We start from the raw sequence: 109,984 nt of genomic DNA, 5'->3' as shown, positions 1-109,984 counted from the left end.
GATCCAGACCTTCCCCTCATCGCCTTGCTCGCCCGCGTGGGCGAGCGCCTGGCCGACCCCAGCCGCCAGCGCGAAAGCGAGCGCGCGCTGCGCGAGCTGTATGACGCCACCTCCACCAAGCTGTACGGCCTGGCGGTCAAGGTGACGGGCAACCGGCAGTGGGCAGAGGACGTGCTGCAGGAGGCCTTCCTGCACATCTGGCGGTCCGCCGGCGACTACCGCGCCACGCTCAGCCCGCCGATGGCCTGGATGGGAATGATCGTGCGCAGCCGGGCATTGGACTTCCTGCGCCGGCGCACCAGCGAGCGCGCCGACAGCGCTCAGGAGCTGGACGACGTGATCAGCGAGACGGTGGCCGGCGATTCGCCCAATCCCATGGACACCACGCAGGCCAGCCAGCAGGCCTGGGCGCTGCACGAATGCATGCGCAAGCTGGAGGACCGCCAGCGCGAGGTCCTGAGCCTGGCGTACCTGCGCGACCTGAGCCACAGCGAGCTCGCGGAGCAGCTCAAGTTGCCACTGGGCACGGTGAAGACGTGGATCCGGCGCGGGCTGGACCAGTTGCGTGGCTGCATGGCGCGGTTCGCGTGAGGAGCATGCAATGAACATCCTCGAGCGCCCCGAACTCGTCGATCACCTGGCGGCCTCCTACGCCCTGGGCACCTTGCGCGGCGGGGCCCGCCGCCGTTTCGAAACCCTGGCGCGCAGCAGTCCCACCCTGCGCGTCGCCGCGCACGTGTGGCAGGAGCGCCTGATGTCGATCACCGAGTTGCAGCAGTCCGAAACGCCCAGCGCCAATGTCTGGAAGCGCATCGAGAACCTGCTGGCCACGGAGCCACGCGCCATGGTCGCGGCCGTTGCCGGCGGTGGCTCGGATTTGCTGCGGCGGGCCCGCGACTGGTGGCGCGCCGGCGCGCTGGCGGCCGTCACGGCGGCGGTCTTCGCGGTGGCGTTCACCCTCAACCTCCGCGGCGAGTTGCAGGGCACGCAAACGCAACTGGCGCAGCTGCAGACGCAGGGCCGCGACCTGATGCGCCAGAACACGCAGCTGGTCGCGCAGCTGCAGGCGATGCCGGACGTGCGCTATGTCTCCGTGCTGCACGACGACAAGGCCACGCCGATGATGCTGGCGCTGTTCGATCCCAAGCACAACACGCTGACGCTCAAGCGCATGGGCAACTTCCAGGAAGGCCCGGAGAAGTCGCTCCAGCTGTGGGCGGTGCCGCCTTCCGGCGCACCGCGTTCGCTGGGCGTGCTGGCGGACCAGCCGGTGCTGCGCCTGACGGCCGCCGAGCAGGTGGTGGGCCAGTCGCCGCTGTTCGCGATCACGCTCGAAAGCAAGGGCGGCGTGCCGGAAGGCACCGCGGCACAGGGGCCGTTGATCTGGAAGGGCGCGGTGCTGCAGACGCCGCTGTAAAGGGCAGGTCGAACGAAAAAGGGAGGCTGCAGCCTCCCTGTTTCAACGCACCAGCTTAGCGCCAGCGGCCGTGATAGCCGACGCCGACGCCGACCGACACCCGGGGGCCATAACCCCACGGACGGTAGTAGCCGCCCCAGGGACGGTAGTAGCCCGCCCACGGACGGTAGTACGGGCGGTACACCGGCAGCACGGCCGCGCCGTAGAACGCGGGATAGGCATACCCGTAGCCGTAGCCATAAGCGGGATATGCGGGATACGCGGGGTAGCCGTAACCATAAGCGGGATACACCGGATAGCCGTAGCCGTACGGATAACCATAGCCGAACAGCGCGGCGTTGCCGCTTTCGGTGGCCGAGGTGTTGGTGCCCTGGCGCTCCTGCTCGGGCGGCACGGCCTCGCCGTAGTTGCGCGCGACGTCACGCGGGGGCATCGGCTGCATGTGCTGCATCGGGGGATGCATCTGCTGCTGCTGCATGGGCTCCTGCTGCTGCATCTGCTGTTGCTGCTGCATGGGCTGATGCTGCTGCATCTGCATCGGCTGTTGCCGCTGGGTGTACTGCATGGGAGGCGCCTGCACGGGACCCGTGCCGGTCGCGTTGCCGCGGTACATGCGCATCATCGGGCGCACTTCCCCCGCCTGCGTCACGCGCACGTAGATCGTGGGACCGGGGTCCACGGGCAACTGCGCCTGGTAACGGCGGCCGTTGTAGTCGTACGTGACGTTGTACCCAACGGTACGGTTCTCTTGCGACACAACGGGCGTGGTGGAGACGACCGTGCCGGTTTCCTGCGCGGCGACGCCGAAGGCGGCAAGGGCCAGGGCGCCGAAAATGACTGAAGACTTCATGGCAAGAACTCGTAGAACTGGTAGCGAAAGTTTAGTTACGCGCCAGGACCTCCGTTCAGCTTTACCTGCCGACGCAGGAAAGTTCACGGCTCAGGGGCCGGTGCGCAACGCCCAGCCGGCGGGGTCGAACCCGACCGTGGTGGAGCCATCGGGCCAATCCACCACGGGCCGCTTGATCACGCTCGGCTGCTCCACCAATAACGCGCGTGCCCCAGCCGCGGTTGTCACGCGCGCCTGGTCCGCCGGCGCCAGCTTGCGCCAGGTGGTGCCCTGGCGGTTGATCAGGCGGTCCCCGTCCGTCGAATCCATCCAGTCGGCGAGCCGGTCGACGGGCACGCCATCTTTACGAAAGTCATGAAAACGGTACGCAACGCCGCGCCCGTCCAGCCAGGCGCGGGCTTTCTTGACCGTGTCGCAGTTGGGGATGCCATAAAGGGTGATCGTCGCCATGCGGAAATGATAGACGCCGCTGCCGCGACAATCCGGGCATGAAAGACCTCAGCGAATGGCTGGCGCACTGCGAGCGCCTGCATCCCAAGACCATCGACCTGGGCCTGGAGCGCGTGCAGGCGGTGGCGCAACGCATGGGCTTGCGCTTCGACTGCCCGGTGGTCACGGTGGCCGGCACCAACGGCAAGGGCTCCACCTGCGCCATGCTCGAGGCCATTGCCTTGCAGGCCGGATACCGCCCCGGCGTGTACACCTCGCCGCACCTCGTGCACTTCGAGGAGCGCTGCCGCATCGGCGGCGAGATCGTCCGGGCCGACGCGCTGGTGCCGCATTTCGAGCGCGTCGAAGCGGCGCGCGAAGGCGCGACCCTCACGTACTTCGAATTCACCACGCTGGCCATCCTCGGCCTGATGGCGGCAAGCGATCTGGAGGTGGCGATCCTCGAAGTGGGCCTGGGCGGGCGGCTCGATGCGGTGAACGCTGTCGACACGGACTGCGCCATCGTCACCAGCATCGACCTGGACCACATGGAATACCTCGGGCCGGACCGCGAGAGCATCGGGCGCGAGAAGGCCGGCATCCTGCGCGAGGGCAAGCCGGCGATCGTCAGCGACCCCGTGCCGCCGCACAGCCTGGTGCAGTACGCCACCGCCATCGGCGCCGACTTGTGGCTGCTGGGACGCGACTTCAACTTTTCCGGCGACAAGCAACAGTGGGCGTGGGCCGGGCGCGGCCGCCGCTATTCAGGTCTGGCCTATCCCGCGTTGCGCGGAGCCAACCAGTTACTCAATGCCTCGGGCGTGCTGGCCGCGTTCGAAGCGTTGCGCCAGCGCCTGCCGGTGACGGCGCAGGCCATCCGCAACGGCCTGGCGATGGTGGAGTTGCCCGGCCGTTTCCAGATCATCCCGGGCGAGCCGACGCTGGTGCTGGACGTGGCCCACAACCCGCACTCGGTCTCCGCGCTGGCCGCCAACCTGGACGCCATGGGCTTCTTTCCCACCACGCACGCGGTGTTCGGCGCCATGGGCGACAAGGACCTGGCGCCGATGCTGGCCAGGATGGGGCCGCTGGTGGACCGCTGGTACTTCACCGACCTGCCGACGCCGCGTGCCGCAACCGCCGCCGCGCTGCTGGCCCGGTGGCAGGCGCAGCCCGGGCGGCGCGACGTGCCGGCCAGCACCCATGCCAGCCCCGCCGACGCCCTGCGCGCCGCGGCGGCCACAGCAGAGCCCGCTGATAGAATTCTGGTCTTCGGATCCTTCTACACCGTGGGCGGGGTGCTGCAGCACGGCGTGCCCCGGCTGGCAGCCCGGCACCTCGGCTGACCCCACACCCATGGCCTTGTTCAAGTTGCGCAAAAAGGTCGACGAGCCGATGGCGGCAACCCCTGCCGCCGAAAGCATCGAAGCCATCCGGCGCCGGGCCCGCCACCGCCTGATCGGCGCGGTGGTGCTGGTGCTGGTGGGCGTCGTCGGCTTCCCCCTGCTGTTCGACACCCAGCCACGCCCGGTGTCCGTGGACATCCCGATCGAGATCCCCGACCGCAACAAGGCCAGGCCGCTGCCGCCTGTGGCGCAGGCGCCGCTGGCGCAGGGCAAGGTGACGGCACCGGAAACGCAGGCCCCTGCGCCTGCAACGCCCGACAAGACGCCCGAAGCCAAAGCCGATGCGCGTGCCGAACCCAAGCCGGACGAGGGGGCCAAGGCCCGCGCCCTGCTGGAAGCCAAGTCCGTCGACACGGCGGCGGCCGGCACCCGCTACGTGGTGCAGGTCGGCGCCTTCGCCGAGCGCGACAAGGCGCGGCTGGCCCAGCAGAAGCTGGAGCGCGCCGGCTTCAAGAATTACACCAACGTCGCCGAAACCAAGGACGGCACGCGCATCCGGGTGCGGGCAGGCCCGTTCGCCTCGCGCGCCGAGGCGGACAAGGCTGCGGAAAAGATCAAGGGGCTGGATTTGCCCGCGGCCGTCCTCAGCTTGTAGTGGCCACCCTCGACTGGGTGGTCCTCTCGCTGCTGGCGCTGTCGGCGCTGCTGGGCTTCTGGCGCGGGTTGGTGTACGAGGTGCTGTCGGTGCTGAACTGGATAGCGGCCTTCCTGCTGGCGCGCTGGCTGGCCCCGGTGGCGGTGCAATACATGCCCTTCCATCCGGCCAGCGAGAGAGTCCAGTACGCTGTGGGTTTCGTGGTCGTGTTCCTCGGGGCGCTGCTGCTCGGCGGCTTGCTGGCCTGGGCCGTCAAGAAGCTGGTGATCGCCGCCGGCCTGGCGCCGGTGGACCGGGTGCTGGGGGGCGTGTTCGGCCTGGTGCGTGGCGCGGTGGTGGTGCTGGCCTTCGCGGTGGTGGTCCACCTCGTGGGCATGAAGGACGCGCCGTGGTGGAATGCGTCGGTGACGGCTGGTGTTGCGACAGCGGCCTTGCGTGGATTGAAGCCGGCGGTGCCCGATCGATTCGGGCCTTACCTGCCGGTGTAAAGGAACGAACGTATGTGCGGAATTGTGGGCGTTGTCAGTCCCGGCCCGGTCAACCAGCTGATCTACGACGCGCTGTTGCTGCTGCAGCATCGCGGCCAGGACGCGGCGGGCATCGTCACGCTGCTCGGTCGCAAGGTCTACATGCACAAGGCCAAGGGCATGGTGCGGGACGTCTTCCGCACCCGCAACATGCGCGCCCTTCCGGGCAACGCCGGGCTCGGCCAGGTGCGCTATCCCACCGCCGGCAATGCGGACAGCGAGGAGGAGGCCCAGCCCTTCTACGTGAACGCGCCCTTCGGCATCACGCTGGCGCACAACGGCAACCTCACCAACGCGCAGGCGCTGAAGGCGGAGCTGTTCACGTCGGACCACCGCCACATCAACACCGAGAGCGACACTGAGGTGCTGGTCAACGTGTTCGCCCACGAACTGGAGCGCACCACGCGCGGCCTGCCGCTGACGCCGCAGGACGTGTTCTCGGCGGTCGGCAACGTGCACAAGCGCATCCGCGGGTCCTATGCGGTGGTGGCGCTGATCGCGGGCCACGGGCTGGTCGCGTTCCGTGACCCCTACGGCATCCGCCCGCTCGGCATGGGCCGTGGCGCCGACGGCACCGTGATGATCGCCAGCGAGTCGGTCACGCTGGACGGCACCGGCCACAAGTTCGAGCGCAACATCGCGCCGGGCGAGGCGGTGTACGTGGACATGAAGGGCAACGTGCACACGCGCCAGTGCGCCGAGAACCCGCAGCTGTCGCCCTGCATCTTCGAATACGTCTACCTGGCGCGGCCCGACTCCGAAATGGATGGCATCTCGGTGTACCAGGCGCGCCTGAACCTGGGCGAGTCGCTGGCCAAGCGCGTGGTCTCCACCGTGCCGCCCAACGAGATCGACGTGGTGATCCCGATCCCGGAGTCCAGCCGCCCCAGCGCCATGCAGCTGGCGCAGCTGCTCGGCATCCCGTACCGCGAAGGCTTCGTCAAGAACCGCTACGTCGGCCGCACTTTCATCATGCCGGGGCAGGCCGTGCGGAAGAAATCCGTGCGGCAGAAGCTCAACACCATCGTCAGCGAGTTCAAGGGGCGCAACGTGCTGCTGGTGGACGACTCCATCGTGCGCGGCACCACCAGCCGCGAGATCGTGCAGATGGCGCGCGAGGCCGGCGCCCGCAAGGTGTACATGGCCAGCGCCGCGCCGCCGGTGCGCTTCCCCAACGTGTACGGCATCGACATGCCCACCGCCGAGGAGCTGGTGGCGCACGGCCGCACCGTGGACGAAGTGCGCCAGATCATCGGCGCCGATGCCCTGATCTACCAGGACGTGGAAGGCATGAAGGCGGCCATCGGCAAGCTCAATCCGCAGATCAAGGGCTTCGATGCATCGTGCTTCGACGGCGTCTACGTCACCGGCGACATCAACGCCGAGGACATCGCACGCATCAACGAGGCACGCATCGGCCAGGAGGACCCGCTGCAGGAGAACACCTCGCGCCTGGCCATCCCCAATCCGCAAGAAGCCTGACCGTGACCGAGAAGAAGAAACTGCCCGAAGGCCTGCATCGCGACACGCTCGCGGTGCGCACCGCCCTGCCGCCCAGCCAGTGGGGCGAAAACTCCGAGGCGCTGTACCTGACCAGCGGGTTCGTGCAGCCCGATGCCGAAACCTCCGCGCGCCGCTTCGCCAACCCGCAGGAGGGCTATACCTACGGCCGCACCTCCAACCCCACCGTCACCAGCTTCGAGCAGCGGCTCGCGGCGATGGAGGGCACCGAAGCCGCGATCGGCACCGCCACCGGCATGGCGGCCATCCTGCTGCTCGGCATGGGGCTGCTGAAGGCGGGCGACCACGTGGTCTGCTCGCGCTCGGTGTTCGGCTCCACCCTGAACCTCTTCGCCAAGGAATTCGGCAAGTTCGCGGTCGAATCCACCTTCGTGTCGCAGACCGACATGAAGGAGTGGAAAGCGGCGATGCGTCCCAACACGAAGCTGCTGTTCGCCGAGACGCCGACCAATCCGCTGACCGACGTCTGCGACATCCGTGCGCTGGCAGAGCTGGCGCATTCGGGCGGCGCGATGCTGGCCGTGGACAACTGCTTCTGCTCGCCGGCGCTGCAGCGCCCCACCGAGCTGGGCGCGGATTTCATCATCCACTCCGGCACAAAGTACCTCGACGGCCAGGGCCGCGTGATGGCCGGCGCCATCTGCGGTCCCGCGAAATACATCAACGACGTGTTCGCGCCGATCGTGCGCACGGCGGGCATGACGCTGTCGCCCTTCAATGCGTGGGTCGTGCTCAAGGGGCTGGAGACGCTGGGCATCCGCATGCAGGCGCAGTGCGCCAACGCGCTGGCTGTCGCGAAGTTCCTGGAGCAGCATCCCGCGGTGACGCGCGTTTACTACCCCGGTCTCGCTTCGCATCCGCAACATGCGCTGGCGATGAAGCAGCAGTCCGGCCTGGGCGGCGCGGTCGTTTCCTTCGACGTGCGCGGCAAGGACCCGGTGGAGCTGCGCAAGAACGCGTTCACGGTCATCGACAGCGCGGAGGTGATGAGCATCGCTACCAACCTGGGCGATACGAAGACCATCATCAGCCATTCAGCCACCACGTCGCATGGCCGCCTTTCCGAAGAGCAACGCCAGGCTGCGGGCATCGGCCAGGGTCTCATTCGCGTCGCCGTGGGGTTGGAGCACGTGGAAGACATCAAGACCGACTTGTTGCGCGGCCTCGGCAAGCTGTAATTCGTGCCGCACCCCGGACCGTGATGGGCCGACCCGTCCCGGCGAATGTCCCCCGGAGCGGGTCACGCCTCCGGCTGGACCCGCATCTCCTCCTTTACTTCGCCGGGACGGGCCGGCCCATCACGGTCCTGCGCCGTGAGCGAAGCGACGGAGTGCCTTGCTTCCTTCGATGCGCGTCATGGTGCTGGGCCAGGGTGGGGGAGTCCGCCTCGGCGAAGTAAAGGAGGAGATGCGAGGCCAGCCGGAGGCGTGCCTCGCTCCGGGGGACATTCGCCGAGGCGGACTCCCCTATCCTGGTCCCTGCCGGACGCTTTCGAGCGGCACCTATAGGACAATGCACCCGTGACAGTCAGAACCAGATTCGCACCGTCCCCTACGGGCTTCATCCACCTCGGCAACATCCGCTCCGCGCTCTATCCGTGGGCGTTCGCGCGTTCGCAAGGTGGCACCTTCATCCTGCGCATCGAAGACACGGACCTGGAGCGCTCGACGCAAGCCTCCGTGGACGTCATCCTCGAAGGCATGCGCTGGCTCGGGCTGGACCCGGACGAGGGGCCGTTCTACCAGATGCAGCACATGGACCGCTATCGCCAGGTGATCGCGGAGATGCGCGAGAAAGGCCTGGTCTATCCCTGCTACATGAGCGTGGCGGAACTGGACGCGCTGCGCGAACGGCAGATGGCGAACAAGGAGAAGCCACGGTACGACGGCACCTGGCGCCCGGAGCCGGGCAAGGCGCTGCCGCCGGTGCCGGAAGGCGTGCAGCCGGTGCTGCGGTTTCGCAACCCCGTCGGTGGCGTGGTGGCCTGGGACGACAAGGTCAAGGGCCGCATCGAGATCAGCAACGACGAACTCGACGACCTGGTGATCGCGCGGCCGGACGGCACGCCCACGTACAACTTCTGCGTGGTGGTGGACGACATCGACATGAAGATCACGCACGTGATCCGCGGCGACGACCACGTGAACAACACGCCGCGGCAGATCAACATCTTCCGCGCGCTGGGCTACGAGCCGCCCGTCTTCGCGCACCTGCCCACCGTGCTGAACGAGCAGGGCGAGAAGATGAGCAAGCGCAACGGAGCCAAGCCGGTCACGCAGTATCGCGACGAGGGCTACCTGCCCGATGGCGTGGTGAACTACCTGGCGCGCCTGGGCTGGTCGCACGGTGACGACGAGATCTTCAGCCGCGAGCAGTTCCTGAACTGGTTCAACCTGGACCACCTGGGCAAGAGCGCCGCGCAGTTCGACGACGCCAAGCTGCGCTGGGTGAACGCGCAGCACATGAAGGCCACGCCCGACGAAACGCTGGCGTTGCTGGTGGACGAGCGACTGAAGGCGCGCGGCATCGCCACGGACGCCCGGCTGCCAGCCATCTGCGGCCTGTTCAAGGACCGGTGCGACACCACGGTGGTGCTGGCCGACTGGGCGCAGCGCTTCTACGCGGACGTCACCCCCAACCCCGACGAGGCCGCCAAGCACATCACCGACGGCGTCCGGCCGGCCATCAGCATGCTGGCCCGCATGCTGGAGGGCTGCCCGTGGACCAGGGAGGACATCACCGAGGCCGTGAAGGAAACCCTGCGCGCCACCGGCCTGAAGATGCCGCAGCTGGCCATGCCGGTGCGCGTGCTGGTGATGGGCACGGCGCAGACGCCGTCGCTGGATGCTGTCCTGAGCCTGTCACTCCGGGACAAAGTTTTGGAGCGGCTGCGGGCGGCCTGAAAACCGCCATATAATGCGAGGCTCGACACCTGCCGGGGGTATAGCTCAGCTGGGAGAGCGCTTGCATGGCATGCAAGAGGTCAGCGGTTCGATCCCGCTTACCTCCACCAAAGCAGATGTTGAAACTGGAAAGTTCCAAAGGTCACGACCCTATCGTCTAGAGGCCTAGGACATCACCCTTTCACGGTGAGTACCGGGGTTCGAATCCCCGTAGGGTCGCCAAGACAACGCAAGTTGGCAAGGCAACAAGTGGCAGCACTTGGCTCGCAAGGGCAGACGCTGTACCAGGAGTGGTAGTTCAGTTGGTTAGAATACCGGCCTGTCACGCCGGGGGTCGCGGGTTCGAGTCCCGTCCACTCCGCCAATATCGAAGCGGCTTGCCGCCGAAACGCCCACCACCGAGTGGGCGTTTCTCATTCCAGGTTGGTCATGCTCGATGACCGACCCGGGGCCTGCCTCGGCCTTGCGGGCGCATGGTTCGGGCTCTACACTGGCCGCGCCAGAAGACTGGTGCTTCCCGGAAGGGGCTCGTGTGTCGATGACTCTAGGTGCAGCGTCCCCCAGAGCAAGGGCCTGTCGCTGGACGGCCTGGGTGATCGTGGCCCTCTCCAGCGTGGCGTCCAGTGCGCTCGCCAAATCGCAACCCTCGTCCGCCCCCGCGCGAGCCCCGACGGTGCGGGTGGACAGCGTCAAGGAGGACCTCGACGGGCTGATCAAGCACCGCACGATCCGGGTGGCAGTGCCATTCAGCCGGACGCTCTACTTCAACGACAAGGGCCGGGAGCGCGGCATCAGTGCCGACTTCGTGCGGGACTTCGAGCGCTGGCTGAACGAAAAGCACAAGAAGGATCTGCGGAATCGGCCGGTGACCTTGATGATCCGGCCGACCACCCGCGACAAACTGCTGACCGAGGTCATGGAGGGTCGCGCCGACATCGCGGTGGGCAACCTCACCGTGACCGACGAACGGCTGAAGCTGGTGGACTTCGCGGTGGCGAAAGACCAGAAGCCGATTGCCGAACTCGTGGTCAGCGGCCCCAGGTCGGGGCCGCTTGCCGATGCCGACGCGTTGTCGGGCCAGACCGTTCACGTGCGCAAGGCATCGAGCTATTACGAGAGCCTGAAGGCCCTCAACGAGCGCTTCAACAAGAACGGCAGGCCGGCGGCCAACCTGGTGCTGGTGCCCGACGCGCTCGAGGACGAAGACATGATGGAGATGCTCAACGCCGGGCTCCTCGAGATGATCGTGGTCGACGACTGGAAGGCGCGCATGTGGGCGCAGGTGCTGCCGAAGATCCACGTCAACGAGGGCGCTGTCGTGCGCAGCGGAGGCAAGGTCGGTTGGGCGATCCGCAAGGGCAGTCCCAGGATGAAGGCGGAGCTTGCCGAGTTCTACGTCAGCTACGTCAAGCGGCAGGGCATCTACAACCAGCGCATGAAGTCGTACAGCGCGAGGATCAAGCAACTCAATAACCCTGCCGGCGAGTCCGCGGTGAAGCGCTTCGAGCAAACGCTGGCGCTGTTCCAGAAGTACGGGACGCAATACCAGTTCGAGCCGCTGATGCTCGCCGCACTGGGCTACCAGGAGTCGCAGCTCGACCAGAACGCCAAGAGCCGTGTCGGCGCCATCGGCATCATGCAGGTGATGCCCGCCACCGGCGCGGAGCTGAACGTGGGCAGTCTTTACGTCGCCGAGTCGAACGTGCACGCCGGAACGAAGTACATGGACCAGCTGATGCGAAGGCACCTGGCCGACGCGAAGCTGGACGACACCAACAGGACGCTGTTCGCCTTTGCCGCCTACAACTGTGGCCCGGGCAATGTCAGGCGGATGCGCCGGGAAGCCGAAGCCCGCGGGATCGACCCGAACCGCTGGTTCAACAACGTGGAGTTGGTGACGGCCGAGAAGATCGGCTCCGAAACGACCACCTACGTGCGCAACATCTTCAAGTATTACGTCGCCTACAAGCTGATGACCGATGTCGGCGAAGCCCAGCGCAAGGCGCGTGAAAGCGTGCAACCCCGCAAGTGACCGCGCTCCCCGGGCCCAAGGTCCCCCGAGCCAGCGGGAATGCAGCGCGTCGGGGATGATGCTCGCATGATCCAGGTTCGACGTTTGCGGGAGCCCCACATGGCCGACGTCCTGCGCATCCAGGACAGCTGCTACGTCGACATCGAGCCCGAAGCGCGGGAATCGCTCCAGGCGAAGATCCTCGCTTCGCCGAGCACCTGCCTGGTGGCTGAAATCGCCGGCGACGTGGTGGGGTATCTCATTGCAGCGCCCATCCTGTATCCGGATCTTCCTGAGCTCAACGCCCCGACGTTTCAGCTGGCGGCGAATGCGGACACGCTGTACCTCCACGACCTGGCGATAGCGAATGCGGCACGAGGAACGCGTGCCGGGCGGGCCCTCGTACGCGCTGCGATGGAGGTTGCGAAGGAAGGTGACCTGACAGGCGCGTGCCTCGTGGCCATCCAGGGTTCGGTGCGGTATTGGGAACAGCTCGGATTCGAAATCGTCGAGGCGCCGCCCGATGGCGTGGCTGCCAAGCTGGCCAGCTACGGGGCAGCCGCGCGGCTGATGCGCGCGGCCTTGTGAAGCCTGTGCCGGCGTTGTCCTGTCGGCAAGCGCCTGCGCGTTCTATGCCGGTGTGCTGCCTGCAGGAACGACCTCCACCTTGAGCGGCCGGGCGGTGGCGAGATGCACGTCGCGCTGCGTGAACGGGATGCTGATGCCGGCCTCGCGCAGCCGCTCCTCGATCAGGAACCGGAGGTCGCTCATCACCTGCGTCGCGCTGACCCCCGGTGCGAGGTTGAGCCAGAAGTACAGGCCGAACATCAAGGCGTTGTCGCCGAAATCCTCGAACACCACTTGCGCCGCCGGGTGGTCGAGCACCGCCGGGTGCCGTTCGGCGCATTCCGCAAGGATCCGCGCCACTTCGCGCACTGGCGTGCCGTAGGCGACCCCGACCTTGACCACGCGCTGCAGGTCGGCGTTGGTCAGCGTCCAGTTCGTGACCTTCTGTTCAAGCAGCACCGAGTTCGGAATCATGCTTTCCACGCCGTCGAAGCCGCGGACGGTTGACGACCGGACGTTGACGGAGGTGACCCTGCCGGTGATGCCCTCCACTTCGATGATGTCCCCGACGCGCACGTTGCGCTCGACCAGCACGATCATTCCGCTGATCAGGTTCTTGATCAGGGTCTGCGTACCGAAGCCGATCCCGATCGCGAGCGCGCCGCCCGCGAATGCGAAAACGGTGAGGGGTATCCGTGCGATGTTGAGCGTCAGGGCCAGCAGCGCCACCAATCCGAGGGCGTTCGCCCAGCGGCGGAATGTCTTTCCCTCCTCCTCCCCCACCTCGAAGCGGCTCACCAGCACGCGTTCGGCGCGACCCGAGACGAATGCGAGCAGCCGGTAGCCAAGCAGGATCAGGAGCGCCGCGCCGATGCTCTTGCCGACGGTGATGCCGCGCGAGGTCGTGACCGTCTTGCCGTCCACCTCAGTCTTGTCTTCGATCGTCAGCAGCTCGTAATTCCAGACCCGTACCGCGACATCCTTCACGCGTACCAGCAGGTCGGCGCCGATTTCGGGTATCGAACGCGTGCTGAGGACATCGGTGAAATCCCGTTGCCAGTGGTCGAGCCGGGCGAGCCGGCGCGCAATCTCATCGCGCTCGCGCTCGAGTGCGACTTCGTGGTCGCGCAGCGCCGCCCGCGCGTTTTGCTCGTGCCTTTCGACCTCGGACCCGGACACCGCCTGGACACGCTGGTCCTGCTCCTGCAGCGCGGAACGCACCTCGTTCGCCTGCGCCGTGGAGCGGCTCGACCACAACGTCAGGTTCTTGACCGTCTCCAGGAGCTGCCGGCGCGCCTCCTGCCGCGCGTCGGGATCGGTGCCGGCGAGGGCGGTATGGCGCCAGGTCCAGCTCTCGACCAGCATGTTGTGGTAGTGGCTCAGCAGCAAAGTGAGGATCTGGACCTGCGCCCCGATGCTCTGCACCCGGACCTCGGCGGCCCGCAGTCTCGCCTCCGCAAGCAGCAGGGCCTGGTCGCGTGCGGGCGAGTTGTCCGCGACCGTCCCCGCCGTGCGCAGCGCCTCCAGCGCCTTCGCAGCCGTGTCGCGTTCCTTGTGGGCTCGCGCGCTGACTTCCAGCAGCGACTGGAGTTCGCGATCGCGCTGGAGGCGAAACGTCTCCAGGCGCCGGTGGGCCTCCTCGACGTCGGCCGTGCTGATGGCGACGGGGCCGGAGAGCGCGGCCAGCTTGCGCTCCGTCAGCCGAAGCTGCGCCTGCGCGACGGAAAGCTTTTCGTCGAACGCCCGGGCGGCGAGGTCGCTCGCCACCAGGGCCTCCCCGGCTGCCTGCGCCTGGCCGCGCGCGGCCTCGAGGCGCCAGGTCGCCGCCGCACGCGCGTCGGTTCCCGCCGCGGTGCTCTCGACGGCCGCCGACGCACGCCGCACCGCTTCCGCGGCTTGCTTCGCCTTGCGCCGGAGCCGGTCCATCTCGATGCCTGCGAGATCGCGGGAGGACTTCAGCAACTCCGCGGCTGCGCGATGGGTATCGGCTTCCTCCCGGAGGTTGTCGAGCAGCAGGATGGCGTACGGCTGCTTCTGCGTGAAACCGGGCCATTCCCGCTCCGCCTTTTCCGCTGCCTCGCGCGCCTTGCGCTGCTCCACCACCCGTGCCAACGAGTTCAATTGGGCTTCATACACCACGACCAGGAGGGCCCGGTCCTTGCGCGCGTTCTCCACCTCCGCAGGACCGATGCCCGGCGGCGCAGGCTCGGCGCCGGAGGGAACCCGCTCCAGCTGGTCCCGCAACCGGGCGATTTCCTGTTCGATACGGACCCGAGCCGCACCGGGATCCGATGGCGCCTGGGTGGGCGCGGCAGCGTCTTTGCCTGGAGCGCCCTTGAGGATGGAGGAACCGGGCTGCGCCCACGAGAAGGGGGGGAAGAATGCGGCGGAGAGCGCCAGTACCAGCACGATGGCGGCGTGACGCCGCGAGCGGTTCTTTCGATGACTGCACGTGCGCATATGACCCCGAATCCCGGCTGGATCGCCCACGTGTGGCAGGCTGCCTGCGGACTGTAGGAACGTGCGCGCGTCCCGTCTATAGACCCAAAGGGCAATATGCCGGTCGCGGGTCGCTATTTGATCAATTCGACGGTCGCGATGCCACCACCCAGGCTGAGGCCGATGCCTTCGACGGCGCCCTTCAAGTCGATCGTGACGCCTTTCTCGTTCTTGTAAGTTGCCGCAACCGACGCCGTGCCGGCCATCGTGGAGGTGGAGACCGAGCCGTAGACCCCCGCGAAGTCCTCGATCTTCTTCAGGCCATAGACCATGCCGGTGGCGCTCATCTTCTTGACCGCCTTGGCGCCCACGCCGGCACTGGAGCTCTTGAACGTGAACGGGTGGTCCTTGCCCTCGAAGGTCAGCACGCCCTTGCCGGCCGTGCCCCCGAAAATCAGGCGCATCTGCTCGGAGGCGACCTTGAGAGTGGCGTTCGGCTTGCCCTTGCCTGCGGTGGGCGCGGCGTCCTTCTTCTCCTGGGCAAATGCCGGCAACAGGAGCACGGCCGAGAGCACGGCAGCCAGGAGCCCGCGCATCAGTGCATGTCCACGCATCATGTTCTCCAAGGTGGTTGTCGGGCGGTCGTTCCACGCGATGCGGAGGGGGACCGGTTTTCGTCCGACGTTATAGTAAGCCTCGGCAGGCCCGATCCCATAGCCGCTTCGGTCGGGTCGAACGTGGTACTGCCGAACCCAAGGGACGACCATGCACTTGCGAGACAAGTTCGGCAGGCCCTTGCGCCTGGCCGTCATCGGAGGCGGACCCGACTCGTGGATCGGCCGCATGCACCGCGGCGCAGCCGAGATGGATGGGTGGTTCCGCGTAACGGCCGGCGTGGTGTCGAGCGATCCGCAACGCTCGCGCGCGAGCGGCCTCGCAATCGGCCTGGATCCGGCGCGCAGCTACGGCAGCGTGCCGGACATGCTGGCCGGGGAAAGCGCCCGCGACGATGGCGTCGACGCGGTGACCATCATGACGCCCAACGACACGCACTACGGGTTTGCGGCCGCGGCGCTGGAAGCCGGGCTGGACGTGGTCTGCGACAAGCCGGTGGCGCATGACCATGCGCAAGCGAGCGACCTGGTGCGGCGGACGCGAGCCCGGGGCAGGCTGTTCGCGGTGGCGCACGGTTACTCGGCTTATCCCATGACCCGCTACGCCCGGCACCTGGTGCGCGACGGCGCCATCGGGACGGTGCGGCTGGTGCAGGTGGAGTACATCCAGTCGGGTCTCGCCACGCGGGTGGAGGACGGTCCGCAGTCGAGCCGCCTGCGCTGGATCTTCGATCCTGCGCGCAGCGGGCAGGCGCTGGTGATGAGCGCGATCGGCTGCCATGCGCAGCATCTCGCGAGCTTCGTGGCCTGCGCGAACGTGGCCCGGGTGATGGCCGACGTCGGCACGCTGCGGCCGGGCCGCAAGGTGATCGACCATGTCTCCGCGCTGCTCGAATTCGAAGGTGGCGCGCGCGGCAGCTTCACCGTGACCCAGGCTGCGGCCGGTGCCGAGAATGACATCCGCCTGCGCGTCTACGGCGAGACCGGGATGATCGACTGGTCGCACCGCGAAGCCGGCTACCTGAAGCTGGCCATGCAGGGGGAGCCCGTCCGCACCATCGGCCGCGGCGACCCCGGCCTCCCCGCGGAAATCCTCGCGCTGGGCCGCACGCCGCGCGGGCATCCGGAAGGCCTGCGCGAAGCCTTCGCCAACATTTACGCCGAGATGGCCCAGGAGCGGATGGCCCGCGAACTCGGCGAACCGGTGCCCGCGTTTCCTTATCCGCGCGTCGAGGACGGCGCGCACACGATGGCGTTCATCGAAGCCTGCATCGCGTCGCAGGAGAAGGGCGGATGGGCGCAGGTGGAACGATGAGCCACATCCCGTGTTGCGGCCGGGATGGGGCCGTGCGGCACACTCTCACCTTCCATCAGCCATCGGAGACATCGATTTGAACGCCCCCCTCAACGTCGCAGTCATAGGCCTCGGCTGGTGGGGCCGCACCCTCGTCGGCGAGCTCAAGAAGACGGCCAGGCTTCGCGTCGTGCGGGTTGCCGACGTCAGCCCCGCGGGTGAAGCTTTCGCCAGGGAACAGGGCCTGGCGTTCGCACCGGGACTCGAGCAGGTGCTGGCCGACCCGGCAGTGCAGGCCGTCGTGCTCTGCACCCCCCACACCCAGCACACCGACCAGATCGTTGCCGCAGCAGGCGCCGGCAAGCACGTGTTTTGCGAGAAGCCGCTGTCGATGACGCGCCGCGACGTGCTGCGTGCCGTGGCGGCGGTGGAGCAGGCCGGCGTCGCGCTGGCCGTGGGCCACGAGAAGCGTTTCGAGCCGCCGGTGCTGGAAGTGATGCGCCTGCTGAAAAGCGGCGCGCTCGGCACGCCGCTGCAGGTGGAAGCCAACTTCAGCCAGGACAAGTTCCTGGCGCTCGCCCCGGACAACTGGCGCCTGTCGGGTGCGGAGGCTCCTGCCGGTCCCATGACGGCCACCGGCATCCACCTGCTGGACCTGTCCGTCGGGGTGTTCGGCGAGGCCGACACCGTGCATGCCAGCGTCAAGCAATTGGGCAGCCCGCTCACCAACGGCGACACGCTGGCCGCGCTGGTCACCTTCAAGCGCGGCGGCCATGCGCTGATCAGCGCCATCCTCGCCACCCCGTTTGCCGGCCGCTTTGCCGTGTACGGCTCGCAAGGCTGGGCGGAGGTGCGCGACAAGACGCACCCGGAAGCGCCGGAAGGCTGGACGCTGACCACCTGCCTGCGCGGCCAGCGCGCGGTCTCGGTGGAGATGCCGCCGGCGCCCGCGGTGCTGCACAACCTGGAAGCGTTCGCCGATGCGGCGCTGGGCCGCGCGCCCTATCCGGTGCCGCGCGAGCAGATGATCGCCAACGTGAGCGCCCTGGAGGCGATCTTCAAGTCGGCGAAATCGGGGACGATCGAAAAGGTGGAGGGCTGAGCCCACGCAAAGGGGTTACGGCCCCGGACGCTCGCCCGATGCGAAGCTGAAGGCGCCGGCGCGCGCCAGCCGCGCGAACTCCGCTTCCACCAGTTCCTGCACCAGCGACAGGGCCGCGCTCGGGCGCCGGTCCAGCCGCGTCGCCAGCATCAACTGCCGCTGCATCTGCACCCCCGAGATCTCCGACATCATGACGGACCGGGCCTGGGTAGCGTCCTTGAAGACGGACACCGGCATGATCGTCGCCCACCGACCCCGCAGCACCAGTTCGCGGATGGAATCGACGGAGTCGATTTCCGAATGCACGTTCAGCTCCTTGCCGACCGACAGCAACTGCCGTTCGACGATGCCGCGGTGCAGGCTTGTCATCAGCAAGGGGATGCGGGCCAGCTGGTTCAGCATCACGACCGGCGGCACGCGCATGCTCACGTGCGAGATCAGGGCGAAAGGCTCCGCCACGAGGGGCTGCAACGAGAGCGTTCGGCCTGGCTCGGGATTGGTCACCACCGCCATGTCCACCTGCCCGCGTTCGACCAGGTCCAGCAAGGTGGGCGTGAAGGCTTCGCGCGTGCGCAGCGTCACCCCTTCCAGGAGCGCCGCGCAGTTCTCGAACAGGCCCGGCAGCAGCAGGCGCGCCAGCGTCGGCGACGCGCCCAGCACCACGGTGGCCTTGTCCACGCGCTGGTTGCGGGCCAGCTTCTGCTGCAGCCGCGCGGCCTCGCCCAGCATGCGCTGCGCCGACTCGTAGACCGACAGGCCCGCCTGCGTCAGGCGCACGCCGCGCGGCAGCCGCTGCAGCAGCTGCGCCCCGAGCTCGGACTCGAGCTCGCGCATCTGCCGCGTCAGCGCGGGTTGCGCAATCGATATGGCAGAGGCCGCGGCCGTCAGGCTGCCGGCATCCGCCACCGCGACGAAATATCGGAGGGTGCGCAGGTGCATCTCGAACTCCGGGAGAACCCTTAAGCGATGCCGACATGATATGGCAGTGCGCGAAACCGGCATTGGACGGGATCGCGCCGGGGTCCTACCCTTCCGCTGCTCGGCGGCTCGCTCCGCGCGGGACCACAACAAGGAGACCAGTTTGACCTGCACGCGCCGTACGGCGATCGCGGCCCTCGCCGCCGGTGCCTGCCTTCCCGCCTTGGGGCAGGGCGGCTGGCCCAACAAGCCGGTGCGCATGATCATTCCGCTGGCCGTGGGCAGCGCCGTCGACAACGCCGCGCGGGTGGTCACCCAGAAAATGGGCGAGAACCTGGGCCAGAGCTTCGTGCTGGAAAACATTGCCGGCTCTGCGGGCCTGATCGGCGCGGAGCGGGTGGCGCGTGCCGCACCCGACGGCTACACGCTTGGCGGCTTCAACGACAGCGTGCTCACCATGGTGCCCAACATGCAGGCGCGCATGCCGTGGAATGCGCTGACCGACTTCGATCCGGTGTCGCTGGTCGGCACCATCGAGTGGGGGCTGGTCGTCAGGTCCGACTCGCCCTTGCGCACACTCGGCGACTTCCTCGCGGCCGCCAAGGCCTCGCCCGGCAAGCTGACTTACGGCTCGGGCGGCAATGGCAGCCCGCAGCACATCGGCATGGCCCTGGTGGCAGGCCGCGCCGGACTCGACATGCTGCACGTGCCGTACAAGGGCGCCACGCCGGCAGCAGTGGCCGTCGCCGCCGGCGAGGTGGATGCCTCGTTGCAGGGACTCGGCACCGTGGTCTCCCTGGTGCAGGCGGGCAAGCTGCGGCTGCTGGCCGTCTCCGCGCCGGCGCGGCTGGCCCAGTTCCCCGGCGTCCCCACGTTCGGCGAGTCCGGCATGCCGGGCTTCACCTTCAACTCCTGGTTCGCCATCGTTGCGCCCGCCGGCACGCCGCGCGAGATCATCACGCGCCTGAACGTCGAAATCGCCAAGGTGCTGGCCGATCCGGCCACGCGCGACAAGCTGGTGGCGCTGGGCGTCACGCCGCGCGGGCTGCCCGCCGCCGAATTCGGCCAGGCGCTGCGCACGCAATACGAGCTGTACCGCAACCTGATCCAGGAACGCGGCATCAAGGCCGACTGAGCTCCACCCCATGAACGCACCCCTCGTTGCGCACGACGCGCTGCGCCGCTTCATCGAAGAGGCTTTCGTCAGCGCCGGCCTGCCCGCTGCCGACGCCGCGCAGGTGGCGGCCCTGATGGCGGAGGCCGATCTGCAGGGCAGCGATGGCCATGGCGTGATCCGCCTGCCGCAGTACATGAAGCGGCTGCGCGCCGGCGGCATCAACAAGCATCCCGACATCCGCGTCGTCCAGGAACGCGCGGCGATGGCCGTCGTGGACGGCGACAACGGCATGGGCCACCTGGTGGTCACGCGGGCCGTGGACATCGCCATCGAGAAGGCGCGCAGCGCCGGGGTGGCCTGGGTCAGCACGCGCTACAGCAACCACGCGGGTCCGGCGTCCTTGTACGCGCGCCGTCCGCTGCAGCACGACATGCTCGGCTTGTATTTCGCGGTGGGCAATGCCAACCACCTGCCGCCGTGGGGCGGCATGGAGATGCTGCTGTCCACCAATCCCATCTCCGCCGGGGTGCCGGCCGGCGAGGAGCCTCCCGTGGTGTTGGACATGGCGACCACGGTGGCCGCGTACGGCAAGGTCAAGGCGCTGGCCAAGCGCGGAGAGCAGATGCCGCCGGGCTGGATGATCGACCGCAACGGGCAGCCGCTGCTCGACCCCCAGCGGGCGGCCGAAGGCTTCCTCGTGCCCATCGGCGGCCACAAGGGCTACGGGCTGGCCCTCATCGTCGGCCTGCTGGCAGGCACGCTGGGTGGCGCGGCGATGGGTCGCGAGGTCATCGACTTCAACGCCGATCACGTGTCCGTCACCAACACGGGGCAGGCCATCCTGGTGATCGACCTGGCCGCCTTCGGGGACCCTGCGCAGTTCAAGGCGGCCGTCGACACGCTGGTGCGCGACATCCGCACCAGCGAGCGGTTGCCCGGCGTGGAACGCATCTGGTTGCCGGGCGAGCAAAGCCATGAGAAGCGCCAGCGCCATGCGCGCGAGGGCATCGCCCTCATGCCGGTGCTGCTGGATGAACTGAACACCCTGGCGGTGGACCTCGGCATCGCGCCGCTTCGAATCGGGACAGGCGCATGATCGCGGGCATCCACACCGGACCTGGAGCAAACTGACATGGGACTGCGCTTCCTGGAGCACCTGCTGATCCTCACCGACGACCCCGAGGGTACGCGCGACTGGTTCGTCAAGAACCTCGGGTTCCGCGAGGGCTTCCACCCCGACTTCGGCTTCCCGGTGTACTGGCTGTACATCGGCGAGCAGGATGTCCTCCACATCGGCAAGGCGCGGCACTCGCAGCACCAGGACACCTACCTGAAGACGCCCACGGACAAGGAGGGCGTGGACTATTCCGCCGCCGGGGCCATGGGGTCCGGCCGCATCGACCACCTGTGCCTCAACTGCGATGGGATCGAGGAGTTCATCGATCGCCTCACGCGCAACGGCGTGGAGTTCAGCGAACGCAAGGCGCACAACTCCAACCTGTACCAGCTGTTCATGCGCGAGCCCATCAACGGCATCAAGGTGGAGCTGAACTTCGCATGGGAAGAGGCCGAGCGCATCGGCCGCGTGCCGGCGTGGACGGACGCCGGCGCCAACCAGAAAACCGCAACGTCATGAACCAGGCCACGAACAAGCAATGAAAATCAAGGCAGTCCGCATCCACGCCACCGGCGGCCCCGAAGTCCTGAAGATCGAGGAGCTCGATCTGCCAGAGCCCGGACTCGGCGAGGTCCGCATCCGCCACACCGCCATCGGCCTGAACTTCCAGGATATCTACACCCGCGGCGGCCGCTACCCGACGCCCCTGCCCACCGGGCTGGGGACCGAGGCGGCCGGCATCGTCGAGGCGCTCGGAGAGGGCGTCGCCGGGTTTCGCGTCGGTGACCGGGTGTGTTACGCCAGCGGCCCCGTGCTCGGGGCCTGCGCCACGCACCGCAACTACCCCGCGGCACGGCTGCTGGCCGCGCCCGCGCACCTGGACGACGAGACGCTCGCCGCCTCGCTGCTCAAGGGGATGACGGTCGAATACCTGCTGCAGCGGTGCTGCCCGGTGCAGCGCGGCCAGTTCGTGCTGATGCACGCTGCTGCCGGTGGCGTCGGCCTGCTCGCCGGCCAATGGGGCCGCCACCTCGGCGCGAAGATGATCGGGGTGGCCGCCGGGCCGGAGAAGGTCAAGCTCGCCCTGGCCAACGGCTACGAATACTGCATCGACCGCAAGAGCGAGGACATCGCGGAGCGCGTCAAGCACATCACCAAGGGGGCCGGTGTGCCGGTCGTCTTCGACTCCGTCGGCAAGGACAGCTTCGAGGCCTCCCTGCACAGCCTGGCGCCGCGCGGCTATTTCGTCAGCTTCGGCACCACCACCGGCGCGCCGCCGCCCGTGGAAGCGGCCACGCTGCAGAAGATGGGATCCCTGTACTTCACGCGGCCGACGCTGGTGACCTACACCGCCTCCTCGGAAGACCTGCGCAATTCGGCCGCCGCCGTGTTCCAGATGTTCAAGGAAGGCGCGCTGAAGGTCAGCGTCAACCAGCGCTACGCCATGGCCGACATTGCCAGGGCGCACGCCGACCTCGAAAGCGGCCGCACCACCGGCTCCAGCGTCATCCTTCCCTGATCCCCGACAGAACCATTCCAGGAGACACACCATGTTCCAGCCTCTCAAGGTCGCGTTCGTCATCGGCGCGCTCGCCGCCGCAGGAATCGGCACCGCGCATGCCGAGGACATCCGGCTGCGGATAGCCTCGGGCCACCCGGCGGCCAACACCTACGTGAACCTGATGCAGACCTTCTTCGTGCCGGAGGTGACCAAGCGCGTCGCCGCCCGCACGTCGCACAAGGTCGAATTCGTCGAGGCGTATGGCGGTGCGATGGTCAAGACCGCCGACACGCTGGAGGGCGTGCAGTCCGGCATCGTCGACATCGGCGGCTACTGCTTCTGCTTCGAGCCGTCGAACCTGCCGCTGCACGCATTCCAGGTGATGCTGCCCTTCGGCACGATGAGCCCGGAGAAAAGCGTCAAGCTGGCGCGCAGCGTGTACGACAAGGTGCCGTACATGTCCAAGGTCTTCGAGGACAAGTTCAACCAGACGCTGCTCGCGCTGGCGGCGGACAACGGCTACAACCTGGGCACCACCTTCGAGTGGAACACCGTCGGCGAGCTCAAGGGCAAGAAGCTGGCCGGCGCGGGGCTGAACCTGAAGTGGCTCGAATACGCGGGCGCGGTACCGGTGCAGTCCTCGCTGCCCGATGCGTACACGTCGATGCAGACCGGCGTGTACTCGGGCTGGATCATGTTCCCCTCGGGATGGGTCAACTTCAAGCTGCATGAAGTGGCGCGGCACTACACCGAGGTGGGTTTCGGCGCGATCACGTGGCACGGCCTGACGATCAACAAGGCGCGTTTCGCCCGCCTGCCGCGCGATGTGCAGGCGATCCTGGTCGAAGTGGGCCGCGAATACGAAGCCAAGACCGGCACCGTCAACGAAGAGAACTACGGCAAGCAGCTCGCGCAGCTCAAGACCCTGGGCGTCACGGTCAAGAGCGTGCCGGACTCGGTGCGGCTGGAATGGGCCAACTCGCTGGCGGCGTGGCCGCAGGTGCAGGCGACGGACCTGGACAAGCAGGGACTGCCCGCCACGCAGGTGCTGAAGCTCACGCTGGAAGAGGCAGAGAAACTGGGCCACAAGTGGCCCGTGCGCTACGGCGTCAAGTAAGCGCCGCACGATGCAGCACCTGCGTGCCCTGAACGATCGCGTCACGCGCGCCTTGCTGGTGCTGGCGGCGGTGCTCGCATTCCTGCTTTGCTTCCTGGTGGTGGCCGACGTGCTCGGCCGGGTGATCTTCAACAGCCCGGTCAAGGGCACGGTGGAAATCGTGTCCCTGTCGATCGTCGTCATCTGCTACCTGCAGGCGGGCTTCGCCATCCGCAGCGGCGGCATGCTCAACGTCGACATGTTCGTCGGCAAGGCCAGCCCGCGGGTGCAGAGCGTGTTCGCGGCGGTCGCCGCGCTGGCCGGGCTGGTGTTCTTCGCGATCATCTGCTGGGGCAGCGTCGACGGGGCCGCGCACGCGTGGAGCTCCAACGAATTCGAGGGCGAGGGCGCGTTGCGCGTGCCCGTCTGGCCGGCGCGGTTCATCGTGGTCCTCGGCACCGCGCTGGCCGCCTTCAGCTACCTGCTGCTGCTGGTGCAGCACTGCGCCAGCGCGGCACGGGGCGTCGGCCCCGGCGTGGCCGGCGCCTCCCACTAAAAGGACGGCATGTACAACGTTGCCGACATGCTGATCCTGGTCGGCGTCCTGCTCACGCTGGTGTTCAGCGGCGTCCACATCGCGGTGTCGCTGGGCCTGGCGAGCCTGCTGGGGCTGTACATGGTCACCGGCGACCTGCAGGCGATGACGTCCTTCGCGTCGAACACGGCCTACGAGGCGTTGCGGGACTACGTCTTCGCGGTCATCCCGCTGTTCCTGCTGATGGGCGAATTCCTCTCCAAATGCGGCGCGGCGAGCGACCTGTTCGCGCTGGTGAACCGGACCACGCGGCGCATTCCCGGCCGCCTGGGCGTGGCGACGGTGCTGGCCAACGCGGTGTTCGCCTTCATCACCGGCGTGTCCATCGCCGCGGCCGCCGCCTTCTCCAAGATCGCCTATCCGGAGATGCGGCGCCACGGCTACGAGCGCAAGTTCGCGCTCGGCTGCATCGCGGGCAGCGCCTGCCTGGGCATGCTGATCCCGCCGTCGGTGCTGATGATCGTGTGGGGCGTGCTCACCGAGCTGGCGATCGGCAAGCTGTTCATCGCCGGCATCATCCCGGGCTTCCTGGTGGTCGGCCTGTACACGATGTACATCCTGTGGGTGGCGAAGACGCAGCCGCACCGCGTGGGCGAGGGGCCCAACCTGCCGGAACCGCAGCGCCTGGCGCGCGCCGGGATCGACGCGATGCCGGTGCAGGACCTGCGCACCATCCTGTGGAGCACGGTGGGCATCCTGGCCCTGGTGGTGATCGTGCTGGGCGGCATCTGGTTCGGCTTCTTCACGCCGACCGAGGGCGCCGGCGTCGGTGCCACGCTGGCCCTGCTGCTGGCCATGGCGCGCGGCATGAAGCCCAGGGAGATGATGGAGGCGATCGTCTCCGTCGGCCGCACCTCTGCGCCCTTGCTGCTGCTGCTGGTGGCGGCGCAGCTGTACTCGCGGGTGCTGTCCATGACCGGTGTCACGGGCATGGCCAAGGAGTTCTTCGTCAATTCCGGCCTGTCACCTTATGCCGTGCTGGTGCTGATGGTGCTGATCTGGTTCGCGCTCGGCGCCATCATCGACTCGATCTCGATCATCCTGCTGACGGTGCCGGTGTTCGCGCCGGTGGCGATGGCGCTGGGCTTCGACCCCATCGCTTTCGCCATCATCGGGATCCTGGCGATCGAAACCGGATTGCTGACGCCGCCCTTCGGCATCCTGGTCTTCACGGTGAAGGCGGCGGTGCCCGACGAGCCCGACCTGAAGAACGGCGAGATCTTCCGCGGCTCGGTGCCGTACTGGATGGCCTTGCTGGTCGCCATCCTGGGCATCGTGATCTTCCCCCAACTGGCCACGTGGCTGCCCAACCTGGGCAACGTGGTGCCTGTCAAATGAGGTGACCATGGCTGCCTACTGGATTTCGCGCTGCGTCGTGAACGACCCCGTGCAATACAAGAAGTACACGGACCTCGTGCCGGCGATCATCGACGCGCACGGCGGGCGCATCCTGGCCCGCGGCGGGCCTTACCGGATCATGGAAGGCCCGCAGACCTTCCATCGCTTCGTCGTCATCGAATTTCCGTCGCTCGCAGCCGGGGTGGCCTGCTTCGAGTCACCGGAATACGTGCATGCGGCGGGCTTCCGGCGCGGCGAAGCGGGCATCGTGGAGAACGTCATCGTCGAGGGCGTCTCCACGCCCTGAGCCTTATTTGGCCGCCGTGATGGCCACGGCCAAGGAGCGGGTGTGGACCACCTCGACCTGGTCCCCGACCTTGATCAGCTTGAGCTGATTGGGATCCTTCACCGGCAGAACCACCGTCTCATAGGGACCCTTCAGGGTGATGGTCTTCTTCTTGGTGTTGACCTGGGTGACGTCCGCCATGATCACATCCTTCTCCGAAGCGACCCCGGCAGGACGCTGCCCGGCGGCGGCGGTGCTCTTGGCGTCACGACCGCTCTGCTCCAGGCTGCGGGTCCCGGTGGAATTCTTCTTCAGCGTCAGGGAAAGGGTCTCTTCGAAGCGCACGTTCAGGTTGTCGCCCACCTTGACCTTGTCCAGGTTGCGGACCTCGGAGCTGACCTGCAGCGGAACGACCTTGCCTTGGGGGCCCTTGATGCTGATGTGCCCCTTGGAGGCATCGACCTCGGTCACGGTGCCGGTGGCCGCTTCCGTCCGGGTGACGGTGAATTGTCCGGGTGACGTCTTGACGACCGGGTCCGTGCTTTGTGCCAGTGCCGCTGCCGACATCAGCGACATCAGTGCGGCGGCGACGACCAGGGGTTTGAGTTTCATATCTGACCTTTGACGAGGGTGATGGATGACGGATGCGTGGGAGGGAGCTGTCAGAACGAGAACGCCACGCCGAGCTGCGGCCCGCTGAAGCTGACGTCCTGCAATGTCTTGCCGGACTTCATCTCGTACGCAAGGTGGCGATAGAGCAGGGAGAGCTCACCCCATGAAAAGCTGTAGGCGACACCGGCGGCAGCCTGCCATGTGAGCTTGGAAGACCCCGTCCCCACGTCGAGGTACAGCGGAACGGACCAGCGGCCGTCGCCGAGCACATAGCGGCCTTTGACGCCCACGATGCCATCCCACAAGGTTTCGCTGTGGCCCAGGCTTCCCGCGCGCGAGGCGGGTGGCAGGCCCCCGAGGCTGCCGGTAATGGCGTAGTTCAGGGAGGTCTCCAGGTGGGCCATCCGTGCACCCGCCAGAACGTCCAGCTGGAGGGCAGGGGCCGACACCACCCGGTACTGGCCCGCGACCGTCCAGATCGTTCCTTTCAGGTCCCAGTCCAGGTTGGCCGTGGTGCCGGCGGGAAGGGCCCCCCCGATCGTGAAGTCACGCGAGCCCTGTTTTTCGTCGCCGAGGTTCAGGTACATGAAGTCGGTGAAGACACCCCACCGGCCATTGTGGGCGTCCAGGCTGCCCATGAACGCGGCCTTGAAGTCGTCGCTGGTATTAACCTCGATGGAACTGCCGCCGGTCGGATACCTGCTCGTCCCCTCGAAGGTCGGCAGAAAGCCGTAGACCGAGGCACGGTAACGCCAGGGGCCGGCGGCAAGGTCGGATTGCGCCGCGGACAGGGCCGGCTGCAGGCCGGCCAGTGCAACGGCCGCAACGGCGAGGGCTCGGAAGGCAGGCGTGGATTTCATGGGGATCATTTGACGGTGTAGCCCTTGCCTTCGAGACACGCGGCACGGGCCTTGGCAAAGCCGGCCTGTTGCTGCTGCGTGCCGGCGCTTTGCTGTGCCTGCGCGGACTGCGCAGCGGCCGCGTTCTGCCGGCGGCTCTGGGAGCGTGCGGCAACCGCACCGGCGGCCGCTCCGGCGCCTGCTTCGCCGCCCACGACCTCACCGACCACCGCCCCCCTGAGCGCGCCACGCGCACCGGCGCCGGGCGTCGAACCGGTCGCCGTGGTCGCCGGCTGCGCGGGAGCCGGCGGGGGAGGCTTGGCGGGATCGAAGCCGGTCTGCTGGATGGCCCATTTGTGGCAGGCCGCCTCATCGCTCTTCTGCTTTTCCGGGGTCTGGCCCTTGGCCGGATAGACGAACTGCTGGGCCGCCACTGGCCCGGCCAGCATGGCTGACACGGCAATGACACAAATGGCTGGTACGTTCATTGGGCTTTCCCTTGCGACTGCATGGGAGCGACTGTGGAGGGCGGCAAGGGGCGCGTCTACTGCCCCAAGGGGCAGCACGCTCCGCAGGTCGGACGCCCTGTCGCATCCGGGTTGAGCGGCTAAACTGGGTGGCAGGGCACGGACAACACGGCCTTCGGCAGGGATTTCAATGAACGAGCCAGACGCCATCGTGCACGTGATCGACGATGACGAGTCATTTCTGAGGGCGATCGCGCGGCTGCTTTCGTCCAGTGGGTTCACCGTCCGGACCTATGCCAGCGCGCGGGACTTCCTGCGGGCCTGGAACCCCGCGGAACCCGGCTGCGTCGTGTCCGACCTGAACATGCCGGGAAGCGACGGCCTCGAACTCCAGGATGCGATCTCGCAGACCTTGCATCCCCTGCCGCTGGTCTTCCTCACAGGCAACGGCAACATTTCGTCGACGGTGCGTGCCATGCGCACCGGCGCCGAGGATTTCCTCGAGAAGACCGCACCGATGGCCGAGCTCCTAGCTGCCGTGCGACGTGCGCTCGCGCGCAACGCACGCGAACGCAGCGCGCGGGCGAGGCTGGACATGCTGCAGTCGGCCTTTGCCAGCCTGACCCCGAGGGAAACCCAGGTCCTCGGACACGTCGTTCGCGGCCGCCTGAACAAGCAGATCGCCGCGGACCTGGCGATCCACGAGCGGACCGTCAAGCTGCACCGGATGGCGCTGATGACGAAGCTGCAAGTGCACTCCGTCGCCGAACTCACGCGCGTGACGCAAGAGGCCGGCCTGCTGGCCCCGCTGGCCCAGCCGGCCGCGTCGGCGCAGGCAAGTCCCTACGGCGCGTAGCCGTCCGTCAGCGTGCGCAGGAAGGCAGCGATGTCTTCGATCTCGCCGTGGGTCAGCGCGGGCGCCTGGCCAGCGGTGCGGCCGAACGGCGGCTGGCTGGTGACATTGCCGCGCAGGGCCCTGGGGAGGTCGTTGAAGACCACGGGGTTGCCGCTGGCGTCCAGCGGATAGAACAACTCCGGATGCGTGTCGCGCCGGGCATAGAACCGGATCACCTGTTCCAGCGTTTCGAAGACGCCATTGTGGAAGAAGTGCTTGCGCAGGGCCACGTTGCGCAGCGTGGGCACCTTGAACGAGCCGCACAGATCGGTGCGCGCCGCCAGGTCGGTCCGCGTGTCGCCGCACAGCCCGCGGTCGAAGAAGGCCGGGTCGGCGTTGGCCGCGATGTCGGCGTTCCGCGGCACGCCGAGGTTGTCGTATCCGAAATCGGTGAACAGCGCGCCGGGCGCGTTCGCCGGCTTCGTGCTGATATGACAGAGCGCGCAGTTGCCCTTGTCGGGGCGGTTGAACAGCGCCAGGCCGTTGGCCTCCTGTGCGGTGAAGGTGGCCCGCCCCGCGTTGACCTCGTCGAACTTGCTGGAAAAGGGCGCGAACTCGGGGTCTTCCAGCTGGTAGCGCTGCAGGGCCAATGTCATGCGCCTGAAGGCCAGCTCCGGGTCGTTGAAGATGTCCGCGCCGAAGACTTCGCGAAACCTGGGCGCGTAGGGCGCCGCCGCCAGCTTGGCAACCACGTCGGCAACGTCGCGGTTGGCCATTTCGTTCGGGTTCAGCAGGGGACCGCGCGCCTGCTCCTTCAGGGTGGCGGCCCGCCCGTCCCAGAAGAAGCCACCGAACGGACGGCTGCCGCCCGCTTCGTCGAACGCAGCGTTGAAGCGCAGGTAGCGCAGCGTGGGTGGGGTGCGCATGCCCGGCCGGTCGAGCCTGCGGCCGCCCATGGCCGCCGGCGTCGCGAACGGGGAAGCGTGACCGAGTTCCGGGGCATGGCAGGTCGCGCAGGACATCCGCCCGGACCCGGACAGGGACGTGTCGTGGAAGATCGACTTGCCAAGCTGGGCGGCCCTGCTCAGCGTGGACCGCGGCAGGCGCGCGGCATCGGGAGCGCGCGCACCCGCAACGTCGCTGGCGGCGTCCATGCCAGTGTCGATGCCACTGTCGGTGCTGCTGCCACTGTCGCCGCCGCCGCAAGCTGCCAGCGCCAGCACCAGGGGAAGCGCGGCCAGCCAACCCCAGGAGGATCGCGGGCTTGCCGAGGCACTGCGGCTTGCAACAGGGGACGGGACGACGGGACGGAACAACATGGTGGATGAGGTTGGGACGGCAGAGCGCATCTTGGCTCTGCTGCGCTGGCTGTCGGTGTCGGCGGCTGCCTCCGACCGATGTCCGTCGGCGGGCACTTCGAAGGTCCGCTTGCGAACCGTGTGCGTCAGCGCACTGCGCCATCGACGAAGGGTCGCGAGTATGGGTTCTGCAGCCCGTCCTTGTGGCCCGGGCGATGGAGGCCCCCATGACGAATGCGTCCTTTGCCAAGTATTGCGTGTTCGCGGCAGCGGCAGCGGTGTGCGCTGTCCTCATCGTGCTGCGTCCACCCGAGCGGGAAATCCTGAAGATGCTTCCCGTGACGCAGCGGACGGCGTACCTGGACTGTGCGGTGGTGCAGCGGGACCGGACAGGGGATCCGGATCTCGAGGTTCCCTGCACCATGTTCGCTTGATGGAGGGAGCGCCGGGGTCCGCTGCTGGCGGAACCCGGCCTGCCAGACGAAACGCTTCACACATGAAAAAAGCCGGCCGCCCAAGGGGCGGCCGGCGTCCATCCCGCGCGGCGAGTCAGTCGGTGCCCGCCAGGATGGTGTCGCGGCCGGAGCCGGGGATGCTGGTGCGGGCGAGGTAGGCCGAGCCGCTGTCTTCGGCCGTGAAGGCGGAGACCGACTCGCGCGACCCCATGTAGTCGGCCGTCACTTCGGCGCGCGTCAGGGTGCCGTGGAACTGCGCCAGCGGGTTGTAGTCATCGGCCCAGGGGCTGTTGCCGGCCATGCGGAACAGGCGCAGGTCTTCCTGCACTTCTGCGCGCGAGGCGGTGGAGGTGAAGGGATGCGGGTCGTTCGTGATGTCGTCGGCGAAGGCATTGCCGGCGGCGACGAGGACGATGGCCAGGGAGAGTGCGATGGTGCGGTTCATGAGAAGCTCCGTTGAAGTTGATTCGCCGGTGCGCAGGGATCACGCGCCGACGGAATGAATGCTCGGACTTCCCGCCTGCCTCAGCAGTGCGCTTGCGCACCGGTTTTTGCGATTCAGTGCGCCGACGGCCTGGCAGCGATGCGCTTGAGGCGGTCGAGGTCGCGCACGACGAGCGCACCGTCCTCCTTCTCGACGACGCCCGCCCTGGCCAGCGCCGACAACTCCCGCGTGATCTGTTCGCGGTAGCTGCTCACCATGTGCGCCAGGTCGGCATGCCGGGGCGCGGGGTCGATGCGCGCCACGTTGCCGATGCCCTCGCCGGACTGCGCCAGCTTGAGCAGTTCCAGGCACACGCGCTGCTGCACGCTCAGCGTGCTGAGATCGACGACCCGGTCGATCATGCCCCGGGCCATGTCCGTGAGCTTCAGCAGCACGCGCTCGGTGACGGTCCATTCCTGCTGCAGCAGGGTGCGGAAGTGGGCCGCCGGCAGCGATGCCAGCAGGCCCGACTTCAAGGCCACCACATCCGCCGAGCGCGGCAGGCCGTCCAGCGCGGAGAGCTCGCCGAAGCAGGTGCCGGCGGCCAGGTCACGGAAACTGGTTTCGCGCCCGCCGGATGAATAACTCGTGACGCGCACGGCGCCGGCGGCAATGAGGTGCAGGTCGCGGTCGCCCTGCTCGCGCGCAATCAGGGCCTGGCTGGCGTCGAAATGGCGCCAGGCGCACTGGCGGCTGATCTCGTCGAGGCGTTGCGCGGACAAGCCCTGCAGCAGGTCGATGCCGCGCAAGGCCAGGCTGGATGGCTGCATGGGTCTGGACATGGTTGCCCTCCCGCGCTGGGGCGCTGGGTAGGGCGATGGTAGTCCCGGCGCCGCCCGCCGCCAATGGGGTCAGGCCCGCGCGGGCGCCCCCTCGATGCGGAAGCCCCGCGGCGGCAGGTACAGCGACAGCAGCGCTGCGGCCAGCAGCAATGTGCCGGAGGCACCGAAGGCCACCCAGTGCGTGCCGAACCGCTCGTAGCCCCAGCCCCCCAGCCACGAGCTGATCATGCCGCCGGCCTGGTGGCCGAGGTAGGCCAGGCCATACAGCACGCCGACCAGCCGCACGCCATAGACGTCGGCCAGGATCGCCGAGGACATCGCGATGCTGCCGGCCCAGACCAGGCCGCCGATGCTGGCGGCGAGGTACAGCTCCCATTGGACGCCCACCATCACCAGCGCGAAGAAGCCCAGACCGCGCACCGAATAGATCACCGCCAGGATGTTGCGTCGTGGCAGCCGGTCGGAGAAGCGGCCCAGCACGAGCGTGCCGAAGATCGCGACGAAGCCGATCAGGCCGATGCCCATCGCGCTGGAGTGCGAATCGAACCCGTGGTCCATCAGCATCGGCATGCCGTGCGTGCCGAGCAGGTTCATGCTGAAGCCGCAGGCGAACAGGCCGAGGAAGATCATCCAGAACGGCGCGGTGCGCAGGGCGTCGCGCAGGGCCAGGCGCGGCGGCGCCGGGCCGCTGGCCGCGTTGCGGATCGCGATCTCGTGCGGCAACAGGTCGGTGTGCTCCGGTGGCTGGTCGCGCAGGACGAACAGCACCGCCGGGATCGCCAGCGCGGTCAGCGCGACCGCGAAACCGGACAGCGTCGCCCGCCAGCCGACAGCCTCGATGGCGTGCGTCAACACCGGCGTCATGATGGCCATGCCGGCCATCGAACCGGTCGACAGGAAGAACAGCGCCATGCCGCGCTGGCGCGTGAACCAGTGGCTGATGATGGGCGTGAAGGCCACCGGGCTGGTGAACGCCAGGCCGACGGACAGCAGCACGCCGAAGAACAGCATGAAGGACCAGGGCTCGCGCGCGGTGACGCTGCCGGCCACGGCGACGAGCACGATCACCGTGCCCAGCACCACCACCAGGCGGGTGCCGAAGCGTGCAATCAACTGGCCGGCCAGCGGCATGGCCAGGCCGTAGCACATCATGCCGACGGCGACGATGGTGGACAGCAGGCTGCGGCTGAAGCCCAGGTCAGCGGCGATCGGCAGGAAGAAGGGGCCGATGCCCAGACGCAATCCGACCGACAGCAAGGTCAGGACGGACGACGCCGCGACGATGTTCCAGCCGAAATACCAACCTGGCGTCCTGATTGCAGCCAAACCTTGCCTCCCGGCACGATCTTAGCGGCTGCATGGAACGCGCCTGCGGCCTAGCACTCCGGCATCTGGCTCAGGCTTTCGATGGCGATCTTGGCCTGGTGGACGGCACCGACCACCTTGCGCTTGCTGGGCGTGCGGTGCATGCCGCCGGCGGAAAGAGGGTCCCGGCCGCGCAACAGTTCCTTGTCGCCGAGGTAGACGGTGAACCAGCCGCGCTCGTCGGCGCGAATCCGGTAAGTCAGGCGCAGTCCGGTGCTGCGGGTGTACTCATGGTTCGTCATGCGCGCATCATGCGTCAGCCGGCGTGCCTGTCGCGTCAGCCAAGCCGCCGTGGCGGGGCAGTCACGCAGCCCGTCGGCGTACAATCCGCGGCCCCGAAGAGCACTCGCCATCATGACGTTCATTCTCTCGCACCAGGTGCTCGACGACATCCTGCAGAAGCACCGCATCAAGTCCAATGACCTGGCGGCGATCGACCGCCTGTTCGGCGGCGCCGACGGTTACTACTGGTACCACACGCTGCGCCACATGTGCCCCAGGAAGGAAGTGATGGTGTGGGGCAGCCAGGAGGACATGCGCGCCGCGGTGCAGGGCCACGAGAACGAGACCGCCGCGGAAGACGAGGTCAAGCCGCAGCAACTGAAGGACGAACACCTGGCGGCCATCGCATCGCACCTGAAGCTGGCGAGCTAGCGGTTCAGGGCCGTCGGCGCAGCGACCAGGGGTTGAAGCCGGTCACCAGCGCGCAGGCCGCCAGCACCATCGCGACGCCGGGCAACATCCCGGGCGTGACGGGTTCGCCGAGGAACAGCGCCCCATAGCTGACACCGAACATCGGGATCATGAACGCCGAGGAGGTGGCGGCGCTCGCCGGGATCTCGCGCATCAGCCGCATGCTCAGCCAGTACATGAAGCCGGAGGTGACGGTGCCGAGCACGGCCAGGGCGACCATCGCCTCCGGCCGCCATTGCACCGCGGGCGCCGCGACGGCGGCGGGCAGCAGCAGCACCAGCGCGCCGGCGACGTGCACGGCCGCCGATGCCGGAAGGGCGTCGTGCGTCATCGTCGCCCGTTTCATCAGGATGGCGCCGAAGCCGTAGCTGGCCGAGGCGGTCGTGCAGGCCAGCACCGCCAGGATCACGTGCCAGTCCGGCGCCACCGGACCGAGCCGCACCAGCAGCGCCACGCCCGCCAGGCCGGCCGCGCAACCCAGCAGCTTGCGGCCGGTCAGCCGCTCGCGCTCGAACAGCGCGCCGGCGATCACCCCGAACAAGGGCGCGGTGGCGTTGAGCACCGCGGAATAGCCGGCCGGCAGCACCAGCCCGGCCCAGTTGAACAGCACGAAGGGCGCGCCCACGGTCAGGATGCTCAGCAGCGTGACCGCCGGCCAGTGCCGGCGCGCGGGCCACAGGTGGCGCGTGACCCGCATCAGGATGCCGAGCACCACCGCGGCGAGCGCGCAGCGCAGGCAGGCCATCGGCCAGGGACCGAAGGCCGGCGCAGCGATGCGGATCAGCGGGAACGAGGCGCCCCAAACGGCGGAAAGGAAAAGGAGCTGGAGGAAGTGGCGGCCTTGCATGCGAAGCCGCGATTGTCCACGGCGAAGTGCACGTGGCGAACGTCAGATGTGAAACGCTCGCCGATTGGCAGGGGTCACCAGGTCCTGGTAGTCCGGATGCTTGCGCAGGAACCCTGCGATGAACTGGCACACGGGGATCGCGCCCAATCCACGCGCCCTCACATCGTCCAGCGCGAAGGCGGCGAGCCGCGAGCCGAAGCCGCGCCCCTCGAAGCCGGGCAGCGTCTCGGTGTGGGTGAACAACAGCGCATTGGCCAGCACGTTGTACTCGGCGTAGGCCGCCAGCTTGCCGCCTGCATGAAGTTCGAAGCGGTGCCGGTCCGGGTGGTCCGCCAGCGCGATGTCGTCGGGGTCCGCGGTAGCCATGCGCCATCCTACGATGCACTACCATTTGGCGCATGGACCTCTCACGATTCCCCCGTCGCCGTTACACCCCGTTCGCGACCCCCATCGAATTCCTCCCCAACTTCAGCCGCGCCCTGGCGGCCACCTGCCCCGGCGGCGCAGGCCCGCGCATCTGGATCAAGCGCGACGACATGCTGGGCCTCTTCCCCGGCGGGAACAAGACCCGCAAGCTGGAGTTCCTGGTGGCCGACGCGCTGGCGCAGGGCGCCGACACGCTGGTGACCTGCGGTGCGCCGCAATCCAACCACTGCCGCATCACGCTGGCAGCGGCGGTGAAGGAGGGGCTGAAGTGCCGCTTCGTCATCGAGGAGCGCGTGCCGGACAGCTACAGGAAGGAAGCGAGCGGCAACAACTTCATGTTCCGCCTGCTCGGCGTGGAAGCCATCACCGTGGTCCCCGGCGGCAGCAACATGGCCGCCGAGATGCAGAAGATGGCCGATGCGCTGGTGCGCGAAGGCCGCAAGGCGTACATCATCCCCGGCGGCGGCTCCAACGCCATCGGCGGGCTCGGCTACGTCGCCTGTGCGCAGGAACTGCAGGAGCAGCTGTTCGAACGGGGCCTGCGCATCGACCGCGTGGTGCTGGGCTCCGGCAGCTCCGGCACCCACGGCGGCATGGTCGCGGGCTTCCTGGGCAACAACATCCGCATCCCCATCACCGGCATCGGCGTCAGCCGCGACCCCGCCGACCAGGCCCCGCTGGTGCTGAAGGAAGCGCAGGCCGTGCTCGACCTGCTGGGCGTGGCGATCAAGGTCCAGCCGGAGGACGTCCAGTGCGTCGGCGGCTTCTGGCAGCCCAAGTACTCCATTCCCAACCAGCGCATGGTCGAAGCCGTGCAGCTGCTGGCGCGCACCGAAGCCATCCCGCTCGATCCGGTGTACACGGGCAAGATCATGGCCGGGCTGATCGGCATGGCGCGCGAGGGCGCCTTCCAGCCGGACGAGAACGTGCTGTTCCTCCACACGGGCGGCCTGCCGTCGCTGCATGCCTACGAGGCGGAAGTGCTGGGCGACAAGCCGGACCTGCCCCGGTAAGCTCATCCTGGCGCCTTGATCGAGAAAACGAATCAACGGGCGTCCAGATAACGAGCTTCCCGGCCCCCGGACCGGGCGCTAAATTTGCGTGCATCCTTCCCGACACCAGGTGATCTTCCGATGTACGTCCTGAACCCCCTGCCGCCCGCCATCGATCCCAAGCTGCTGGAACTGCTCGTGCAGGCCGAGCCGGCCGTGATCGGCCACTTCCGCTACACCGGCTTCATGACGCCGGACATCCGCGCGCATTTCCAGGACCGCCGCGTGGCCGGCACCGCCATCACCATCCGCATGCCTTCCATGGACGGCGCGATGGTGCATTACGCGGTGGGCAAGGCGCGCCCCGGTGACTTCATCGTCATCGACCGCTGCGGCGACATGACGATCGCCTCGCTCGGCGGCGCGGTCGCCTATGCCGCGCGCGCCGCGGGCGTGGCCGGCATCGTGGTCGACGGACTGGTCACCGACCTGGGCGAGCTGCGCCAGTACGGCGTGCCGGTGTGGTCCAAGGGCACCTCGTGCGTCACCGTCAAGACGCTGGGGCTGTCCGGTGAATTCGGCATCCCGGTCACCTGCGGCGGCGTGGCCGTCACTCCCGGCGACGCAATCCTTGCCGACGAGAACGGCGTGCTGGTGATGCCGCCGTCCGACATCGAATACTCCGCCCGCCGGGCCCTGCAGATGATGAAGGACGAGAAGCGCACGCTCGCCCGCATCGATGCCGGCGAGAAGTACCCCGACATCATGGGCACCACCCAGGTGATCCTGGACGCCATCGAAAAGCACAAACAGAATCGCTGAAAGCGGTCGCCCGATTCCCTGTCCCTTCCTCTACCCCCAGGAGCTTTCAGATGATCAATGTCTTGCGCCGCAGCCTTCTCGCGCTCGCAGTCCTCGCCGCCGCAGGCGGTGCGTCCGCCCAAGCGTGGCCCAGCGGGCCGCTGAAGATCATCGTTCCGTTCCCGGCGGGTGGCAGCGTCGACATGGTGGCGCGCGCGGTGGGCAAGCACCTCACCGACACCTTCGGGCAGCCGGTGGTGATCGACAACCGTGCGGGCGCATCGGGCAACATCGGCGCCGAGCTCGCATCCAAGGCGCCGCCCGACGGCAACACGCTGTTCGTCAGCAGCTCCGGCGTGCTGGCGGCCAACCAGTTCCTGTACAAGCGCACGGGCTTCGAGACGCTGAAGGACTTCACGCCGGTGATCCGGCTCGTGAACCAGCCCAACATCCTGATGGTGCACCCCTCGGTGGCGGCGCAGAACGTCAAGGACCTCATTGCGCTGGCAAAGAAGGACCCGGGCAAGCTGAGCATGGGGAGTGCCGGCGTCGGCACCGGCCAGGATATCGCGGCGCGGCAGTTCACCACCATGGCGGGCGTGAACGTGCTGCACGTGCCGTACAAGGGCGGCGCGCCGGCGCTGAACGACCTGCTGGGCGGCCAGATCCAGGCCATGTTCGAGACTTCGCCGACGGCGTTGCCGTACGCGAAGGAAAAGGACGGCAAGCTGCGCGCCATCGCCATCACCAGCCCCAAGCGCTCGCCGCTGCTGCCCAACCTGCCCACCGTCGCCGAGTCGGGCCTGCCCGGCTTCGAATCCGAGACGTGGATCGGCCTGGTGGTTCCGGCCGGCACGCCGAAGCCCATCGTCGATCGCCTGAACGCCGAACTGAACAAGGGCCTGAAAGGCGCCATGGGCAAGCAGTTCGCGGAACTGACGCTGGACCCTATCGGCGGCTCGCCGGAGGACATGACCAACATCATCCGCAAGGACTCGGCCGAGTACGGCCGGATCCTCAAGGCCGCGGGCGTCGAGCCGCAGTAAACCCTTTCTCGCTCCGGTCCAGGGTGGGGGAATCCGCCTCTGCGAATGTCCTCCGGAGCGCGCCACGCCTCCGGCTTGGCCCGCATCTCCCCCTTTACTTCGCAGAGGCGGACTCCCCCACCCTGGCCCTGCACCGTGACATGCATCGGAGAAAGCACTGCACTCCGGCTGCATCTCGTCACGGTCCGGTGAGCGCCACCACCGCACTCTCGCCCTCGCGGCCCGGTCCCGAGTCCGCGCTGCGCGTGAAGAACCGCTCCTTTTCCAGCACGCCCCGCGCGATCTCGACCACCACTGCGATGCCGGGCCCCCGCGTTTCGGTGAGATAGGACGCGTAGTAGGCCGCCGGCGGGATGTGCGGACGCGCGGACAGGATACGCAATGCCCCGGTCGCGACCTGGTCGCGCACGATCGGCAGCGGCAGCACCGCGATGGCGTGGCCGGCGCCGACCAGCCGCAGCATCAGCTGCAGCGAGTTGCACGAATTGAAGCCGTCGAACTCCAGCCCACCGCTTTGCAGCCATTTGCGCACCAGGCTGTTCAGCGTGGAGGGCGGCGAGTTGGTGACGATGGGCAGCGCGGTGGCGACGGCGGGCACGAACTCACCGGGCGGGATGGCCAGGTCGCGCGCCGCCACCCACTGGAATTCCACCCATCCGAGCAGTTCGTCCCTGACGTGCGATGCGGCGCCGGAATTGGTGTGCAGCGCGATGTCGATCTCGCGCTTGCGCAGCTTCTCGGTCAGCACGCTGCCGACATCGATGCTCAGTTCGACGATCAGCCGCGGGTGCCGCACTTTCAGCTGGCTCAGCACTTCAGGCAGCGCGACCATCGCCGTGGATTCATCCGAACCCAGGCGCAACACGCCTTCCAGCGGCGGCACCGCACCCCCGAGGCGCTCGAAGTCCTGGGCCGCATGCAGCAGGCGCTCCGCGTGCGGCAGCGCATTGCGGCCCGCCGGCGTGAGCTGCACGCGCTGGTTCTTGCGCGTGAACAGCTCCATGTGCAGCGCGCCTTCCAGCTCCTTGATGCGCGACGACACGGCCGGCTGGCTGAAGTTCAGGTGGTTCGCCGCGGCGTGGATGCTGCCCAGCTTGGCAGTCCAGTAGAAGGCCTCGATCTGCCGCAAGGTGGTACGCATGATCGGCAAATGTTATCAAGTGCGCTCCAAATAAATGATTTTCCCTTCCGCCGCCGCAACGGGTAAATTGGCCGCCATGGCCCATCGACACAAGCTCGCCGGCATCTATTCGCCGGTCCTGACGCCCTTCCAGGCGGATCTTTCCCCCGACACGCAGGCCTTCGTGCGGCACTGTCGCTGGCTGGACGCGAGCGATGTGGGGCTGGCGGTGTTCGGCACCAATTCGGAAGCCAACTCGCTGTCGGCGGGCGAGCGCCGCGGCCTGCTCGAAGCGCTGTTCACCGCCGGCGTGCCGCCGTCGCGCATGATGCCGGGCACCGGTTGCTGCTCGCTGACCGAGACGGTGGAACTCACGCGCCATGCCACCAGCGCCGGCGTCGGCGGCGTGCTGATGCTGCCGCCCTTCTATTACAAGGGCGTGTCCGACGACGGGCTGTTCCGCCACTTCGCCGAGGTGATCGAGCGCGTGGGCGACGCCCGCCTGCGCATCTACCTGTATCACATCCCGCCGGTGGCGCAGGTGCCGATCAGCCTGGCGCTCATCGAGCGGCTGCTCAAGGCGTATCCAGGGGCCATCGCCGGCATCAAGGACAGCTCCGGCGACTGGAGCAACACCGAAGCCATGCTCAAGCAGTTCCAGCCGGAAGGCTTCGACGTCTTCGCCGGCAGCGAGCTGTTCCTGCTGCGCACGCTGCGCGGCGGCGGCGCCGGCTGCATCACCGCCACCGGCAACGTGAACCCGGCGCCGATGGTCAAGCTGTACCAGACCTGGCAGGGCGCCGATGCGGACGCGCAGCAGGCCGCGCTGGACGCGACGCGCGCGGCCTTCCAGAAATTCCCGATGATTCCCGCGATGAAGGCGGCCGTGGCGCGCTACGGCAAGACGCCCGCGTGGCGCACCGTGCGGCCGCCGCTGACCGAACTGACGCAGGAGCAGGAGCGCGCGCTGTTCGCGGCGCTCGACAACCTCGGTTTCCGCATGCCCGGCCTGTGAACCCGGCCGCTTCCCCCTCCTGACCTGGAAACCGCGATGCCGCAAAAAGACCTGACCCAGCTGCCGGTGCACCAGCTTTCACACCAGCTGGTGGCGCGCAAGCTCTCCCCGGTGGAACTGACCGAGGCGTTCCTGACGCGCATCGCGGCGCGGGAGCCCAAGCTGCACGCGTTCGTCGAGGTGTATGCCGAGGAAGCGCGCATGGCCGCGCGCGCCGCCGAAGCGGCCATCCGCTCGGGCCATTCGGTCGGGCCGCTGCACGGCATCCCGATCGCATTGAAGGACCTGGTCGAGCTGGAAGGCAGGGTCGTCACCGGCGGCTGCGAAGCCTGGACCCAGCGCCGCGCGACGCGCACCGCCACGCTGGCGCAGAAGATCATTGCGCAGGGGATGATCCTGCTGGGCAAGACGCACACGGTGGAATTCGCGATGGGGGGCTGGGGCACCAACTCGCGCCGCGGCACGCCGTGGAATCCGTGGGACCCCAAGCGGCAACGCACGCCGGGCGGCTCCAGCAGCGGCTCGGGCGTGGCCGTCGCGGCTGCGCTGGCGCCATGGGCGGTAGGCACCGATACCGGAGGGTCCGTGCGCCTGCCCGCTTCCTGGTGCGGCATCACCGCCTTGAAGACCACCATCGGCCGCATCAGCACCCACGGCGTGCTGCCCCTGAGCCCCACGCTCGATACCCCGGGCCCGATGGCGCGCAACGTCGAAGACACCGCGCTGCTGTATGCGGTGATGCAGGGGGCCGACCCGCTGGATCCGCTGACGCGCGGGCTGCCGTACGCCGACCCGTTGCCGACGCTCAAGCGCGGCGTGCGCGGCCTGCGCCTGGCGCGCATGCCGCAAGGCGAGCGCCAGCACGCATCCGCCGACGTGCTGGCCGCCTACGACCGGTCGCTGGCCGAGCTGGAGCGGCTGGGCGCCGAGATCGTCGACGCGAACCTGCCCTTCCTGTTCGCCGACGTGGCCGCCTTCAACCTGCGCATCATGGCCGCCGAAAGCTATGCGATGTTGCGCGAGCTGATCGACGACGAGAACGCGCCGCTGGACCCGCACGTGCGACCGCGCATCGCCGCCGGCCGCAACGTCACCGCGCAGGCCTACATCGAAGCCCTGCACATGCGCGGCGTGATGAAGCAGCAGTTCGCGCAGGCGCTGGAAGGCGTGGACGCGCTGCTGACCCCGACCACCATGACCACCGCGCTGCCGCTCGACGAGGTGGACCAGACCAAGGCGCCGGCGCACTACACGCGCTTCGCGAATTACCTGGACCTGTGCGCGCTGGCCCTGCCGAACGGCATCGCGCCCGACGGGCTGCCGACCTCGCTGCAGATCGTCTGCCGCGCGAACGACGAAGCCACGGCGTTGCGCATCGGCTGGGCCTATGAGCAGGCGGCGGGCCAAGACATGCAGCCGCCGCAGTAAGCGGCAACGGACCCTCAGTCCGCGTCGGACATCCTCTGCATCAGCGCCGCCACGGCGCAATCGGGACTGCTCAGGACGGGGCAGGCCAGGTGCGCCTGCGTCTCGGTGCGCGCCGCGGCCATGGAGAACTGGGCCAGCATCACCACATCGCAGTCGCGCAATGCGTGCGCCGCGCCGGAGATCTTGCGGTGGTGGTCCGCGGCATGTCCGGCGGCCAGGTCGTCCATCGCTTCGGGCACGAACACCGGGTGGATGGCGATCGGCACGCCGCGAGCGTGCGCGAGCTGTTCGAGTTCCGCCGACATCGACGGCAGCGATGCCTGGAAGGTGGCCACCACCCCGATTTGCAGCACGCGGCCGGGCTGGTGCAGCGCCAGCGCCTGCTCGAACATGGCCTCGTTCGGTTTCAGGGTGGGCAAGCCGGTGGCTCGCGCCGCAGCCTCGATGGCAGGGCCGAAGGCCGAGCAGGTGAACAGGATGCCATCGCAGCCGGTGGCTTGTGCATAGCGGGCCAGGTCCTCGAAGCGCCGGATCATGCCGTCCGTGAGCCGGCCTGCATGAGCCAGGTCCGCGGACAGGCTGTCGTCCAGCAGGTTCATGCGGCGCGCCTGCGGCCACAGCCGCTGGAAGGCGGACTGGATGGGCTCCACCGCGAGTGGCGTTGCGTGGATCAGGGCGATGCGGGAGGTGGCCATTCCCCATCGTAGCCGCCCCGTGCATGCGGGCGCCCAGTGCGGGAAAATCGCACGTGCGCCGATGCTGCCTGCCCAAGGCTGGCGTCTCGTCCTACACCGTGGCTGTGCACTCCTTCCATAGCATCGCTGCATGAGCACACGACACGGTCCTCAGGCACGCGCCCACCCCATCGACGACAGCCGCGGTTCCACCGCGGTCAAGAAGCCCACCACGACCATGCGATACAGCCGCGCCGAATACGCCAAGGTGCTGGCCCTGCAGGACGAGGTTGCCCGTGCGGACGGTGACTACCAGCGCCTGCGCGGGGCCTACCTGGAGATTGCGGAATCTGATCCGAGCAACGAGGTCGGCCTGGCCATGATCGGCGCCGACATGGACCGGGCCCATAGCCGGCTGCAGGCCCTGATCGGCCTGCCGCGCCTGCCTTACACGCACGAACCGAGCGCCGTGATGCGCCGCGAGATGCAGCGGCAGTCCGACGAGAAGCACTGAACACCCACCGTCCCACCCATCCCGTCGAACCGGACCCTCCGGTGACGGACGACGCTGCGCCGAATCCGACGCAATTGCCGGTCGAGCCGGAGTTCGGCCAGGCCTTGCCGCCGGCCGAGCCCGAAGACCCGACGGTGAAGCCGCCCGTGATCTGAGGGAAGCCAGGAGCCGTCATGCACACACCGCAGGGCATCACGCCGCCCACCCCCGGTCTCGAGCGCGAGGAGCCGGAGCTCCGCCGCGAGGAAGACATCCCCGAAGACGACGAAGGGCCCGCAGGCTCCGAGCGCAGCAGTTCGCGCGAAGAGCGCGCGCCGCGCAGTCCTGCGCGGGAATGAACGCGAACGCCCCCGCACCCGGACCGGCCCCCGCGCCGGCGGATGCACCCAAGCCGGCCAACCCCGAACCGCGGACACCGACGGACCCGGAAAAGGGACGCGTGCAGGACCCCGAGCAGGGCAAGCCTGAACACCCCAAGCAGTAGCAGGCCGCGTCAGTCCGCGTCCAGCAGGCCCTGCGCGTCGTCGTCGGTGCTGGCCACCGGAGTGGCCTTGGCAAGCGCCATCCAGACGCCGAAGGGAAGGCCGGCGCGCGCCGGCCGCAGCGCCGGGCGCAGGACAGCGAGCCGGTCGCCTTGCAGCTGCATCACCCCGCATTCGGCCGGCACTTCGTCGGCCTGCGCGATGGCACGCCCGCGGCCGTCGACGCCCAGCACGTACCAGCACTCGCCGAGGTCGCGGTAGGCGCCACGCTTGGCATCCTGGCGCAGATCGGCCAGCAGGTCCGAACGCCGCACCTTGATCTCGTGCACGACCGGCTCGACATAGCTTTCCACCGAGGTGTGGCGGATGGAGAAGACGTCGGGCCTGGCGACACACCAGCGCAAGGGCTTGGCCGCCTCGCCGGTGGCGACCTGCGCGCGCAGGCTCAAGCCCGTCCACGCCAGCCGCCCGGCCCGCGCCATCTCCTGCGCCACGCGCTGCACCAGCGCCTCGTGCGCCGACAGTGCGGCGCGGTTGCGGGTCAGCACCGTTGCCAGCCACTGCACGCCGATGTCGGTCACCCGCAAGGTCTCGTGACCGTCGGCGGAGCGCCGCCGCTCCAGCAGGCCGGCCGCCAGCAGGTCGATCTCCAGCGCGTCCTGGCAGGGCCAGCCGGCCGAGCGGTAGGCGTCGCGCAGCCGCCGCGCGTGGGCGCGGGTGAGGGCCGGCGGGTCACCGGCGGGGACGGGGAAGGCGGTGGGCATGAGGAGGGGGATGCGGATTCTAATCGTCGCCGGTCAACGGTAGGCACTCTCCCACGCACGTCCGCGCGCTCGGCTTATCGTGCCGCCTGAGTGGGTGCACACAATGTGCGGCATGGTTGAGAAATCGATTCCGTTGGCGCGCACGTTCGCGCCGTTCGCCGCGCTCGCAGCGCCTCCTGCCACCGTCCTGTACGGCATCACTGCCGTGCGCCTGGAAGGCGACCACGTGGCCGAGGTCATGATGGGGATGATCGATCCCAGCCTGGAGCACTGGGACCTGCGCCCGGCGCCCACGCGGCTGGTGGAAGTGGTGGACCGCCTGGTGGAGGGCGACACCGTCGTGATCCTGTTCCCCACCGAACGCGGCACGCTGCGCATGGGCTCGGAAGTGCAGGTCGACGTGCTTCCCGGCGGCGCCGAGACCCTTGTGGCCGAGGACGATCGTCCTGGGCGGCGACTGCTGGATTTGCCGCGGTTCTAAGACCGGGCGCACTACCGAACACCCAACAGCCGGACGCAGAAGACGCAGAAGTTGCGCAGAAGGCGCAAAAGGACTTCCAATTCATTTTGGATTCCGCCTTCGGGCTTCTTCTGCGTCTTCTGCGTAACTTCCGCGCCTTCTGCGTCCGGAAGTTTGCTTTAGCCTACGCCCGCCGCAGCGTAGGCAATTTCAGCAACCCGGTCGACAGCGCAGTGCCGCAAACGATCACCACCCCGCACACCACCATCCACGCCGTGACGGCCTCGGAGAGGAACAGCGCGCCGTAGAGGATCGCGAAGACCGGCACCACGAAAGTGACCGCCAGCGCGCGCGCCGGCCCCGCCTGTTCGATCAGGCGGAAATACAGGATGTACGCCACGCCCGTGCACACGATCCCGACGGCGGCCAGCGCGAGCCATGCCTGCAGGCCCGGCGCCTGCTGCGGCCATGAGAAGGCTGCCGGGATCGCCAGGCCGGCGGCGGCGCCGAGCTGGCTGCCGGTGGCTGTCACCAGCGGCGGCAGGCCGGTGAGGTAGCGCTTCGTGGCGCTCGCCGCGAACGCATAGCAAACGCACGCCAGCAAGCACGCGAGCACCGCCCAGCCCGGCGCGAAACCACTCGCATCCGGGCGGAAGCTTGCCTTGTCCCACGCCAGCATCGCGACGCCTGCCAGCCCGATCACCAGGCCCAGCACGCGCGAACCGGTCAGCCCGTCCTTCAGCCACCACCATGCGACCAGCGCGCCGAACAACGGCACCGTTGCATTCAGGATGGCTGACAGGCCGGTGGTGATGGACAGCAGCGCGAACGAGAACAGCATGAACGGGATGCCCGAGTTCAACAGCCCGATGAGCCCGATCTTCCATCCGTGCCGCCGCAGCACCGGCCCGAGACCGCGCAACAGCATCAGCGGCAGCAGGAACGCGGCGGCGATGGTGACGCGCAGGAAGGCGGTGGCGACGAAGCCGAAGTCCACCACGGCCAGCCGCATGAACAGGAAGGAAGCGCCCCAGATGGCGGCAAGCGCCGCGAAATCGACGACCGAACGAAGTGGCATGAAGGCGTCAGTGGTGCAGCACGCCCTCGAGCCGCAGCAATGCTGTCTTGCGTTCCAGTCCGCCGGCATACCCGGTCAGCGAGCCGCCGGTGCCCAGCACGCGGTGGCAGGGCACGACGATGCTGATCGGGTTGCGCCCGACGGCCGCGCCCACGGCGCGTGCGGCCTGCGGCCGTCCGAGGCGCCGCCCCAGCTCCGAATAGCTGGTGGTGCCGCCGGGCGGAATCGCCAGCAACGCCTGCCACACGCTGCGCTGGAACGCGGTGCCGGCCTGCAGGTCCAGCGGCAGGTCGAACGCGGTGCGCTCGCCCGCGAAGTACGCGGCCAGCTGCGTCACCGCGGCACGCAACACCGGGTGCGACGCATCCTCGCGCCATTCCACGTCCACCGGTCCGTGGCGCTGCCCGATGAACCACACGCCCGCCAGCCCCGTGTCGGTGGCGGCCAGCAGCATGTGGCCCAGGGGGCCGTCGTACGTCGTGCAGACGCAGCTGTCGTCGTTCAGGTTCATGTCGTTGCTCCTTGCGACAGGGCGCTCCACGCGCGCACGACCGCATAACTGCGCCAGGGCTTCCACGCCTGCGACGCCGTTTCGGCCTCGCGTGCCGGCTGCTTCGACTGTTGCACGCCCAGCGCCTTGTGCAAGGCCACGTCGCCGGCCGGAAAGGCGTCGGGCCAGCGCAGCGCGCGCATCGCGATGTACTGCGCCGTCCAGTCGCCGATGCCCGGCAATTCCTTCAACGCCGCGATGGTCGCGGCCACGTCGGCGCCCGGATGCAGCGACACCCGGCCTTCGCTCACGGCGCGGGCAATGGCCACGATGGCGGCCTGCCGTTGCCGCACGATGCCGAGCTGGCCGAGTGCATCGCCTTCGGCCGCGGCAAGGACTTCCGGCGCGGGGAACAACAGGTGCAGCGCCGGGTCCGGCGTCTCGATCGGCGTGCCGAAGCGCTGCACGAGGCGCTGGGCCAGCGTGCGCGCGGCGGCCACGGTGATCTGCTGGCCGAGCACGGCGCGCACGGCGAGTTCGTAGCCGCTCAACGCACCGGGCACCCGCAGGCCGTCGCCCAGCGGGAAGCTCCCGTGCAGGCGGGCATTGATCGCATGCGGATCGGCGTCCAGGTCCAGCGCCGCGCGCAGCCTGCGGATCACCAGCGGCAACACGCCGTGCAGGCTTTCGCTCACGCGCAGCACCACCTGGCAGTGCGGCTCGTCGAAGTCGGCCGCGATCCAGCCCTGGTGGCGCGAGCCGCCAGCGTCGATGGCCAGCGTGCGCGACAAGCGCCGCTGTCCCACCGACTCGATGCCCACGATGGCGCGGGTGCGAAAGAAGCCGAGCATCGCGTCGATGTCGTAGGGCGGACGGTAGCCGAGCCGCACCTCGCAGGACGCGTCGCGGCCGGCCCCGGCGCGCCGCAGCGCGCTCGGGCTCAGGCGATAGTGCGCGATGAAAGCCGAGTTGAAGCGGCGCACGCTGGCGAAGCCGCTGGCCAGCGCCACCTGCGTGACGGGCAATCGCGTGTCGGCCAGCAGCTGCTTGGCGCTCAGGAGCCGGCGCGTCTGCAGGTATTGCAGCGGCGAGACGCCGAGGTGCGCCTCGAAGATGCGGCGCAGGTGCCGCCCGCTGATGCCCAGCCGCTGCGCCAGCTTCTCGGCCGACGCGGGCGCGCCGCCCCATGCCTCCGGCTCGTCGAGCAGGCGCGCCGCCTGCTGGGCCAGTGTCGCGCTGGCGTCCTGCGTCGACCAGCGCAGCGCCTGCGGCGCCAGCTCCGGACGGCAGCGCAGGCAGGGCCGGAAGCCCGCGCTCTCGGCCTGCGCGGCATGCGCGAAGAAGCGGCAGTTCTCGCGCCGCGGCAGCCGCACCTTGCACACGGGGCGGCAGTAGATGCCGGTGCTGGTGACGCCGGTGAAGAACGATCCGTCGAAGCGTGCATCGCGCGTCTTCAACGCCAGGTAGCAGGCGTCGGGGTGCAGCGGCGGGTCGGCGGGGAACATGGGCGCATGATACGCAGCGGACCGGGCAGGACTCGCCATTTCCGGACATGTTCCTCCCGGCCCCGCGGCCTAGAATCGGTCGAACCACTTCACCCTAGAACAAAGAAGTCCCCATGAAGCTCAGCCCCACCATCTTCAAGGCCTACGACGTCCGCGGCATCGTTCCCAGCACCCTCGACGAAGACGTGGCCGAGGCGCTCGGCCGGGCCTTCGGCACCGCCGCCAAACGGGCGGGCGAAGCCAGCGTCGCCGTCGGCCGCGACGGCCGCTTGAGCGGCCCCAGCCTCAGCGCCGCGCTGGTGCGCGGGCTCACCGCCACCGGCGTCGACGTCGTCGACGTCGGCATGGTCACCACGCCGATGCTGTACTTCGCGGCGAGCACGCTTTCCAACAGCGGCATCCAGGTGACGGGCAGCCACAACCCGAAGGACTACAACGGCTTCAAGATGGTCCTGGGCGGCCGCGCGATCTATGGCGACGAGATCCAGGCGCTGCGCCAGACCATCGAGTCCGAAAGCTGGGTCCTGGCGGCGCAGCCTGGCAAGGTGCGCAACGTCAACATCTTCGCGCCCTACCGCGACCGCATCGTCGGCGACATCAAGCTGGCGCGGCCGCTGCGCATCGTGGTGGATTCGGGCAACGGCGTCGCCGGCGCCTCGGCGCCGGAGATTTTCCGCGCCATCGGCTGCGAAGTGATCGAGATGTTCAGCGAGGTGGACGGCAACTTCCCCAACCACCACCCGGACCCGAGCAAGCCGGAGAACCTGCGCGACCTGATCGCCAAGCTAAAGGAAACCGGCGCCGACCTGGGCCTGGCCTTCGACGGCGACGGCGACCGCCTGGGCATCATCACGCGCGGCGGCAACAACATCTACCCGGACCGGCAGATGATGCTGTTCGCGCGCGACGTGCTCTCGCGCGTGCCCGGCGCGCCGATCCTGTTCGACGTCAAGTGCACCCAGCGCCTCGGCCCGGCCATCACGGCCGCCGGCGGCCAGCCGATGATGTACAAGACCGGGCATTCGCTGATCAAGGCGAAAATGCGGGAAGTCAATGCGCCCCTGGGCGGCGAGATGAGCGGCCACATCTTCTTCAAGGAACGCTGGTACGGCTTCGACGACGGCACCTATGCGGGCTGCCGGCTGCTGGAGATCGTGTCGCGCCATCCCGACCCGAGCGCGGTGCTCGACGCGCTGCCCACCAGCTTCTCCACGCCCGAACTGAACGTGAAGTGCGAGGAGGGCGAACCGCACCGCCTGGTCAACGAGCTGGTGAAGAATGCCAGCTTCCCGGACGCGCAGGTGTCCACCATCGACGGCCTGCGGGCCGACTGGCCGGACGGCTTCGGCCTGGTGCGCGCGTCGAACACGACGCCGGTGCTGGTGCTGCGTTTCGAAGGCCACACGCAGGAAGCGATGCACCGCATCGAAGGCAAGATGCTGGCGCTGCTGCGCACCGTCAAGCCCGACGCGCGGATCGGCGAGGCGGCGCATTGAGGCTGCTGGTCGTCAAGCTGTCCTCCCTTGGCGACGTCGTCCAGACGCTTCCGGTCCTGCACGACATCCACGCGCGTTTTCCCCAAGCGAAGGTCGACTGGGTGGTGGAGGAAGCCTTTGCCGAACTGGTCCGGCAGGCGCCCAGCGTCGAGCGCGTGATCCCGGTGGCCCAGCGGCGCTGGCGGCGCTCGCCGCTGTCGCCGCGCACGCGCGGGGAACGCGGCGCGGCGCACGCCGAGTTGCGGCGCGAGGCCTACGACGCGGTGATCGACTTCCAGGGCCTGGTGAAGTCCGCGGTCGTCGCGCGGCGGGCGCGGCTGGCGCCGGGCGGTTTCACCGCGACGTATGGCAACCGCAGCGAGTTGTGCGGCTACGAGTGGCCGGTGCGCTACCTGCTGCAACGCAAGGTGGCCATGCCGCTGCGCATCCACGCGGTGGCGCGCGCGCGGCTGCTCGCCGCGCAGGCGCTGGGATATGCGGTGCCTGGCGATGCGCCGGTGTATCCCTGGACACTCGACGTGCCGGCGTCACCGCCGCAAGTGCTGCTGGCGCACGGCACCACCCGTGCCGACAACGAGTGGCCCGCGGCCGACTGGGTGGCCCTCGGGCGCGTGCTCACGGCACAGGGATTCGACGTGCTGCTGCCGCAGGCCGGCGATGCGGAAGCGGAGTTCGCCGGACGCGTCGCGGCGCAGGTCGGCGCCGGCGCGCGCGTGCTGCCCCGGATGGGATTGCCCGCCTTGCTGGCCGTCATGCGCGGCTGCTCGGGGCTCGTCGGCGTGGATTCGGGCGTCGCGCACATGGGCGTCGCGCTCGACCTCCCGGTGGTGGAGATCTTCAGCCAGCCGCGGGCGTGGCGCGCCGGGCCGGTGGGTCGTCCGCACCAGCGCTCCGTCGGTGGTGACGGCGCACCGGGCGCGGCGGAAGTGATCGCCGCGTGGGACGCGTGCTGGGAAGCGCGGCCCGTGGCGGACCTCGCATAGTGGGCGTCTATTCCTTGCTCATGACGGCCGCGCAGCCGCTGCTGCGGCGCAAGCTGCGCCGGCGCGGCGTTTCCGAGCCCGGTTACCTGCAGCACGTGGAGGAGCGCTTCGGCCACTACGAAGGCGCGACCGAGCCCGGACGCCTGTGGCTGCATGCCGTGTCGCTCGGCGAAACGCGCGCCGCCGCCATCCTGATGCGGGCATTGCGCGAACTCCGGCCCGACCTGCGCTTCCTGCTCACGCACGGCACCGCCACCGGCCGCGAGCAGGGGCAGGCGCTGCTGCGCGAGGGCGACGCGCAGGCCTGGCTGCCCTGGGACACACCCGATGCCGTCCGCCGCTTCCTTGCCCACTTCCGGCCCAGCGCCGGCGTGCTGATGGAAACCGAGGTGTGGCCGAACCTCGCCGCGCTGTGCGCCGAGCAGGGCGTGCCGCTGGTGCTGGTGAACGCGCGCTTGTCCGAGAAATCCTTGTCGCGGGCGCGCAAGCTGCCCGGGCTCTCGCGTCGCGCCTACGGCTCGCTGCGCGCCGTGTGGGCCCAGACCGAGACCGATGCGCGGCGCCTTGCCGAAGCCGGCGCCACCGTGCACGGCGTGTTCGGCAACCTGAAGTTCGACGCCACGCCCGACCCGTCCCAGTTGCGGCTGGGCCGCGCGTGGCATGCCATGGCGCCGGCGCCGGTCGTGATGTTCGCGAGTTCGCGCGAGGGCGAGGAGGCCGGTTTCCTGGCGGCGCTGCGCGCGCACCCGGGCGTGCAGTGGCTGCTGGTGCCGCGCCATCCGCAGCGCTTCGACGAGGTTGCCGCGCAGGTCGCGCAGGCCGGCTTCACGGTCTCGCGACGCAGCACCTGGACCGAGGGGCCCGCTGCAGCTGAGGTATGGATCGGCGACTCGCTGGGCGAGATGCCGCTGTATTACGCGCTGGCCGACGTAGCTCTGCTGGGCGGAAGCTTCGCGCCGCTCGGGGGCCAGAACCTGATCGAGGCGGCGGCGTGCGGCTGCCCGGTGGTGATGGGGCCGCACACCTTCAATTTCAGTGAGGCGGCAGAGCTTGCGCTCGGTGCCGGCGCGGCGCTGCGCGTCGCCGACATGCAGCAAGGCGTGGCTGCTGCTGTTGCCTGGACAGGTGACGTAGGACGTCTCCGGCAATCTGCACAAGCGGGTGAAGAATTTGCTGCGCGGCACCGCGGCGCTTCTGTAAAGACGGCAAATGCTGTCATGGCAATGTTGACTTGATCTGAACAATGGGTGCATCGGACCAATCACGGTCTTTCAAGCAGCACCCATGACCACTACGACGAATCCGCTGGACGCACTGGTCGCGACCCGCGACGGCTACCTCCAGGCCCGCTGGAACTTCCCTCTTGCAGACAACACGCCCGTCGCATCCCCCGGTGGGATCGGCCAGGCCGTCAGCCTGACCTACAGTTTTGCGGCCACGGCCCCCGGCAGCTATTACGCGGGGCCGACGGCCTCGCGGTTCACGCCCGAAATGATGGTCAGCACGCAGGACGTGCTCGCCCGCATTTCAGAAGTCGCGAACGTCACCTTCACCGAGGTGGGTGGCCCCGCGCAGATCACGTTCCGCCAAGGCACCCACGATGCCTCCGGCGCTGCCTACCTGCCGTATTTCGAATGGCAGAACAACAGGGGCACGATCGACTACCTGTTCGAACCGGAAGTCAGCGGCGACGTGTGGATGGACGACGCGCAGGCCTGGACGGCCGCGGACCTGGAGCCGGGCGGCTTCGCCCACCTCTCGCTGCTGCGCAACGTCGGCACCGCGCTGGGCCTGAAGGACCATTCGCAAGACTGGGGAACGATGCTGGCGCCCGAGCTGAACGACCAGGCGCACACGGTGATGTCCCCCATTGCCGCTCCGAACGATCGGCCGTCGACCTTGATGCTCCTGGACATGCAGGCGCTGCAGTACCTTTACGGCGCCAACTACGAGACCCGCGCGGGCAATGACGTCTATGACTGGGGCACCAGTGCGCCGCTGCTCGAGACGATCTGGGACGGCGGCGGCCGTGACACCATCGATTGCGGCAACCAGGTGCTGCGCTGCGTGATCCGCCTGGAGGCTGGCGCGTTCAGCCTGGTCGGCCGGCAGGGTGAATTCGCCATCGCCAACGGCGTGGTGATCGAGCATGCCATCGGCGGGAGCGGCGCCGACAGCCTCATCGGCAATGGCGCGGCCAATCGGCTGACCGGCAATGCGGGCAGCGACGTGCTCAACGGAGCGGCGGGCAGGGACATCCTGTCGGGCGGCGCGGGACAGGACAAGCTGGCGGGCGGCGCCGGTGCGGACGTGTTCAACTTCGACCGCGCGGCGCATACCGGTGCGTCCGCTGCCACGCGCGACGTCATTTCGGACTTCGTGCGCGGGCAGGACGTGATCGACCTGGCCGGCATCGATGCCGACACGGGGACGGCGGCCAACGATGCCTTCCGCTACATCGGCGCGGCGGACTTCAGCGCGGACGCCACCGGCGAGTTGCGGCTGGAAGGCGGGATCCTGTACGGCAGCACCGATGAGGATGCGGCAGCGGAGTTTTCGATCGAGGTGGTCGGAGTGACAGCGCTCGGCGCCGCCGACCTCGTGATGTAAGGACGCCGGGGTTCGGCTTCGCCGAAACCCGGCCTGCGGGCTGCCGATTTCGTTTGGTAGGTCGGGTTGCGGCGCGCAGCCGCACCCCGACAGCGCCCTCAAGGCGCCAGCAACAAATTCAACCGCGCCAGGTCCTCGGGCGCCAACGTGCCATTGGCCTGCCGCAAGCGCAGGTGTCCCAGCAGCACGTTGTAGCGGGCCTGCGCGAGGTCCCGCTTGGTCTGGAACAGCTGGCTCTGCGCGTTGAGCACGTCGATGTTGATCCGCACGCCGACCTGGTAGCCCAGGCGGTTGGCATCCAGCGCGCTCTGGCTCGAAGCCTCGGCGGCCTGCAGCGCGCGCACCTGGCCCTGGCCCGACACCACGCCGAAATAAGCCGTGCGCACCTGCTGCGCCACCGTGCGGCGGGTGGCTTCGAGGTCGGAGCGCGCCTTTTCCTCCAGCGCGAGCGTCTCGCGGATGCGGTTCTGCGTGGCGAAACCGGCGAACAGGGGCACGTTGAGGGCGACGCCCACTGCGCCGAGGTTCGTCCGGCTGTCGGCCCCGATAGCCGTGTTGCCGCCCGCAAAGCGTGTGATCCCGTAGCTCGCCGTCAGGTCCAGCGTCGGCTTGTGGCCGGCCTTGGCCTTTTCGGTCTCGAGCTCGGCGATCTCCACCGCGCTGCGGGCCTGCAGGATCGCGGGGCTGGTGTTCTCGCTCGCCGCCACCCATGCCTCGGCGTCGAACGGCTGAGGCACCTCGACGTCGGGCACGCTCAGCGGATTGGGTTGCACATTGGTGCGGCCCACCAGCGTGTCCAGCGCCAGCCGCTTCACGCGCAGGTCGTTGTCCCCGGCAATCTCCTGCGCCAGCACCAGGTCGTAGCGCGCCTGCGCTTCGCGCGTGTCGGTGATGGTGGAGGTGCCCACCTCGAAGTTGCGGCGGGCCGACGCCAGTTGTTCGGCGGTGGCGGCCTTCAGGGCGCGCACGAACGCCAGGGTGTCCTGCGCCGCCAGCACGTCGAAGTAGGCCTGGCTGACGCGGAGCATCAGGTCGTGACCGGCCGCCACCAGCAGGAATTCCGCCACGTCCGCCTGCCGCTTGCCTTGCCGGTAGGTGGCCAGGTTGGCTGGCCGGTACAGCGGCTGCGAGGCGCTGAGGGTGGCCTGCTTGGTCAGGAAGCTCTCCACGCGCGAGCCGGGGGTGCCGACCGGATCAATCCTGAGCTCGTAGTCGTTGTGGGTGACGCCCGCCGACAGGCCGGCCTGCGGCAGGATGCCCGCCTTCGACTGTGCGGCCCGCGCGATATTGGCGTCGTATTGCGACTTGGCGCTCTGCCAGTTCGCGTCGTAGGCGCGCGCGGCTTCGTACAGCGCCAGCAGGTCCTCGGCGCGCGAGGGCCCGGCGAAGGCCGCCACGGCCAGGGCCATGGTCAGGGGAAGAAGCCGCAACACTTTCATCGTCCGTCCTTCAAGAGCTCTTGCTGTTCTGATCGTTGTGTCGGCGTTGTACGCCGCTTCAGTAGCGCGGTACGGCCGCATCCCGCTCGCGCGACCAGGCATCGATGCCGCCCGCGATATTCGCCACATCGGTGTAGCCCTGCCGCGCCAGGAAGGCGGCCACGTTCTGGCTGCGCATGCCGTGATGGCACAGGCACGCGATCGGCCGATCTTCGGGCAGCTCGGCGAGCCGGCCGGGAATCTCGTTCATCGGGATCGCCACCAGTTCGAAGCCGTCGGGCCGCACGCTCGCGACCTGCAGCTCCCACGGTTCGCGCACGTCCAGCAACAGCGGCGGGGTGGGTTGCGCCTGCAGCCAGCCGGCGAATTCGGAAGGGCGGACCTGCGGGATCATGCGTCAGAAGCGAAAGCGCGAGGCCTGCGGGAAGTGGGCCAGGCGCGGTGCGCAGGTGTCCCAGGGTTCGACGGTCGTCCACGACGCTTCGCCGGTGCGGGTGATGAAGGTCGCCCGCATCATGGGCTCGTTGCCGACGATCGCGCCGAGCCGGCCGCCCACCTTCAACTGTTGCAGCAGCGCATGCGGTACTTCCTGCACGGAGCCGGAGAGCACGATGACATCGAACGGACCCTCGGCCGCCAGTCCGTGGGACCCGTCGGCCTCGCGCACTTCGGCGTTGCGGATGCCGGCCTTCTGCAGGTTCTCGCGCGCCATCCGCGCCAGCCGCGGCTCGATCTCCAGGCTGACCACGCGCTGGGCGCGGCTGGCCAGCAGGGCGGCCATGTAGCCCGAGCCCGCGCCGACTTCCAGCACCTTCTCGTGCGCCTTGGGGCCCACGTCCTGCAGCAGGCGCGCCTCCTGCTTCGGCTCCAGCATGCACCAGCCGTTGCGCAGGGCCTCCTCGGTCTCGCCCACCAGCGGGATCTGCATGTCCACGAAGGCCAGCGCCCGGTGCGCCACCGGAACGAAATCCTCGCGCCGGACCTGCTCCAGCAGCGCGAGCACGTCGAGGTCCAGCACGTCCCAGGGGCGGATCTGCTGCTCGATCATGTTGAAGCGGGCGCGTTCGGTGTCGACGGGGGCGGTCATGGCGGTCTTTCTCGGGGCTTCAGGACAAACCGTCCATTCTAGAAGCCGGGACGGGCTCGGCTCCGCCGCCCCCGGAAACGCGCCGGCGGCCGCGCGTGAGCCACTGCGTCAGGTCGTCGAGGTAGCAGTACACCACCGGCACGACCACCAGCGTCAGCAGCGAGGAGGTGATCACTCCGCCGATCACCGCCTGGCCCATCGGTGCGCGCTGTTCGGAGCCTTCCGTCAAGGCAAAGGCCAGCGGCACCATGCCGAAGATCATCGCCAGCGTCGTCATCAGGATCGGCCGCAGGCGCACCCGGGCGGCGTGCAGCAAGGCCTGCGAGCGCTCCATGCCCTGCTCGCGCATGCGGATGGCGAAATCCACCAGCAGGATCGCGTTCTTGGTCACCAGGCCCATGAGCATCACGATCCCGATGACGGAGAAGATGGACAGTGTGGAGTTGAAGGCCAGCAACGCGAGCACCACGCCGATCAGGGTGAGCGGCAGCGACGTCATCAGCGCCAGCGGCTGCAGGAAGCTCTTGAACTGGCTGGCCAGGATCATGTAGATGAAGATCACCGCCATGGCCAGCGCCGAGATGGCGTAGCCGAACGACTCCTGCATGTTCTTGGTGGAGCCGCCGAACTGGTAGCGGTAGCCGGGCGGGAACTGCACGGTGTCCAGCTGCGTGCGGATGTCGCGGGAGATGTCGCCCGCCGCGCGGCCGAACGCGTTGGCGTTGATCGCCACCTCGCGCGACAGGTCGCGCCGGTTGATCTGGTTCGGGCCGGTGCCTTCGCGCACGGTGGCCAGCTGGTTCAGCCGCACGATGCGCGGGCTGCCGTCGGCGTTGCTGCCGGTCGAAAAGGGCAGGCGCTCCAGGTCCTGCGACGCCGTGCGGGCGTCGGGCGCCATGCGCACATTCACGTCGTACGTCTGGTCGTCCGGGGCGCGCCAGTTGCCCACCGTCTGCCCGGCCACCAGCGTGCGCAGCGCGCCGGCGATCTGCGCGACCGACAGGCCGAGGTCCGACGCGGCGTCGCGCTTCACGTCGATCTCGACGGTCGGCTTGTCCGGCTTGACGGTGGAGTCCAGGTCCACCAGGCCGGGGATGCCGCCGATCTTCCCGGTGACCAGGCGGGACAGCCGCTCCAGTTCCTTCAGGTCGGGGCCCTGCAGCGAGAACTCGATCTGCTTGTTGCCGCCGACCGCGTCCAGCAATCCCGCATGGGTGACCGTGATGCCCGGCACCTGCTTGAGGCGCTCGCGCAGGATGCCTGTCATCTGGTCGACGCTGCGCTGGCGGTCCTTGCGGTCCACCATGCGCACGTAGAGCGAGGTGTAGATCTTGCCCTGCGCCGCCCCGGTGTTGATGGTCGCCACGGTGTACCGCACTTCGGGAAACTCGCGCACGATCGCCTCGACCTGGCGGGCCTTGGCTTCGGTCAGCTCCAGCGAGGAGCCCACCGGCGTGTGGAAGTTGATGCTGGTCTCGGAGTAGTCGGCCTTCGGCACGAACTCGGTGCCCAGCAGCGGCACCATCAGCACGCTGGTGACGAAGATCGCCACCGAGGCCAGCACCGTCGCCGGCTTGTGGCGCAGCGCCCAGCGCAGGATGACCTGGTAGCCCTCGGCCAGCGACTCGGTGGCGCGGTCGAACCAGCCGGTGACGCGCCCGATGGTGCGGTCGTACAGCGTGTTCCGGTCCTTCGGCTTGCCGTGTCCCTCGGCATCGGGGTCGTGCCACACGGAGGACAACATCGGGTCCAGCGTGAAGCTGACGAACATGGAGATCAGCACCGCCGCCACGATGGTGACGCCGAACTCGTGGAAGAACTTGCCGATGATGCCGCCCATGAAGCCGATCGGCAGGAACACGGCGACGATGGAAAAGGTGGTGGCCAGCACCGCGAGGCCGATCTCCTGCGTGCCGTCCAGCGAGGCCTGGTAGGGCGTCTTGCCCATCCGCACGTGCCGCACGATGTTCTCGCGCACCACGATCGCGTCGTCGATCAGCAGGCCGACGCACAGCGACAGCGCCATCAGCGTGATCATGTTGATCGTGAAGCCGAAGGCGTACATGAACAGGAAGGTGCCGATCAGCGCGATCGGCAGCGTGAGGCCCGTGATGACGGTGGAGCGCCACGAATTGAGGAACAGGAAGACGATCAGCACGGTCAGGAGCGCACCCTCGATGAGCGTGCGCCGCACGTTCTCCACCGACACGCGGATCGGCCGCGAGGCGTCGCCCACCTGCTCCAGCTTCAGCCCGCCGGGCAGCCGCGCCTGCATCTCGCCCAGCGCGTCCCTCAGCCCGTCGATGACGCCGATCGTGTTCTCGTCCTGCGACTTCTGCACCTGCAGCAGCAGCGTGCGCTGGCCGTTGTACAGCGCGAGGCTCTCCACTTCCTGGGCGCCATCGGCGACGCGCGCGACCTGCTCGACGCGCACCGGCGCCGTCCCCTTGCGCGCGACGATGATCCTGCCGAAGTCCTCCGGCCGCTGCATGCGCGCGTCGATCTGCACCACGCGCTCCTGCGCCAGCGAGCGGATCGCGCCCACCGGCAGGTCCTGGTTCTCGCTGCGCACCGCGTTCACCACCTGGTCGGGGGTGATGCCCAGCGCCTCCATGGCCGCCGGGTTCAGGTAGATGTTGATCTCGCGCCGGGTGCCGCCCACCAGGGTGACGGAGCCGACCCCGCGCACGTTCTCCAGCCGCTTCTTGAGCACCTGGTCGGCCCAGTTCGTCAGTTCGACCGCCGTCATCGGGCGTGCGCCCCTGGCGTTGTCCGGCAGCACCGCCAGCGACCAGATCGGCCGGCTCGCCGGGTCGAAGCGCAGCACGCGCGGCTCCTTCACCTCGGTGCGGAAGGTCGGCCGGACCGCGGCGATCTTCTCCCTGACGTCCTCCGCCGCCTTGCGGCCGTCGATGTGCAGCTGGAACTCGATGATGACGACCGACTGGCCTTCATAGCTGCGCGAGGTGAGGGCGTTGATGCCGGCGATGGAATTCACCGCCTCCTCGACCTTCTTGCTGACCTCGCTCTCCACGATCTCCGGCGCCGCGCCGGGATAGTCCGCGGTGACGACGACGACCGGGAAGTCGATGTTGGGAAACTGGTCCACCTTCAGCCGTTGCAACGAGAACAGCCCGAGCACGACGATGGCGAGCATCACCATCGTGGCGAACACGGGGTTCTTCAGGCTGACGCGGGTGAACCACATGTCAGGGGCTCATCGACCTGGAGAACTTGACGCCGGTTCCCTCGCGCAAAGGCCCGACATGTCCCCGCACCACCACCGCCCCCGCACTCAAGCCGCCCACCCCCACCCACGTCTCCTTGTCCGCCTCGCCGCGCGCGCCCGGCTCCACCGGCTTGTGCACCACACGGTTGTTCTCCACCACCTGCACGTACGGCGCCGGCTTGTCGGTGCGCACTGCGCTCAGTGGCACCGCGACCCCGGAGGCGCTGCCGGTCGCGATGGTGCCCTGGGCGAACAGGCCCTGCCGCAGGCCCGCCGTGTCGGCGATGGCCAGGTAGGCCAGCACGCTGCGGCTGCCCGCCTGCGCGCTCGGGTTGATGCGGACCACGCGCGCCGCGACGGGGCGCGGGCTGCCTTCCACCTGCAGCAGCGCGGACTGGCCGACGCGCACCTCCACGGAGTCGGCCCCGCCGAGCGTGGCCTCCATTTCCAGCCGGCCCAGGTCGACGATCTCGATCACGCGGGCGTCGATGGCGACCCGTTCTCCCGGCTGCGCCAGCCGCTGCGCCACGATGCCCGAGATCGGCGCTCGCAGCACTGCGTCTTCCAGCGCCTTGCGCGCCATGTCCACCGCGGCCAGCGCGGCCTTGTGGGTGGCCTGGGCTCCGGCCAGGCTGCTTTGCGACGTGTCCAGCGCCGAGCGCGAGATGAACCCCTGGTCCACGAGCGCCTTGTTGTTGTCGAACTGCCGTTGCGCGATGTCGATCTGGGTCCGCGCGGCGTCCGCCTGCTCCTGCGCCTGCTGCATGCGGGCCCGCACTTCGATCGGGTCGACGCGGGCGACGACCTGGCCGGCCTGCACCGCGTCGCCTTCGCGCAGCACCAGGCCCTGCAGCTCGCCGGGAATGCGCGCCTTGACGAAAGCCGAGTTCACCGCTCTCAGCGAGCCGGAAATGGGCAGGCCGCGCAGCAGCTCACGCTGTTCCGCCTTCACGACGTCGGCCTGCGCCAGCTCCACCGACGGCTCCGCGCGCTGTGCGGCTTGCTGCGCCGCGGCCACCTGCACGGCCCGCCGCGCCCCGATGGCGCGCCAGCCGCCGATCACGACAACGGCGACCAGCGCGGCGGCGAGCAGCCACTTCCAGTATCGCTTCATGCGCGGCCTCCTTCCCCGGGCCGCACGCACAGGCCGGCCAGCAGGGTTTCCGCCTGCGAATGGACATAGCGTTCCGGATCCAGCGGGTAGTCCTGCGGCTGGCAGGCGCCCAGCGAGTGCTTCATCATGATCAGGAACACCATCGGCGCGACGATGCTGAAGACCGCGTAGTCCAGGTCCAGGGGACGGAACTCGCCCCGGTCGATGCCGCGCTGCAGGATGCGGCGGATCAGCACGTGGCTGGGACGGATCACCTCCTGCTGGTAGAAAGCCGCCAGGTCGGGAAAGTTGCGCGCCTCGCTGATCATCAGCTTGGTGATGCCGGACGCGCGCGTCGCGCCGATGCGCTCCCACCAGACCCGCATGCAGTAACGCACCATGTCGGGCGTGGAGCCCTGGAAGGTCTCGAACTCCTCGTTCCATTCCGAGAACCGGCCCGACAGGTTTTCGCGCACCACCGCCTTGAACAGTTCTTCCTTGGAGGGGAAATAGAGGAACAGCGTCCCCTTGGAGACGCCGGCGCGGGCCGCGACTTCTTCCGAGCGGGTGGCGGCGAATCCCTTTTCGACGAACAGGTCCAGGGCCGCGTCGAGCAACTCGCCGGGACGCGCCTCCTTGCGGCGCTCGCGCTTGCTGTGGACATCGTCGCCGCGATCGGCAGAGGTTCGGGGAAGGGCCACGGCAGGGAAAGTGAGTTGAGGTGCGGTCTTGGGGATCGGGGAACGCGGGAGCTTACTGACTGACCGGTTAGTAATATACCGGCGTCAGCTCCCGTGCGTCAAGCCAGCCCGACCGTAGGCGGAAAAGCTCAGGTAAAGCGGTCCACCTGCCGCGCCAGCCATTCGCGCAGCAGTTCGCGGCAGAGCAGCACGCCGGTGGCCGACGGCAGCCATTCCAGCAGGGGCCGCGCGTACGGACCGGGCAGGCGGGTCGGCGCCGGGAGCACGTCGAAGCCGGCGCGCCGGAATTCGGCGGCGGCGCGCGGCATGTGCCAGGCATCGGTGACCAGGGCGATGCGGCGCACGCCTTGCGGCAGCAGCAGGCCGGCCATGTTCCGGGCGTTTTCCCCGGTGTCGCGCGAGCGGTCGTCGACCCACGCCGGCTTGAAGCCGTACTCCTGCTCCAGCACGCGGCGCGCGACCGCGCCTTCGCCTTCGGTGCGCATGCCGGTGGAGGCCCACCCCACGCCGCCCGCGAAAGCCAGGGGCAGCCCGGTCTGACGGACCAGCCGCACGCCGTAGCGCAATCGAGCCAGGGTGTTCGCGTTGGGCTGGACGGCGCCGTATTCGGGTGCGTCGGGGAGGACGCCGCCGCCCAGGACGACCACCGCCTGCGTCTTGCGCACATCCTCCGGCGCCGCCGCAGCCAGGGGCGGCAGCAGGTGCCGCGCCAGGAACATCGCAGTGCCGTTGGTGCTGAGCGCCAGCGCCAGGACGATGCCGGCGGCCGCGAGCAGCAGCCCGGCGCCGCGCCGCCCGGTCGCCAGCAGCAACCCCAGCAGCGCCAGCAGCAGCGGCCCCGCGGGCGGCAGCAGCAGCGCCGCGAGCACGGGCTTCCATTCACCAGGCGTCATGGACGCGCATGGTAAGGCAGGCGGTACAGTGCGGGCTTGAAGGAGATTGGCATGAGCGACTTGCAAACCATCGTCCTCGGCGGCGGCTGCTTCTGGTGCACCGAGGCCGTCTACAAGGAAGTGCGCGGCGTCACCGACGTGGAGTCCGGCTACAGCAATGGCGAAACCGAGAGCCCCACGTACGAGCAGGTCTGCACCGGCCGCACCGGCCACAACGAGGTGGTGAAGCTGACCTTCGACCCGGCCCAGGTGAGCCTGCGCCAGTTGCTGGAGATCTTTTTCGTGGTGCACGATCCGACCCAGCTCAATCGCCAGGGCAACGACGTCGGCACGCAATACCGCAGCGGCATCTACTTCACCACGCCCGAACAGAAGGAGGTGGCCGAGGAGATGCTGCGCTCCATCGCGCAGGACAAGCTGTTCGGCCGCCCCCTCGCCACCGAAGTCCTGCCCCTGGCGAACTATTCGCCGGCGGAGCCGTACCACCAGGACTTCTTCGAGAAGAACCCGACCCAGGGCTACTGCCTGGCGGTGGCGGCGCCCAAGGTGGCCAAGTTCCGCAAGACCTTCAGCGAGCTGACCCGGCGTTGATCCGCACCCTCGGCCTGGGTTTTCGCTACGCGAGCGCGCCCGCACTCGCGTTTCCCGACGTCGACGTTCCCCAGGGCGGCACCTTGCTGCTGCAGGGACGCTCCGGCTCGGGCAAGTCGACCTGGCTGTCGCTGGTCGCCGGACTCCTGTCGCCAGGCACCGGGCAGGTGGTGGTCGCCGGCCACGAGGTGGCGCGCCTGGCGCGCGGTGAACGCGACCTCTGGCGCGGGCGCACCATCGGCTTCCTGCCGCAGCGGCTGCACCTGAGCGATGCGTTGAGCGTGGAACGCAACCTGGCGCTGGTGTACTTCGCCGCCGGCCTGCCGCTGGACCACCAGGCGATCCACGCCGCCCTGCTGGCGCTGGACGTGTCCAGCCTCGCGGCACGGCGTCCGGGGGAACTCTCCGTCGGCCAGGCCCAGCGCGTGGCACTCGCACGTGCCATCCTGCTGCAGCCCCGGGTGCTGCTGGCGGACGAGCCGACGGCCAGCCTGGACGACGAGGCGGCGGCGGCCGCCGTGGATCTGCTGCGCACCTCGGCCCAGCGCTGCGGCGCGACGCTCGTCGTCGCCACCCACGATGCACGGGCCCGCGACGCCCTGCAGGGCGCGCAGGTGCTGCGGCTCGAAACGCTGGCGAGCACCGAATGAAGCTGCTGGCGCTGGCCTTCCGCTATCTCTGGTCGCGCCCGCTCGCGACCGTTCTGAACCTCGTGCTGCTCACGCTGGGGCTGGCCTCCATCACCTTCGTCGTGCTGGTCAGCGAGCAGGTGCAAGGCGCGCTGGAGCGCGACCTGCGCGGCATCGACCTGGTGGTCGGCGCCAAAGGCAGTCCGCTGCAGTTGATCCTGGCGGGCGTGTTCCACATCGACGTGGCGCCGGGCAACATCAAGCTCACCGACCTGCAGGCGCTGGCGAAGCGGCCGCAGGTGGCGCAGGTCATCCCGCTCAGCCTGGGCGACAGCTACCGCGGCTACCGCATCGTCGGCACCACCGCGGCGTACCCGGCGCATTACGGCATCGGCGTGGCCCAGGGCCGGGCCTGGACCCAGCCCATGGAGGCTGTCGCGGGCGCAGGCGTCGCGCGGGCACTGGGGCTGAAGGCGGGTGATCGCTTCGTCGGTGGGCATGGGCTGGGCGGCGGCGGCATGGCACACGAGGCCGCGCCTTACGCCATCACGGGCGTGCTGGGCGCTTGCGGCTGCGTGCTGGACCGCCTGATCCTCACGTCCACCGAATCCGTGTGGCACGTCCACGAAAAGCCCGCCGCGCCGGGCCAGCCGCATGCGCAGGGGCACGAGGAGGACGACGAAGACCGCGAGGTGACGCTGGCGCTGGTGCGCTATGCGACCCCGCTGGCCGCCGCCAGCCTGCCGCGCCTGGTGAACACGCAAACGCCGATGCAGGCCGCGGCGCCGGCCGTGGAAGTGACGCGCCTGCTGCGCCTGCTGGGTGTGGGGGCCGAGGTGCTGCAGGGTGTCGCGGCGGTGCTGCTGCTCACCGCGGCGCTGTCGGTGTTCATCGCGCTGTGGTCGGCGGTGCGCGAGCGCCGGGCGGACCTGGCCATGCTGCGCATGCTGGGCGCCTCGCCGGCCAAGGTGGCCGGCCTGCTGCTGGCGGAGGCGCTCTGGCTGGCCTTGATGGCCTCCGTGCTGGGGCTGGCGCTGGGCCACGGGCTCACGGCCGCTGTCGGCGCCGTGCTGCAGGCGCAGCAATCGCTGCCGGTGTCGGGCGCGGTCTGGCTCCCGCAGGAGGGCTGGATCGTGGCCGCCGCCCTGGTCACGGCGGGGGTGGCCGCGTTGATCCCGGCCATCACCGCCTACCGCGTGGACGTGGCGCAACTCCTGCAGCGCGCCTGACGCGGTCGTCGCACAATGGCGGCAGCGTCGCCCCCGGGCGGCCACCGCACCGAAGGAGACCCGCATGAGAATCGCCGTCCTGCCCGCCGCCGTCGCCGCCCTGCTGGCTTGCGCGGCCTGGGCACAGCTGCCCCCCGGTGTGCCGCAAGGCACCGGCGCCGGCGTCCACAGCCCGGACAGCCCCATCGCGCCGCTGCCGCAGCGCGGCGACGTGGTGCCGTGGTCCGTGCTCACGGCCGTCACCACCAGGAACGAGAAGAACCGGGTGCTGCCGGTCTTCAGCAAGGACCAGCTCGCCCTGAACCAGAAGACGCAGCGCGTGCAGGGCTTCATGATGCCGCTGGAGGCAGGCGAAAAGCAGACCCATTTCCTCCTGAGCTCGGTTCCGCTGACCTGCTCGTTCTGCCTGGCCGGCGGCCCGGAGAGCATGGTGGAGGTGAAGACGAAGACGCCGGTCAGGTACACGCTGGACCCGGTGACCGTGGAGGGCAGGTTCGCCACGCTCGTGGACGATCCGTACGGCCTGTACTACCGCGTCACCGACGCGGTCGCCGTCAAGTAGCAGGCCTGCGCGGGCTCAGGGCGCGAGCCGCTCGCGCACCCATGCGCCGCCGGCCTGCCGGTAGCGCAGCCGGTCGTGCAACCGGCTCTTGCGGCCCTGCCAGAACTGCCATTGGTCGGGTACCAGCCGGTAACCGCCCCAGTGCGGCGGCCGCGGCGGCTGCAGCAGGAATTGCGCGCTGTACTTCGCCGCGTTCGTCACCAGCATGCCGCGGCCCGGAATCACCTGGCTTTGCGGGCTGGCCCAGGCGCCGATGCGCGAGTCCAGCGGGCGGCTGGCGTAGTACGTGTCGCTTTCCTGCGCGCTGACTTTCTCCACGCGGCCTTCGATGCGCACCACCCGCTCGAGCTCCACCCAGTGGAACTGCAGGGCGGCGTACGGGTTGCCCGCCAGTTCCTGGCCCTTGCGGCTTTCGTAGTTGGTGTACCAGCAGATGCCGCGCGCGTCGTAGCCCTTCACCAGCACGATGCGCGTGCTCGGGCGCAGGTCGCTGGCGACGGTGGCCAAGGTCATCGCGTTGGGCTCGGGGACCTGCCCGGCGATCGCCTCGGTGAGCCACTGGTCGAACTGCTGGAGCGGGTCGGCGTGCGATGCCTCCTCGCTCAGCTCGGCGCGCTCGTAACTCTTGCGCAGGTCGGCGATCTGCCCGGAGGTGCTGCTCATGCGCCGATTCTCGCACCGGGCGCGAGTGTGGCAATCTCCGCTGCATGCAGCCCCCCGTCGTCCTGGTCCTCGCCTCCGGCCGTGGCGAGCGTTTCGTCGGCTCGGGCGGCAGCGGCTCCAAGCTGCAGGCCCTGCTGGCGGGCCAGCCGGTGCTGGAGCACACGCTGGCGGCCGTGCGGGCGAGCGGCTTGCCCTTCCACGTGGAGGCGGCCGGCCATCCCGGCATGGGCGACTCCATCGCGGCGGGCGTGCGGGCGACCGCCGGCGCGAGTGGCTGGCTGGTGTTGCCGGGCGACTTGCCGCTGGTCGCGCCGGCGTCCTTGCTGGCGGTTGCCGAGGCGTTGAAGGGGGCGACGCTGGTCTTGCCGATGCATGCAGGCGTGCGCGGCCATCCGGTCGGCTTCTCGGCGGTCCATGGGCCGGCGCTGCAGGCGCTGCGCGGCCCCGAAGGCGCCGCGGCGATCGTGCGCTCGGCGAGTCCGTTGCGCCTGGACCTTGCCGATCCGGGCATCGTGATGGACATCGATACGGTGGAGGACCTGGCGCGGGCGGAGAGGGTGTTGGCGGGGCGCTGAGGACCGCCGAACACCCAACAACCGGACGCAGAAAGCGCAGAAGTTACGCAGAAGACGCAAAAGGGGCTCTGGGAAAATTTCAAGGAAGAATTCCGGAAGTCCTTCCGCGTCTTCTGCGCAACTTCTGCGTCTTCTGCGTCCGGCTGTCCGCTCCCGCTCCCTCACTCCGAAGAATGCCGCTGAATGAGGCGAAGCAGCTTCTCCAGGTTCCGATCGCGGATATCGTGCCGCCGCAACTCCTCCAGCGTCCGATGCGCATAGTCGAAGGTGGTGCCATAGATGCCCGTCGCCAGCGCGAAGATGGCGCGGTACTCCTCCTCGCTCAGTTCGCCCGTGTGGCTGGGGCTGCGGCGCGACAGGGTGAAGGCCAGCGCGCGCACGGGGCCTTCCGGGGTCTGGGCATGCAACCAGCGCGGGTCGTAGACCGCGGTGGACATTTCGCGCGTCCACAGCCGCGCCAGCGTGTCGGCGCCCTGTTCGCGGGGAATGCGGAACACCATGCCGCGGCAGCAACCGCCGGACAGCAGGCCGAAAACCAGCCCCGGGCGTTCGGGCGTGCCGCGGTTGATGCGGCTCCACATCTTCAGCGCCCGGTGCCAGCCATGCACCAGCGCCGGGCGCCGCTCCGCGTAGTCGAAATCCGGCCGCCAGATCAGCGAGCCGTAGCCGAAGACCCAGAGGTCTTCCTGCCCGCCCCATTCGGACAAGGCCCGCTCCAGCATCGGGACGGGATCGCGGTAGGGCTTCAGCACTTCGCTCACGCGGCAACTCTAGCGGAAGCCGGCGGGGTACGATGGCGAATCCCAGAGACGACATCGCCCATGAAACTGCATCCCGTGCTGGAAGCGGTGACCCAGCGCATCCGCGAGCGCAGCGCCCCCACCCGCTCCACCTATCTCACCCGCCTCGCGCAGGCCTCCAACCGCGACCGCGGCGCCGACCGCATGGGCTGCGCCAACGTCGCCCACGCCTTCGCCGGGGTGCCCGCCGACGACAGGTTCCGCGTGGTCGCCGAACGCGCGCCGAACATCGCGATCGTCAACTCCTACAACGACATGCTGTCCGCGCATGCGCCCTTCGCCACCTTCCCGGACATCATCAAGGACGAGGCGCGCAGGCATGGCGCCACCGCCCAGGTCGCGGCCGGCGTGCCGGCGATGTGCGACGGCGTGACGCAGGGCACGGCGGGCATGGAGCTCAGCCTGTTTTCCCGCGACACCATCGCCATGTCCACGGCCGTCGGCCTGACCCACGACGTGTTCGACGCCGCGCTGATGCTGGGCATCTGCGACAAGATCGTGCCCGGCCTGCTGATCGGCGCGCTGCATTTCGGCCACCTGCCCACCGTGTTCGTTCCCGGCGGCCCCATGCCCAGCGGCCTGTCGAACAACGACAAGGCCAAGGTGCGCGAGCTGGCGGCGCAAGGACTCGTCGGCCGCGCCGAATTGCTCGAGGCGGAGTCGAAGGCGTACCACACGCAAGGCACCTGCACCTTCTACGGCACGGCCAACAGCAACCAGATGCTGATGGAAGCGATGGGCCTGCACGTGCCCGGCAGCGCCTTCATCCAGCCGCAAAAGCAGTTGCGCGAAGAGCTCACCCGCGAAGCCGTGCGCACGGCGCTGGGCATCGTCAAGGGCCGGCGCTTCGCGCCGATCGGCCACGTGGTGGACGAGCGCTGCATCGTCAACGCGATGACGGCGCTGCTCGCCACCGGCGGCTCCACCAACCACCTGATCCACTGGGTGGCCGTGGCGCGCGCCGCCGGCATGGTCATCGACTGGGACGATTTCGATCGCTTGTCCGATGTGGTGCCCTTGCTGTCGCGCGTGTATCCGAACGGCAGCGCCGACGTCAATGCCTTCCAGGAGGCCGGCGGCCCCGGCTATGTCATCCGCGAACTGCTCGACGCGGGGCTGATGCACGAGGACGTGCTGACGGTGCGCGAGGGCGGGCTGCGCGAATACACGCGCGAGCCGCATGCGCAAGGCGAGCGGCTGGCCTGGCGGCCGATCGAAGCGTCGCGTGACGAAAGCGTGGTGCGGCCGGCGGCGCAACCCTTCAGCCCCACCGGCGGATTGAAGCTGCTCACCGGCAACCTCGGCCGCTGCGTCATCAAGGTGTCGGCGGTGCCCGAGGACCGCCACGTCATCGAGGCGCCGGCGCGCATCTTCGACAGCCAGGAGGCGCTGCAGGCGGCCTTCAAGGCCGGCGAGCTGGAGCGCGACGTGGTGTGTGTCGTGCGCTGGCAGGGCCCGCGCGCCAACGGCATGCCGGAGCTGCACAAGCTGACGCCGTCGCTGGCGGTGTTGCAGGGCAAGGGCTTCCGCGTGGCGCTGGTCACCGACGGCCGCATGAGCGGTGCGTCGGGCAAGGTGCCGGCCGCCATCCACGTGTCACCCGAAGCGGCCGCCGGCGGCCCGCTGGCGCGGCTGCGCGACGGCGACGTCGTGCGTCTCGACGGCGTGGCCGGGACGCTGAACGCGCTCGTCGATGCACAAGAGTGGAATGCGCGCACGCCCGCAACGATTTCGGATGCGCAACGCGACGCGAACGGCCTGGGCCTCGGCCGGGAACTGTTCGCCGGCATGCGGCGCAACGCACTCGCCGCCGAGGAGGGCGCTTGCACATGGCTTTGAACCCGTTACCCGACCGACCGACCGCGCTGCAGGTGATGCAGGACGCCGCGGTGATCCCGGTGATCGTGCTGCAGGAGACGGCGCATGCGGTGCCGCTGGCGCGAGCGCTGGTCGCCGGGGGCATCCGCATGCTGGAGATCACGCTGCGCACGCCGGCGGCGCTGGCGTGCATCGAGGCGATCGCGAGGGACGTGCCGGAGGCAGTCGTCGGTGCCGGCACCGTCCGCAGTGCCGCCGACGCGCAGGCCGCAGCGATGGCGGGCGCCCGTTTCGTCGTCAGCCCCGGTTACACCCACGCGGTGGGCAAGGCCTGCCATGACCTCGGGCTGGCACTGTTGCCGGGCGTGGCGACCGGCAGCGAGATCATGATGGCGCAGGAGGACGGCTACACCGCCTTGAAATTCTTCCCCGCCGTGCCGGCCGGCGGTGCGGCGATGCTGAAGGCCTGGCATGGCCCGTTCAACGACGTGAAGTTCTGTCCCACGGGGGGCATCACGGCGGCGAATGCGGCAGAGTTCCTGGCATTGCCGAACGTGGCGTGCGTGGGAGGCTCGTGGCTGACGCCGGCCGATGCGATGACGGCGGGCGACTGGAAGCGCATCACTCGGCTGGCGGCGGAAGCGGTGGCCCTGCCTCGCCACTGAAAAGACCAACAGCCGGACGCAGAAGGCGCAGAAGTTACGCAGAAGTTCGCAGAAAAAACCAAAAAAGGTTTTGGAATTCCTTTTGCGTCTTCTGCGCAACTTCTGCGCCTTCTGCGTCCGGCTGTCCGCTCCCGCTCCCGTATTCAGCGCTGGATCAGCTCGATCTTGTACCCATCCGGATCCGTGACAAACGCGATCACGGTATTGCCGCCCTTCACCGGGCCGGGTTCGCGGGTGATGTTGCCGCCGGCGGCGCGGATCTTGTCGCAGGAGGCGTAGACATCGGGCACGCCGATCGCGATGTGGCCGTAGGCGCTGCCCATCTCGTACTTGTCGACGCCGTGGTTGTACGTCAGCTCCAGCTCGGCATGCTCGGGATTCGTGCCGAAGCCGACGAAGGCCAGCGAATACTTCTGCTCCGGCCGCTCGGTGGTGCGCAGCAGGTTCATGCCGAGCACCTTGGTATAGAAGTCGACGGCGAGCTGCAGGTCGCCGACACGCAGCATGGTGTGAAGGATTCTCATGGCGGCATTATGGCGAGGCCGCGTCCGCTGGCGTCAGCCTGGGTACACGATCGATCTAAATACGGGAGCGGGAGCGGACAGCCGGACGCAGAAGGCGCAGAAGTTACGCAGAAGTTCGCAGAAAAAGGCCAAAAAAGGTTTTGGAATTCCTTTTGCGCCTTCTGCGTGACTTCTGCGCCTTCTGCGTCCGGTTGTTGGTCTTTCAGTGGCGAGGCAGGGCCCCCGCTTCCGCGGCCAACTGTCCATCGCCAGCTCTGCCATATAGGCGCTATCGTCGGATTTCGCCTACGGCACCGGACGCGCGTCTCGGCCATAGTTGCTCCTCCATGATCCGCAAGCTCTTCGCCGCTGCGGGGATGGCCGCGTTCTGGCTCATGCTGTCGGCGCCGGTGGCCGCCCAGCAACAACCCGCTTTCGACCTCGTCGTCCGCGCTCCCGACCCGCTCAAAGGGCTGCTCGAAGGCAACCTGGAACTGCGCCGCTACCGCGAGGTGAGCGACCTGGATGACGCCGAGATCGCGCGCCTGGTCGTGCTGGCCGAAAAGGATGCCCGCGAACTGCTCGCGACGCAAGGTTACTTCACGCCGGACGTGCGCATCGTCCGCGAAGCCGGGGCGCGCACCACGCTGGTCGTCAGCGTCGAGCCCGGTCCGCGCACCACCGTCAGCGAAGTGCAGGTCGAGTTCGAGGGGAACATCGCCACCAGCACGGAGCCCGAGGCCGCGGAGCAGCGCGAGCACATCCGCAACGGCTGGACGCTTCCCGCGGGACGTCCCTTCACCCAGACCGGCTGGGACCGCGCCAAGTCGGACGCCACCAAGCAGTTGCTGGCCCGCCGCTACCCGGCCGGCCGCATCAGCTACAGCCTCGCGGACATCGACGCCGCCACCAGCACCGCGCGGCTCGGGCTGCGGCTGGACTCCGGCGCCCTGTACCGCCTGGGGCCGCTGCGCGTGACCGGCATGGAGCGCTACGACCCCGTGCTCGTGCCACGGCTGGCGCGCCTGCCGACCGGCATGGTGTACGACCAGGAGAAGATCGTGCAGGCGCAGCTGCGCTTGTCGGGCAGCGGCTATTTCGACTCGGCGTTCATCTACGTCGATCCGGATTCCGATCCGGAACATGCCGACGTGCAGGTGACCGTGCGCGAGGCGCGGCTGCAGAAGGTGGTGCTGGGCCTGGGCTTCACCACCGACGGCGGGCCGCGCGCATCGGTGGAGCACATCCACAACCGGCTGCCCGGGATCGGCTGGCGCTCGGTCACCAAGCTGCAGGCCGAGAAGAAAAATCCGTTCGGGCAGATGGAATGGACCGCCATTCCCGACGAGGACGGCTGGCGCTGGTCGGTGCTGGGGCGCGTGGAGCGGCTGGACGACGACCGCATCGTCACGGACAGCCAGCGGCTGCGCGGCGGCCGCTTCCAGAACCTCGACCGGATCGACCGCAACGTCTACGTGCAGTACGAACGCGCCGAGGTGGAGAACCCGCGCGACGTGGTGCTCACGCCGCAGGAGACGGGGGCGGGGTCCGCCATCAGCGTGAACTACGTGTGGACGGGACGCTACTTCGACAACCTGCAGCTGCCCACCAGCGGCTACGGCGTGGGTTTCGAGCTGGGCGCGGGCGTCACGCTCGGCACCGCCAACGAGTTGTTCCAGCGCACCTTGCTGCGCGCGCTGGTGTACCGGCCGCTGGGCAGCGGCACCCTCAAGCTGCGCGCCGAGACGGGCGCCGTGTTCGCCAAGGCAGGCGCGCCGATCCCGGCCACCCAGCTGTTCCGCACCGGCGGCGACACCACGGTGCGCGGCTACAAGTTCCTGGACATCGGCGTGCCGCTCGGCGACGGCCTGGTGGGACCGGGTCGCTACCTCGCGGTCGGCAGCGTGGAGTGGCAAAAGCCGATCTTGCGGCGCGGCCAGCGCACGCAGTTCGACCATATCGTGTTCGTCGATTCGGGGGCGGTGGCCGACAAGGTCGGGGAGCTGCGTCCCAAGTTCGGCGTCGGCACTGGCGTGCGCTGGCGCAGCCCGCTGGGGGCGGTGGAGACGTCCCTCGCCTATGGCGTGCAGCCGCGCAAGTTCCGGCTGCATTTCACCGCCGGATTCGTGTTTTGAAGGTCTCGCCCGCACGCGCCGCCACGTGGGGTGCCCGCATCCTCGTCGGCTTTGTCTTGCTGGTCGCGCTGGCTGCGGCGGCGGTGTGGTGGTGGGCGGGCCGGGAAGGGTCGCTGGAATGGCTGCTGCGCCGCGTGGCCCGCGACCAGCCCTTGCAGACCGAAGGCGTGACGGGGTCGCTGCGCGGTGGCTGGCAGGTCCAGCGCATCGCATGGGAAAAGGACGGCTTGCGGCTGGAAGCCGAGGGCGTCCGCGTGGAGTGGCAGCCGCTCGCGCTGCTGAACCGCACGCTGCTGCTGGAACAGGTGCAGGCGGCGCGGGTGCGCGTGACCGATTCGCGGCCCGCGACGCAGGAGCCGTTGAAGCCGCCAGACACCCTGGCCTTGCCCGTCCGCGTCTTCATCGACGACTTGAGCGTGGAGCGCATCGAATACCGTGGCCGCACCGACGTCGATGCGTCCAGGCTGGCGGCGCAGTATGGCTTCGACGGCGCGCGGCATCGCGTGGCGCTGCACGCGTTGCAGTTCGCGGGCGGCGACTACCGCGGCGAGGCCACCCTGCTTGCGCTGCCTCCGCTGACGCTGGATGCGAAGGTGGCGGGCCGCTTCCAGGCGCCGGTGCCGGGCAGTGAAACGAAGGTGCCGCTCACTTTCCAGCTGCAGGCCAGCGGCCCGGCGAGTGCCATCAACGCCCGGGCGCAGCTGCAGGTCCAGGCGGCGCGGGCGGGCGCCAGCGGACTGCCGCAAGCCACGGCCACCGCGCGCATCACGCCGTTCGAGAAGATGCCCGTGCCGCAGGCCGCGGCGGATTTCCGCCGGCTCGACCTGGCGCTGTTCTGGCCGGCCGCGCCGCGCACCCAGCTGTCCGGCCGCGCGCAGGTCGCTCCGGCCGGCGCGCAGAGCTGGCGCCTCGAGGCCGACGTTGCCAATGCCGCCGCCGGCCCGTGGGATGCGCAGCGCCTGCCGATCACCGCCGCGCGGGGCGAGGGCGAATGGCGCGACGGCACCGCGCTCGTCAAGTCGCTGCAGGCACAGGTGGGAGGCGGAACGGTGGGTGGCAGCGGCCGCTGGGAGGGCACGGGCTGGCAGTTCGACGGCCGCATTGCGGGCGTGGATCCATCGCAGGTGCATCGCAGCCTGGCGCCGCTGCCACTGAGCGGCCCGGTGAAGCTGGCCGGCAAGGCGCGCCAGGTGGACTTCGATCTCGACTTGCAGGCAGGTGCGCCGCGCCGGTCCGCCAACCGCGACGCCGTGGCCTCCGCCGCCGGTGCGCTCGAACTGCGCGATGCGCTCGCGCGGGGCAGGTGGTCGGGCGACACGCTGTCGCTGGCGCAGTTGCGTGTGCGCACCAGCGACGCGGTGGCGGAAGGCCAGCTCGAGCTGCAGATTGCGCAGCGTTCCGGCAGCGGCAAGCTGCAGGTGCGCGCGCCGGGACTGAATGCGCAGGCGCAGGGCAGCATCTCAGCTGCCCGCGGGCAGGGCACGGCCGACGTGGCGGCGCCCGACCTGGCGCTGGCCCAGCGCTGGCTGGCGCGCTGGCCCGGCGTGGGGCCCGTGTTGAAAGACGCCATGTTGCGCGGTGAAGCGCAGGCGCAGCTCGCCTGGCAGGGCGGCTGGGAAGACCCCTCCGTGCAGGCGCGTGCGACGCTGCGCAACGTGGCGTGGCAGGCGCGCGCGCAAGCGCAGGACGCGGCCGCCTTGCCGTGGTCGGTGCGCGAAGCGCAGCTGCAGCTGCAGGGCCGCCTGCGCGATGCCGCCCTGGAGCTGCGCGGCCAGGCGGAGCGCGGCCAGCGCAAGCTCGATCTTTCGGTCGCGGGCCGGGCCGGCGGGACACTGTCCCCGTCGTCCTGGCGCGGGAGGGTGGCCGAACTGTCCGTGCAGATGCAGGATCCCTCCATCACGCCGGGGCCATGGCAGGTGCAGCTGCAGCGTCCCGTGGACTGGCGTTTCGCCGGCGGCAACTTCGAGCTCTCGGCCGGCGAGGCGGCCTTGCGCGCGCCCGCCATGCGCAGCGGAACGCCGGCCGCCACGGCCATGCTCTCGTGGACGCAGGTGCGGCGCGAGCGCGGCCGGATCACGACGACCGGAAAACTGGCGGGCTTGCCGCTGGCCTGGGTGGAACTGGTGGGCGGCCCCCAGCTGGGCGGCTCCGCGCTGTCGGGCGACATGGTGTTCGACGCGCAATGGGACGCGCAGCTGGGCGACACGCTGCGCGTCGACGCATCGCTCGCGCGCGTGCGCGGCGACGTCACCGTGCTGGCGGAAGGCATGGACGGCGCCGCCGCGCGCGTGACGGCCGGTGTCCGGGACGCGCGCCTCACGGTCAGCACCCAGGGCGAACAGGTGGTGTTGTCGCTGCTGTGGGACAGCGAGCGGGCCGGCCGGGCCGAAGGCCAGCTGCGCACCCGCCTCGTGCGAACCGCCGGCGGCGGCTGGGACTGGCCGGAGCAGGCGCCCCTGGCCGGCCGCGTGCGCGCGCAGTTGCCCCGCATCGGCGTCTGGTCGCTGCTGGCGCCGCCGGGGTGGCGCTTGCGCGGTTCGCTCGACGCGGACATCACCGTTGCAGGCACGCGCGTGCAACCTCACCTGTCCGGCCCGCTGAGCGCCGACGACCTGGCCTTGCGTTCCGTGGTGGACGGCATCGAGCTGCGTGGGGGCCGGCTGCGCGCGCAGCTTGCCGGCCAGAAGCTCGTGGTACAGGAGTTCCTGTTGCACGGCAGTGAGCAGGGCGGCGCCGGCGGCAGCGTGACCGCGACCGGAGAAGGCGCGTGGACGCCGCAGGGCCCCGTGTTCGAGGCCCAGGCGCAGTTTTCGCAGCTGCGGGCCAGCATCCGCAGCGACCGGCAGCTCACCGTCTCCGGCTCCGTGGCCGCCCGCGTGGGCCGCGGCGGGACCAGCGTGACGGGCGACCTGACCGTCGACCGGGCGCGCATCCAGGTGCCGGACGAATCGCCGCCGCGCCTGGGCGACGACGTGGTGGTGCGCAACGCGCCAGGTGTCGCGCCCACCGAAGCGGAGCGCAAGGCGCGCCCGGCCGAACCCGCCCGGGCGGGCAACACCGTCACGCTGCGGGTCGGCTTCGACCTCGGACCCGACTTCCGCGTCAGCGGCCGCGGCCTGGAGACGCGGCTGACCGGCAAGGTGCAGGTCCAGGGCGTGTCCGGTGGCGTGCCCCAGATGACCGGCCTGATCCAGACCGCCGGGGGGACCTTCGAGGCTTACGGCCAGAGGATGACCATCGAGCGCGGCGAATTGCGCTTCACCGGCGCGGCCGACAACCCGGCGCTCGACATCCTGGCCGTGCGCCCGAACATGACGCAGAAGGTCGGCGTGCTGGTGTCGGGCCGCGCGCAGTTCCCGCACATCGAGCTGTATTCGGATGCCGGGCTGTCGGACGCGGAAACGCTGTCGTACATCGTGCTGGGGCGGTCGTCCACCGGCGGTGGCGCCGAGACGGCGCTGCTGCAGCGCGCCGCTTCCGCCTTGCTGGCCGGCCGCTCCGGCACCGGCAAGGGCTTCATCGCCAAGCTCGGCATCGACGACCTCACCGTCGCCAGGGACAGCACCAGCGGAACGCTGGTGCGCCTGGGCAAGCGCTTCGGCGAAAACTTCTACGCCGCGTACGAACGCAGCCTGTCCGGCGCCATGGGCACGCTGTTCATCTTCTACGACGTGTCGCGGCGCGTCACCGTGCGGGCGGAGGCCGGCGATCGCACCGGCGTGGACCTGATCTTCACCTTCGCGTTCGACGGCCCGGGAGGCAAGCGCTAGCCGGGCCGGGCGCTCACTTCATCTCGAAGACGAGGCAGGTGGTGGTGGCGTGCGCGTACAGCGTGCCGTCCGGGCCGACCAGGCGCGCCTCCGCGGTGGCGAGCTGCCGCCCGCAATGCAGCACCTTGCCTTCGGCGCGCACGCGCTGCACCTTGGGCCCGATGGACTTGACCAGGTTGACCCCCAGTTCGGCGGTGGTGTAGCCGCGCCCGGGCGGCATCATCGTGTGGACGGAGCAGCCGAGGGCGGAGTCGAGCAGCGTGGCGTACCAGCCGCCATGCACCGAGCCCATCGGGTTCAGGTGGTTCGGCCCCGGCGTGCCCTGGAACACCGCGCGGCCCGCTTCCACCTCCATCAGCTGGAAGTCCAGCGTGCGCGCGATCGGCGGCCACGGCAGTTCGCCGCGCAGCATGGCCAGCATCACCTCCAGCCCGCTGCGGCCGGCCACCTGCTCCGGCTTCGCCACGCCGCAGCCGACCCCGGCCTCGATGCGTTGCGCCACTTCCCGCTCCTGCGCGAGCCACTGTTCCAGCCTGTCCCCCTGCGTCATCCCGGCCTCCACATAAAGGTTGCATCTGCAATCGTTGCAGCTACAATAATCGGCATGGACACCGCTGTCAAGCCGCAAGGCTGCACCAACCTCAAGCTGCGGCAGTTGATGCGGCGCGTGGCGCAGCTCTATGACGCGGAGGTCGGCAAGACCGGCTTGCGTGGCACCCAGTACTCATTGCTGTCGTACGCAGTGAAGCTCGGCCCCGTGCGCCCCGTCGACCTGGCGCGTGCGATGAAGGTGGATGCCTCCACGCTCACCCGCAACCTGCGCCCCCTGATCGCTGCCGGCCTGCTGGTGCAGGAAGCGGGCCCCGACGCCCGCAGCCGGCACGTGCGCGCCACGGACGCCGGCCGCGAGAAGCGTGTCGAGGCGCAGCGCCGCTGGCGGGTCGCCCAGGAAGCCTTGAACCAGCGCCTGGGCGTGCAGCGCGTCGTAGCGCTGCATGCACTGCTCGATGAATGCCAGCAGCTGCTGGCCGACCTGCCCGAAGGAGCGATCGATGAATGACACCACGAAGCGGCGCACCGCGCTGTGGCTGGTGCTGCTGGCCGCGGCGGGCACCTTCGCGCTGACGATGGGGGTGCGACAGAGCATGGGCCTGTTCCTGTCGCCGTTGAACACGTCCACCGGGCTCGGCGTCGCCAGCATCAGCCTGGCGTTCGCCTTCGGCCAGCTGTGGTGGGGGTTGACGCAGCCCTTCGCCGGCGCGATGGCCGACCGCGTCGGCGCCGGCCGGGTGCTGATCACCGGCGCCCTCCTGGTGGCGCTCGGAACCTTCATCACTCCCTTCATGACGACCACCTGGGGACTGGTGTTCGCCATCGGCGTGCTGGCCGCGGGTGGCGCCGGGATGGCGGGGCCGGCGGTCCTGATGTCGGCCACCATGCGGATGATCGATCCGGCGCGCCGCGGCCTGGCGACCGGCATCGTCAATGCCGGCGGCTCCTTCGGGCAGTTCGCGCTGGCGCCGGTGGCGGCCGCACTGATCCTGTCGACGGGCTGGGCCTCGGCGATGCAGGTGATGGCGGTGCTGGTCCTGCTGTGCCTGCCGGCGGCCTGGGTGTTGCGCGGCAACTCGATGCAGTCGGCGCCGGCCGGCGAGAAGCCCGTGGGAACGCGCGAGGCCGTGCGCGCCGCGCTGCACCACAAAGGCTTCCTGCTGCTCGCGGCCGGCTTCTTCGTCTGCGGCTTTCACGTCGCCTTCCTGGCCACGCACCTGCCCGGCGTGGTCGCGGCGTGCGGGTTGTCGGCGCAATGGGGCGGCTGGGCGCTGGCGATGCTGGGGCTGTTCAACATCGTCGGCAGCATCGGCATCGGCTGGGCCGTCGGCCGCTGGCGCATGAAGTCGCTGCTGTCGCTGATCTACGCCGCGCGCGGCATCGGCGTGCTGCTGTTCCTGCTGGCGCCGAAGACAGGGCCCGTGGTGCTGGTGTTCGCCGCGTTCATGGGGCTGACCTTCCTGTCCACCGTGCCGCCGACGGCGGGCCTGGTGGCCAAGTTCTTCGGCACCGCGAACATGGCCACGCTGTTCGGCATGGTGATGCTCACCCACCAGGTGGGTGGATTCCTCGGCGCGTGGCTGGGCGGTACGGTTTTCGAGCGCACGGGCACGTACGACTGGGTCTGGTACATCGACATCGTGCTGGCCGCCGGGGCGGCGCTGCTGCACCTGCCGATCCGGGAAGAGCGGCCGCGCCGCTCGGCGCTGGCCGCAGCGTCGTGACGCTGTCGTCGACCGCAAGCTCAGCGACGGAGCCCTCCTACAAACAGCAGAGCACAAACCCGCTGCTGCCTGTGCCATTCTCCCAGGTCAGCATCGGGCGGCGTACTACCGGTTAGCCGCTCGCGGGGTCGCACAGTAGGGGCTCAAGATAGCCGAAGCCCCAAGCATGGAAGACAAGCCCGCTCGCCTCACCGTCCTCATGGACGCTGAAAAGAAGAAAGCATTCGAAGCGCTCTGCGCCTCCCAGGACATCACCGCCTCCCAGGTGGTGCGCCAGCTGATCCGCGAATACCTCGCCCGCCACGGCATCGACCGGTTCGCGAAGGAGCGTCGCCGCGCCAACGGCAGCTAGCCCTGCCGGCTCAGGCCGGCACGGTGTAGTTCAGCGTCATCCGGCCGCCGTCCACCACCACGATCTCTCCGGTCACGTAACTGGCCGCGTCGCTGGCCAGCCACGCCACGACGTCCGCCACTTCCGATGGCTCGCCCAGCCGCTTCATCGGGGTGCGGCTCATGATCCGCGCCTTGGCTTCCTCGCTGGTGAGCACCGCCCTGGCGGCCAGCTCGGTCGCGATCGTGCCCGGCGCGACCGCGTTGACGCGAACCCCCTTGTCGGCGAGCGACAGCGCCATGACGCGGGTCAGCTGGTTGATGCCGCCCTTGCTGACGTTGTAGCTGGCGATGTTGGGAATGGCCAGCACCGCGTTGACCGAGCTCATGTTGACGATGCTGCCGCGGCCAGCCTTGGCCATCGCCCGCGCGACGGCCTGGCCGGCCAGGAACGAGCCCTTCAGGTTGACGCGCAGCACCGCGTCGAAGTCGGCCTCGGAGATGTCGAGGAAATCGCAGGCCTTGAAGATGCCCGCGTTGTTGACCAGCACGTCGATGCGGCCATGGGTGAGCAGCACCTTCGCCACCAGCGTGTCGACCTGGGCCTTGTCGCCCACGTCGCAGTGCACGAACAGCCCGCCGATCTCCTGCGCGAGCGCCTGGCCCCTCCCATCCTCGATGTCGGCCAGCACGACCTTCGCGCCCTCGCGCGCGAAGCGTCGGGCACAGGCTTCTCCGATGCCCTGCGACGCGCCGGTGACGATGCAGACACGGCCGCCGAGGCCGAAGGAAACGGTCGAGGAAGGGGGCGCGCTGGTCATGCGCGCATGGTACCCGCCCATGCGTCGGCGAACGCCCGTGCCGACGCGGCCACGGCTGCCGCATCCATGCCCGGCTTGTACAGCGCCGAGCCGATGCCGAAGCCGTCGGCCCCGGCAGCGCGATAGCGCGCCATGCTGTCGGGGCCGATGCCGCCGACGGGCAGCAGTTGCACAGCCGCCGGCAGCACGGCACGCATCGCCTTCACGGCGGCAGGCGGGATCGCCTCCGCGGGAAAGAGCTTCAGCGCCGTCGCGCCGGCGTCCAGCGCGCCGAAGGCTTCGGTCGGCGTCATCACGCCCGGGAGGCTGAGCATGCCGAGGGCGACGGTGGCGCGCACCACGCGCGCATCGAAGTGCGGGGACACGATGATGCGGCCGCCGTGGTCGCGCACCTGGCGCACTTCCGCCTCGGTGCGCACCGTGCCGGCGCCGACCAGGGCCTGCGGGAAGCGGCGCGCGAGCCGTTCGATGCTCTGGAGCGGTTCGGGCGAATTCAACGGCACTTCCAGCAGCCGCCAGCCGGCGTCCCACAGGGCCTGTCCGACCGCTTCGACTTCGGCCGGGGTGATGCCACGCAGGATGGCCACCAGCGGCAGTTGCCGCGTCGCCTGCTGCCAGGCCGCGAAGATGGGGTCGTTGCTCATGAGCGCTCCAGTGTGCGGGCGAGTGCGTGCAGGCCGCGCCACGTCGCCTCGGCTCCGAGACAGCGCGTCTGGCACCCGGCCGCGCCCAAGGCCAGCGCATAGCGCCTGGTCAGTGCGGGGCTGCCAACCAGGATGGCGCGTTGCCTTGCCACGGCGGCAGCGCGCAGTTCTTCCCCGATCACCATGCCCGAGAGATAGCTGGGCTGCACGGCCGCCGGCAAACGCTCGAACAGGGCCAGCGTACGCGCGCTGAAGGCGGCGTGCAACAGGCTGCCTGCGCCGCGCGCATGCCGCACCCCGCGCAGGAAGGCGTCTTCGTCGAGCGGGCCGTCGTCCGCCGGCAGGGTTCGCGACAGGATCGAGTGCTGGCGCAACAAGGCGTAGAACTCACCGGACATGTAGGTGGCGAAGGACTGGACGCGGCCGTCCCGCACTTCGACCCACTTGCTGTGCGTGCCGGGCAGCACGAAGAGGCCGTCGCGTTCGCCCAGCAAATCCATCGCGCCGAAGACCTGCACCTCCTCGCCGCGCATCACGTCGGGCACGCCCTCGTGCTCGCAGGACAGGCCGGGCACCAGGGCGATGCGGCCGGGCTCGATCCACGTGAGGCTGCGGGCGACCTCTTCGAAGCCGGCCGGGCAGGCGCAGTAAGGCGCCTCGCGCCAGCCCTGCTTGCTGCCGGCCATGCCGCTGACGAGGCACAGCGCCTCTGGTTGCGCGAGCCAGTCACCGCAGGTTTCCTGCAGCACGCCAGGGAAGCCGCCGGCGGGCACCGAGAGAATGCCGCGCTGCGACGCGCGCTCCTCGAGCACGGTGCCGTCGGCAGCGATGCGCGCGGCGCGCAGCGAGGAGGTGCCCCAGTCGATGGCGATGAGGGAGTGCATGCGTTGAATACCGAAGACAAGGACGCAGAAGGCGCAGAAGTTACGCAGAAGACGCAGAAGGACTTCCGGAATTCCTTTTGATCCTGGATCTTGCCTCTGGCTTCTTTTGCGGCTTCTGCGTAACTTTCGCGACTTCCGCGTCCGGCTGTCCGCTCCCGAATTTCAGTGATTGTCGCGAGGCACGAACGAGCCGCGCTTGCCCACCAGGAAATCGAGGTCGACGCCTTCGTCGGCCTGCAGCACGTGGTCGACGTACAGCTTCCAGTAGCCGGAATCCATCGGCGGCTTCGGCGCTTTCCAGGCGGCCAGGCGGCGCGCCATTTCCTCGTCGCTGATCGCCAGATGCAGGCGCCGCTTGGGCACGTCCAGCTCGATCATGTCGCCGTTCTGCACGATCGCCAGCGGGCCGCCGGCCGCCGCCTCCGGCGCGGTGTGCAGCACCACCGTGCCGTAAGCCGTGCCGCTCATGCGCGCGTCGCTGATGCGCACCATGTCGGTGATGCCCTTGCGCAGCACCTTCGGCGGCAGCGGCATGTTGCCGACTTCCGCCATGCCGGGGTAGCCCTTCGGGCCGCAGTTCTTCAACACCAGCACGCAGGTTTCGTCGACATCCAGGTTCTCGTCGTCGATGCGCTTGTGGAAGTCCTCGATGTTCTCGAACACCACGGCGCGGCCCCGGTGGACCATCAGCGCGGGCGTCGCGGCGCTGGGCTTGATCACGGCGCCGCGCGGTGACAGGTTGCCGCGCAGGACGGCGATGCCGGCCTTGTCCTTGAAAGGAGTCTCCAGCGGCTGGATCACTTCCTTGTTGTAGTTCTGGGCGTCGGCGATGTTGTCGCGCACGGTCTGGCCGCTCGCGGTCACTGCGTCGAGGTGCAGGTGGGCGGAGATCTCCTTCATCACCACCGGCAGGCCGCCGGCGTAGCAGAAGTCCTCCATGAGGTGCTGGCCCGAGGGCTGCAGGTTCAAGAGGCAGGGCATGTCGCTGCCCAGCTTGTCGAAGTCCTCGATCGACAACTCCACGCCGATGCGGCGGGCGATGGCGATCAGGTGGATCACCGCGTTGGTGGACCCGCCGATCGCGGCCAGCGTCTTGATCGCATTCTCGAAGGCCTGGCGCGTGAGGATGCTGGAGAGCTTCTGGTCGGTATGCACCATCTCCACGATGCGCCGGCCGGCCATGCGTGCCAGCACGTTGCGGCGGCCGTCGACGGCGGGATAGGCCGCATTGCCCGGCAGGCCGACGCCGAGCGCCTCCACCATGCTGGCCATCGTGGACGCCGTGCCCATCGTCATGCAGTGGCCGTGGCTGCGGTGCATGCAGCTCTCGGCCTCGAAGAAGTCCTGCAGCTTCAGGGTGCCGGCGCGCACCTGCTCGCTCATGCTCCACACGCCGGTGCCCGAGCCGAGTTCCTGGCCGCGCCACTTGCCGGACAACATGGGCCCGCCGGAGACGCCGATGGTGGGCAGGTCCACGCTGGACGCGCCCATCATCAGCGACGGCGTGGTCTTGTCGCAGCCCATGAGCAGCACGACGCCGTCGATCGGGTTGCCGCGGATCGATTCCTCCACGTCCATGCTCGCGAGGTTGCGGTACAGCATGGCGGTGGGGCGCAGCAGCGTTTCGCCGAGCGACATGACCGGGAACTCCAGCGGGAAGCCGCCGGCCTCGTACACGCCGATCTTCACCTGCTCGGCGAGGGTGCGGAAGTGCGAGTTGCAGGGCGTGAGTTCGCTGAAGGTGTTGCAGATGCCGATGACCGGGCGGCCGTCGAACTGGTCGTGCGGCACGCCCTTGCCCTTGACCCAGCTGCGATACGCGAATCCGTCGCGATCCTGGCGGCCGAACCACTGCTGGGAGCGGAGCTCCTCGGGCTTTTTCCTTTTCATGGGATTGCTATTCCTTGACCGCGCCGGTGAGCCCCGACACGTAATACTCGACGAAGAACGAATAGATGATGGCCACCGGCAGCGAGCCGAGCAGCGCGCCCGCCATGAGCGCACCCCAATGATAAACGTCGCCTTCCACCAGTTCGGTGATCACCCCGACAGGAACCGTCTTGACCTCGGACGAGGAAACGAAGGTGAGCGCGTAGATGAACTCGTTCCAGGACAGCGTGAAGGCGAAGATGCCCGCGGAAATCAGGCCCGGCACCGACAGCGGCAGCACGATCTTCCACAGGATCTGCAGCCGGCTGGCGCCGTCGATCAACGCGCACTCTTCCAGCTCGTAGGGGATGGAGCGGAAGTACCCCATCAGCAGCCAGGTGGAGAACGGGATCAGGAACGTCGGGTAGGTCAGGATCAGCGCCCAGCGCGTGTCGAACAGGCCGAGCTGGAAGACGATGGCGGCCAGCGGGATGAACAGGATGGACGGCGGGACCAGGTAGGCCAGGAAGATGGACAGGCCCACTTGCCGCGAGCCGTGGAAGCGCAGCCGCTCGATCGCGTAGGCGGCCATCACCGAAGCCACCAGTGAAACGAAGGTGGCGACCACCGAGACGATCACGGTGTTCCACAGCCACTCGGGATACGCGGTCTGGAAGACCAGCTTGTTGAAGTGCGCCAGCGTCGGGTTGATCACCCAGAACGGGTTGCCGGAGCGCGAGAGCAGCTCGTTGTCCGGCTTGAACGACGTGATCGCCATCCAGTAGAACGGGAACAGCAGCACGAACACGAAGATCGCCAGCGGCAGGTACACGAACACCACCTGCCGCGGCAGGGAGCTCAGGTAGTCCATGCCCTGGGTGCCGTCGTCGGTGTCCTTCTTCATGCGTCGCTCCCGCCTTGTTGCCAGGCCCGACGCTGCAAGCCGAAATAACTGAACAGGATCGCCGCCAGCAGGAAGGGCACCATCGCTATCGCGATGGCCGCGCCTTCACCCAGTGCGCCGCCGGGGATGGCGCGCTGGAACGACAGCGTGGCCATCAGGTGCGTGGCGTTCAGCGGTCCGCCGCGCGTGAGCACGTAGATCAACTGGAAGTCGGTGAACGTGAACAGCACCGAAAAGGTCATGACCACCGCGATGATGGGCGTCAGCAGCGGCAGCGTGATGTAGCGAAAGCGCTGCCAGCCCGAGGTGCCGTCGATGGCGCCGGCTTCGTACAGCGAGGGCGAGATCGTCTGCAGGCCGGCTAGCAGCGTGATGGCCACGAAGGGGACGCCGCGCCAGATGTTGGCGGCGATGGTGGACAGCCGCGCGTTCCACGGGTCGCCGAGGAAGTCGATGTAGTGGTCCAGCCAGCCCATCTTCATCAACGTCCAGCTGATGATGGAGAACTGCGAGTCGTAGATCCACCAGAAGGCGATGGCCGACAGCGCGGTCGGCACGATGTACGGCAGCAGGATGACGGTGCGGAAGAAGGTCTTGAACGGGATGCGTTCGTTCAGCAGGATGGCCAGCCACAGGCCCAGCACGAACTTGATGACGCTGGCCACGAAGGTATAGAAGAGGGTGTTGAACAGCGCCAGCCGCGTGACGCTGTCCCCCCACAGGTACACATAGTTTTCCAGGCCGATCCAGCTGCCGCCCCGCCCGATCTTGGTGTCGGTGAACCCGAGCCAGACACCCAGGCCGAGCGGATAAGTGAGGAACAGCAGCAGCAACACCGCTGCGGGCAGCATGAATGCCAGCCCGAGGATGTTGCGGCTGTTCTGGATCTTCCTGGACAGCATGGCTGGCGATCAGACCTTGTAGTAGCGCTCGGCGCGCTGCTGCGCGCGCTGCGCGGCTTCCTTCGGCGTCTTGGCGCCGCTCACCGCCTCGGCCACCATGTCCTGCACGATGAAGTCGGCCAGCGCGCCCGCGGACGCGTAGCCCAGCTTGCCCATGTAGCCGGCCGGGCGCAGGTTCTTCACCGAGTCGCGATAAGGCGTGTGCTTCGGGTCGACCGTCCACACCGGGTTCTTCTCGTAGGCGCGCAGCGGCTGCGAGATGTAGCCGCCGGCGGCCTGCATCCACGGGCCGTACTGCTCTTCTTCCATCATGAAGCGCACGAACTCCTTGGCGGCCTTGGGGAACTTGGTGTGCTTGAACACCATCTGGTTGAAGAACAGGTGGTACTCGGTGGGCACGCCGACCGGCCCGATGGGGAAGGACGCATGCTGGATGTCCGCCTGCAGTTCCTTGACCTTGGGATCCGTCGCGTTCTTGGCGGCGTAGTAGACCGAGATGCCGTTGTTCGTGACCGAGATCTGGCTGTCCAGGAAGGCCTTGTTGTTGTTCGGGTCCAGCCAGGACAGGGTGCCCGGGATGAAGGTGGCGTACAGCTCCTTGCCGTATTCCAGCGCCTTCTGCGTCTCGGCGCTGTCGATGATCACCTTGTTGTTCTTGTCGACCAGCGCGCCGCCGAAGGCCCACAGCAGCCACTGCGTCCACCCGCTGTCGCCCGTGGCGTGGCCCAGCGCCATGCCGCCCGGCGTGCCCTTGGCCTTGAGCGCCTGGAACATCTTCAGGAAGCCGTCGGTGTCGCGCGGGAAGGTGGTGATGCCGGCCGCCTTGAGCATGCTGTCGCGGTACACCATCATGCTGCCGGTGCCGCCCAGTGCGACGCCGATCCACTTCTTGCCGTCGGGGCGCAGGAAGGCCTCGCAGGCGGGATACCAACCGCCGTACTTCTTGCCCAGGTACTCCGCGACGTCGGTCATGTCGACCAGCTTGTCGGGATACAGGTTGGCGTCGTCGTTGGTGGACAGGATGATGTCCGGGCCGGCGCCGGTGTTGGCGGCCACGGCCGCCTTCGGCCGCACGTCCTCCCAGCCTTCGTGGTCCAGCTTCACCTCGATGCCGTACTTGTCGCTGAACTTCTTGACGTTGGCGACGTAAGCGTCCTCGTCGCCCTGCACGAAGCGCTTCCAGCGCAGCACGCGCAGGCGCGCGCCTTTCTCGGGAACGTTGTTCCACTGCGCGTGCGCGGTGGCGGGCCACATCAGCGGCAGCGACACGGCGGCTGCCCCGGCGGAGGCCGTCTGGAGGAACTTGCGGCGATCTTGAGCGGACATGGTTGTCTCCTGGTGGTAATCGAAAGCTGACCCCGTTGCTCAGGGGGTCAGTCGCACGCCGGTGCCGGCGTCGAACAGGTGGGCGCGGCCCGTGTCGGGCCGCAGGCGGATGATTTCGCCCGGCCGGAAGGCGTGGCGATCGCGAAAGACGCTGGTGACTTCGACACCGGCGATCTTGGTGAAGACCTGGGTGTCGGCGCCGGTCGGCTCCACCACCACCACTTCGGTGGCGACGCCGTCGTCGCCGCTGGCCAGCGCCATGTGTTCGGGGCGGGTGCCGTAGATCACCGGCTGGCCGTCGGCCACGTCGCCCTTGACGGCGGGCGCGGGCAGCGACATGTCGCCGGCCAGTTCGACCCGGGCCGCGCCGCCGGCTCGCCGCAGCACGCCGGGCAGGAAGTTCATCGCGGGCGAGCCGATGAAGCCGGCCACGAACAGGTTCGCGGGGTGGTCGTACAGCTCCAGCGGGGAGCCGGTCTGCTCCACGAGGCCGTCGCGCATGACGACGATCTTGTCGGCCATGGTCATCGCCTCGATCTGGTCGTGCGTCACGTACACCGAAGTGGTCTTCAGCCGCTGGTGCAGCTCCTTGATCTCGGTGCGCATCTGCACGCGCAGCTTGGCGTCGAGGTTCGACAGCGGCTCGTCGAACAGGAAGACCTGCGGGTCGCGCACGATGCAGCGGCCCATGGCCACGCGCTGGCGCTGGCCGCCCGACAGCTGGCGGGGGTAGCGATCGAGCAGCTCGCCCAGGCCCAGGATGTCGGCCGCCTTGCGCACGCGTTCGTCGGCCACCGCCTTGGGCTGCTTGGCGAGCATCAGGCTGAAGGCCATGTTGTCCCGCACGGTCATGTGCGGATACAGCGCGTAGTTCTGGAACACCATCGCGATGTCCCGTTCCTTGGGCATCATGTCGTTGACGACGCGGCCGCCGATCAGGACCTCGCCGCTGCCTATCTGCTCGAGCCCCGCGATCATGCGCAGCAGCGTGGACTTGCCGCAGCCGGATGGCCCGACCAGCACCGCGAACTGGCCGTCCTCGATGTCGATGTCCACGCCGCGGATGATGTGCGCGGCGCCGAAGTACTTCTGCACGCCCCTGATTTGTACGGTGGCCATCGTTCCTCTTGCACCCGGGTTGGGCTGGCGTCGGACCTTGTAGCATGAAAGAAATTGCGCGTCATCAGCATCGCAACGGGGGTGCGTGCATCTTCGGCCGGTCCTAGGGAAAGACCCGGAGTCCGCGAACGTCATATCGTCATACCATTGGCCGATGGCGGACTTCGCATGATCAAGAACGTCCACGGCAACACCGTCGACCATCTGGGCGAGGCCATCGTCGCGGGCCGCTATGCCGCCGGCGCGTCCATCCCGCCGGAGCCGCTGCTCGGCGAGGAACTGGGCGTGAGCCGCACGGTCGTGCGAGAGGCCATCAAGTCGCTGGCCGCCAAGGGCCTGCTCACCACCGGGCCCAAGGTGGGCACCCGGGTGCTGGCCTCGGACCACTGGAACTGGTTCGACCCCGACGTCGTCATCTGGCAGTCCAAGGCCGGCCTCACGCGCGAGTTCCTGCGCGACCTGCAGGACCTGCGGCGCGTGGTGGAACCGGCGGCCGTGCGCATGGCCGCCGAGCGCGCCACCGCGGTCGACATCGCCGAACTCGAGACGGCCTACGAGGGCATGCGCCGGGCGGTGGAGGAGGGCGGCGACTACGTGGCGTTCGACCTGCGCTTCCACCAGGGCCTGCTGCGTGCCTGCCACAACCGGATGATCGTGCAGATGAGCAAGGCGCTGTCGGCGCTGCTGCGCACCAGCTTCGAGATTTCCACCAGCCGCAAGGACGGGCCCCGCAATTCGCTGCCGATGCACCGCGCGGTGGTCGATGCCGTGGCTGCCCGCCAGCCGGCCAAGGCGGAGCGCGCGATCCTGGTGCTGATCGACAGCGCCCGCGAGGACATCGAGGCGGTGCTCGCCTCGCGGCGCCGCCTGCCCAAGCTGGACATGCCGGCGCGGCTGCTGCGCGCCTGATCCGCAGGCAGGGACCATGCACAAGGCCGTCGACCTCTTTTTCAAGCTGCTGGAACTGCTGGTGGTCGTCGCCCTGGTGGCGATGGTCTTCATGGTGTTCGGCAACGTCGTGCTGCGCTACGCCTTCAACTCCGGCATCCTGGTGTCGGAAGAGCTCGCGCGCTACTGCTTCATCTGGCTCACCTACATCGGCGCGATGATCGCGATGCGCGAGCGCGGCCACCTGGGCGTGGACACGCTGGTGCGCCGGCTGCCGCGCGCGGGCAAGGTGGTGTGCCTGTTCCTCTCCGAGTCCATGATGCTGGCCGTCAACGTGCTGTTCTTCATCGGCACCTGGAAGATGCACGAGCTGCAGGTGACCAACGTCTCGCCCGTCGTCGGCATCTCGATGATCTGGGTCTACGGCATCGGGTACGTGGTGGCTCTGGTGATGGCGCTGTTCAACATCGGCGTGCTGTACCGACTGCTCACCGGCCAGCTGGCCGACGAGGAGCTCGTGCAGGTCGTTGAGTCGGAAGACCTGCCGCACGCCGTCCTGTCCACCGAACCGCCGCCCCGGGGAGCCGCGCGATGACCGTCTTCGTCTTCGTGGGCAGCCTGCTGGGGGCGATGGCGCTGGGCATGCCGATCGCCTACGCGCTGCTGGTGTGCGGCCTGTCGCTGATGGGCTTCATGGCGGCCACCGGCATGCTGCCGGCGTTCGACTCGCAGATCCTGGCGCAGCGCTTCGTCGACGGCGCCGACAACTTCCCGCTGCTGGCGGTGCCCTTCTTCCTGCTGGCCGGCGAGTTCATGAACGCGGGCGGCCTGTCGCGCCGCATCGTGCAACTGGCGATGGCCTGGGTCGGCCATTTCCGCGGCGGCATGGGCTACGTTGCGGTGCTGGCCGCCGTGATCATGGCGTCGATCTCCGGTTCGGCGGTGGCCGACACCGCCGCGCTCGCCGCGCTGCTGCTGCCGATGATGAAGCAAGCGGGCTACCAGGTGAACCGCTCCGCCGGCCTCATCGCCTCGGGCGGCATCATCGCCCCCGTGATCCCGCCGTCGATCGGCATGATCATCTTCGGCGTCGCTGGCAACGTCTCGATCACCAAGCTGTTCCTGGCCGGCATCTTCCCCGGCATCCTGATGGGCCTTGCGATCGGCATCGCCTGGTGGATCGTCGCCAAGAAGGAGAACGTGCAGGCCGCGCCGCGCATGCCGATGGGCGAACGGCTGCGCGTCACGGGGCGCGGCTTCTTCGCGCTGGTGCTGCCGGTGGTCATTCTCGGCGGCATGAAGTTCGGGGTGTTCACGCCGACCGAAGCCGCCGTCGTGGCAGCGGTGTACAGCTTCGTCGTCGGCATGTTCATCTACCGCGAGCTGAAGGTGAAGGACCTTTACGGGCTGGTGCTGTCGGCCGGCAAGACGACCGCGGTCGTGATGTTCCTCGTCGCCGCCGCGATGGTGAGCGCCTGGCTCATCACCGTTGCCAACATTCCCGACGAGGTGGCGAAGATGCTGTCGCCCTTCGCGCACCACAAGACCCTGCTGATGTTCGTGATGATGGTGATCATCGTCATCATCGGCACCGCGCTGGACTTCACGCCGACGGTGCTGATCCTCACGCCGGTGCTCATGCCGATCGTGCGGCAGGCCGGCATCGACCCCGTGTACTTCGGCGTGCTGTTCATCATGAACAACGCCATCGGCCTGATCACGCCGCCCGTGGGCACCGTGCTCAATGTGGTGTGCGGCGTGGCCCGCATCAGCATGGACGATGCCTTCAAGGGCGTGATGCCGTTCTTCCTGGCGCAGCTCGCCGTGCTGTTCAGCCTCGTCCTGTTCCCCGACCTCGTCCTCCTGCCGCTGCAGTGGCTGATGAAGTAAGCCCTTTTTTTCGATTCAACCAAGGAGACACACCATGATGAAGCGACGCACCCTCGTCACCCTCGTCGCCGGCGCCGTGCTGGCGGCAGCCCCTGCCTTCGCGCAGTTCCAGGAACGCACCATCAAGTTCACCAACGGCGTGAACGAGGACCACCCGGTGGGCGTGGGCGTCAAGAAGATGCAGGAAGTGCTGGCGGCGAAGACGGGCGGCAAGATGAAGATCAACGCCTTCTGGGGCGGCGCCGCGGGCAACGACCTGCAGGCCACCCAGGCGCTGCGCGCGGGCACCCAGGAGATGGTGTGCACCTCCTCGTCGCCGCTGGTGGGCATCGTCAAGGAACTGGGCGTGTTCGACCTGCCGTTCCTGTTCTCCAGCGAGCGCGAGGCCGACGCCGTGCTGGACGGACCGGCGGGCGCCTATTTCAACAAGAAGCTGGAAGAGGCGGGTGTCGTGAACCTGGCCTACTGGGAGAACGGCTTTCGCAACCTGACCAACAGCCGCAAGGCGGTGGCGAAGGTCGAGGACTTCGACGGCATCAAGCTGCGCGTGATGCAGAACAACATCTTCCTGGACACCTTCCGCACGCTCGGGAGCAACGCCGTTCCGATGGCGTTCCCCGAAGTCTTCACCGCGCTGGAAACCAGGACGATCGACGGCCAGGAAAACCCCTTCGTCACGATCGAAACGTCCAAGTTCAACGAAGTGCAGAAGTACCTGTCGGTCACCCGGCACGCTTACACGCCCTTCCTGGTGCTGTATTCCAAGAAGCTGTGGGACCAGCTCGGCCCGCAGGAGCAGGCGGTGCTGCGCGAGGCGGCGATCGAAGGGCAGAAGGTGCAGCGCGCCGCCAACCGGCAGCTGAACGAGAAATCGCTGGCCAGCCTGCGCGCCAAGGGCATGCAGGTCAACGAGATCACGCCGGCAGAGCAGCGCCGCATGTTCGACAAGGTCAAGCCGGTGTATGACAAGAACGTGCCCACCATCGGCGCGGAACCGGTGAACGTGGTGCTCGAAGCGCTGAAAAAGGCGCGAGGCGGCTAGGCGACTCCCCTACGGGCTGCTCGACGGTGGTACCTACAATGGCCCACGCCACCGCGCGCCTCGAAGCGCGCGGGCATTCGTGGGGAAAAGGTCGTCATCGTGAAGCAGCCTGCAGAAGTTTTGCCGGTGGATGTGCCGCAGCCGGGGCAGTGGCTCGGCTCCACAGCCCTGCTCGATCTGGAAGACCCGCGGCTGCGCCTGCGGGTGCATGCCTTGACGCAGCTGTGCACGACCGAGCGCGACAAGGCGCTCGCGCTGTACCAGTTCGTCAAGCGCATGCCCGTGGGGCGGCGCTTCAAGGCGGCGCCGCACACGGCCCGCGAAGTGCTGGACGTCGGCCGGGGCGATGCCCTGGACAAGGCGGCCTTGCTGGTCGCGATGCTGCGCGCCGCCGGCATTCCCGCGCGCATCCGCTGCATCCTCCTCGACGGCCGGATCCTGCACGGCGTGACCTCGGCGGTCCGGGAGGCCGACCGCCCCGTGCTGGAGGTCTGGCTCGAGGGCGCGTGGCAGCAGACGGACACCTATATCTACGATGCGGATACGATGGCCTCGGCCCGCCAGCGCCTGAAGCACCTGGGGCGCGAGTGGGGCTACGGCATCCACGTCGAGGGCCGCATGCTGTGGCACGGCGAGGGCAGCGCCTTCGTCGGCGGCCCGCCGGACGCCTCGAACCCCATGTTCCTGCGGGACATGGGTTGCTTCGACGACCCGCTGGCCTACATCACCTCGCCGGTGTTCCGCCGTCGCTGCAGCCTGCTGGGCCGGCTGGTCCGCTGGAACGTGCTGGCGCCCTTCAGCGACCGCGCGTGGCGCGCGCTGCGCGAGCAGCCGTCGCTGCCGCACGACCCCTCCCGCAAGACCTCCTGAGGCCGGCGCTCCTGCCGGTGTTACCGGCATGAAGATCCGCCAGCTCGAAACCATCCGCCTCGGCGAGTTCCCCAACATCCTCTGGGTGCGCGTGCACACCGACGAGGGGCTGGTGGGACTGGGCGAAACCTTCATGGGCGCCGAAGCCGTGGAGGCCTACCTGCACGAATGGGCCGCGCCGCGCCTGGTCGGCCAGGACCCGCTGGCCATCGAGGCCCGCGCGCGGGACCTCACCGGCTACCTCGGCTGGCGTGGATCGGGTGTCGAGACGCGCGGCAATTCCGCCGTCGACATCGCGCTGTGGGATGTCTTCGGCCAGGCGGCGGGCATGCCGATCCACACCGCGCTGGGCGGCGCATCCCGCGACGCGATCCGCGTCTACAACACCTGCGCGGGCTACCAGTACATCCGCAGCAACAAGAACCAGTCGTCGACCAACTGGGGGCTGGGCAATGCGCAGGGCCCGTACGAGGACCTGCAGGGTTTCCTGCACCACGCCGACGAACTGGCGGCCTCGCTGCTGGACGAAGGCATCACGGCGATGAAGATCTGGCCCTTCGACGTGGCGGCGGAGCGCAGCCACGGCCAGTACATCAGCGGCCCGGACCTGGACGCGGCGCTGGAGCCGTTCCGCAAGATCCGCGCGACGGCGGGCAACCGCATGGACATCATGGTGGAGTTCCACAGCCTGTGGCGGCTGCCGATGGCGCGCCGCATCGCGCGCGCGCTGCGGGAGTTCGACACCTTCTGGCACGAGGACCCGATCCGCATCGATTCGCTCGACCTGCTGAAGGCCTACGCGGAAGATTGCAAGGCGATGGTGTGCGCCAGCGAGACCCTCAGCTACAGGTGGGGCTTCAAGGACTACCTGCAGACCGGCGTGGCCGGCGTCGCGATGCTGGATCTGAGCTGGTGCGGCGGCCTGACGGAAGCACGCAAGATCGCGGCGATGGCCGATGCCTGGCAGCTGCCCGTGGCGCCGCACGATTGCACCGGGCCGGTGGTGTGGACGGCGTCCACGCACCTGTCGCTGCATGCGCCCAATGCGCTGGTGCAGGAGAGCGTGCGGGCGTTCTATTCCGGCTGGTACAAGGAACTGGTGACCGAGCTGCCGAAGGTGGAGCGGGGGATGATCAGCCTGAACGACAAGCCGGGGTTGGGGATCCAGCTGCTGCCGGACCTGCACAAGCGCAAGGATGCGATCGTGCGGGTTTCGTGAGGCCGGCGGCGGGGTCGCTTCGCGAACCCGCCCTACAACCGGCACCTCGGCACGCGGTGCGGTGGGCGTTTCATGCCTGTAGGGTGGGTTCGCGAAGCGACCCCACCATTCATTGCCGGTTCATCGCGCCTGACAACAGCACCCTCCTGCCACTCGCCGCCGGCACTTCGCGCAACAGCGCCGCCGCCACGTCCCGCGCCGCAATCGATCGCAGGTTCGCCGGGATCACGGGCCGCAGCCATTGGCTCACGCGCAGCGCCAGCTTCTCGCCGCCGCGCACAGGCTGGCCGAGGGACTCGCGGTCGCCGGCCAGGAACGAAGGGCGCGCGATGACCAACGTTTCGTAACCCAGCGACGCCAGCGCAGCTTCGAGCTCGCCCTTCACGCGGTTGTAGAAAAGGGCCGAGCCCGCATCCGCGCCCATCGCGCTGACCAGCCCGAGGCGCTTCGCACCCGCTGCCCGCGCCGCTTTCGCGACGGCCAGGTTGGCGTCGAAATCGATCGCGCGGAAAGCGGACTGGCTCCCGGCCACCTTGATCGTGGTCCCGAGAGCCAGGTAGGCTTCGTCGACGGCGGGCAGGGCGGGCAGCGCCGCGAAATCCACGACGTGTGCCGTCAGCTTGGGGTGCTGCAGGCCGGACGGCCGGCGGACCAGCGCGTGCACCGCAGTGACCGAGTCATCGGCCAGCAGTCCCTGCAGGATGTCACGCCCCACCAGACCCGTCGCGCCCGCGACGAGCGCGATCCGAGGGGGCCTGGAGGACGCAGGCATGCCGAGGGTCAGCGGCCGCCGTAGTTGTTGCGGGGCGGCGGGCCGCCGCGGCCGCGATTGCCGCCACCGCCGCCGCGACGCCCGGCACCCATGCTGTCGATGCTGGTGCGGGTGGGGTCGGGCTGGCCGCCGGCGTTGACGCGCTTGACGCCGCTCATGTCGCGCACGCTCGGCATGTTGGTGCGCAACGGGTCCACGTTGCTCGGCATGCGCTCCTCGCCGTCGTCGTGGAGGTCCTGGCGCACGTCGCGCGGCTGCTGTTGCTGCGGAGGCCGCGCGCCCTGGCCGTTGCCGGAACGCTGCGACGGCTGCTGCGAGCGGCCGCGCGAGGGCTGGCCGCCGTTGCCGTTGCGGGCCTGCTGGCCGCCATTGCCGTTGCCGTTGCGGACCTGCTGGCTGCCGTTGCCGTTGCCGTTGCGGGCCGGCTGGCCTTCGCTGCGCTGGCCGTTGCCGTTCGCATTGCGGCCACCGCCGTTGCGCGAGCCGGCGTTGCGGCCCGGCTGGCCGGACTTGTCCTTGTTGTCCCGCATGCGCTGCATCATCTCGCTGCGCGCGGCCTTGGCGGCGGCGTTGAGCACTTCGCGCGACGGCGGACGGCCCTTGCCGCCCCACAGGACCTGGCGTCCCATGGCGATGGGCTCGGCCTGTTCACCCGGTTCCGGACCGAAGCCCTCGACCACTTGCGCGGGGATGTCCTGCTTGGTGAAGCGTTCGATCTCCTGCATGAAGCCTTCTTCGTCCAGGCAGACCAGGCTGACGGCGGCGCCGTCGTTGCCGGCCCGGCCGGTGCGGCCGATGCGGTGCACGTAGTCTTCCGGCACGTTCGGGATTTCGTAGTTCACCACGTGCGGCAGTTCATCGATGTCGATGCCGCGGGCGGCGATGTCGGTGGCCACCAGCGCACGGATGTCGCCGCTCTTGAAACCGGCCAGCGCCTGCGTGCGGGCGGTCTGGCTCTTGTTGCCGTGCAGGGCCATCGCGGTGATGCCCTTCTTGTTCAGGAATTCAGCGACGTTGTTGGCGCCGAACTTGGTGCGCGTGAACACCAGCACCTGTGACCAGTCGTGTTCCTGGATTACGTGCGCCAGCAGTTCCTTCTTCTTGCCGCGGCCGACCGGGTGCGTCACTTGCGTGATGCGCTGCACGGTGGTGTTGCGCGGCGTCACCTGGATGCTCACCGGGTCCTTGAGCAGCGTGTGCGCCAGGTCGCGGATCTCGTCGCTGAACGTGGCCGAGAACAGCAGGCTCTGCTTTTCGCGCGGCATCAGCGCCAGGATCTTCTTCACGTCCGGCAGGAAGCCCATGTCCAGCATGCGATCGGCTTCGTCCAGTACGAGGATTTCGACGGTCGACAGGTCCAGGTGGCCCTGCTGCTGCAGGTCCAGCAGGCGGCCCGGCGTGGCCACCAGGATGTCCACGCCCTTCTTGATGCGGTCGATCTGGGGATTCATGCCGACGCCGCCGAAGATGACCGTGGACGACAGCGGCAGGTACTTGCCGTAGGTGCGGATGGACTCTTCCACCTGCGCGGCGAGTTCACGCGTCGGGGTGAGCACCAGGGCGGCGACGCCGTCCTTGCCGAACTTGTTGGTCTTGCTTTTGCCCTTGCTGAGCATGTGCAGCATCGGCAGCGTGAAAGCCGCCGTCTTGCCGGTGCCCGTCTGGGCGCCCCCGAGCAGGTCCTTGCCCTCGAGCACGGCGGGGATCGCCTGCGCCTGGATGGGGGTGGGGATTTCGTAGCCTTGTTCGTGGACGGCCTTGAGGATGGCGGGAGCGAGATTCAGTTCATCAAAATTCATGGAGCAATATGGCGCCTTCCCGGGCGCTGGGGCATCGGCCGTTCCGCGCCAGGTAGGCCGGATCCAGTGAGTGGCAGATGAGGTTTCTAGGGGTCGGGAGCCACAGGCGAGGAGCCTGATCGTCCCCAGCGGTACGCTGAGCTCGCAGGCAACTGGAGGCCGCGAGAGACCCATTGTCGCATGGTTTGCCCGGCAGGGCTCGCGCCGCCCACGTTGCGCGGATGCACCGCCTGTCCGTGCCGAAGTGCGCGTCCGGCGTGCCAGGGTTGGAGGGACCGTTGAGCCAGACCCATAATGGCCGATACCCGCAGGAGCACATGGCCAAGTTGATGAAGCTGAGAATGGGCGTGTCGGACGACCCGACCGCGCTGCAGCCGTCGCTGAGCGACTGCCTCGCGGCCATGCTCAGCCAGGCCCAGCCGCTGATCAGCGACGTCCTGCAGGGGCTGGTGGACGCCGTGATCATCTCCGGGCCCCGCCGCATCGCCGCCTTCCAGTCGATCCCCGTGCGCCACGCCATCGAGGACCTGCAGGTCGATGGCGAGCTGTTCAAGGAAACCTTCATCAAGGAGCTGACCCGCCTGGTGTATGAAGGCGGCGGCAAGGACGTGGCGCAGACCGAAGTGCTGCGCTTCCAGGACCTGCAGCTGTTCGAGGACGCGGACCTGGACCAGAGCATCGAGGTGGCGCGCGCGCAGCAGGAGGTGGCCTTGTCGGTGGACGACACGCTGCCGCCGCTGGACGCCCTGATCAGCACGATGCTGGGCTGGCGCACCATCCAGCCGGGGCTGAATCCGCTGCGGCCCGAAGTGTTCGTGCGCGCCCTGCAGAAGGCCTTGGCGGACCACGTGCGCGACAACCCGGCGCGCGAGGCCCTCATAGCGCCGGCGGCCGGCATGCTCGGTGTCAACCTGCGCAAGCTGTACCGCGAGCTGTCCGAATGGCTGCGCTCCACCGGCATCGAGCCGGCGGTGCCGCTGGGCGGGCGCATCGACAAGAACTCCGGCGCCGGCGGCAAGCCCGTGACGGACACCGTCGCCAAGACGCTGCTCACGCTGGATCGCCTGCGCAAGCTGCTGGCGGGCGACTTCGACCAGCCGCGCAAGGCCGAATTCCTGCATACGGTGCCGGCGTCGATGGCCTTGCTGAAGGACCTGGACAAGACCGACGAACTGGTCAAGCAGCTGGAGCAGCGTGCCCGGCCGGCGGCCGCGCCGGCCCAGCCGGTCGACATGCTGGCCGAAGCGGCCGCGCCTGCCCCGCCCGCGCAACGCATCGGCCAGCAACTCGGTGCGGAAGTGGTGCGCATGATGTTCGACCACCTGGCCGAAGACCGGCGCTTGCAGCCCTCGCTCAAGCGCGAGCTGAAGAAGATGGAGAAGGCGGTGTTCCGCCTGACGCAGGAGGATTCGCGCTTCTTCAGCGACCGCAACCACCCGGCGCGGCAGGTGCTGGACCGCATCACGCAGCGCAGCCTGGCGTTCGGCTCCGAGCAGGATGCCGGCTGGCAGCGCTACCTCGAATCGGTGCAGTCGGCATCGCACTGGCTCGAAAGCAAGGTGATGGACGCCGACACCTTCGACGAGCTGCTGGACCACCTGCAGTCGCAGTGGGGCGGCCAGGACCACGGCGCCCGGCAAAAGCGCGAAGAGGCGGCGCGGGCGCTGCTGCACGCCGAGCAGCGCAACCTGCTGGCGCAGAAGCTCGCGGCCGAATTCACGTCCGACCTCGACGGCCTCGACATGGCCGACTTCGTGCGGGACTTCCTGAAGAACGCCTGGGCGCAGGTCGTGGCCGAGGTGCAGCTGAGCTGCGACGACGGCTCGTCCGACCCCTATGGCTACCGCATGCTGGTGGACGACCTGATCTGGAGCGTGCAGAAGAACACCGCGCAGCGCGGCCGCGCCCGCCGGCTGGTGCAGATGATCCCCAACTTGCTGCTGCGCCTGCGCGAGGGCCTCGACCGCATCGGCTATCCGCCGGAGTTGACCCAGCGCTTCTTCGACCACCTGATCACGCTGCATCGGGCGGCGGTGCAGGAAGGACGCGACACCACCGTCGAAGCCGCGGCGGACAAGGCGTGGTCCGAGAAATCGCAGTTCAGCGACACCGGGCAGGACGAGATCCAGATGTGGCTGGACCAGACGGAAGCCCAGGAGTCCGGCTTCCTTTCGGAAGAGCCGGACCTCGCGCCCGAAAACGTGGCTGCGCCCGAGGCGGCGGCCGAGGAGCAGCGCCGCGAGCAGCTGGCGGAGGCCAGGGCCGCCCAGCCGGCGGCGGAGCTCCCCGCGGCCGAGCCGGTCCCCCTCGAGCCCGAGGACTTGCGCATCGGCGCGTGGGTGGAAATCCAGATCAAGGGTGAATGGGTGCGCGCGCAGCTGACGTGGAGCAGCCCGCATGCCACGCTGTTCATGTTCACCTCCATCGGCGGCACGGCGCATTCGATGTCGCGCCGCACGATGGACAAGCTGCGGCTGAACGGAGCCCTGCGCGTGGTGGCTGACCGCCCCGTGATGGACGAGGCCCTCGACCAGATCGCCCAGGTGGCGCTCAAGAACACGGTCGAAGGCAAGGAATAGGGCCCGCCGGCCGGGGGCGCCCGGCCTCGTCCCTGATAATGCAAGGTTTCCCCGCAGAAACCCCGCATCACCCATGGCCCAGTACGTCTACACAATGAACCGCGTCGGCAAGATCGTGCCGCCGAAGCGGCAGATCCTGAAAGACATCTCGCTCAGCTTCTTTCCCGGCGCCAAGATCGGCGTGCTCGGCGTCAACGGCTCCGGCAAGTCGACGCTGCTGAAGATCATGGCCGGCATCGACACGGAGTACGAGGGCGAGGCCACGCCCATGCCGGGCCTGCGCATCGGCTACCTGCCGCAGGAGCCCAAGCTGCGGCCCGAGCAGACGGTGCGCGAAGCGGTCGAGGGCGGCATGGAGGAAGTGCTGAACGCCAAGGCGCGGCTGGAAGAGGTCTATGCGGCTTATGCGGAGCCGGATGCCGACTTCGACGCGCTGGCCGCCGAACAGGGGAAGCTCGAGGCGATCATCGCCGCCCAGGGTGACGCCGGGGAGCACCAGCTCGAGATCGCCGCCGACGCGCTGCGCCTGCCGCCCTGGGACGCCGTCATCAAGAACCTGTCGGGCGGCGAGAAGCGCCGCGTGGCCTTGTGCCAGCTGCTGCTGTCCAAGCCGGACATGCTGCTGCTCGACGAACCCACCAACCACCTGGACGCCGAGTCGGTGGAATGGCTGGAGCAGTTCCTCGCGCGCTTCCCCGGCACGGTGGTCGGCATCACCCACGACCGCTACTTCCTGGACAACGCGGCCGAATGGATCCTGGAGCTGGACCGCGGTCGCGGCATCCCCTACAAGGGCAACTACTCCACCTGGCTGGAGCAGAAGGAAGCGCGCCTGGAAACCGAGCAGCGCACCGAGGACGCCCGCACCAAGGCGATGAAGAAGGAACTGGAGTGGGCGCGCTCCAACCCGAAGGGCCGCCAGGCCAAGAGCAAGGCGCGCCTCGCCCGCTTCGAGGAGCTGTCCGATTACGAGTACCAGAAGCGCAACGAGACCAACGAGATCTTCATCCCGGTGGGCGAGCGCCTCGGGCACGAGGTGATCGAGTTCGTGAATGTGTCCAAGTCGTTCGGCGACCGCGTGCTGATCGACAACCTGAGCTTCAAGGTGCCCGCCGGCGCCATCGTCGGCATCATCGGCCCCAACGGCGCCGGCAAGTCGACGCTGTTCAAGATGATCTCCGGCAAGGAGAAGCCGGATTCCGGCGAAGTCAAGATCGGCAAGACGGTGCAGATGGCCTTCGTGGACCAGCACCGTGACGACCTGGCCAACGACAAGACGGTGTGGGAGGACATCTCCGGCGGCCTGGACCTGATCCAGATCGGCAAGTTCACGATGGCCAGCCGCGCCTACTGCGGCCGCTTCAACTTCAACGGCGGCGACCAGCAGAAGAAGGTAGGCATGCTGTCGGGCGGCGAGCGCGGCCGGCTGCACCTGGCCAAGACCCTGCTGCAGGGCGGCAACATGCTGCTGCTGGACGAGCCCTCCAACGACCTGGACGTGGAAACCCTGCGCGCGCTCGAAGACGCCCTGCTGGAATTCGCCGGCTGCGTGATGGTGATCAGCCACGACCGCTGGTTCCTGGACCGCATCGCCACGCACATCCTGGCGGCGGAAGACGAAGCCAAGTGGGTGTTCTTCGACGGCAACTACCAGGAGTACGAGGCGGACAAGAAGAAGCGCCTCGGAGAAGAGGGTGCAAGACCGCACCGGGTGCGGTATAAGGCGCTCAAGTAAGCGAGCGCAGCGAGCGAACTGAGCGTCCCCGCGCAGGTAGGGACCCAGTTCCATCAGGCGAGCGCGGCGAGGTCATCCCCGCGCAAGCGGGGATCCAGATCGTTCATACGGAGGGGAGCGGGCCTGCATGCGCGGCACCAGCAAGCAACCGCAATACCAGTCGCTGTACCGGGCCTGCATCAAGGATGCGGCGCTGGGTGGCGCCGCCCTCCTGACCACCACGCTCGCCCGGGCCGCTGCCGTCTTGCCGCAGGTGGCGGCGGGACTGCAGGACGTGGTGGAGCGCAGCATGATGCTCGAGGCGCTGGAGGTGCTGCGTGAACAGCAGCAGGCGCTGGTCGATGCCTTCCCCCAGGCCCTGCTGGCCGAATTCGCGCAGGCCATCGCGGGCGAACGCGTCTCCCCCCTGAGTTTCGAAGCGCTGCCATTGCTGGCCGACGAGCAGCTGCAGGACAACGCCGATCTCGTGCGCGCGGTGCGCGATCTCGAAGCGGGCGTGCGTCCGCAGCTCGCGCAGCTCGAATCCGCGCTGGCCGCATTGCAGCTGACACCGCACGGCGCGCCGGGCCGCCATCCGCTGCGGCCCGAGGTCTACGTGCGCGGCGTCTACCGGCTGGTGCGGCTCAGCCCGGTGTCGGCGGGCGTGCGGCGCCGCTGGCTGCGTCACCTGCCGCCGTTGATGGCCGAGGAACTGGCGCGGGGCTATGTCGCCATCGCGCAGCGCCTGCAGCCGCCGGAGTCCGACGCGCCGCAGCGTGCCGTGGAGGAGGTGCCGCAGGAGGCGCGTGACCAGGCCACCCAGCTCACCATCCGCGAGCTGCGCAAGCTGCTGGCGGGCGAACCGGGCGAGGGCGCCGACGAGGCGGTCATCGTCTTCGGCGAAACCGAGTTCTCGCACACCGTGCCGGCCGCACTGGAAATGGTGCAGGACCTGCGCAAGGTGGACCAGCTGATGCTGCAACTGCGCCAGCGGCAGGCCGCGATGCCCGGCGATGGCAAGGACACGATGGTGAACTTTCGCGAGGCCCTGCGGCAGGAGGCCCGGCGGCCCTCGCAGGCGCTGGGGCTCGAGGTGGTGCACCTGATGGTCGACCAGCTGACCCGGGACCCGCGGCTGGTGCCGGCCGTGCGCGACGTCGTGCGCGAGCTGGAGCCGCCGCTGCTGCGCCTGGCCCTGGTCGACCCGCGCTTCTTCAGCGACCGCTCGCACCCCGCGCGGCAATTGCTGGAGCAGGTGACGCAGCGCAGCCTGGCCTGGACGTCCGGCGACGAGCCCGGGTTCGCCGGTTTCATGGAGGGCCTGCAGCAGGCCACCGAGGCGATGCTGGACGCCCGCAGCAGCGGGCCGGAGACTTTCGAGATCGCCCTGCACGCGCTGGAGGAAGCGTGGGCCGAGGCGCAGCCGCGCAGCCGCCGCAACAAGGAACGGGCCGTGCGCGCGCTGATGCGCGCGGAGCAGCGCAACCTGCTGGCCGAGCGCCTGGGGCGGCAGGTGCTGGAGCGCGCGGATGCGGCCGGTGCGCCGCCCGAAGCGCTGGCGTTCCTCACCGGGCCCTGGTCCCAGGTGATGGCGCAGGCGCGGCTGGTGGACACGACGGGCGCGGAGGATCCGGGCGGGCTGGGATGGGTCGTGCCCACCGTCCTGTGGGGCGTGCAGCCCTCGCTGGCGGCCCGCGTGTCCGGCCAGCAGGAGCAGCTGATCGAGCGCATCCGCGCGGGACTGGCGGGCATCGACCACCTGCCGGCCGACACCCAACGCTGGCTGAACCTGCTGGCTGCGTTGCACGAACTGGCACTGTCCGCCAGCGGCACCACGACGCGGCCGCCGGAGCCGGTGCCCCCGAAGGTGGACACCTGGCTGGCGCCGCTGGAGATCTACGAATCCGGCTACGTGCCGGAGCAGCCGATCCCGCTGGGCTCGTCCGCGTGGGAGCCGGAAACGCTGCCGCCGCAGGAGATGGCGATCGGCGCGTTCGTGGACCTGCAGGGCGATGGCTGGGAGCGCTGGCAGCTCACGTGGTGCAGCCCGCATGGCCTGCTGTTCATGTTCGCGCATGCCAACGGCACCACGCGGTCGATGACGCGGCGCAAGCTGAACCAGATGCTGGCGCAGGGGACGCTGCGGCTGGTGTCCGCGCATCCGGTGGTGGATGGGGCGCTGGATGCGGTGGCGCAGGCGGCTTGGCGGAATAGCTTGAGCGCTTGACACCGGGGTTCGGCTGCGCGCTCACCGCCGGCCTACGGTCCGGCTGCGTTCTCGCCCGCCGTTTCCGGCGTTCGTCGTAGGCCGGCGGTGAGCGCGCAGCCGAACCCCGGTGAAGCTTCACGCCTGCCACACGCCAAACCCCTTCTCGCGCAACGCGATGCCAAGCTCCACCTCCATCTCGCACGCCGCACCGTACGGCATCGGGTTGTAGACCTCGTACAGCGAGGGCAGCAGCCGGATGCCGTGCTCGCGCACGAAATTGTTGGCCTGGATGCCGGCCTTGTGCTTGTCGAATCGCACGTCGGGGTCCAGTCCCGTCATGCCGACGTACACGAAGGGCATGCCGAGGCGGTAGTCCGGGTTGCAGCGGCGAAAGCGCGCGTTGTTCCACACCGCGTCGTCCAGCTGCACCACGTAGACGTGATAGTGCTGCCCGCCGCGCCGCGCCATCGCTAATTCGCGTCCACAGCGCGCCAGCTGCCCTGCACGCGCACGTCGCCTCGAATGGAATGCGCGATGTCGCAGCGTTCATGCGCGGCGTGATGCAGCGCCTCGATCTCGCCGTCGGCCGGCGCGTCGCCGGCCACCCGTACCTCGGGACGCAGGAGCACTTCGACGATGCCGCGCTTGCCGTCGGCAAAGGCGCCCATGCGGCCTTGCGCGGCATCGCGGTAGCTGTCGACCACCACGCCGCGTTGCGCCGCGAGCGACAGGAACCACAGCATGTGGCAGCTCGACACGGCCGCGACCAGGGCCTCTTCGGGATCGACCGCCGCGGGGTCGGACAGCGGGACACGCACGGAATGCGGAGAGCTCGAAGCCGCGACCACGGCGCCGCCATCGAACCGCCATGCATGGGCGCGGCTGTACTGCTGGTCGACGAAGCGGGCGCCCGCGCGGCTCCATTCGACGGTGCATTCGTGGCTTGCCATCGCGCTGTCCTCAGGTCTTCGGCAGCGCCGCCAGCGCGCTGCGCTCGGTTTCCGCGAGGTGAGCCTGCAGCACGCGCACGGCTGCCTTGGCGTCGCGCCGGCGCAAGGCCCTGATCAGGGCGTGATGCTCCTCGTGCCAGCCCTGGGCCCGGCTGCCGGGTTTCATCCGCGCGAAGTAGAAGCGGTCCACGCGCAGGCGCAGGCGCCGCACGATCGTCATCGACTCGCCGCGCTGCGCCGGTGCGTAGAGGCACTCATGGAACTCGCGATCACCCGCGATCCAGTCCGCCACCGCTTGCGCCTTGTCCAGCGCAGCCTGCACGGTTTCAACCCGGTTGATCGTCGCCGCGGTGTGCAAGGGCACGGCCTGCTCGAGCACATCCGTTTCGATCAGCCGCCGCAGCCTGAACAGTTCGCGCAGGTCCGCGGCGCTCTCGTGCCGCACATACATTCCCTTGTTGGGCACCATGTCCAGCAGCCCCTCCGCCTGCAGCTGGAACAGCGCTTCGCGCACCGGCACCCGGCTGACACCCAGCTCGGCCGCGATCTCCTCCTGCCGCAACGGATAACCCGAGGCCCACCGTCCGCCGTCGAGCGCCTGCCTCAACAGCACCGTGACGGCAGAGGATGTGGTGGTGCTTATGGAAGAGGCTGGCATCGGCTGAGTTATACATGTATACAATCCGGCCCGCAATGAGGCAATGGAATATTTCACGCCAGCAGGCGATGTAGGACGAGACGCTGTAACAGCCCGAACTTTCTCCCACACGCCCCCTCCATGGGTCTTGTTCGCCAGTTCGTTAAAGAGGGGACCCGGATGAAAGAGCGCATTGCCTCGCAGGTGACTTCCATTCACAACGCCGTGATGCTGGGCTTGCTGCTCGGCGCCGGCCTGAGTGGATCGATCGGAGGTTCTTCCGCTCCCGTGTCCGACACGCTGGCCAGGCAAGCCGACAAGGTTGCGGTCGAGGTTGCGGCGCCGGCTCCGAAGGCCGCACCGGCGCCCGCCCGTTTCAATGTGCATATCGATGCGTACTACGAGCAGTTGCGCACCAAGCTGCGCTGGAAGGACGTGCGCTATGCGGGCGACGTCCTGCAGACGCCGGATGCGCAGTCGCGGCTGCTGCTGGTCCAGTCCGCCGCGGAACGCGCGGGACTGGAGAAAGTCGGCCTGAGCTACGCCGATGTCTACGGCATCATCAATGCGGAGACGTCGTGGATTCCCCGCATGGGCTCCAGCAAGGACGGCACGCCGAACCTCGGCATTGCACAGTTCGAACCGGCCACGGCGCGCGCCGTCGGCCTGACCGATCCGCTGGATCCGGTGCAGGCGGTGCATGCCGCGGCGATGCACCTGAAGGACGCGGCGACCTGGAGCTCGCGGCGCATTGCCAACCTGAAGCTCACGCCGGAAGAGCACGCGACCAAGCTGCGCGAAGGCGTCTCCATCTACTACAACCTGTCGAGCAAGGGCCGCAGCGAGTGGAACGGCCTGAACACGGCAAAGCTGCCGATCGAGACGCAGCGCCACATCGCCAACGCGCGCCTCGGCGCGCGCGAGGCCGCCGAGATGGAACTGCAACTGGTCCAGCTCAAGTCGCGCATGAGCCTGCCCGGCATGATGACCGCCTCCTACCGCGGCAGCGGCGGCTGATCGGTCCCCTTCAGGCGAGGTCCGCTGCCGAGGGTAGATGGGTCGCGCCGACGCGCACCCCGCGTGCCGACCGGATCGCCCGCACGACCGCCATCGCGGTCGCTTCCGCCGCCATGACCGCCAGCGTCATCATCCCCAGCGTGCGGCCGCTCTCGCCGGTGGCCAGCGCGAACAGCGTGTCGCCGTCCGAGAGGGTGTGAACCGGGTTGATGCTGCGTGCCAGGCCGTCGTGCCCCACGGTGGCAAGGCGTCCGACCTGCATCTTGGTCAGCACCGCATCGGTCGCGATCACGCCGATCGTGGTGTTGGCGGCCGCCAGCATGGGCCTGGCTTCCTCGCCGCGCAGCAAGGCCCGCCGCGTGTCGACCAGCTTTATGCCGTCGGCCGTGCGCGCACCGGCCAGCACGGCGCCGGTATCCGGATCGATGACATCGCCGAGCGCGTTGCAGGCAATGATGGCTCCCACCGTCACGCCGGAGACGGTGACCGAGGCCGTCCCGATGCCGCCCTTCATCGCCCGGTCGTAGCCGAAGATCTTGCCGACCGCCGCGCCCGCGCCGGCGCCGACGTTGCCTTCGGCCGGCGCCTGCCGCGACGCGGCCTGGCAGGCGGCGTAGCCGGCCGCCGCGTCGGGGCGGATCGAGGCGTCGCCCAGGGGCAGGTCGAACAGCACCGCACCGGGCACGATCGGCACGCGCGCCGGGCCGACTGTCATGCCGATGCCCTGCTCGTCCAGCCAGCGCATCACGCCGCCTGCCGCGTCCAGGCCCCAGGCGCTGCCGCCGGCCAGCAGGATGGCGTGCACGCGCTCGACGACGTTGGACGGGTGGAGCAGGTCCGTCTCGCGCGTTCCGGGCGCCGCCCCACGGACGTCGACACCGCCCACGGCGCTGCCGCGCGCGAGCACCACCGTGCAGCCGGTGGGCCTGCGGGTGTCGGTGAACTGGCCGACCTCGATGCCGGCGACGTCGGTGATGGAGGAGGTCATGGACGGAGGTTACTCGACCGTGCCCGACAGAGGCAATGTCCTACATGCGGTCCAGAGCATTCTCCGACAGTGTCTAATCGTTGGGCTTCCTACAGTGGACGCTCCCGCCGGCATGCGCCGGCATTCGTTGCTCAAAGACCCGCCGAGAGAGGAAATCCCATGAACGCCGAGACGACCACCCAGACCCCCTTCCCCACCAGCACCGAGGCCACTGGCAGCAACGGCAGCGGCCTGAACGGCGACGCCAACCGTGTTCGCCGCATGGCGCAAAGCCTGCACGAGGCTGTCGATTCGCTCGAGCAGAAGTTCGGCACCGGCAGCGAGCGCATCATGGGCCTGCAGGAAGAGTACGGCAACATGGCGCGCGACCAGGTGCGCGCCAACCCGCTGGCAGCGCTGGGCGCTGCCTTCGCCGCCGGCTTCATCATCGCCAAGATCCTGCGCTGAACCCCCGAAAGGCGCTCAGGCGCCTTTGACTTCCAGCTCCCGCCGCGCCTGCCGCAACACGCTGAGCCCGGCGGTGAGCGCGAGCCCCGCCATCACCGCCGCGACCAGCAGGTCGGGCCAGCGGGTACCGCTGCCGAACACCCCCACCGCAGCCAGCAGCACGGCCACATTGCCGATGGCGTCGTTGCGCGTGCACAGCCACACGCTGCGCATGTTGGCATCCCCCTCGCGATACGCATAGAGCAGCACGGCGACGCCCACGTTCGCCAGCAGGGCGAGCGTGCCGATGACGCCCATCGTCAGCGGCTCCGGCGCCACCCCGTTCCATGCGCCCCACGCGGCGCGGGCGAGCACGGCCACGCCGAACAGCAACATCGTCGCCGCCTTGAAGGCCGCCGCGCGCGCGCGGGCAACCACGCCCATGGCGAGCACGGCCAGCGACAAGCCGTAGTTCGCCGCGTCGCCGAAGAAATCGATGGCGTCCGCCAGCAGGGAGACGGAGCCGGACGAGAGGCCGCCGCCGACCTCCAGCGCGAACATCAGTGCGTTGACAACCAGCGCGATCCAGAGGACGCGGCGATAGCCGGGCGGCACCGGCCCGTCCGGAAGGTCGTGATGGTGGTGGCCGTGGTGATCGTGCGCCACGGTGTCAGCGGGCGGCGCCCGGCGCCGGTGGCGGCAGCGCGACGCCGCGGCGCTGCAGGACGTCCCGCAGGCGGTCGGGGTAGTCGGTGATCAGGCCGTCGACGCTCCATCCCACCAGCCGGTCCATGTCCGCCGGATCGTTGACGGTCCACGGAATGACCGCCAGGCGCAATGCGTGGGCCTCGTCGACCAGCGCCTTCGTCAGCGCGCCGGCATTGGGCGACCAGGTGCCGCCACCGGCGGCCTTCACCAGCCGCGGCACGCTGCCGTACTGAGACAGCTGGATGCCGGCCGTCCATGCGGGATCGCGCGCGTTGTCGTTGTTCGCGGTCTGGGTGGTCAGGTAGACGGTGGGAATGTTCGGCTCCAGCTGTTGCACGCGCTGCAGGCTGCGCCAGTCGAAGCTCTGGATGCTGACGCGCTCGCGCATCGCGCTGTCGCGGATCACCCGCAGCAAGGCTTCCACCATCGCCTCCACGCCTACCGTGTCGTCCGGCCGGTTCGGGAACAGCTTGGTTTCGATGTTGAAGCGCACGTGGCCCGCCTTGCGCTCCCGTGCCAGGTCGAACACTTCCGCCAGCGTGGGGATGCGCGTGCCGTCCACGGCCTGCTGGCTGGCGAAGGAGCGCGCATAGGGCGCGTCGGGCCGGATGCGGCCGACGTCGTAGGCGCGCAGTTGCGCCAGCGTCAGCGAGCGGATCAGCGGCCCGCGCGTGCCCTCCAGCCAGTGACCGCCGGCGTCGCGCGTGATGGCCGGATTGAGGTAGGGGTCGTGCGAGACGACCACCTGGCCGTCGGCCGTGATCGCGACGTCGAGCTCCAGCGTGGAGACGCCGAGATCCAGCGCGCGGGCGAACGCCGGCAAGGAGTTCTCCGGCAGGAGCCCGCGCGCGCCGCGGTGGCCCTGCAGGTCGAAGGCCAGTCCGGCCTGGGCCGCCAGCAGCAGCACGGCAGCGGCCAGCGCGGAGGGGAAGCGACTTCTCATCCGGCCATTGTGCCCGGCGGCCCCGATGCGGCGCTCAGTCCAGCCGCGCACCGGACTTCCGGACCGCGTCCGCCCAGCGCGGCATCTCTGCGGCGAGGTATTTCGCGAAGTCCTCGGCGCCCAGGAAGGCCGGGTCGGCGCCTTGCGCGATCATCCGATTGCGGATTTCGGGGCTGGTCAGCACCTGCCGGAACGCATCGCTCAGGCGGTCGCGCACGTCCTTCGGCAGGTTGGCCGGCGCCAGGAAGCCATAGAAGCCGACCACCTCGAAGTCCTTCAACCCGGTCTCCATGACGGTGGGGATCTCCGGCAAGGCGGGATTGCGCTCGCGGCTGGTGACGGCCAGCGCCCGCACCTTGCCCTGCTTGTGGTACGCCGCCGCCTGCGGGATCGATTCCGCCATGAACTGGACTTGCCCGCCCATGAGGTCGGTGAACGCGGGTGCGCTGCCGCGGTAGGGGATGTGCACCATGAACAGGCCGGCGGCGTTCTTGAACATCTCGGGCACCAGGTGGCTGATGCCGCCGTTGCCCGCCGAGCCGTAGTTCACCTGTCCCGGGCGCGCCTTGGCGTAGGCGACGAACTCCTTGAGCGAATTCACCGGCAGTTGCGGATTCACGAGCAGGGCCAGCGGCTGCATCGCGGTGCGCGCGATGGGCGTGAAGTCGCGCAGCGTCTGGTAGGGCAGCTTGGAGTACAGCGCCGGGTTGATCACCATCACGCCGGTGTTCGCCAGCATCAGCGTGTAGCCGTCGGCCGGCGCCTTCATCACGTCCTGCGCGCCCACGGTGCCGCCGGCGCCGGCCTTGTAGTCGATGATGAGGGGCTGGCCCAGCGCCGCCTGCAGCCGCTCGGCGAGCAGCCGCGCATGCTGGTCCAGCGGCCCGCCCGCGGGAAAACCGATCACCAGGCGGATCGGCTTGTCGGGGTAGGCCGCAAAGGCGGTGGTGGTCGCAAGGCCGGCCAGCAGCAGCGCGGCGGCCCGGTTCCAGAACGGCATGGAGGACTCCTTTGTTTTCGCGACCGATCATAGCCAGCGGTGGCGCGTCGCCCAGGCGACGGCCCGTGGGGCTTCCCCCCATGCCCGGCGGCGACCCATTGCCCTATCGTCTGCCCAGGAGACTTTTCGTTCCATGGACCGCCCCCACCACAAGTTCTGGCCCAAGCGCCTGCCGCATGCGCTGACCGTTCCCGCCACCTCGCTGTGGGACAACCTGGCGATCAGCGCCCGCCGCTATCCGGACAAATCCGCCGTCATCTTCTTCGGCCGGCTTTACCCGTATGCCGAAGTGCAGCGCCAGGCCGAGCGCCTGGCCGCGCGGCTGCAGGCACTGGGCGTGCGCAAGGGCGACCGCGTGCTGCTGGACATGCAGAACTGCCCGCAGCTGCTGGTCGCGCACTTCGCGATCCTGCGCGCCAACGCCGTCGTCGTCCCCGTCAACCCGATGAACCGGGCGGAGGAGTTGAAGCATTACATCGTCGACCCGGATGCGAAGGTCGCCATCACCACCGGCGACCTGGCGCCCGAGATCGCGAAGGCCGACGCGCAGCTCCCGCCGGAGCAGCGCCTCGCGCACATGGTCGTCACGCAGTTCACCGATGCGTTCGATCCGGACGGCGCCGAGGCGCGCGCCATGCCCGAAGCCTGGAAGCCGTGGCTGCTGGTGCGCCATCCGCTGCCGCAGCTGGCCAGTGGTCAGGTGCTGTCCTGGACCGATGCCATCGACAATTCGCTGCCGGTGCCCGCACTGGACGTGGGCCCGGCCGACCTGGCCGTGCTGCCCTACACCAGCGGCACCACCGGGCATCCCAAGGGCTGCATGCATCCGCATCGCAGCATCATGCACAACGCCATGGCGGCCAACGTCTGGGGCAACGCCACGCCGGAAGCCGTCACGCTGCTGGTCGTGCCCATGTTCCACATCACGGGGATGGTGAGCGTGATGCATGCGAACGTGTACACCGGGTCGACGCTGGTGATGATGCCGCGCTGGGACCGCGATGTCGCAGGCCGGCTGATCTCCGCCTACAAGGTCACGACCTGGACGAACATTCCCACGATGGTGATCGACCTCCTGGGCAGCCCGCACTTCGAGCAGTACGACCTGTCCAGCCTCACGTACATCGGCGGCGGCGGGGCCGCGATGCCGCAGGCCGTGGCGCAACGCCTGTTCGAGCAGTTCGGGCTGCGCTACGTGGAGGGCTACGGCCTCACCGAGACGGCCGCCCCGTCGCACAGCAATCCGTCGGATGCACCGAAGCAGCAGTGCCTGGGCATCCCCTTCATGAGTTGCGATGCGCGCGTGGTGGACCCGGAGGGCTTCGCCGAGATGCCGGTCGGCGAGCAGGGCGAGATCATCATCCATGGGCCGATGGTGTTCGACGGCTACTGGAAACGGCCCGAGGCCACCGAAGCCGCATTCATCCAGTTCGCGGGCAAGCGCTTCTTCCGCTCAGGGGACCTGGGGCGCGTGGACGAGGACGGCTACTTCTTCCTCACCGACCGCCTCAAGCGCATGATCAATGCGTCCGGCTTCAAGGTCTGGCCGGCGGAGGTCGAGGCGCTGATGTTCCGGCATCCGGCCATCCAGGAGGCTTGCATCATCTCCGCGCGGGACGCCTATCGCGGCGAGACGGTCAAGGCCGTGGTGGTGCTGCGCGCGGCGTTCCGGGGCCAGGTCACGGAGCAGGACATCGTCGACTGGTGCCGGGAGAACATGGCGGTTTACAAGGTGCCCCGCATTGTCCAGTTCGTGGACGCCCTGCCCAAGAGCGGCAGCGGCAAGGTGATGTGGCGCAGCCTGCAGGAGGCTGAAGCGCGCTGACGAGCGGCTTTCGCCCCGGAATGTCGGTCGCGGCCTACACGCGCCCTGCCGGGTTGCAGATAGCATTGCTGCGCAGCCGCACGTCCATGCGCGGCTGTTTGCATTGGATGAAAAGACACACTCCTAACGCCCCTCTCATCACGCAGGAACGTGCCTCGACCGGCATCGCCGGGCTCGACGACGTCCTGGGCGGCGGCCTGCCGGTCAAGCATGTCTATCTTGTCGAAGGCGATCCCGGCGCCGGCAAGACCACCCTGGGCCTGCATTTCCTGCGCGAAGGCGCACTGAAGGGAGAGCGGGGCCTGTACGTCACCCTCTCCGAAACCGAAACCGAGCTGCGCACCGTGGCCGGATCGCACGGCTGGTCGCTGGACGGCATCGAACTGTTCGAGCTGGTGAGCGAAGAAGGCCTGAGCCCGGAGCTCGAACAGTCCATCCTGCACCCCGCGCAGATCGAACTGGGCGAAACCGTCCAGGGCGTCATCGCGGCGGTGGAGAAACTGCGCCCGCAGCGGGTGGTGTTCGACAGCCTGTCCGAAATGCGCCTGCTGGCGCAGGACCCGCTGCGCTACCGCCGCCAGGTGCTGGCGCTCAAGCGGTTCTTTTCGGATCGGGGCTGCACCGTGCTCCTGCTGGATGACCGGTCCAGCAGCAGCACGGACGTGCAGTTGCACAGCATCGCCCACGGCGTGATCAACCTGGAGCAGGCGATCGACCAGTACGGCCCGGGGCGCCGCCGCCTGCACGTGATGAAGATGCGTGGCATCAAGTTTCGCGGCGGCGAGCACGACTACGTGCTGGACACGGGCGGCCTGTCGGTGTTTCCGCGGCTGGTGGCGTCGGAGCA

110 protein-coding genes and 3 tRNA genes (2 of these 113 only partly in view) are annotated in these 109,984 nt (G+C 68.8%); 64 read left to right on the top strand and 49 right to left on the bottom strand.

Annotated features, from left to right (window positions below):
* Together WG902_RS10845 and WG902_RS10840 are read left to right on the top strand one after the other, a co-directional pair.
* A protein-coding gene (locus WG902_RS10845; protein WP_340060068.1) for an RNA polymerase sigma factor crosses the window boundary here: on the top strand, positions 1-591 show its 3' portion. It extends 12 nt beyond the left edge of the window; 591 of the gene's 603 nt are visible here — the last part of the coding sequence; its start codon lies beyond the left edge, outside the window; its stop codon occupies positions 589-591.
* Between the two features lie 10 nt (positions 592-601).
* Positions 602-1,417: an anti-sigma factor gene (locus tag WG902_RS10840; RefSeq protein ID WP_340060067.1), complete on the top strand. Its 816-nt coding sequence runs from the start codon at positions 602-604 to the stop codon at positions 1,415-1,417.
* Positions 1,418-1,472: 55 nt separating this feature from the next.
* Here WG902_RS10840 and WG902_RS10835 read toward each other — a convergent pair whose 3' ends face one another.
* Entirely contained in the window at positions 1,473-2,267 is a 795-nt protein-coding gene (locus WG902_RS10835; protein WP_340060066.1) for a hypothetical protein, read from the bottom strand.
* Positions 2,268-2,357: 90 nt separating this feature from the next.
* Positions 2,358-2,717: an ArsC family reductase gene (locus WG902_RS10830; protein ID WP_340060065.1), complete on the bottom strand. Its 360-nt coding sequence runs from the start codon at positions 2,715-2,717 to the stop codon at positions 2,358-2,360.
* A 38-nt stretch (positions 2,718-2,755) separates the two neighbouring features.
* Between WG902_RS10830 and folC the strand changes: the two genes are divergently transcribed.
* The 11 genes from folC (at position 2,756) to WG902_RS10775 (ending at position 12,247) form a co-directional block, all read left to right on the top strand.
* Positions 2,756-4,042 (top strand): bifunctional tetrahydrofolate synthase/dihydrofolate synthase, encoded by a 1,287-nt coding sequence (gene folC, locus WG902_RS10825; protein WP_340060064.1) that lies wholly within the window; start codon positions 2,756-2,758, stop codon positions 4,040-4,042.
* A 10-nt stretch (positions 4,043-4,052) separates the two neighbouring features.
* Positions 4,053-4,697 carry an SPOR domain-containing protein gene (locus WG902_RS10820; RefSeq protein WP_340060063.1) on the top strand — a complete coding sequence of 215 codons (645 nt, stop codon included), beginning with the start codon at positions 4,053-4,055 and terminating at the stop codon, positions 4,695-4,697.
* Positions 4,697-5,185, top strand: a complete 489-nt coding sequence (locus WG902_RS10815; protein ID WP_340060062.1) for a CvpA family protein — start codon at positions 4,697-4,699, stop codon at positions 5,183-5,185. Before WG902_RS10820 ends, WG902_RS10815 begins: the two co-directional genes overlap by 1 nt.
* 12 nt (positions 5,186-5,197) lie before the next feature.
* Positions 5,198-6,706 (top strand): amidophosphoribosyltransferase, encoded by a 1,509-nt coding sequence (gene purF, locus WG902_RS10810; protein ID WP_340060061.1) that lies wholly within the window; start codon positions 5,198-5,200, stop codon positions 6,704-6,706.
* A gap of 2 nt (positions 6,707-6,708) precedes the next feature.
* Complete coding sequence (locus WG902_RS10805) at positions 6,709-7,923, top strand: O-succinylhomoserine sulfhydrylase (RefSeq protein WP_340060060.1); 1,215 nt, start codon at positions 6,709-6,711, stop codon at positions 7,921-7,923.
* Positions 7,924-8,265: 342 nt separating this feature from the next.
* Positions 8,266-9,648, top strand: a complete 1,383-nt coding sequence (gene gltX / locus WG902_RS10800; RefSeq protein ID WP_340060059.1) for a glutamate--tRNA ligase — start codon at positions 8,266-8,268, stop codon at positions 9,646-9,648.
* A gap of 34 nt (positions 9,649-9,682) precedes the next feature.
* Positions 9,683-9,758, top strand: a tRNA-Ala gene (locus tag WG902_RS10795).
* 36 nt (positions 9,759-9,794) lie between these two features.
* Positions 9,795-9,870: transfer RNA gene (locus WG902_RS10790), tRNA-Glu, on the top strand.
* Positions 9,871-9,935: 65 nt separating this feature from the next.
* Positions 9,936-10,012: transfer RNA gene (locus WG902_RS10785), tRNA-Asp, on the top strand.
* Positions 10,013-10,240: 228 nt separating this feature from the next.
* The gene (locus WG902_RS10780; protein ID WP_340060058.1) at positions 10,241-11,680 is read left to right on the top strand and encodes a lytic transglycosylase F; all 1,440 of its coding nucleotides are present in this window, start codon (positions 10,241-10,243) and stop codon (positions 11,678-11,680) included.
* A gap of 99 nt (positions 11,681-11,779) precedes the next feature.
* Complete coding sequence (locus WG902_RS10775) at positions 11,780-12,247, top strand: GNAT family N-acetyltransferase (RefSeq protein ID WP_340060057.1); 468 nt, start codon at positions 11,780-11,782, stop codon at positions 12,245-12,247.
* Between the two features lie 42 nt (positions 12,248-12,289).
* Here the strand turns inward: WG902_RS10775 and WG902_RS10770 are convergent, their stop codons facing one another.
* Positions 12,290-14,635: a mechanosensitive ion channel domain-containing protein gene (locus WG902_RS10770; RefSeq protein ID WP_340060056.1), complete on the bottom strand. Its 2,346-nt coding sequence runs from the start codon at positions 14,633-14,635 to the stop codon at positions 12,290-12,292.
* A gap of 164 nt (positions 14,636-14,799) precedes the next feature.
* Positions 14,800-15,261 carry a hypothetical protein gene (locus WG902_RS10765; RefSeq protein ID WP_340060055.1) on the bottom strand — a complete coding sequence of 154 codons (462 nt, stop codon included), beginning with the start codon at positions 15,259-15,261 and terminating at the stop codon, positions 14,800-14,802.
* Between the two features lie 169 nt (positions 15,262-15,430).
* On the opposite strand from WG902_RS10765, the gene WG902_RS10760 reads away from it, so the two are divergent.
* The gene (locus WG902_RS10760; RefSeq protein WP_340060054.1) at positions 15,431-16,594 is read left to right on the top strand and encodes a Gfo/Idh/MocA family protein; all 1,164 of its coding nucleotides are present in this window, start codon (positions 15,431-15,433) and stop codon (positions 16,592-16,594) included.
* Between the two features lie 76 nt (positions 16,595-16,670).
* The gene (locus WG902_RS10755; RefSeq protein WP_340060053.1) at positions 16,671-17,675 is read left to right on the top strand and encodes a Gfo/Idh/MocA family protein; all 1,005 of its coding nucleotides are present in this window, start codon (positions 16,671-16,673) and stop codon (positions 17,673-17,675) included.
* A 15-nt stretch (positions 17,676-17,690) separates the two neighbouring features.
* On the opposite strand, the gene WG902_RS10750 is transcribed toward WG902_RS10755, so the two are convergent.
* Positions 17,691-18,614, bottom strand: coding sequence for a LysR family transcriptional regulator (locus WG902_RS10750; protein WP_340060052.1), 924 nt, complete (start codon positions 18,612-18,614; stop codon positions 17,691-17,693).
* A 142-nt stretch (positions 18,615-18,756) separates the two neighbouring features.
* Here WG902_RS10750 and WG902_RS10745 point away from each other — a divergent pair, with 142 nt between their 5' ends.
* The 8 genes from WG902_RS10745 to WG902_RS10710 are packed head-to-tail and all read left to right on the top strand — an operon-like array spanning position 18,757 to position 25,664.
* Positions 18,757-19,728: a Bug family tripartite tricarboxylate transporter substrate binding protein gene (locus WG902_RS10745; protein WP_340060051.1), complete on the top strand. Its 972-nt coding sequence runs from the start codon at positions 18,757-18,759 to the stop codon at positions 19,726-19,728.
* Positions 19,729-19,738: 10 nt separating this feature from the next.
* Positions 19,739-20,806 (top strand): Ldh family oxidoreductase, encoded by a 1,068-nt coding sequence (locus WG902_RS10740; protein ID WP_340060050.1) that lies wholly within the window; start codon positions 19,739-19,741, stop codon positions 20,804-20,806.
* A 36-nt stretch (positions 20,807-20,842) separates the two neighbouring features.
* A complete protein-coding gene (locus WG902_RS10735; RefSeq protein ID WP_340060049.1) occupies positions 20,843-21,346 on the top strand; it encodes a VOC family protein in 504 nt (167 codons plus the stop codon).
* Positions 21,347-21,365: 19 nt separating this feature from the next.
* Positions 21,366-22,346 carry a quinone oxidoreductase family protein gene (locus WG902_RS10730; protein WP_340060048.1) on the top strand — a complete coding sequence of 327 codons (981 nt, stop codon included), beginning with the start codon at positions 21,366-21,368 and terminating at the stop codon, positions 22,344-22,346.
* A 31-nt stretch (positions 22,347-22,377) separates the two neighbouring features.
* Positions 22,378-23,445 (top strand): C4-dicarboxylate TRAP transporter substrate-binding protein, encoded by a 1,068-nt coding sequence (locus tag WG902_RS10725; RefSeq protein WP_340060047.1) that lies wholly within the window; start codon positions 22,378-22,380, stop codon positions 23,443-23,445.
* A 10-nt stretch (positions 23,446-23,455) separates the two neighbouring features.
* Entirely contained in the window at positions 23,456-23,980 is a 525-nt protein-coding gene (locus WG902_RS10720) for a TRAP transporter small permease (RefSeq protein WP_340060046.1), read from the top strand.
* A 9-nt stretch (positions 23,981-23,989) separates the two neighbouring features.
* Positions 23,990-25,357, top strand: a complete 1,368-nt coding sequence (locus tag WG902_RS10715) for a TRAP transporter large permease (protein ID WP_340060045.1) — start codon at positions 23,990-23,992, stop codon at positions 25,355-25,357.
* Positions 25,358-25,364: 7 nt separating this feature from the next.
* Complete coding sequence (locus WG902_RS10710; protein ID WP_340060044.1) at positions 25,365-25,664, top strand: DUF1330 domain-containing protein; 300 nt, start codon at positions 25,365-25,367, stop codon at positions 25,662-25,664.
* A gap of 3 nt (positions 25,665-25,667) precedes the next feature.
* Here WG902_RS10710 and WG902_RS10705 read toward each other — a convergent pair whose 3' ends face one another.
* Genes WG902_RS10705 through WG902_RS10695 form a run of 3 tightly spaced genes read right to left on the bottom strand, consistent with a single transcriptional unit; the run spans position 25,668 to position 27,582 of the window.
* Positions 25,668-26,255 (bottom strand): hypothetical protein, encoded by a 588-nt coding sequence (locus WG902_RS10705; RefSeq protein ID WP_340060043.1) that lies wholly within the window; start codon positions 26,253-26,255, stop codon positions 25,668-25,670.
* A gap of 50 nt (positions 26,256-26,305) precedes the next feature.
* Positions 26,306-27,115, bottom strand: coding sequence for a hypothetical protein (locus WG902_RS10700; protein ID WP_340060042.1), 810 nt, complete (start codon positions 27,113-27,115; stop codon positions 26,306-26,308).
* A 5-nt stretch (positions 27,116-27,120) separates the two neighbouring features.
* Positions 27,121-27,582: a hypothetical protein gene (locus WG902_RS10695; protein WP_340060041.1), complete on the bottom strand. Its 462-nt coding sequence runs from the start codon at positions 27,580-27,582 to the stop codon at positions 27,121-27,123.
* A gap of 169 nt (positions 27,583-27,751) precedes the next feature.
* On the opposite strand from WG902_RS10695, the gene WG902_RS10690 reads away from it, so the two are divergent.
* Entirely contained in the window at positions 27,752-28,417 is a 666-nt protein-coding gene (locus tag WG902_RS10690) for a response regulator transcription factor (protein WP_340060040.1), read from the top strand.
* Here WG902_RS10690 and WG902_RS10685 read toward each other — a convergent pair.
* Entirely contained in the window at positions 28,405-29,715 is a 1,311-nt protein-coding gene (locus WG902_RS10685; protein ID WP_340060039.1) for a cytochrome-c peroxidase, read from the bottom strand. The genes WG902_RS10690 and WG902_RS10685 overlap by 13 nt on opposite strands.
* A gap of 206 nt (positions 29,716-29,921) precedes the next feature.
* Between WG902_RS10685 and WG902_RS10680 the strand changes: the two genes are divergently transcribed.
* On the top strand, positions 29,922-30,128 hold the full coding sequence (locus tag WG902_RS10680) for a hypothetical protein (protein WP_340060038.1): 207 nt from the start codon (positions 29,922-29,924) through the stop codon (positions 30,126-30,128).
* Between the two features lie 115 nt (positions 30,129-30,243).
* Here the strand turns inward: WG902_RS10680 and WG902_RS10675 are convergent, their stop codons facing one another.
* The 4 genes from WG902_RS10675 to WG902_RS10660 form a co-directional block, all read right to left on the bottom strand.
* The gene (locus tag WG902_RS10675) at positions 30,244-30,594 is read right to left on the bottom strand and encodes a DUF4148 domain-containing protein (RefSeq protein ID WP_340060037.1); all 351 of its coding nucleotides are present in this window, start codon (positions 30,592-30,594) and stop codon (positions 30,244-30,246) included.
* Positions 30,595-30,707: 113 nt separating this feature from the next.
* Entirely contained in the window at positions 30,708-31,415 is a 708-nt protein-coding gene (locus WG902_RS10670) for a Crp/Fnr family transcriptional regulator (RefSeq protein WP_340060036.1), read from the bottom strand.
* Positions 31,416-31,484: 69 nt separating this feature from the next.
* The gene (locus WG902_RS10665; RefSeq protein ID WP_340060035.1) at positions 31,485-32,741 is read right to left on the bottom strand and encodes an MFS transporter; all 1,257 of its coding nucleotides are present in this window, start codon (positions 32,739-32,741) and stop codon (positions 31,485-31,487) included.
* 50 nt (positions 32,742-32,791) lie between these two features.
* Positions 32,792-33,022: a hypothetical protein gene (locus WG902_RS10660; RefSeq protein ID WP_340060034.1), complete on the bottom strand. Its 231-nt coding sequence runs from the start codon at positions 33,020-33,022 to the stop codon at positions 32,792-32,794.
* Positions 33,023-33,134: 112 nt separating this feature from the next.
* On the opposite strand from WG902_RS10660, the gene WG902_RS10655 reads away from it, so the two are divergent.
* Positions 33,135-33,434, top strand: coding sequence for a hypothetical protein (locus WG902_RS10655; protein ID WP_340060033.1), 300 nt, complete (start codon positions 33,135-33,137; stop codon positions 33,432-33,434).
* A 4-nt stretch (positions 33,435-33,438) separates the two neighbouring features.
* On the opposite strand, the gene WG902_RS10650 is transcribed toward WG902_RS10655, so the two are convergent.
* Entirely contained in the window at positions 33,439-34,320 is an 882-nt protein-coding gene (locus WG902_RS10650) for a DMT family transporter (protein WP_340060032.1), read from the bottom strand.
* Between the two features lie 42 nt (positions 34,321-34,362).
* Entirely contained in the window at positions 34,363-34,686 is a 324-nt protein-coding gene (locus WG902_RS10645) for a GNAT family N-acetyltransferase (RefSeq protein WP_340060031.1), read from the bottom strand.
* Positions 34,687-34,718: 32 nt separating this feature from the next.
* Between WG902_RS10645 and WG902_RS10640 the strand changes: the two genes are divergently transcribed.
* From WG902_RS10640 to WG902_RS10630, 3 genes are all read left to right on the top strand, one after another.
* Positions 34,719-35,759, top strand: a complete 1,041-nt coding sequence (locus WG902_RS10640) for a D-cysteine desulfhydrase (protein ID WP_340060030.1) — start codon at positions 34,719-34,721, stop codon at positions 35,757-35,759.
* 120 nt (positions 35,760-35,879) lie between these two features.
* Entirely contained in the window at positions 35,880-36,560 is a 681-nt protein-coding gene (locus tag WG902_RS10635; RefSeq protein ID WP_340060029.1) for an RraA family protein, read from the top strand.
* A gap of 50 nt (positions 36,561-36,610) precedes the next feature.
* The gene (locus WG902_RS10630) at positions 36,611-37,585 is read left to right on the top strand and encodes a Bug family tripartite tricarboxylate transporter substrate binding protein (RefSeq protein WP_340060028.1); all 975 of its coding nucleotides are present in this window, start codon (positions 36,611-36,613) and stop codon (positions 37,583-37,585) included.
* A 178-nt stretch (positions 37,586-37,763) separates the two neighbouring features.
* Here the strand turns inward: WG902_RS10630 and WG902_RS10625 are convergent, their stop codons facing one another.
* Positions 37,764-38,726: a LysR family transcriptional regulator gene (locus WG902_RS10625; RefSeq protein ID WP_340060027.1), complete on the bottom strand. Its 963-nt coding sequence runs from the start codon at positions 38,724-38,726 to the stop codon at positions 37,764-37,766.
* A 76-nt stretch (positions 38,727-38,802) separates the two neighbouring features.
* Here WG902_RS10625 and WG902_RS10620 point away from each other — a divergent pair, with 76 nt between their 5' ends.
* Complete coding sequence (locus WG902_RS10620; protein WP_340060026.1) at positions 38,803-39,720, top strand: dihydrodipicolinate synthase family protein; 918 nt, start codon at positions 38,803-38,805, stop codon at positions 39,718-39,720.
* Between the two features lie 36 nt (positions 39,721-39,756).
* Positions 39,757-41,148 (top strand): amidase, encoded by a 1,392-nt coding sequence (locus WG902_RS10615; RefSeq protein ID WP_340060025.1) that lies wholly within the window; start codon positions 39,757-39,759, stop codon positions 41,146-41,148.
* A 14-nt stretch (positions 41,149-41,162) separates the two neighbouring features.
* Here WG902_RS10615 and WG902_RS10610 read toward each other — a convergent pair whose 3' ends face one another.
* Complete coding sequence (locus tag WG902_RS10610) at positions 41,163-41,843, bottom strand: aspartate/glutamate racemase family protein (protein ID WP_340060024.1); 681 nt, start codon at positions 41,841-41,843, stop codon at positions 41,163-41,165.
* 130 nt (positions 41,844-41,973) lie between these two features.
* On the opposite strand from WG902_RS10610, the gene WG902_RS10605 reads away from it, so the two are divergent.
* From WG902_RS10605 to WG902_RS10595, 3 genes are read left to right on the top strand one after another with little or no spacing between them, the layout of a single operon-like run.
* Positions 41,974-42,336 (top strand): hypothetical protein, encoded by a 363-nt coding sequence (locus WG902_RS10605; RefSeq protein ID WP_340060023.1) that lies wholly within the window; start codon positions 41,974-41,976, stop codon positions 42,334-42,336.
* Between the two features lie 41 nt (positions 42,337-42,377).
* Positions 42,378-42,491 (top strand): stereocilin, encoded by a 114-nt coding sequence (locus tag WG902_RS10600; protein ID WP_340060022.1) that lies wholly within the window; start codon positions 42,378-42,380, stop codon positions 42,489-42,491.
* 18 nt (positions 42,492-42,509) lie between these two features.
* Positions 42,510-42,674: a hypothetical protein gene (locus WG902_RS10595; RefSeq protein WP_340060020.1), complete on the top strand. Its 165-nt coding sequence runs from the start codon at positions 42,510-42,512 to the stop codon at positions 42,672-42,674.
* 155 nt (positions 42,675-42,829) lie between these two features.
* Here the strand turns inward: WG902_RS10595 and WG902_RS10590 are convergent, their stop codons facing one another.
* Positions 42,830-43,582, bottom strand: coding sequence for a hypothetical protein (locus WG902_RS10590; RefSeq protein ID WP_340060019.1), 753 nt, complete (start codon positions 43,580-43,582; stop codon positions 42,830-42,832).
* A gap of 112 nt (positions 43,583-43,694) precedes the next feature.
* Between WG902_RS10590 and WG902_RS10585 the strand changes: the two genes are divergently transcribed.
* Positions 43,695-44,063, top strand: coding sequence for a hypothetical protein (locus tag WG902_RS10585; protein ID WP_340060018.1), 369 nt, complete (start codon positions 43,695-43,697; stop codon positions 44,061-44,063).
* Positions 44,064-44,226: 163 nt separating this feature from the next.
* Here WG902_RS10585 and WG902_RS10580 read toward each other — a convergent pair whose 3' ends face one another.
* The 3 genes from WG902_RS10580 to WG902_RS10570 are packed head-to-tail and all read right to left on the bottom strand — an operon-like array spanning position 44,227 to position 47,115.
* Positions 44,227-45,120 carry a DMT family transporter gene (locus WG902_RS10580; RefSeq protein ID WP_340060017.1) on the bottom strand — a complete coding sequence of 298 codons (894 nt, stop codon included), beginning with the start codon at positions 45,118-45,120 and terminating at the stop codon, positions 44,227-44,229.
* A gap of 7 nt (positions 45,121-45,127) precedes the next feature.
* Positions 45,128-45,631 carry a methylated-DNA--[protein]-cysteine S-methyltransferase gene (locus WG902_RS10575; RefSeq protein WP_340060016.1) on the bottom strand — a complete coding sequence of 168 codons (504 nt, stop codon included), beginning with the start codon at positions 45,629-45,631 and terminating at the stop codon, positions 45,128-45,130.
* The gene (locus WG902_RS10570; RefSeq protein ID WP_340060015.1) at positions 45,628-47,115 is read right to left on the bottom strand and encodes an Ada metal-binding domain-containing protein; all 1,488 of its coding nucleotides are present in this window, start codon (positions 47,113-47,115) and stop codon (positions 45,628-45,630) included. Before WG902_RS10570 ends, WG902_RS10575 begins: the two co-directional genes overlap by 4 nt.
* Before the next feature lie 113 nt (positions 47,116-47,228).
* Between WG902_RS10570 and WG902_RS10565 the strand changes: the two genes are divergently transcribed.
* The 4 genes from WG902_RS10565 to WG902_RS10550 are packed head-to-tail and all read left to right on the top strand — an operon-like array spanning position 47,229 to position 52,204.
* Positions 47,229-48,611, top strand: coding sequence for a phosphomannomutase/phosphoglucomutase (locus WG902_RS10565; protein WP_340060014.1), 1,383 nt, complete (start codon positions 47,229-47,231; stop codon positions 48,609-48,611).
* Positions 48,608-49,594, top strand: coding sequence for a lipopolysaccharide heptosyltransferase I (waaC, locus tag WG902_RS10560; RefSeq protein ID WP_340060013.1), 987 nt, complete (start codon positions 48,608-48,610; stop codon positions 49,592-49,594). Before WG902_RS10565 ends, waaC begins: the two co-directional genes overlap by 4 nt.
* Positions 49,595-49,614: 20 nt before the next feature.
* On the top strand, positions 49,615-50,829 hold the full coding sequence (locus WG902_RS10555) for a 3-deoxy-D-manno-octulosonic acid transferase (protein ID WP_340060012.1): 1,215 nt from the start codon (positions 49,615-49,617) through the stop codon (positions 50,827-50,829).
* Positions 50,830-50,878: 49 nt separating this feature from the next.
* Positions 50,879-52,204 (top strand): M10 family metallopeptidase C-terminal domain-containing protein, encoded by a 1,326-nt coding sequence (locus WG902_RS10550; protein WP_340060011.1) that lies wholly within the window; start codon positions 50,879-50,881, stop codon positions 52,202-52,204.
* A gap of 98 nt (positions 52,205-52,302) precedes the next feature.
* Here WG902_RS10550 and WG902_RS10545 read toward each other — a convergent pair whose 3' ends face one another.
* From WG902_RS10545 to WG902_RS10515, 7 genes are all read right to left on the bottom strand, one after another.
* Positions 52,303-53,643, bottom strand: coding sequence for a TolC family outer membrane protein (locus WG902_RS10545; protein ID WP_340060009.1), 1,341 nt, complete (start codon positions 53,641-53,643; stop codon positions 52,303-52,305).
* 58 nt (positions 53,644-53,701) lie between these two features.
* Positions 53,702-54,037: a rhodanese-like domain-containing protein gene (locus tag WG902_RS10540; protein WP_340060007.1), complete on the bottom strand. Its 336-nt coding sequence runs from the start codon at positions 54,035-54,037 to the stop codon at positions 53,702-53,704.
* Between the two features lie 3 nt (positions 54,038-54,040).
* A complete protein-coding gene (locus WG902_RS10535) occupies positions 54,041-54,730 on the bottom strand; it encodes a protein-L-isoaspartate O-methyltransferase family protein (RefSeq protein WP_340060006.1) in 690 nt (229 codons plus the stop codon).
* A gap of 19 nt (positions 54,731-54,749) precedes the next feature.
* Positions 54,750-57,938 (bottom strand): efflux RND transporter permease subunit, encoded by a 3,189-nt coding sequence (locus tag WG902_RS10530; RefSeq protein WP_340060005.1) that lies wholly within the window; start codon positions 57,936-57,938, stop codon positions 54,750-54,752.
* Between the two features lies 1 nt (position 57,939).
* Positions 57,940-59,073, bottom strand: a complete 1,134-nt coding sequence (locus tag WG902_RS10525) for an efflux RND transporter periplasmic adaptor subunit (RefSeq protein WP_340060004.1) — start codon at positions 59,071-59,073, stop codon at positions 57,940-57,942.
* Positions 59,070-59,753: a TetR/AcrR family transcriptional regulator gene (locus WG902_RS10520; RefSeq protein ID WP_340060003.1), complete on the bottom strand. Its 684-nt coding sequence runs from the start codon at positions 59,751-59,753 to the stop codon at positions 59,070-59,072. Before WG902_RS10520 ends, WG902_RS10525 begins: the two co-directional genes overlap by 4 nt.
* A gap of 128 nt (positions 59,754-59,881) precedes the next feature.
* A complete protein-coding gene (locus tag WG902_RS10515) occupies positions 59,882-60,646 on the bottom strand; it encodes a YdcF family protein (protein WP_340060002.1) in 765 nt (254 codons plus the stop codon).
* Between the two features lie 51 nt (positions 60,647-60,697).
* Between WG902_RS10515 and msrA the strand changes: the two genes are divergently transcribed.
* The 4 genes from msrA (at position 60,698) to WG902_RS10495 (ending at position 63,657) form a co-directional block, all read left to right on the top strand.
* Entirely contained in the window at positions 60,698-61,237 is a 540-nt protein-coding gene (msrA, locus tag WG902_RS10510; RefSeq protein WP_340060001.1) for a peptide-methionine (S)-S-oxide reductase MsrA, read from the top strand.
* Positions 61,234-61,887, top strand: coding sequence for an ATP-binding cassette domain-containing protein (locus WG902_RS10505; protein ID WP_340059999.1), 654 nt, complete (start codon positions 61,234-61,236; stop codon positions 61,885-61,887). Before msrA ends, WG902_RS10505 begins: the two co-directional genes overlap by 4 nt.
* On the top strand, positions 61,884-63,095 hold the full coding sequence (locus tag WG902_RS10500) for an FtsX-like permease family protein (protein WP_340059998.1): 1,212 nt from the start codon (positions 61,884-61,886) through the stop codon (positions 63,093-63,095). Before WG902_RS10505 ends, WG902_RS10500 begins: the two co-directional genes overlap by 4 nt.
* Before the next feature lie 64 nt (positions 63,096-63,159).
* Positions 63,160-63,657 carry a hypothetical protein gene (locus WG902_RS10495; protein WP_340059997.1) on the top strand — a complete coding sequence of 166 codons (498 nt, stop codon included), beginning with the start codon at positions 63,160-63,162 and terminating at the stop codon, positions 63,655-63,657.
* Positions 63,658-63,672: 15 nt separating this feature from the next.
* Here WG902_RS10495 and pdxH read toward each other — a convergent pair whose 3' ends face one another.
* Positions 63,673-64,320, bottom strand: a complete 648-nt coding sequence (pdxH, locus tag WG902_RS10490; protein ID WP_340059996.1) for a pyridoxamine 5'-phosphate oxidase — start codon at positions 64,318-64,320, stop codon at positions 63,673-63,675.
* 44 nt (positions 64,321-64,364) lie between these two features.
* Between pdxH and WG902_RS10485 the strand changes: the two genes are divergently transcribed.
* Positions 64,365-64,895: a nucleotidyltransferase family protein gene (locus WG902_RS10485; RefSeq protein WP_340059994.1), complete on the top strand. Its 531-nt coding sequence runs from the start codon at positions 64,365-64,367 to the stop codon at positions 64,893-64,895.
* A gap of 161 nt (positions 64,896-65,056) precedes the next feature.
* Here the strand turns inward: WG902_RS10485 and WG902_RS10480 are convergent, their stop codons facing one another.
* Positions 65,057-65,656, bottom strand: coding sequence for a gamma-glutamylcyclotransferase (locus WG902_RS10480; protein WP_340059993.1), 600 nt, complete (start codon positions 65,654-65,656; stop codon positions 65,057-65,059).
* Positions 65,657-65,716: 60 nt separating this feature from the next.
* Between WG902_RS10480 and edd the strand changes: the two genes are divergently transcribed.
* Positions 65,717-67,534: a phosphogluconate dehydratase gene (gene edd, locus WG902_RS10475; RefSeq protein WP_340059992.1), complete on the top strand. Its 1,818-nt coding sequence runs from the start codon at positions 65,717-65,719 to the stop codon at positions 67,532-67,534.
* Complete coding sequence (gene eda, locus WG902_RS10470; RefSeq protein WP_340059991.1) at positions 67,525-68,178, top strand: bifunctional 4-hydroxy-2-oxoglutarate aldolase/2-dehydro-3-deoxy-phosphogluconate aldolase; 654 nt, start codon at positions 67,525-67,527, stop codon at positions 68,176-68,178. Before edd ends, eda begins: the two co-directional genes overlap by 10 nt.
* Before the next feature lie 143 nt (positions 68,179-68,321).
* Here eda and gloA read toward each other — a convergent pair whose 3' ends face one another.
* A complete protein-coding gene (gloA, locus tag WG902_RS10465; protein ID WP_340059990.1) occupies positions 68,322-68,702 on the bottom strand; it encodes a lactoylglutathione lyase in 381 nt (126 codons plus the stop codon).
* A gap of 326 nt (positions 68,703-69,028) precedes the next feature.
* Between gloA and WG902_RS10460 the strand changes: the two genes are divergently transcribed.
* Both WG902_RS10460 and WG902_RS10455 read left to right on the top strand, forming a co-directional pair.
* A complete protein-coding gene (locus tag WG902_RS10460) occupies positions 69,029-70,816 on the top strand; it encodes an autotransporter assembly complex protein TamA (protein WP_340059989.1) in 1,788 nt (595 codons plus the stop codon).
* Positions 70,813-74,586 carry a translocation/assembly module TamB domain-containing protein gene (locus WG902_RS10455; protein ID WP_340059987.1) on the top strand — a complete coding sequence of 1,258 codons (3,774 nt, stop codon included), beginning with the start codon at positions 70,813-70,815 and terminating at the stop codon, positions 74,584-74,586. The genes WG902_RS10460 and WG902_RS10455 overlap by 4 nt, the downstream gene beginning before the upstream one ends.
* 13 nt (positions 74,587-74,599) lie before the next feature.
* Here the strand turns inward: WG902_RS10455 and WG902_RS10450 are convergent, their stop codons facing one another.
* Positions 74,600-75,136 (bottom strand): PaaI family thioesterase, encoded by a 537-nt coding sequence (locus tag WG902_RS10450; RefSeq protein ID WP_340059986.1) that lies wholly within the window; start codon positions 75,134-75,136, stop codon positions 74,600-74,602.
* Between the two features lie 54 nt (positions 75,137-75,190).
* Between WG902_RS10450 and WG902_RS10445 the strand changes: the two genes are divergently transcribed.
* The 3 genes from WG902_RS10445 (at position 75,191) to WG902_RS10435 (ending at position 77,214) form a co-directional block, all read left to right on the top strand.
* Positions 75,191-75,646 carry a MarR family winged helix-turn-helix transcriptional regulator gene (locus WG902_RS10445; RefSeq protein ID WP_340059985.1) on the top strand — a complete coding sequence of 152 codons (456 nt, stop codon included), beginning with the start codon at positions 75,191-75,193 and terminating at the stop codon, positions 75,644-75,646.
* Positions 75,639-76,862, top strand: coding sequence for an MFS transporter (locus tag WG902_RS10440; RefSeq protein WP_340059983.1), 1,224 nt, complete (start codon positions 75,639-75,641; stop codon positions 76,860-76,862). The genes WG902_RS10445 and WG902_RS10440 overlap by 8 nt, the downstream gene beginning before the upstream one ends.
* A 166-nt stretch (positions 76,863-77,028) precedes the next feature.
* Positions 77,029-77,214: a ribbon-helix-helix protein, CopG family gene (locus WG902_RS10435; protein ID WP_445263676.1), complete on the top strand. Its 186-nt coding sequence runs from the start codon at positions 77,029-77,031 to the stop codon at positions 77,212-77,214.
* 10 nt (positions 77,215-77,224) lie between these two features.
* Here the strand turns inward: WG902_RS10435 and WG902_RS10430 are convergent, their stop codons facing one another.
* From WG902_RS10430 to WG902_RS10395, 8 genes are all read right to left on the bottom strand, one after another.
* Positions 77,225-78,013, bottom strand: coding sequence for an SDR family NAD(P)-dependent oxidoreductase (locus tag WG902_RS10430; protein ID WP_340059982.1), 789 nt, complete (start codon positions 78,011-78,013; stop codon positions 77,225-77,227).
* Positions 78,010-78,657, bottom strand: coding sequence for a 2-dehydro-3-deoxy-6-phosphogalactonate aldolase (locus tag WG902_RS10425; protein WP_340059981.1), 648 nt, complete (start codon positions 78,655-78,657; stop codon positions 78,010-78,012). The genes WG902_RS10430 and WG902_RS10425 overlap by 4 nt, the downstream gene beginning before the upstream one ends.
* Positions 78,654-79,541, bottom strand: a complete 888-nt coding sequence (locus tag WG902_RS10420; protein WP_340059979.1) for a 2-dehydro-3-deoxygalactonokinase — start codon at positions 79,539-79,541, stop codon at positions 78,654-78,656. Before WG902_RS10420 ends, WG902_RS10425 begins: the two co-directional genes overlap by 4 nt.
* Positions 79,542-79,703: 162 nt before the next feature.
* Complete coding sequence (locus WG902_RS10415; protein WP_340059978.1) at positions 79,704-81,431, bottom strand: IlvD/Edd family dehydratase; 1,728 nt, start codon at positions 81,429-81,431, stop codon at positions 79,704-79,706.
* Between the two features lie 7 nt (positions 81,432-81,438).
* Positions 81,439-82,314 carry a carbohydrate ABC transporter permease gene (locus tag WG902_RS10410; RefSeq protein WP_340059977.1) on the bottom strand — a complete coding sequence of 292 codons (876 nt, stop codon included), beginning with the start codon at positions 82,312-82,314 and terminating at the stop codon, positions 81,439-81,441.
* Complete coding sequence (locus WG902_RS10405; RefSeq protein WP_340059976.1) at positions 82,311-83,216, bottom strand: carbohydrate ABC transporter permease; 906 nt, start codon at positions 83,214-83,216, stop codon at positions 82,311-82,313. Before WG902_RS10405 ends, WG902_RS10410 begins: the two co-directional genes overlap by 4 nt.
* A 9-nt stretch (positions 83,217-83,225) precedes the next feature.
* Positions 83,226-84,542, bottom strand: coding sequence for an ABC transporter substrate-binding protein (locus WG902_RS10400; RefSeq protein ID WP_340059974.1), 1,317 nt, complete (start codon positions 84,540-84,542; stop codon positions 83,226-83,228).
* Between the two features lie 39 nt (positions 84,543-84,581).
* Positions 84,582-85,661 carry an ABC transporter ATP-binding protein gene (locus tag WG902_RS10395; RefSeq protein WP_340059973.1) on the bottom strand — a complete coding sequence of 360 codons (1,080 nt, stop codon included), beginning with the start codon at positions 85,659-85,661 and terminating at the stop codon, positions 84,582-84,584.
* Between the two features lie 168 nt (positions 85,662-85,829).
* Between WG902_RS10395 and WG902_RS10390 the strand changes: the two genes are divergently transcribed.
* The 6 genes from WG902_RS10390 to WG902_RS10365 all read left to right on the top strand — a co-directional run bounded on the left by WG902_RS10390 (position 85,830) and on the right by WG902_RS10365 (position 91,570).
* A complete protein-coding gene (locus WG902_RS10390) occupies positions 85,830-86,570 on the top strand; it encodes a FadR/GntR family transcriptional regulator (protein WP_340059972.1) in 741 nt (246 codons plus the stop codon).
* Between the two features lie 16 nt (positions 86,571-86,586).
* Positions 86,587-87,144, top strand: coding sequence for a TRAP transporter small permease (locus WG902_RS10385; RefSeq protein ID WP_340059971.1), 558 nt, complete (start codon positions 86,587-86,589; stop codon positions 87,142-87,144).
* Entirely contained in the window at positions 87,141-88,439 is a 1,299-nt protein-coding gene (locus WG902_RS10380; protein WP_340059970.1) for a TRAP transporter large permease, read from the top strand. Before WG902_RS10385 ends, WG902_RS10380 begins: the two co-directional genes overlap by 4 nt.
* 34 nt (positions 88,440-88,473) lie before the next feature.
* On the top strand, positions 88,474-89,481 hold the full coding sequence (locus WG902_RS10375) for a TRAP transporter substrate-binding protein (RefSeq protein WP_340059969.1): 1,008 nt from the start codon (positions 88,474-88,476) through the stop codon (positions 89,479-89,481).
* Positions 89,482-89,580: 99 nt separating this feature from the next.
* Positions 89,581-90,351 carry a transglutaminase-like domain-containing protein gene (locus WG902_RS10370; RefSeq protein ID WP_340059967.1) on the top strand — a complete coding sequence of 257 codons (771 nt, stop codon included), beginning with the start codon at positions 89,581-89,583 and terminating at the stop codon, positions 90,349-90,351.
* Positions 90,352-90,379: 28 nt separating this feature from the next.
* Positions 90,380-91,570: a mandelate racemase/muconate lactonizing enzyme family protein gene (locus WG902_RS10365; RefSeq protein ID WP_340059966.1), complete on the top strand. Its 1,191-nt coding sequence runs from the start codon at positions 90,380-90,382 to the stop codon at positions 91,568-91,570.
* A 109-nt stretch (positions 91,571-91,679) separates the two neighbouring features.
* Here the strand turns inward: WG902_RS10365 and WG902_RS10360 are convergent, their stop codons facing one another.
* Positions 91,680-92,342, bottom strand: coding sequence for an NAD(P)H-binding protein (locus WG902_RS10360; RefSeq protein WP_340059965.1), 663 nt, complete (start codon positions 92,340-92,342; stop codon positions 91,680-91,682).
* 8 nt (positions 92,343-92,350) lie between these two features.
* Positions 92,351-94,141, bottom strand: coding sequence for a DEAD/DEAH box helicase (locus WG902_RS10355; protein WP_340059964.1), 1,791 nt, complete (start codon positions 94,139-94,141; stop codon positions 92,351-92,353).
* Positions 94,142-94,458: 317 nt separating this feature from the next.
* On the opposite strand from WG902_RS10355, the gene WG902_RS10350 reads away from it, so the two are divergent.
* The 3 genes from WG902_RS10350 (at position 94,459) to WG902_RS10340 (ending at position 100,661) form a co-directional block, all read left to right on the top strand.
* On the top strand, positions 94,459-96,720 hold the full coding sequence (locus tag WG902_RS10350; protein ID WP_340059963.1) for a DUF1631 family protein: 2,262 nt from the start codon (positions 94,459-94,461) through the stop codon (positions 96,718-96,720).
* 73 nt (positions 96,721-96,793) lie between these two features.
* On the top strand, positions 96,794-98,455 hold the full coding sequence (gene ettA / locus WG902_RS10345) for an energy-dependent translational throttle protein EttA (protein WP_340059962.1): 1,662 nt from the start codon (positions 96,794-96,796) through the stop codon (positions 98,453-98,455).
* A 127-nt stretch (positions 98,456-98,582) separates the two neighbouring features.
* Positions 98,583-100,661, top strand: a complete 2,079-nt coding sequence (locus tag WG902_RS10340) for a DUF1631 family protein (protein ID WP_340059961.1) — start codon at positions 98,583-98,585, stop codon at positions 100,659-100,661.
* Positions 100,662-100,778: 117 nt separating this feature from the next.
* Here WG902_RS10340 and WG902_RS10335 read toward each other — a convergent pair whose 3' ends face one another.
* Genes WG902_RS10335 through WG902_RS10325 form a run of 3 tightly spaced genes read right to left on the bottom strand, consistent with a single transcriptional unit; the run spans position 100,779 to position 102,251 of the window.
* The gene (locus WG902_RS10335) at positions 100,779-101,111 is read right to left on the bottom strand and encodes a hypothetical protein (protein ID WP_340059960.1); all 333 of its coding nucleotides are present in this window, start codon (positions 101,109-101,111) and stop codon (positions 100,779-100,781) included.
* A 2-nt stretch (positions 101,112-101,113) separates the two neighbouring features.
* Positions 101,114-101,593 (bottom strand): OsmC family protein, encoded by a 480-nt coding sequence (locus WG902_RS10330; RefSeq protein ID WP_340059959.1) that lies wholly within the window; start codon positions 101,591-101,593, stop codon positions 101,114-101,116.
* A 10-nt stretch (positions 101,594-101,603) separates the two neighbouring features.
* Positions 101,604-102,251, bottom strand: coding sequence for a GntR family transcriptional regulator (locus WG902_RS10325; protein ID WP_340059958.1), 648 nt, complete (start codon positions 102,249-102,251; stop codon positions 101,604-101,606).
* A gap of 159 nt (positions 102,252-102,410) precedes the next feature.
* Between WG902_RS10325 and WG902_RS10320 the strand changes: the two genes are divergently transcribed.
* Positions 102,411-103,247: a transglycosylase SLT domain-containing protein gene (locus WG902_RS10320; RefSeq protein WP_340059957.1), complete on the top strand. Its 837-nt coding sequence runs from the start codon at positions 102,411-102,413 to the stop codon at positions 103,245-103,247.
* A 10-nt stretch (positions 103,248-103,257) separates the two neighbouring features.
* Here the strand turns inward: WG902_RS10320 and WG902_RS10315 are convergent, their stop codons facing one another.
* Entirely contained in the window at positions 103,258-104,235 is a 978-nt protein-coding gene (locus WG902_RS10315; protein ID WP_340059956.1) for a P1 family peptidase, read from the bottom strand.
* 159 nt (positions 104,236-104,394) lie between these two features.
* Here WG902_RS10315 and WG902_RS10310 point away from each other — a divergent pair, with 159 nt between their 5' ends.
* Entirely contained in the window at positions 104,395-104,682 is a 288-nt protein-coding gene (locus tag WG902_RS10310) for a hypothetical protein (protein WP_340059955.1), read from the top strand.
* Positions 104,683-104,697: 15 nt separating this feature from the next.
* On the opposite strand, the gene WG902_RS10305 is transcribed toward WG902_RS10310, so the two are convergent.
* From WG902_RS10305 to WG902_RS10295, 3 genes are read right to left on the bottom strand one after another with little or no spacing between them, the layout of a single operon-like run.
* A complete protein-coding gene (locus WG902_RS10305) occupies positions 104,698-105,327 on the bottom strand; it encodes a cation transporter (protein ID WP_340059954.1) in 630 nt (209 codons plus the stop codon).
* 4 nt (positions 105,328-105,331) lie between these two features.
* Complete coding sequence (locus WG902_RS10300; protein ID WP_340059953.1) at positions 105,332-106,312, bottom strand: glycerophosphodiester phosphodiesterase; 981 nt, start codon at positions 106,310-106,312, stop codon at positions 105,332-105,334.
* Positions 106,313-106,346: 34 nt separating this feature from the next.
* Positions 106,347-107,312: a Bug family tripartite tricarboxylate transporter substrate binding protein gene (locus tag WG902_RS10295; RefSeq protein ID WP_340059952.1), complete on the bottom strand. Its 966-nt coding sequence runs from the start codon at positions 107,310-107,312 to the stop codon at positions 106,347-106,349.
* A gap of 133 nt (positions 107,313-107,445) precedes the next feature.
* Between WG902_RS10295 and WG902_RS10290 the strand changes: the two genes are divergently transcribed.
* A complete protein-coding gene (locus WG902_RS10290) occupies positions 107,446-109,137 on the top strand; it encodes a long-chain fatty acid--CoA ligase (RefSeq protein ID WP_340059951.1) in 1,692 nt (563 codons plus the stop codon).
* Between the two features lie 107 nt (positions 109,138-109,244).
* Positions 109,245-109,984, top strand: partial view of an ATPase domain-containing protein gene (locus WG902_RS10285; protein WP_340059950.1) — the 5' end (the start) only. 784 nt of this gene lie beyond the right edge of the window; the window shows 740 of its 1,524 coding nt (coding positions 1-740); the start codon lies at positions 109,245-109,247; its stop codon lies off the right edge, out of view.

It is taken from the genome of Ramlibacter sp. PS3R-8, assembly GCF_037572435.1.
Taxonomy (GTDB): Bacteria; Pseudomonadota; Gammaproteobacteria; order Burkholderiales; family Burkholderiaceae_C; genus Ramlibacter.
This window is presented reverse-complemented; position numbering and strand designations above follow the sequence as displayed.

What these genes read in the sequence shown, in the direction of transcription:
- edd (WP_340059992.1), top strand. Translation starts at nt 65,717, where the DNA reads ATGAAACTGCATCCCGTGCTGGAAGCGGTGACCCAGCGCATCCGCGAG.
- WG902_RS10765 (WP_340060055.1), bottom strand. Translation starts at nt 15,261, where the DNA reads ATGCGCGGGCTCCTGGCTGCCGTGCTCTCGGCCGTGCTCCTGTTGCCG.
- WG902_RS10580 (WP_340060017.1), bottom strand. Translation starts at nt 45,120, where the DNA reads ATGCCACTTCGTTCGGTCGTCGATTTCGCGGCGCTTGCCGCCATCTGG.
- WG902_RS10730 (WP_340060048.1), top strand. Translation starts at nt 21,366, where the DNA reads ATGAAAATCAAGGCAGTCCGCATCCACGCCACCGGCGGCCCCGAAGTC.
- WG902_RS10535 (WP_340060006.1), bottom strand. Translation starts at nt 54,730, where the DNA reads ATGACCGCCCCCGTCGACACCGAACGCGCCCGCTTCAACATGATCGAG.
- WG902_RS10660 (WP_340060034.1), bottom strand. Translation starts at nt 33,022, where the DNA reads ATGACGAACCATGAGTACACCCGCAGCACCGGACTGCGCCTGACTTAC.
- WG902_RS10775 (WP_340060057.1), top strand. Translation starts at nt 11,780, where the DNA reads ATGGCCGACGTCCTGCGCATCCAGGACAGCTGCTACGTCGACATCGAG.
- WG902_RS10415 (WP_340059978.1), bottom strand. Translation starts at nt 81,431, where the DNA reads ATGAAAAGGAAAAAGCCCGAGGAGCTCCGCTCCCAGCAGTGGTTCGGC.
- gloA (WP_340059990.1), bottom strand. Translation starts at nt 68,702, where the DNA reads ATGAGAATCCTTCACACCATGCTGCGTGTCGGCGACCTGCAGCTCGCC.
- ettA (WP_340059962.1), top strand. Translation starts at nt 96,794, where the DNA reads ATGGCCCAGTACGTCTACACAATGAACCGCGTCGGCAAGATCGTGCCG.
- WG902_RS10325 (WP_340059958.1), bottom strand. Translation starts at nt 102,251, where the DNA reads ATGCCAGCCTCTTCCATAAGCACCACCACATCCTCTGCCGTCACGGTG.
- WG902_RS10615 (WP_340060025.1), top strand. Translation starts at nt 39,757, where the DNA reads ATGCCGCAAAAAGACCTGACCCAGCTGCCGGTGCACCAGCTTTCACAC.
- WG902_RS10375 (WP_340059969.1), top strand. Translation starts at nt 88,474, where the DNA reads ATGATGAAGCGACGCACCCTCGTCACCCTCGTCGCCGGCGCCGTGCTG.
- WG902_RS10705 (WP_340060043.1), bottom strand. Translation starts at nt 26,255, where the DNA reads ATGAAACTCAAACCCCTGGTCGTCGCCGCCGCACTGATGTCGCTGATG.
- WG902_RS10760 (WP_340060054.1), top strand. Translation starts at nt 15,431, where the DNA reads ATGCACTTGCGAGACAAGTTCGGCAGGCCCTTGCGCCTGGCCGTCATC.
- WG902_RS10840 (WP_340060067.1), top strand. Translation starts at nt 602, where the DNA reads ATGAACATCCTCGAGCGCCCCGAACTCGTCGATCACCTGGCGGCCTCC.
- pdxH (WP_340059996.1), bottom strand. Translation starts at nt 64,320, where the DNA reads ATGAGCAGCACCTCCGGGCAGATCGCCGACCTGCGCAAGAGTTACGAG.
- WG902_RS10360 (WP_340059965.1), bottom strand. Translation starts at nt 92,342, where the DNA reads ATGCCTGCGTCCTCCAGGCCCCCTCGGATCGCGCTCGTCGCGGGCGCG.
- WG902_RS10460 (WP_340059989.1), top strand. Translation starts at nt 69,029, where the DNA reads ATGATCCGCAAGCTCTTCGCCGCTGCGGGGATGGCCGCGTTCTGGCTC.
- WG902_RS10720 (WP_340060046.1), top strand. Translation starts at nt 23,456, where the DNA reads ATGCAGCACCTGCGTGCCCTGAACGATCGCGTCACGCGCGCCTTGCTG.
- WG902_RS10530 (WP_340060005.1), bottom strand. Translation starts at nt 57,938, where the DNA reads ATGTGGTTCACCCGCGTCAGCCTGAAGAACCCCGTGTTCGCCACGATG.
- WG902_RS10610 (WP_340060024.1), bottom strand. Translation starts at nt 41,843, where the DNA reads ATGGCCACCTCCCGCATCGCCCTGATCCACGCAACGCCACTCGCGGTG.
- WG902_RS10550 (WP_340060011.1), top strand. Translation starts at nt 50,879, where the DNA reads ATGACCACTACGACGAATCCGCTGGACGCACTGGTCGCGACCCGCGAC.
- WG902_RS10350 (WP_340059963.1), top strand. Translation starts at nt 94,459, where the DNA reads ATGGCCAAGTTGATGAAGCTGAGAATGGGCGTGTCGGACGACCCGACC.
- WG902_RS10450 (WP_340059986.1), bottom strand. Translation starts at nt 75,136, where the DNA reads ATGACGCAGGGGGACAGGCTGGAACAGTGGCTCGCGCAGGAGCGGGAA.
- WG902_RS10620 (WP_340060026.1), top strand. Translation starts at nt 38,803, where the DNA reads ATGGCCCATCGACACAAGCTCGCCGGCATCTATTCGCCGGTCCTGACG.
- WG902_RS10410 (WP_340059977.1), bottom strand. Translation starts at nt 82,314, where the DNA reads ATGAAGAAGGACACCGACGACGGCACCCAGGGCATGGACTACCTGAGC.
- WG902_RS10385 (WP_340059971.1), top strand. Translation starts at nt 86,587, where the DNA reads ATGCACAAGGCCGTCGACCTCTTTTTCAAGCTGCTGGAACTGCTGGTG.
- WG902_RS10590 (WP_340060019.1), bottom strand. Translation starts at nt 43,582, where the DNA reads ATGCCCACCGCCTTCCCCGTCCCCGCCGGTGACCCGCCGGCCCTCACC.
- WG902_RS10740 (WP_340060050.1), top strand. Translation starts at nt 19,739, where the DNA reads ATGAACGCACCCCTCGTTGCGCACGACGCGCTGCGCCGCTTCATCGAA.
- WG902_RS10495 (WP_340059997.1), top strand. Translation starts at nt 63,160, where the DNA reads ATGAGAATCGCCGTCCTGCCCGCCGCCGTCGCCGCCCTGCTGGCTTGC.
- WG902_RS10440 (WP_340059983.1), top strand. Translation starts at nt 75,639, where the DNA reads ATGAATGACACCACGAAGCGGCGCACCGCGCTGTGGCTGGTGCTGCTG.
- WG902_RS10725 (WP_340060047.1), top strand. Translation starts at nt 22,378, where the DNA reads ATGTTCCAGCCTCTCAAGGTCGCGTTCGTCATCGGCGCGCTCGCCGCC.
- WG902_RS10835 (WP_340060066.1), bottom strand. Translation starts at nt 2,267, where the DNA reads ATGAAGTCTTCAGTCATTTTCGGCGCCCTGGCCCTTGCCGCCTTCGGC.
- WG902_RS10650 (WP_340060032.1), bottom strand. Translation starts at nt 34,320, where the DNA reads ATGCAAGGCCGCCACTTCCTCCAGCTCCTTTTCCTTTCCGCCGTTTGG.
- WG902_RS10640 (WP_340060030.1), top strand. Translation starts at nt 34,719, where the DNA reads ATGGACCTCTCACGATTCCCCCGTCGCCGTTACACCCCGTTCGCGACC.
- WG902_RS10630 (WP_340060028.1), top strand. Translation starts at nt 36,611, where the DNA reads ATGATCAATGTCTTGCGCCGCAGCCTTCTCGCGCTCGCAGTCCTCGCC.
- WG902_RS10715 (WP_340060045.1), top strand. Translation starts at nt 23,990, where the DNA reads ATGTACAACGTTGCCGACATGCTGATCCTGGTCGGCGTCCTGCTCACG.
- purF (WP_340060061.1), top strand. Translation starts at nt 5,198, where the DNA reads ATGTGCGGAATTGTGGGCGTTGTCAGTCCCGGCCCGGTCAACCAGCTG.
- WG902_RS10655 (WP_340060033.1), top strand. Translation starts at nt 33,135, where the DNA reads ATGACGTTCATTCTCTCGCACCAGGTGCTCGACGACATCCTGCAGAAG.
- WG902_RS10400 (WP_340059974.1), bottom strand. Translation starts at nt 84,542, where the DNA reads ATGTCCGCTCAAGATCGCCGCAAGTTCCTCCAGACGGCCTCCGCCGGG.
- WG902_RS10830 (WP_340060065.1), bottom strand. Translation starts at nt 2,717, where the DNA reads ATGGCGACGATCACCCTTTATGGCATCCCCAACTGCGACACGGTCAAG.
- WG902_RS10555 (WP_340060012.1), top strand. Translation starts at nt 49,615, where the DNA reads ATGACGGCCGCGCAGCCGCTGCTGCGGCGCAAGCTGCGCCGGCGCGGC.
- WG902_RS10390 (WP_340059972.1), top strand. Translation starts at nt 85,830, where the DNA reads ATGATCAAGAACGTCCACGGCAACACCGTCGACCATCTGGGCGAGGCC.
- WG902_RS10750 (WP_340060052.1), bottom strand. Translation starts at nt 18,614, where the DNA reads ATGCACCTGCGCACCCTCCGATATTTCGTCGCGGTGGCGGATGCCGGC.
- WG902_RS10485 (WP_340059994.1), top strand. Translation starts at nt 64,365, where the DNA reads ATGCAGCCCCCCGTCGTCCTGGTCCTCGCCTCCGGCCGTGGCGAGCGT.
- WG902_RS10445 (WP_340059985.1), top strand. Translation starts at nt 75,191, where the DNA reads ATGGACACCGCTGTCAAGCCGCAAGGCTGCACCAACCTCAAGCTGCGG.
- WG902_RS10310 (WP_340059955.1), top strand. Translation starts at nt 104,395, where the DNA reads ATGAACGCCGAGACGACCACCCAGACCCCCTTCCCCACCAGCACCGAG.
- WG902_RS10570 (WP_340060015.1), bottom strand. Translation starts at nt 47,115, where the DNA reads ATGTTCCCCGCCGACCCGCCGCTGCACCCCGACGCCTGCTACCTGGCG.
- WG902_RS10645 (WP_340060031.1), bottom strand. Translation starts at nt 34,686, where the DNA reads ATGGCTACCGCGGACCCCGACGACATCGCGCTGGCGGACCACCCGGAC.
- WG902_RS10420 (WP_340059979.1), bottom strand. Translation starts at nt 79,541, where the DNA reads ATGCACTCCCTCATCGCCATCGACTGGGGCACCTCCTCGCTGCGCGCC.
- WG902_RS10295 (WP_340059952.1), bottom strand. Translation starts at nt 107,312, where the DNA reads ATGCCGTTCTGGAACCGGGCCGCCGCGCTGCTGCTGGCCGGCCTTGCG.
- WG902_RS10315 (WP_340059956.1), bottom strand. Translation starts at nt 104,235, where the DNA reads ATGACCTCCTCCATCACCGACGTCGCCGGCATCGAGGTCGGCCAGTTC.
- WG902_RS10335 (WP_340059960.1), bottom strand. Translation starts at nt 101,111, where the DNA reads ATGGCGCGGCGCGGCGGGCAGCACTATCACGTCTACGTGGTGCAGCTG.
- WG902_RS10380 (WP_340059970.1), top strand. Translation starts at nt 87,141, where the DNA reads ATGACCGTCTTCGTCTTCGTGGGCAGCCTGCTGGGGGCGATGGCGCTG.
- WG902_RS10525 (WP_340060004.1), bottom strand. Translation starts at nt 59,073, where the DNA reads ATGAAGCGATACTGGAAGTGGCTGCTCGCCGCCGCGCTGGTCGCCGTT.
- WG902_RS10575 (WP_340060016.1), bottom strand. Translation starts at nt 45,631, where the DNA reads ATGAACCTGAACGACGACAGCTGCGTCTGCACGACGTACGACGGCCCC.
- WG902_RS10395 (WP_340059973.1), bottom strand. Translation starts at nt 85,661, where the DNA reads ATGGCCACCGTACAAATCAGGGGCGTGCAGAAGTACTTCGGCGCCGCG.
- WG902_RS10695 (WP_340060041.1), bottom strand. Translation starts at nt 27,582, where the DNA reads ATGAACGTACCAGCCATTTGTGTCATTGCCGTGTCAGCCATGCTGGCC.
- WG902_RS10540 (WP_340060007.1), bottom strand. Translation starts at nt 54,037, where the DNA reads ATGATCCCGCAGGTCCGCCCTTCCGAATTCGCCGGCTGGCTGCAGGCG.
- WG902_RS10405 (WP_340059976.1), bottom strand. Translation starts at nt 83,216, where the DNA reads ATGCTGTCCAGGAAGATCCAGAACAGCCGCAACATCCTCGGGCTGGCA.
- WG902_RS10500 (WP_340059998.1), top strand. Translation starts at nt 61,884, where the DNA reads ATGAAGCTGCTGGCGCTGGCCTTCCGCTATCTCTGGTCGCGCCCGCTC.
- WG902_RS10515 (WP_340060002.1), bottom strand. Translation starts at nt 60,646, where the DNA reads ATGACGCCTGGTGAATGGAAGCCCGTGCTCGCGGCGCTGCTGCTGCCG.
- WG902_RS10355 (WP_340059964.1), bottom strand. Translation starts at nt 94,141, where the DNA reads ATGAATTTTGATGAACTGAATCTCGCTCCCGCCATCCTCAAGGCCGTC.
- msrA (WP_340060001.1), top strand. Translation starts at nt 60,698, where the DNA reads ATGAGCGACTTGCAAACCATCGTCCTCGGCGGCGGCTGCTTCTGGTGC.
- WG902_RS10365 (WP_340059966.1), top strand. Translation starts at nt 90,380, where the DNA reads ATGAAGATCCGCCAGCTCGAAACCATCCGCCTCGGCGAGTTCCCCAAC.
- WG902_RS10710 (WP_340060044.1), top strand. Translation starts at nt 25,365, where the DNA reads ATGGCTGCCTACTGGATTTCGCGCTGCGTCGTGAACGACCCCGTGCAA.
- WG902_RS10635 (WP_340060029.1), top strand. Translation starts at nt 35,880, where the DNA reads ATGTACGTCCTGAACCCCCTGCCGCCCGCCATCGATCCCAAGCTGCTG.
- WG902_RS10670 (WP_340060036.1), bottom strand. Translation starts at nt 31,415, where the DNA reads ATGTCCAGACCCATGCAGCCATCCAGCCTGGCCTTGCGCGGCATCGAC.
- WG902_RS10435 (WP_445263676.1), top strand. Translation starts at nt 77,029, where the DNA reads ATGGAAGACAAGCCCGCTCGCCTCACCGTCCTCATGGACGCTGAAAAG.
- WG902_RS10685 (WP_340060039.1), bottom strand. Translation starts at nt 29,715, where the DNA reads ATGTTGTTCCGTCCCGTCGTCCCGTCCCCTGTTGCAAGCCGCAGTGCC.
- WG902_RS10625 (WP_340060027.1), bottom strand. Translation starts at nt 38,726, where the DNA reads ATGCGTACCACCTTGCGGCAGATCGAGGCCTTCTACTGGACTGCCAAG.
- WG902_RS10425 (WP_340059981.1), bottom strand. Translation starts at nt 78,657, where the DNA reads ATGAGCAACGACCCCATCTTCGCGGCCTGGCAGCAGGCGACGCGGCAA.
- WG902_RS10585 (WP_340060018.1), top strand. Translation starts at nt 43,695, where the DNA reads ATGGTTGAGAAATCGATTCCGTTGGCGCGCACGTTCGCGCCGTTCGCC.
- WG902_RS10545 (WP_340060009.1), bottom strand. Translation starts at nt 53,643, where the DNA reads ATGAAAGTGTTGCGGCTTCTTCCCCTGACCATGGCCCTGGCCGTGGCG.
- WG902_RS10290 (WP_340059951.1), top strand. Translation starts at nt 107,446, where the DNA reads ATGGACCGCCCCCACCACAAGTTCTGGCCCAAGCGCCTGCCGCATGCG.
- WG902_RS10430 (WP_340059982.1), bottom strand. Translation starts at nt 78,013, where the DNA reads ATGACCAGCGCGCCCCCTTCCTCGACCGTTTCCTTCGGCCTCGGCGGC.
- WG902_RS10700 (WP_340060042.1), bottom strand. Translation starts at nt 27,115, where the DNA reads ATGAAATCCACGCCTGCCTTCCGAGCCCTCGCCGTTGCGGCCGTTGCA.
- WG902_RS10595 (WP_340060020.1), top strand. Translation starts at nt 42,510, where the DNA reads ATGCACACACCGCAGGGCATCACGCCGCCCACCCCCGGTCTCGAGCGC.
- WG902_RS10565 (WP_340060014.1), top strand. Translation starts at nt 47,229, where the DNA reads ATGAAGCTCAGCCCCACCATCTTCAAGGCCTACGACGTCCGCGGCATC.
- WG902_RS10680 (WP_340060038.1), top strand. Translation starts at nt 29,922, where the DNA reads ATGACGAATGCGTCCTTTGCCAAGTATTGCGTGTTCGCGGCAGCGGCA.
- WG902_RS10820 (WP_340060063.1), top strand. Translation starts at nt 4,053, where the DNA reads ATGGCCTTGTTCAAGTTGCGCAAAAAGGTCGACGAGCCGATGGCGGCA.
- WG902_RS10300 (WP_340059953.1), bottom strand. Translation starts at nt 106,312, where the DNA reads ATGAGAAGTCGCTTCCCCTCCGCGCTGGCCGCTGCCGTGCTGCTGCTG.
- WG902_RS10690 (WP_340060040.1), top strand. Translation starts at nt 27,752, where the DNA reads ATGAACGAGCCAGACGCCATCGTGCACGTGATCGACGATGACGAGTCA.
- WG902_RS10605 (WP_340060023.1), top strand. Translation starts at nt 41,974, where the DNA reads ATGAGCACACGACACGGTCCTCAGGCACGCGCCCACCCCATCGACGAC.
- WG902_RS10340 (WP_340059961.1), top strand. Translation starts at nt 98,583, where the DNA reads ATGCGCGGCACCAGCAAGCAACCGCAATACCAGTCGCTGTACCGGGCC.
- WG902_RS10320 (WP_340059957.1), top strand. Translation starts at nt 102,411, where the DNA reads ATGAAAGAGCGCATTGCCTCGCAGGTGACTTCCATTCACAACGCCGTG.
- folC (WP_340060064.1), top strand. Translation starts at nt 2,756, where the DNA reads ATGAAAGACCTCAGCGAATGGCTGGCGCACTGCGAGCGCCTGCATCCC.
- WG902_RS10735 (WP_340060049.1), top strand. Translation starts at nt 20,843, where the DNA reads ATGGGACTGCGCTTCCTGGAGCACCTGCTGATCCTCACCGACGACCCC.
- WG902_RS10330 (WP_340059959.1), bottom strand. Translation starts at nt 101,593, where the DNA reads ATGGCAAGCCACGAATGCACCGTCGAATGGAGCCGCGCGGGCGCCCGC.
- eda (WP_340059991.1), top strand. Translation starts at nt 67,525, where the DNA reads ATGGCTTTGAACCCGTTACCCGACCGACCGACCGCGCTGCAGGTGATG.
- WG902_RS10675 (WP_340060037.1), bottom strand. Translation starts at nt 30,594, where the DNA reads ATGAACCGCACCATCGCACTCTCCCTGGCCATCGTCCTCGTCGCCGCC.